The 111,126-nt window shown below is 64.5% G+C and carries 93 protein-coding genes and 2 tRNA genes; 41 read left to right on the top strand and 54 right to left on the bottom strand.

What is annotated here, in order from left to right:
• Positions 1-146: 146 nt before the first annotated feature.
• The 3 genes from CYD53_RS23425 to CYD53_RS23435 all read right to left on the bottom strand — a co-directional run bounded on the left by CYD53_RS23425 (position 147) and on the right by CYD53_RS23435 (position 5,074).
• Positions 147-962, bottom strand: coding sequence for an NAD-dependent epimerase/dehydratase family protein (locus CYD53_RS23425; RefSeq protein WP_103720508.1), 816 nt, complete (start codon positions 960-962; stop codon positions 147-149).
• A 215-nt stretch (positions 963-1,177) separates the two neighbouring features.
• Positions 1,178-2,962 carry a hydantoinase B/oxoprolinase family protein gene (locus tag CYD53_RS23430; protein WP_103720509.1) on the bottom strand — a complete coding sequence of 595 codons (1,785 nt, stop codon included), beginning with the start codon at positions 2,960-2,962 and terminating at the stop codon, positions 1,178-1,180.
• Between the two features lie 3 nt (positions 2,963-2,965).
• Positions 2,966-5,074, bottom strand: coding sequence for a hydantoinase/oxoprolinase family protein (locus tag CYD53_RS23435; RefSeq protein WP_103720582.1), 2,109 nt, complete (start codon positions 5,072-5,074; stop codon positions 2,966-2,968).
• 215 nt (positions 5,075-5,289) lie between these two features.
• Here CYD53_RS23435 and CYD53_RS23440 point away from each other — a divergent pair, with 215 nt between their 5' ends.
• From CYD53_RS23440 to ppk2, 3 genes are all read left to right on the top strand, one after another.
• Entirely contained in the window at positions 5,290-6,189 is a 900-nt protein-coding gene (locus CYD53_RS23440; protein WP_103720510.1) for a LysR family transcriptional regulator, read from the top strand.
• Positions 6,190-6,258: 69 nt separating this feature from the next.
• Complete coding sequence (locus CYD53_RS23445; RefSeq protein ID WP_103720511.1) at positions 6,259-6,450, top strand: hypothetical protein; 192 nt, start codon at positions 6,259-6,261, stop codon at positions 6,448-6,450.
• 419 nt (positions 6,451-6,869) lie between these two features.
• A complete protein-coding gene (gene ppk2, locus CYD53_RS23450) occupies positions 6,870-7,769 on the top strand; it encodes a polyphosphate kinase 2 (protein ID WP_103720512.1) in 900 nt (299 codons plus the stop codon).
• 47 nt (positions 7,770-7,816) lie between these two features.
• On the opposite strand, the gene CYD53_RS23455 is transcribed toward ppk2, so the two are convergent.
• Positions 7,817-8,380: a GNAT family N-acetyltransferase gene (locus CYD53_RS23455; protein WP_103720513.1), complete on the bottom strand. Its 564-nt coding sequence runs from the start codon at positions 8,378-8,380 to the stop codon at positions 7,817-7,819.
• Positions 8,380-10,764, bottom strand: coding sequence for an Orn/Lys/Arg family decarboxylase (locus tag CYD53_RS23460; RefSeq protein ID WP_103720583.1), 2,385 nt, complete (start codon positions 10,762-10,764; stop codon positions 8,380-8,382). The genes CYD53_RS23455 and CYD53_RS23460 overlap by 1 nt, the downstream gene beginning before the upstream one ends.
• 214 nt (positions 10,765-10,978) lie before the next feature.
• Between CYD53_RS23460 and CYD53_RS23465 the strand changes: the two genes are divergently transcribed.
• Positions 10,979-11,179, top strand: a complete 201-nt coding sequence (locus CYD53_RS23465) for a hypothetical protein (RefSeq protein WP_103720514.1) — start codon at positions 10,979-10,981, stop codon at positions 11,177-11,179.
• A gap of 95 nt (positions 11,180-11,274) precedes the next feature.
• On the opposite strand, the gene CYD53_RS23470 is transcribed toward CYD53_RS23465, so the two are convergent.
• The 9 genes from CYD53_RS23470 to CYD53_RS23515 all read right to left on the bottom strand — a co-directional run bounded on the left by CYD53_RS23470 (position 11,275) and on the right by CYD53_RS23515 (position 25,818).
• A complete protein-coding gene (locus CYD53_RS23470) occupies positions 11,275-12,684 on the bottom strand; it encodes a mannose-1-phosphate guanylyltransferase/mannose-6-phosphate isomerase (RefSeq protein WP_103720515.1) in 1,410 nt (469 codons plus the stop codon).
• 189 nt (positions 12,685-12,873) lie between these two features.
• The gene (locus CYD53_RS23475) at positions 12,874-14,277 is read right to left on the bottom strand and encodes an HlyD family type I secretion periplasmic adaptor subunit (RefSeq protein ID WP_103720584.1); all 1,404 of its coding nucleotides are present in this window, start codon (positions 14,275-14,277) and stop codon (positions 12,874-12,876) included.
• Entirely contained in the window at positions 14,274-16,013 is a 1,740-nt protein-coding gene (locus CYD53_RS23480; RefSeq protein WP_103720516.1) for a type I secretion system permease/ATPase, read from the bottom strand. The genes CYD53_RS23475 and CYD53_RS23480 overlap by 4 nt, the downstream gene beginning before the upstream one ends.
• 161 nt (positions 16,014-16,174) lie before the next feature.
• Entirely contained in the window at positions 16,175-18,460 is a 2,286-nt protein-coding gene (locus CYD53_RS23485) for a right-handed parallel beta-helix repeat-containing protein (RefSeq protein ID WP_103720517.1), read from the bottom strand.
• A gap of 443 nt (positions 18,461-18,903) precedes the next feature.
• Positions 18,904-21,093: a GumC family protein gene (locus CYD53_RS23495; RefSeq protein ID WP_103720518.1), complete on the bottom strand. Its 2,190-nt coding sequence runs from the start codon at positions 21,091-21,093 to the stop codon at positions 18,904-18,906.
• Positions 21,094-21,194: 101 nt separating this feature from the next.
• Positions 21,195-22,670: an exopolysaccharide biosynthesis polyprenyl glycosylphosphotransferase gene (locus CYD53_RS23500; RefSeq protein WP_103720519.1), complete on the bottom strand. Its 1,476-nt coding sequence runs from the start codon at positions 22,668-22,670 to the stop codon at positions 21,195-21,197.
• Between the two features lie 267 nt (positions 22,671-22,937).
• Positions 22,938-23,951, bottom strand: coding sequence for an NAD-dependent epimerase/dehydratase family protein (locus tag CYD53_RS23505; protein ID WP_103720520.1), 1,014 nt, complete (start codon positions 23,949-23,951; stop codon positions 22,938-22,940).
• Between the two features lie 92 nt (positions 23,952-24,043).
• Positions 24,044-24,835, bottom strand: a complete 792-nt coding sequence (locus CYD53_RS23510) for a WecB/TagA/CpsF family glycosyltransferase (protein WP_103720521.1) — start codon at positions 24,833-24,835, stop codon at positions 24,044-24,046.
• Positions 24,835-25,818, bottom strand: coding sequence for a UDP-glucuronic acid decarboxylase family protein (locus CYD53_RS23515; RefSeq protein WP_103720522.1), 984 nt, complete (start codon positions 25,816-25,818; stop codon positions 24,835-24,837). The genes CYD53_RS23510 and CYD53_RS23515 overlap by 1 nt, the downstream gene beginning before the upstream one ends.
• A 282-nt stretch (positions 25,819-26,100) precedes the next feature.
• Between CYD53_RS23515 and CYD53_RS23520 the strand changes: the two genes are divergently transcribed.
• From CYD53_RS23520 to CYD53_RS23550, 7 genes are all read left to right on the top strand, one after another.
• Entirely contained in the window at positions 26,101-27,450 is a 1,350-nt protein-coding gene (locus CYD53_RS23520) for a polysaccharide biosynthesis/export family protein (RefSeq protein WP_103720523.1), read from the top strand.
• 32 nt (positions 27,451-27,482) lie between these two features.
• Positions 27,483-28,907 carry a mannose-1-phosphate guanylyltransferase/mannose-6-phosphate isomerase gene (locus CYD53_RS23525; protein WP_103720524.1) on the top strand — a complete coding sequence of 475 codons (1,425 nt, stop codon included), beginning with the start codon at positions 27,483-27,485 and terminating at the stop codon, positions 28,905-28,907.
• A 122-nt stretch (positions 28,908-29,029) separates the two neighbouring features.
• Positions 29,030-29,479, top strand: coding sequence for a hypothetical protein (locus CYD53_RS23530; RefSeq protein WP_146055988.1), 450 nt, complete (start codon positions 29,030-29,032; stop codon positions 29,477-29,479).
• Positions 29,480-29,491: 12 nt separating this feature from the next.
• Positions 29,492-30,331 (top strand): methyltransferase, TIGR04325 family, encoded by an 840-nt coding sequence (locus CYD53_RS23535; protein ID WP_181011993.1) that lies wholly within the window; start codon positions 29,492-29,494, stop codon positions 30,329-30,331.
• 169 nt (positions 30,332-30,500) lie between these two features.
• On the top strand, positions 30,501-32,534 hold the full coding sequence (locus tag CYD53_RS23540) for an amino acid adenylation domain-containing protein (RefSeq protein ID WP_210202416.1): 2,034 nt from the start codon (positions 30,501-30,503) through the stop codon (positions 32,532-32,534).
• Positions 32,527-40,467 carry a hybrid non-ribosomal peptide synthetase/type I polyketide synthase gene (locus tag CYD53_RS23545; protein ID WP_103720528.1) on the top strand — a complete coding sequence of 2,647 codons (7,941 nt, stop codon included), beginning with the start codon at positions 32,527-32,529 and terminating at the stop codon, positions 40,465-40,467. Before CYD53_RS23540 ends, CYD53_RS23545 begins: the two co-directional genes overlap by 8 nt.
• Before the next feature lie 6 nt (positions 40,468-40,473).
• Positions 40,474-42,723 (top strand): condensation domain-containing protein, encoded by a 2,250-nt coding sequence (locus CYD53_RS23550; protein ID WP_103720529.1) that lies wholly within the window; start codon positions 40,474-40,476, stop codon positions 42,721-42,723.
• Between the two features lie 2 nt (positions 42,724-42,725).
• Here CYD53_RS23550 and CYD53_RS23555 read toward each other — a convergent pair whose 3' ends face one another.
• Together CYD53_RS23555 and CYD53_RS23560 are read right to left on the bottom strand one after the other, a co-directional pair.
• On the bottom strand, positions 42,726-43,448 hold the full coding sequence (locus CYD53_RS23555; protein WP_103720530.1) for a 4'-phosphopantetheinyl transferase family protein: 723 nt from the start codon (positions 43,446-43,448) through the stop codon (positions 42,726-42,728).
• Complete coding sequence (locus tag CYD53_RS23560) at positions 43,445-44,794, bottom strand: lipopolysaccharide biosynthesis protein (protein WP_181011994.1); 1,350 nt, start codon at positions 44,792-44,794, stop codon at positions 43,445-43,447. Before CYD53_RS23560 ends, CYD53_RS23555 begins: the two co-directional genes overlap by 4 nt.
• Positions 44,795-45,148: 354 nt before the next feature.
• On the opposite strand from CYD53_RS23560, the gene CYD53_RS23565 reads away from it, so the two are divergent.
• The 9 genes from CYD53_RS23565 (at position 45,149) to CYD53_RS23605 (ending at position 56,047) form a co-directional block, all read left to right on the top strand.
• Positions 45,149-48,010: a right-handed parallel beta-helix repeat-containing protein gene (locus CYD53_RS23565; RefSeq protein ID WP_103720532.1), complete on the top strand. Its 2,862-nt coding sequence runs from the start codon at positions 45,149-45,151 to the stop codon at positions 48,008-48,010.
• A 143-nt stretch (positions 48,011-48,153) separates the two neighbouring features.
• Positions 48,154-48,804: a methyltransferase domain-containing protein gene (locus tag CYD53_RS23570; RefSeq protein ID WP_210202417.1), complete on the top strand. Its 651-nt coding sequence runs from the start codon at positions 48,154-48,156 to the stop codon at positions 48,802-48,804.
• A 14-nt stretch (positions 48,805-48,818) separates the two neighbouring features.
• Complete coding sequence (locus CYD53_RS23575) at positions 48,819-49,691, top strand: glycosyltransferase family protein (RefSeq protein WP_245928394.1); 873 nt, start codon at positions 48,819-48,821, stop codon at positions 49,689-49,691.
• A gap of 974 nt (positions 49,692-50,665) precedes the next feature.
• Positions 50,666-51,223 carry a methanogen output domain 1-containing protein gene (locus tag CYD53_RS30410; RefSeq protein WP_181011995.1) on the top strand — a complete coding sequence of 186 codons (558 nt, stop codon included), beginning with the start codon at positions 50,666-50,668 and terminating at the stop codon, positions 51,221-51,223.
• Positions 51,198-52,379 (top strand): sensor histidine kinase, encoded by a 1,182-nt coding sequence (locus CYD53_RS23585; protein ID WP_181011996.1) that lies wholly within the window; start codon positions 51,198-51,200, stop codon positions 52,377-52,379. Before CYD53_RS30410 ends, CYD53_RS23585 begins: the two co-directional genes overlap by 26 nt.
• Positions 52,376-53,038 (top strand): response regulator, encoded by a 663-nt coding sequence (locus tag CYD53_RS23590; protein ID WP_103720537.1) that lies wholly within the window; start codon positions 52,376-52,378, stop codon positions 53,036-53,038. Before CYD53_RS23585 ends, CYD53_RS23590 begins: the two co-directional genes overlap by 4 nt.
• A 267-nt stretch (positions 53,039-53,305) precedes the next feature.
• A complete protein-coding gene (locus CYD53_RS23595) occupies positions 53,306-54,025 on the top strand; it encodes a LuxR C-terminal-related transcriptional regulator (protein WP_103720538.1) in 720 nt (239 codons plus the stop codon).
• 424 nt (positions 54,026-54,449) lie between these two features.
• Positions 54,450-55,205: a LuxR C-terminal-related transcriptional regulator gene (locus CYD53_RS23600; protein ID WP_103720539.1), complete on the top strand. Its 756-nt coding sequence runs from the start codon at positions 54,450-54,452 to the stop codon at positions 55,203-55,205.
• A gap of 29 nt (positions 55,206-55,234) precedes the next feature.
• Positions 55,235-56,047, top strand: a complete 813-nt coding sequence (locus tag CYD53_RS23605) for a glycosyltransferase family 2 protein (protein WP_103720540.1) — start codon at positions 55,235-55,237, stop codon at positions 56,045-56,047.
• A 467-nt stretch (positions 56,048-56,514) separates the two neighbouring features.
• Here CYD53_RS23605 and CYD53_RS23615 read toward each other — a convergent pair whose 3' ends face one another.
• Positions 56,515-56,901, bottom strand: a complete 387-nt coding sequence (locus CYD53_RS23615; protein WP_103720541.1) for a DUF302 domain-containing protein — start codon at positions 56,899-56,901, stop codon at positions 56,515-56,517.
• A gap of 264 nt (positions 56,902-57,165) precedes the next feature.
• Here CYD53_RS23615 and arsA point away from each other — a divergent pair, with 264 nt between their 5' ends.
• The 3 genes from arsA to CYD53_RS30935 are packed head-to-tail and all read left to right on the top strand — an operon-like array spanning position 57,166 to position 59,615.
• Positions 57,166-58,971 carry an arsenical pump-driving ATPase gene (arsA, locus tag CYD53_RS23620; protein WP_103720542.1) on the top strand — a complete coding sequence of 602 codons (1,806 nt, stop codon included), beginning with the start codon at positions 57,166-57,168 and terminating at the stop codon, positions 58,969-58,971.
• 56 nt (positions 58,972-59,027) lie between these two features.
• Positions 59,028-59,312 carry a hypothetical protein gene (locus tag CYD53_RS30030; RefSeq protein ID WP_146055989.1) on the top strand — a complete coding sequence of 95 codons (285 nt, stop codon included), beginning with the start codon at positions 59,028-59,030 and terminating at the stop codon, positions 59,310-59,312.
• A gap of 3 nt (positions 59,313-59,315) precedes the next feature.
• Positions 59,316-59,615 carry a hypothetical protein gene (locus CYD53_RS30935; RefSeq protein ID WP_181011997.1) on the top strand — a complete coding sequence of 100 codons (300 nt, stop codon included), beginning with the start codon at positions 59,316-59,318 and terminating at the stop codon, positions 59,613-59,615.
• A gap of 218 nt (positions 59,616-59,833) precedes the next feature.
• Here CYD53_RS30935 and CYD53_RS23625 read toward each other — a convergent pair whose 3' ends face one another.
• The 3 genes from CYD53_RS23625 to CYD53_RS23635 form a co-directional block, all read right to left on the bottom strand.
• On the bottom strand, positions 59,834-60,298 hold the full coding sequence (locus CYD53_RS23625) for a cupin domain-containing protein (protein ID WP_103720543.1): 465 nt from the start codon (positions 60,296-60,298) through the stop codon (positions 59,834-59,836).
• 407 nt (positions 60,299-60,705) lie between these two features.
• Positions 60,706-62,271: a glutamine-hydrolyzing GMP synthase gene (guaA, locus tag CYD53_RS23630; RefSeq protein WP_103720544.1), complete on the bottom strand. Its 1,566-nt coding sequence runs from the start codon at positions 62,269-62,271 to the stop codon at positions 60,706-60,708.
• A gap of 49 nt (positions 62,272-62,320) precedes the next feature.
• Complete coding sequence (locus CYD53_RS23635; protein ID WP_103720545.1) at positions 62,321-63,619, bottom strand: RsmB/NOP family class I SAM-dependent RNA methyltransferase; 1,299 nt, start codon at positions 63,617-63,619, stop codon at positions 62,321-62,323.
• Between the two features lie 110 nt (positions 63,620-63,729).
• Between CYD53_RS23635 and CYD53_RS23640 the strand changes: the two genes are divergently transcribed.
• Positions 63,730-63,939: a hypothetical protein gene (locus CYD53_RS23640; protein ID WP_103720546.1), complete on the top strand. Its 210-nt coding sequence runs from the start codon at positions 63,730-63,732 to the stop codon at positions 63,937-63,939.
• Positions 63,940-64,110: 171 nt separating this feature from the next.
• Positions 64,111-64,251: a hypothetical protein gene (locus CYD53_RS30420; RefSeq protein WP_175525400.1), complete on the top strand. Its 141-nt coding sequence runs from the start codon at positions 64,111-64,113 to the stop codon at positions 64,249-64,251.
• Between the two features lie 22 nt (positions 64,252-64,273).
• On the opposite strand, the gene CYD53_RS23645 is transcribed toward CYD53_RS30420, so the two are convergent.
• A complete protein-coding gene (locus CYD53_RS23645) occupies positions 64,274-64,753 on the bottom strand; it encodes an Lrp/AsnC family transcriptional regulator (protein ID WP_103720547.1) in 480 nt (159 codons plus the stop codon).
• A 167-nt stretch (positions 64,754-64,920) separates the two neighbouring features.
• Between CYD53_RS23645 and CYD53_RS23650 the strand changes: the two genes are divergently transcribed.
• Positions 64,921-65,175, top strand: coding sequence for a DUF6356 family protein (locus CYD53_RS23650; protein ID WP_245928395.1), 255 nt, complete (start codon positions 64,921-64,923; stop codon positions 65,173-65,175).
• A gap of 81 nt (positions 65,176-65,256) precedes the next feature.
• Positions 65,257-66,429, top strand: a complete 1,173-nt coding sequence (locus CYD53_RS23655) for a glycerophosphodiester phosphodiesterase (RefSeq protein ID WP_210202419.1) — start codon at positions 65,257-65,259, stop codon at positions 66,427-66,429.
• A gap of 209 nt (positions 66,430-66,638) precedes the next feature.
• Here CYD53_RS23655 and CYD53_RS23660 read toward each other — a convergent pair whose 3' ends face one another.
• The 8 genes from CYD53_RS23660 to CYD53_RS23695 all read right to left on the bottom strand — a co-directional run bounded on the left by CYD53_RS23660 (position 66,639) and on the right by CYD53_RS23695 (position 75,294).
• A complete protein-coding gene (locus tag CYD53_RS23660) occupies positions 66,639-66,944 on the bottom strand; it encodes a hypothetical protein (RefSeq protein ID WP_103720548.1) in 306 nt (101 codons plus the stop codon).
• 190 nt (positions 66,945-67,134) lie between these two features.
• Positions 67,135-67,926 (bottom strand): amino acid ABC transporter ATP-binding protein, encoded by a 792-nt coding sequence (locus CYD53_RS23665; RefSeq protein ID WP_175525442.1) that lies wholly within the window; start codon positions 67,924-67,926, stop codon positions 67,135-67,137.
• Positions 67,927-67,946: 20 nt separating this feature from the next.
• Positions 67,947-69,326: an amino acid ABC transporter permease gene (locus tag CYD53_RS23670; RefSeq protein ID WP_103720549.1), complete on the bottom strand. Its 1,380-nt coding sequence runs from the start codon at positions 69,324-69,326 to the stop codon at positions 67,947-67,949.
• A gap of 10 nt (positions 69,327-69,336) precedes the next feature.
• A complete protein-coding gene (locus CYD53_RS23675; protein ID WP_245928396.1) occupies positions 69,337-70,530 on the bottom strand; it encodes an amino acid ABC transporter permease in 1,194 nt (397 codons plus the stop codon).
• A gap of 203 nt (positions 70,531-70,733) precedes the next feature.
• Complete coding sequence (locus CYD53_RS23680) at positions 70,734-71,756, bottom strand: amino acid ABC transporter substrate-binding protein (RefSeq protein ID WP_103720550.1); 1,023 nt, start codon at positions 71,754-71,756, stop codon at positions 70,734-70,736.
• 149 nt (positions 71,757-71,905) lie between these two features.
• The gene (locus tag CYD53_RS23685) at positions 71,906-72,928 is read right to left on the bottom strand and encodes an amino acid ABC transporter substrate-binding protein (protein WP_103720551.1); all 1,023 of its coding nucleotides are present in this window, start codon (positions 72,926-72,928) and stop codon (positions 71,906-71,908) included.
• A 169-nt stretch (positions 72,929-73,097) separates the two neighbouring features.
• Positions 73,098-74,120 (bottom strand): amino acid ABC transporter substrate-binding protein, encoded by a 1,023-nt coding sequence (locus CYD53_RS23690; RefSeq protein WP_103720552.1) that lies wholly within the window; start codon positions 74,118-74,120, stop codon positions 73,098-73,100.
• Positions 74,121-74,268: 148 nt separating this feature from the next.
• Positions 74,269-75,294 (bottom strand): amino acid ABC transporter substrate-binding protein, encoded by a 1,026-nt coding sequence (locus CYD53_RS23695; protein WP_103720553.1) that lies wholly within the window; start codon positions 75,292-75,294, stop codon positions 74,269-74,271.
• A gap of 256 nt (positions 75,295-75,550) precedes the next feature.
• On the opposite strand from CYD53_RS23695, the gene metC reads away from it, so the two are divergent.
• Positions 75,551-76,741 (top strand): cystathionine beta-lyase, encoded by a 1,191-nt coding sequence (gene metC / locus CYD53_RS23700; protein WP_103720554.1) that lies wholly within the window; start codon positions 75,551-75,553, stop codon positions 76,739-76,741.
• A 2-nt stretch (positions 76,742-76,743) separates the two neighbouring features.
• Complete coding sequence (locus CYD53_RS23705) at positions 76,744-77,463, top strand: transporter substrate-binding domain-containing protein (RefSeq protein ID WP_245928397.1); 720 nt, start codon at positions 76,744-76,746, stop codon at positions 77,461-77,463.
• Positions 77,464-77,533: 70 nt separating this feature from the next.
• Here the strand turns inward: CYD53_RS23705 and CYD53_RS23710 are convergent, their stop codons facing one another.
• From CYD53_RS23710 to CYD53_RS23720, 3 genes are all read right to left on the bottom strand, one after another.
• Complete coding sequence (locus tag CYD53_RS23710; RefSeq protein ID WP_103720555.1) at positions 77,534-77,863, bottom strand: lipid-A-disaccharide synthase N-terminal domain-containing protein; 330 nt, start codon at positions 77,861-77,863, stop codon at positions 77,534-77,536.
• Positions 77,860-78,612: a glycosyltransferase family 2 protein gene (locus tag CYD53_RS23715; protein WP_103720556.1), complete on the bottom strand. Its 753-nt coding sequence runs from the start codon at positions 78,610-78,612 to the stop codon at positions 77,860-77,862. The genes CYD53_RS23710 and CYD53_RS23715 overlap by 4 nt, the downstream gene beginning before the upstream one ends.
• 73 nt (positions 78,613-78,685) lie before the next feature.
• Positions 78,686-80,374, bottom strand: coding sequence for an ArnT family glycosyltransferase (locus CYD53_RS23720; protein WP_103720557.1), 1,689 nt, complete (start codon positions 80,372-80,374; stop codon positions 78,686-78,688).
• A gap of 367 nt (positions 80,375-80,741) precedes the next feature.
• Between CYD53_RS23720 and CYD53_RS23725 the strand changes: the two genes are divergently transcribed.
• The gene (locus CYD53_RS23725; protein WP_103720558.1) at positions 80,742-81,029 is read left to right on the top strand and encodes a hypothetical protein; all 288 of its coding nucleotides are present in this window, start codon (positions 80,742-80,744) and stop codon (positions 81,027-81,029) included.
• Positions 81,030-81,038: 9 nt separating this feature from the next.
• Here the strand turns inward: CYD53_RS23725 and CYD53_RS23730 are convergent, their stop codons facing one another.
• The 6 genes from CYD53_RS23730 to CYD53_RS23755 form a co-directional block, all read right to left on the bottom strand.
• Entirely contained in the window at positions 81,039-81,254 is a 216-nt protein-coding gene (locus tag CYD53_RS23730) for an alkylphosphonate utilization protein (protein WP_103720559.1), read from the bottom strand.
• Positions 81,255-81,466: 212 nt separating this feature from the next.
• Complete coding sequence (locus tag CYD53_RS23735; protein WP_146055990.1) at positions 81,467-82,189, bottom strand: hypothetical protein; 723 nt, start codon at positions 82,187-82,189, stop codon at positions 81,467-81,469.
• A 307-nt stretch (positions 82,190-82,496) separates the two neighbouring features.
• A tRNA-Arg gene (locus tag CYD53_RS23740) sits at positions 82,497-82,573 on the bottom strand.
• A 71-nt stretch (positions 82,574-82,644) separates the two neighbouring features.
• Entirely contained in the window at positions 82,645-82,950 is a 306-nt protein-coding gene (locus tag CYD53_RS23745; RefSeq protein WP_103720561.1) for an ETC complex I subunit, read from the bottom strand.
• Positions 82,951-83,018: 68 nt separating this feature from the next.
• A tRNA-Pro gene (locus CYD53_RS23750) sits at positions 83,019-83,095 on the bottom strand.
• Between the two features lie 118 nt (positions 83,096-83,213).
• Positions 83,214-83,690, bottom strand: a complete 477-nt coding sequence (locus CYD53_RS23755; RefSeq protein ID WP_103720562.1) for a DUF192 domain-containing protein — start codon at positions 83,688-83,690, stop codon at positions 83,214-83,216.
• 181 nt (positions 83,691-83,871) lie between these two features.
• Between CYD53_RS23755 and CYD53_RS23760 the strand changes: the two genes are divergently transcribed.
• Complete coding sequence (locus CYD53_RS23760; RefSeq protein ID WP_103720563.1) at positions 83,872-85,797, top strand: hypothetical protein; 1,926 nt, start codon at positions 83,872-83,874, stop codon at positions 85,795-85,797.
• A gap of 184 nt (positions 85,798-85,981) precedes the next feature.
• Positions 85,982-86,599 (top strand): CatB-related O-acetyltransferase, encoded by a 618-nt coding sequence (locus CYD53_RS23765; RefSeq protein WP_103720588.1) that lies wholly within the window; start codon positions 85,982-85,984, stop codon positions 86,597-86,599.
• Here the strand turns inward: CYD53_RS23765 and CYD53_RS23770 are convergent.
• Genes CYD53_RS23770 through aspS form a run of 5 tightly spaced genes read right to left on the bottom strand, consistent with a single transcriptional unit; the run spans position 86,574 to position 91,027 of the window.
• A complete protein-coding gene (locus tag CYD53_RS23770; RefSeq protein ID WP_103720589.1) occupies positions 86,574-87,590 on the bottom strand; it encodes an acyltransferase family protein in 1,017 nt (338 codons plus the stop codon). The genes CYD53_RS23765 and CYD53_RS23770 overlap by 26 nt on opposite strands.
• Positions 87,591-87,622: 32 nt before the next feature.
• Positions 87,623-88,513: a glycosyltransferase family 2 protein gene (locus CYD53_RS23775; RefSeq protein WP_103720564.1), complete on the bottom strand. Its 891-nt coding sequence runs from the start codon at positions 88,511-88,513 to the stop codon at positions 87,623-87,625.
• A 43-nt stretch (positions 88,514-88,556) separates the two neighbouring features.
• Positions 88,557-88,859: a hypothetical protein gene (locus CYD53_RS23780; protein WP_103720565.1), complete on the bottom strand. Its 303-nt coding sequence runs from the start codon at positions 88,857-88,859 to the stop codon at positions 88,557-88,559.
• A gap of 14 nt (positions 88,860-88,873) precedes the next feature.
• The gene (locus tag CYD53_RS23785; protein ID WP_103720566.1) at positions 88,874-89,245 is read right to left on the bottom strand and encodes a hypothetical protein; all 372 of its coding nucleotides are present in this window, start codon (positions 89,243-89,245) and stop codon (positions 88,874-88,876) included.
• Between the two features lie 6 nt (positions 89,246-89,251).
• The gene (gene aspS / locus CYD53_RS23790; protein WP_103720590.1) at positions 89,252-91,027 is read right to left on the bottom strand and encodes an aspartate--tRNA ligase; all 1,776 of its coding nucleotides are present in this window, start codon (positions 91,025-91,027) and stop codon (positions 89,252-89,254) included.
• A gap of 140 nt (positions 91,028-91,167) precedes the next feature.
• Between aspS and rnd the strand changes: the two genes are divergently transcribed.
• Positions 91,168-92,307, top strand: coding sequence for a ribonuclease D (gene rnd / locus CYD53_RS23795; RefSeq protein ID WP_103720567.1), 1,140 nt, complete (start codon positions 91,168-91,170; stop codon positions 92,305-92,307).
• 168 nt (positions 92,308-92,475) lie between these two features.
• Here rnd and ppx read toward each other — a convergent pair whose 3' ends face one another.
• The 3 genes from ppx to CYD53_RS23810 form a co-directional block, all read right to left on the bottom strand.
• Positions 92,476-93,993 (bottom strand): exopolyphosphatase, encoded by a 1,518-nt coding sequence (gene ppx / locus CYD53_RS23800; RefSeq protein ID WP_103720568.1) that lies wholly within the window; start codon positions 93,991-93,993, stop codon positions 92,476-92,478.
• Position 93,994: 1 nt separating this feature from the next.
• On the bottom strand, positions 93,995-96,175 hold the full coding sequence (locus tag CYD53_RS23805; protein WP_245928401.1) for an RNA degradosome polyphosphate kinase: 2,181 nt from the start codon (positions 96,173-96,175) through the stop codon (positions 93,995-93,997).
• Positions 96,176-96,335: 160 nt separating this feature from the next.
• Positions 96,336-96,938 carry a TetR/AcrR family transcriptional regulator gene (locus tag CYD53_RS23810; protein ID WP_245928399.1) on the bottom strand — a complete coding sequence of 201 codons (603 nt, stop codon included), beginning with the start codon at positions 96,936-96,938 and terminating at the stop codon, positions 96,336-96,338.
• Positions 96,939-97,203: 265 nt separating this feature from the next.
• On the opposite strand from CYD53_RS23810, the gene CYD53_RS23815 reads away from it, so the two are divergent.
• Positions 97,204-97,854 (top strand): hypothetical protein, encoded by a 651-nt coding sequence (locus CYD53_RS23815; RefSeq protein ID WP_103720571.1) that lies wholly within the window; start codon positions 97,204-97,206, stop codon positions 97,852-97,854.
• A gap of 85 nt (positions 97,855-97,939) precedes the next feature.
• Complete coding sequence (locus tag CYD53_RS23820; protein WP_103720572.1) at positions 97,940-99,175, top strand: acyl-CoA desaturase; 1,236 nt, start codon at positions 97,940-97,942, stop codon at positions 99,173-99,175.
• Here the strand turns inward: CYD53_RS23820 and CYD53_RS23825 are convergent, their stop codons facing one another.
• From CYD53_RS23825 to CYD53_RS23835, 3 genes are all read right to left on the bottom strand, one after another.
• Positions 99,176-99,868, bottom strand: a complete 693-nt coding sequence (locus CYD53_RS23825; RefSeq protein WP_181011998.1) for a P-loop NTPase family protein — start codon at positions 99,866-99,868, stop codon at positions 99,176-99,178.
• 5 nt (positions 99,869-99,873) lie between these two features.
• Complete coding sequence (locus CYD53_RS23830) at positions 99,874-100,983, bottom strand: AI-2E family transporter (protein ID WP_103720573.1); 1,110 nt, start codon at positions 100,981-100,983, stop codon at positions 99,874-99,876.
• 258 nt (positions 100,984-101,241) lie between these two features.
• The gene (locus CYD53_RS23835) at positions 101,242-101,772 is read right to left on the bottom strand and encodes a CDP-alcohol phosphatidyltransferase family protein (protein WP_103720574.1); all 531 of its coding nucleotides are present in this window, start codon (positions 101,770-101,772) and stop codon (positions 101,242-101,244) included.
• Positions 101,773-101,910: 138 nt separating this feature from the next.
• On the opposite strand from CYD53_RS23835, the gene purM reads away from it, so the two are divergent.
• Positions 101,911-102,984 (top strand): phosphoribosylformylglycinamidine cyclo-ligase, encoded by a 1,074-nt coding sequence (purM, locus tag CYD53_RS23840; protein WP_103720592.1) that lies wholly within the window; start codon positions 101,911-101,913, stop codon positions 102,982-102,984.
• Positions 102,981-103,604, top strand: coding sequence for a phosphoribosylglycinamide formyltransferase (gene purN / locus CYD53_RS23845; RefSeq protein WP_103720575.1), 624 nt, complete (start codon positions 102,981-102,983; stop codon positions 103,602-103,604). Before purM ends, purN begins: the two co-directional genes overlap by 4 nt.
• Here purN and CYD53_RS23850 read toward each other — a convergent pair.
• Entirely contained in the window at positions 103,532-104,320 is a 789-nt protein-coding gene (locus tag CYD53_RS23850; protein ID WP_103720576.1) for a helix-turn-helix transcriptional regulator, read from the bottom strand. The genes purN and CYD53_RS23850 overlap by 73 nt on opposite strands.
• 118 nt (positions 104,321-104,438) lie before the next feature.
• Between CYD53_RS23850 and CYD53_RS23855 the strand changes: the two genes are divergently transcribed.
• On the top strand, positions 104,439-105,161 hold the full coding sequence (locus CYD53_RS23855) for a glutathione S-transferase family protein (protein ID WP_103720577.1): 723 nt from the start codon (positions 104,439-104,441) through the stop codon (positions 105,159-105,161).
• Here the strand turns inward: CYD53_RS23855 and CYD53_RS23860 are convergent.
• Together CYD53_RS23860 and CYD53_RS23865 are read right to left on the bottom strand one after the other, a co-directional pair.
• The gene (locus CYD53_RS23860; RefSeq protein ID WP_146055992.1) at positions 105,145-105,552 is read right to left on the bottom strand and encodes a hypothetical protein; all 408 of its coding nucleotides are present in this window, start codon (positions 105,550-105,552) and stop codon (positions 105,145-105,147) included. The genes CYD53_RS23855 and CYD53_RS23860 overlap by 17 nt on opposite strands.
• A 60-nt stretch (positions 105,553-105,612) precedes the next feature.
• The gene (locus CYD53_RS23865) at positions 105,613-107,700 is read right to left on the bottom strand and encodes a molybdopterin-containing oxidoreductase family protein (protein WP_103720579.1); all 2,088 of its coding nucleotides are present in this window, start codon (positions 107,698-107,700) and stop codon (positions 105,613-105,615) included.
• 175 nt (positions 107,701-107,875) lie between these two features.
• On the opposite strand from CYD53_RS23865, the gene CYD53_RS23870 reads away from it, so the two are divergent.
• Positions 107,876-108,697, top strand: a complete 822-nt coding sequence (locus CYD53_RS23870) for a MipA/OmpV family protein (RefSeq protein WP_146055993.1) — start codon at positions 107,876-107,878, stop codon at positions 108,695-108,697.
• A gap of 206 nt (positions 108,698-108,903) precedes the next feature.
• Positions 108,904-109,332 (top strand): MerR family transcriptional regulator, encoded by a 429-nt coding sequence (locus CYD53_RS23875; protein ID WP_103720593.1) that lies wholly within the window; start codon positions 108,904-108,906, stop codon positions 109,330-109,332.
• A 108-nt stretch (positions 109,333-109,440) separates the two neighbouring features.
• Here the strand turns inward: CYD53_RS23875 and ndk are convergent, their stop codons facing one another.
• Both ndk and CYD53_RS23885 read right to left on the bottom strand, forming a co-directional pair.
• On the bottom strand, positions 109,441-109,863 hold the full coding sequence (gene ndk / locus CYD53_RS23880) for a nucleoside-diphosphate kinase (protein WP_092165056.1): 423 nt from the start codon (positions 109,861-109,863) through the stop codon (positions 109,441-109,443).
• 97 nt (positions 109,864-109,960) lie between these two features.
• Positions 109,961-110,230 carry an SEL1-like repeat protein gene (locus tag CYD53_RS23885; RefSeq protein ID WP_245928400.1) on the bottom strand — a complete coding sequence of 90 codons (270 nt, stop codon included), beginning with the start codon at positions 110,228-110,230 and terminating at the stop codon, positions 109,961-109,963.
• A gap of 415 nt (positions 110,231-110,645) precedes the next feature.
• Between CYD53_RS23885 and CYD53_RS23890 the strand changes: the two genes are divergently transcribed.
• A complete protein-coding gene (locus CYD53_RS23890; protein WP_425428339.1) occupies positions 110,646-110,978 on the top strand; it encodes a DUF2147 domain-containing protein in 333 nt (110 codons plus the stop codon).
• Positions 110,979-111,126: the final 148 nt, after the last annotated feature.

Below are 111,126 nucleotides of genomic sequence, written 5' to 3' on the forward strand. Positions count from 1 at the left end.
CGCACCAACAGGCCGGACACATGACCGCAAGCGACCAGATCAACCAGACGCTTCCATCTTGCAAACAACGGGCCGTCCACACATGGATTGCTTCGTCGCTGCGCTCCTCGCAATGACGATGCGGTTAGGGCGCGCGCTTGCGAGGATCATGCCGTCGCTTCGTCGTCGGGATGGCCCATCTCGCAGAATTTGCCGCCGAGATAGCGGCCGGCCGGAGATTTCGGGTCGAGTGCCGGTGCGTCGGCCTCGACCTTGGCGCGGAACGGTTCGGAGCTGTCCTGCGGGTGATAGCCGAGATGGCCGGCGCCGCTGTTGTCGACGGCCTTGACCTTGTTGTCCGAGGTGCCGAACGAGATGGTATGGCCGACGAAGGGCGCCGTCAGCGAGGCTTCGACGAGGCGCACGCAATCGGCGAAGGACAGATAGGACCAAAGCATCCGGCGGTCGACGGGTTCGGGAAAGGACGAGAAGATGCGCAGGCACGCCGTCTCGATGCCGAACTTGTCCCAATAGAGCCGGCTCAGGCTTTCCACGAAGGTCTTGCCGACGCCGTACAGGCAGTCGGGGCGAACCGGCGCATCGACCGAAATCTGGGCCCCGACCTCGTGATAGCCGATCGCATGAACCGATGACGCGTAGACGATGCGCTTGACGCCGTGTTTCCGGGCGCCTTCATAGATATGGTAGGAGCCGCGAATACCGGCATCGAGGATGGTCTGCCACTCGCGCTCGGTCGGCGCACCGCCGAAATGGACGATGGCATCGCAGCCTTCGGTCGCCGCGATCGTCGCCTCCATATCCGCGAGGTCGAAGATCGCCTGCTCCTCATTGGGGCTAAGCGGGCCGAGCGGCTCGCGATCGGCGACGCGGATCGTCCTGGCCAGCGGTGCGAGGCCGGTGCGAAGCTGCGAGCCGAGACGGCCGGCCGCGCCGGTGATCAGGATTCGGTCGTAATGTGGCATTCGGTCCTCGCGTCGTCACAGGCTGACCGCCACACCATGCCAGCGCAGCAGCGATAGGGATCATCGGCATCCTTAGATCACGCCGCATGCGGACGGTTCCATCCAAATGCAGGAAACATGATCGATTCTAAAAGCTTAGAGAATTATTCTCATGTCATGATTTATCGTCATCCAGAGCAATTTCCGATCCATCTGGATCGTTCAATTGCTCTGGATTATTGGTCTAACGCGTTTTCTTCAGGCGAACCGGCGACCACTTCGCTCGAAAACGCTCCAACCGACGGCAACTCGCCGCGCTTCAGGCCGGCTTCAACCGCCGCGATCTCGGCGTCGCCAAGCCCGTAATCGGTTCTGGCCGCCTTGGCCGAGATATAGCCGAGCGCGAGGTCGCGCAGCACTTCACTCCGTTTGCGCTCGGCGGCCGGGCCGTGGCCGGCGCCGCCGGGCAGCGACAGCATGACCTTGCGCCCTTCCGGAACCGCTTGGCGCCCCTTGCCAGCCATGGCCGTGCCGTCGTCGAGGCGGATCTCGGTCGCGGCGCCGCCAGAGCCACCCAGGCGCCCGCGCGGCGGATGCTTCACGCGGTCGAACATCGCCGACATGTCGAAGACATGCCCTTCGACGGCCCCAACCTCCATGAATTGACCGAGCCCGCCGCGAAAGCGGCCGGCGCCGCCGGAATCGGGCCGCAGCTCCTTGCGCCAGATGATGATCGGGCCGGCATGCTCCGTCGCTTCGATCGGCATGGTCATGACGCCGGATGGAAAGGCGGTGGTGTTCATGCCGTCGAGCGTCGGACGCGCGCCCGAGCCGCCGCAGTTGAACATCAAGACCTCGGCGCGCCTTGCGCCTGCCAGGCGCGACGCCTCCGAGGCTGGCCGCAGCGAAACCTGGAAATTGCACAGCGGCCCTGCCCCCTCGGCCGGAACCGTCCTTGGCAGAAGCTTGTCGAGCGCGTCATAGACCGTATCCGGGATCAGATGGCCGATGACATGGCGCAACGCGACCGGCGCCGGGTGCAGGGCGTTGACGATCGTGTTGTCCGGCGCGGTGATGCGGAAAGGTTCCAGCGAAGCCGCATTATTGGGGATCTCGGGCGCGATCGCACATTTCAGCGCGTAGCAGGCATAGGCCTTGGAATAGACCATCGGGCAGTTGATGCCCTTGGGGTCGACGCCGGAAGAGCCGGCGAAATCGACACAGACCTCGTCCGTGCCGATCGTGACCTTGACCCTGAGCTCGATCGGCGTGGCAAAGCCGTCGCTGAGCATGGAGCCCTCGGCCTCGCCGCGGGGCAGCGCGGCGATCCGCTCCAACGTCGCCCGGCGCGAATTCTCGAGGATGAAATCCCCGACCTGCTCCAGCCCGTCGAGAGCGAATTCGTCGAGCATGCCGATCAATCGGCGATGGCCGACATCATTGCAAGTTGCGAGCGCGAAGATGTCGCCGACGACCTGGTCGGGCTCGCGGATATTGCCGCGCACCAGCCTGACGAAGGGCTGGTCGACCTTGCCCCGGTCGGCGAACTTCATGATCGGGATGTAGAGGCCTTCCTCATAGACGGAGTTGGCGTCCGCCCCGAAGCCGCGCCCGCCAATGTCGACGACATGAGCCGTGCAGGCGAAGAAGCCGACATGCCGGCCCTGGTGGAAGGACGGCGTCACCACCGTGATGTCGTGCAGATGCCCGGTTCCCATCCAGGGATCGTTGGTGATGTAGATGTCGCCCTCGAGAATATTCGCAGGCCCGATCTCGCGGATGAAATGCGCGACGGCATCGGCCATGGCGTTGACATGGCCCGGCGTGCCGGTGACGGCCTGCGCCAGCATCAGCCCCGCCCGGTTGTAGACACCCGCCGAGAGGTCGCCTGCCTCGCGCACCGAGGTCGAGAAGGCCGTGCGGATCAGGGCCTGGGCCTGCTCCTCGACGATAGAGATCAGGCGGTTCCACATCACCTGCAGCGAAACGGTGGATAGCGGTGGCTTGGATAGCTGCGTCATGGCTCAGGCCTCGACCATCTCGGCCAAGCGCGCTTTCGCAGGCTCGGACCCGTGCTTGAAGATCTCGATGCAGCCATCGCTGCGGCATGTCGCCGAGCAACCCGTCGGCACGATGATGGTGGTTTCGTCCTCGACGATGACGCAGGGCCCCACTGCCACCCGGCCGACCGCGATCTGTGAGCGCTGGAACAGGCCCGCCGTCAGCCGGGCTCCGAGGGCGGGGTCGAAGACCTGGCGTTGCGAGATCGCCGTCAGCGGCACGAGTGCTCCCAGAGCCTGCGCCCTCACCGGCACTGCTTTCGCCGTGCTCGCATTGACCGCCCAGACGGTGATCTCGATATCCAGCCCCTGGACGGTCCGGGAGAACAGCTTGGCGTATTCGGCCTCGAACAGCTCCCGATAGGCGTCGATCGTCGGTGCGGCGTGGCTGACGTCGATCGGGATTTCCCAGCCCTGGCCGACATAGCGCATATAGACCTTGGTTTCGACGCTGAGCGGCGCCTGTGCGTCGCAGGAGCGCACGAAGGTCGTGGCTTCGTTTTCGAGCTCCGACAAGAGACCGCGGACGGTATCCGCATGGAATGCCGCCAGACGCATATAGACGCTGCGCGTCGCCTCGAAGCTGAAGGGCGCTCGCAGGAAGCCGATCGCCGAGCCGACGCCGGCACCCGGCGGCACGAGCAGGCGCTCGATGCCGAGCTTTTCGCAGAGCCGCCCGGCATGCAGCGGCGCCGCACCGCCGAAGGCGATCATCGTGTAGCCGGAAAGGTCCTCGCCATTCTCGACCGCATGGACGCGGGCGGCATTGGCCATGTTCTCGTCGACGACCTCGACGATGCCGAAGGCGGCCGTCTCGTCCGTCATCCCCAGCGGGTCGGCGACATTCGCCAGCACGGCCCGGCGCGATGCGGCGATGTCCAGCACCATGCTGCCGCCGGCGAAGCTCGTGGGGTCGATCTTGCCGAGCATCACATCGGCATCCGTCACTGCGGGCCTTGTTCCGCCACGGCCATAGCAGGCGGGGCCCGGCTCGGAGCCGGCGCTCTCCGGCCCGACCCGGATCTGGCGCATCGAGTCGACCTGGGCGAGCGAGCCGCCGCCCGCGCCGATCTCGACCATGTCGATCACGGGAATAGAGATCGGCATGCCCGAGCCCTTCTTGAAGCGATAGCTCCGCGCCACCTCGAAGACCCGGCTCGTCTTCGGCGTCTGGTTCTTGATCAGGCAGATCTTGGCCGTGGTCCCGCCCATGTCGAAGGACAAGACGCGATCGAAGCCGAAGCGCGCCGCGACATCGGCTGCATAGATTGCCCCGCCCGCCGGTCCGGATTCGACGAGGCGTACCGGGAATTCCGCCGCCCCGTCCAGCGACATGATCCCGCCGCCGGAATGCATCAGGAAGATCGGGCAGTCCGCGCCCTCATCGGCCAGCTTCGCTGCGAGGCTGGCGAGATAGCGCTTCATCATCGGCTTGACATAGGCATTCGCCACCACGGTGTTGAAGCGCTCATATTCGCGCATCTGGGGCGAAACCTCGGACGAGATCGAGACGGCAAGTCCCGGGATACGCTCCAGCAGAACATCGCGGACCAGCCGCTCATGCGCCGGGTCGAGATAGGAATGGATCAGGCCGACGGCGACGCTCTCATAACCCGCTTCGGCGATCTCCTCCGCGAGGCGCACGACATCTTCGCGCAGCAGCGGGATGAGCGTCGCGCCATTGGCGCCAATGCGCTCGCGCAGCGTATAGCGCCGGTTGCGCGGCAGCAGGGGCTGGGGCAGCGTCAGGTTGAGGTCGTATTGCTCGAACCGGCTCTCGGTGCGCATCTCGATCACGTCGCGAAAGCCTTCCGTCGTGATCAGCGCCGTCTTCGCGCCGCGGCGTTCGATCAGCGCGTTTGTCGCGAGCGTCGTGCCGTGGATGATCCGGCCGATCGCGGCGGGCGTCACGCCGGCCTTCGTGCAGACGCGGTGCATGCCCTCGATGATGGCGCGCTCGGGCGCATCATAGGTCGTCAGCACCTTGGCCGAGAAGGTCTCGCCACGGATCTCCAGCACGACGTCGGTGAAGGTACCGCCGATATCGGCGCCGAGATTGCCTTGGGACGATATAACTCGGGACGACGTATTGGGGGACGATGCGACACCGCTCACGGAAAGCCACCTTTCAATGCCTGTCAGGGAGCCCGGCGACGCCGCCGACCCATTCCCAACCGGCGAAAAGATGACTGCGATCGACAATCACGTCTAATTATTTGATTATCTTGAGACGATAGAAAATATCTATCCTGCAATGCCTCGCGGAGGCGACGCAGGCCGGGTGGGCCATGCAGATCACGCTCAAACAGATCGAAACCTTTGTCCGGCTGGCCTCGCTCAGGAATTTCCGCCGTGTCGCCGAACAGATGAATACGACCCAGCCCAATATTTCGGCGCGTATTTCGGCGCTTGAACGGGTCCTGAACCAACGCCTGTTCGAACGCGACGCGGGTTCCGTCGTGCTCACCGATCAGGGCCAGGCCTTGCTTCCCTTGGCAGCCAAGGCGCTTGAGGCGACCGAGGCGCTGCTCCAGGCCGGCGACACGACAAGCCGGCAATCCGTCATGCGGCTCGGAGTCGCGGAGACCGTGGCCCAGACCTGGCTCCATCGCTTCCTGCGCGAGATGGCCGTGCGCTTCCCCGATGTCGTCGTCGAACTGAGCGTGGACCTCACCTTCAACCTCCAGCGCAATCTCATCGACGGCTCGCTCGACTTAGCCTTCCTCAACGGGCCGGTCTCGGACCTTTCGGTCGCCAATCTTCCGCTGGGAACGGTCGCCCTGCCATGGGTCGCCGCGCCTCGGTTCGCTGCAGCCCTGCCCGATCCCGCCGGAGCCGATGACCTCGCTCGCTTTCCCATTCTCACACATGCGAAGAATACGCGGCCCTATGCCGAGGTCGTCGACTATTTCAAGCGCAACAGCAGCCGGCTCAGCCGTCCGGTCTCATCCAGCAATCTGGCGGCCTGTCTGAACATGACGCTGGACGGCCTGGGCATTGCGACCTTGCCGTCGCCGCTGGTGGAGCGCTTCCTCGAATCCGGCGAACTCGTCGCCCTCAACTGCGATTGGGTTCCCACGCCGATGAACTTCACCGCGTCCTATGTCACGATGCCGGCGCGACCGGTCATCGAGTCAGCGGCCAATCTCGCGACCGAGGTCGTCGACTGGAAGCCGAACGCCACCTGACGAGGTCAATCGAGATCGCTCGTAAGATCGCTCGGCAAACAACCTGATCAAACCCGAAAGGACGAGCCAATGCCTGACGCCGCCGCCCTCGCCGAACTCGATGAACGCATCGCCATCGCCCGCGCCAACCTTGCAGAACTGATGGAGCAAGCGTCCGCCTTTTCAGGAGCTGCCGACGAAGACCGCAATGCGGACCGCATCAACGAGCAGCAGGACATACTCGACGCCCTCCTCAAGCAACGCGCGGCACTCGCACAATAGTCGTTTGGGCGACATGCGGGCCGATAGCGCTGAAGCCCGATCGATGGATAGACATCGGCCGACCGCTCGCGCCCCAGCCTCTCGCATCGAGCCGCTCTGATCGAAACCGGCATGCCGTCGCAGCCGCGCTTCGGTCATTCCAGACAGGCCGCACGGCGGGGTCGAGCGCCCTGCCACCCGAGCGTCAAGGTCATGCCGCCACCTCGCGGGGCGCGCATGGTCGTCACCTTCATCGTCTCGTCATTCGCGCCGACGACATTGCGGCCATGGGAGATTGGAGGACGTCAGTCCGCAGTGCGAGATTCAGCTTCCGGGCCTGCGTCTCGTCGCAGTCTTTGCGATCACGGCGCACCGCCGTGCTCATCCGTCTCCGAATTCGCCGGTCATCTTCAATAAAGCCGATTTAAAGGTCCGCATTCATGACGAACGATCTGGAGCGCATCAAAGCCGAAATCGCAGACAGCTTCGACGAAGAGCTCGAGATGCAGCTCGAGGAGGACCGGCTCGACGAACTCGTCTCCGAAGGCTTGGCTCCGACGGGCGCAACGCTGGACCGCAAGGTTTATTTCCGCGAGCTGTTCCGGCTGCAGCATGAGCTGGTGCGGCTTCAGGACTGGATCCAGTACAAGAAGCTCAAGGTCGTCGTTCTCTTCGAAGGACGTGACTCGGCTGGCAAGGGCGGCGTGATCAAGCGCGTCACGCAGCGGCTCAATCCGCGGATCTGTCGCGTCGTCGCCCTGCCCGCCCCCAGCGAGCGCGAACGCCATCAATGGTACTTTCAGCGCTATGTGCAGCACCTGCCCACGGCCGGCGAAATGGTGCTGTTCGATCGCAGCTGGTACAACCGTGCCGGCGTCGAGCGCGTCATGGGTTTCTGTACCCCCGACGAACTCGAAGAGTTCTTCCGCTCCGTTCCCGATTTCGAGCATATGCTCGTGCGATCCGGCATCATCCTGATCAAATACTGGTTCTCGATCACGGATGAAGAGCAGGAATTCCGCTTCCGCATGCGGATCGAGGATCCCCTGAAGCAATGGAAGCTCTCGCCCATGGATATGGAGAGCCGCGTCCATTGGGAAGACTACACCCGCGCCAAGGAGGACATGCTCGCCCGTACCCATACGGAGACCGCCCCGTGGTGGGTCGTTCAGGCCGTCGACAAGAAGCGGGCGCGCCTCAACTGCATCAGCCATCTGCTCGGCCAGATCCCATATGAGAGCGTGCCGAAATCGGACATCGTCCTGCCCGAGCGCGTGCGCAATTCAGATTACTCCCGGCACCCCGTTCCGCCCGAACTCTACGTCCCGGAGCTATACTGAGGCTGGCGACTGGCCTCCTCCGGTTTCGTAAACGCCGATCCCGGTGTTCACGAGACCGGCGGAAGCCCATTTGTCGTAACCGGCAGGGTGGCGCCGGCGCCAAGCGATCTCTGCACCATGATGCTGTCGGACCATTTGCCGTAGCGATAGGCGACGCCCGGCAGAAGGCCGACCCGGGCAAAGCCGAACTTCTCGTGAAGCGCCAGCGATGCGGTGTTCTCGGCATCGATATAGCCGATCATCTGACGAAATCCCGCAGCCGCGCAGGAATCGATCAGCGCCTGAAGCAGCAATCGCCCAATCCCCCGCCCGAGATGGTCGTGGTGGACATAGATCGAATGCTTGACCGTGTAGCGATAGGCCGGGCGCTTGCGGAACAGCACGACATAGGCATAGCCGACGACCTCGCCTTCGACCGTCGCCACCAGATGCGGCAGCCGGCGGTTGCGCAGGTTCTTGCGCCGGTCGCGCAGGTCGTCGGGCTGAGGCGTGCCGGTATCCTCGACACCGGCTTCGATGCCGCGCCTGATATGGCGCCAATAGATCGCCAGCATGGGCTCGACATCGCTGTCGCGCGACGGGCGGATGATGACAGGGGTTTCGGTGTCCATCACTCGCCGCGGCCTTTAGCCTGAGCCTGTTCGCTAACGACATAGGTATGGAGCCGCACCCGTCCGGCCGCGTCGACCTCGCGATAGACGCCCTGGATCTCGACATCGAAGCCGGGGAAGGCGTTGAAACTCGCCTCGAACATCTTGAGATAGTCGATCATGGGCTGGGCCCGCTCGGTCAGGCGCTCGCCGGGGACGATCGTCGCGATCCCGGGCGGATAGACCACGAAGGGCGTCGTGGCGATGCGCCCGGCGATGGCATCGATGGGCAGATAGTCGATATCGTTGCGCACGAGGCAGCGCGCGGCATCATGGGGCGACATGGCCATCTCCGGCAGATGCTCGAACGAGAATTGCCGCGCCTGCAAAGCACTGACATCGGCCTCGCGAAAGAAGCGGTGCATCTGGCCGCAGAGATCGCGCAGCCGGACCCCGGCATAGCGCGAAGGCCGGCGCCGGTAGAATTCCGGGATCGCGTCTTCCAACAGCGCATTATCGTCATGCAGCTTCTTGAAGGCGACGAGCCCGCTGATCAGCGTACCGGCCTTGCTGGCTTCGACGCCCGGCGTCAGCAGGAAGAGCAGCGAGTTGAGGTCGTTCTTCTCGGCGACGATCCGGTTCTCGCGCAGAAACTGGGCGACGATCGGCGCCGGAATGCCATGTTCGGCATAGCCGCCCGTGGCGCGGTCGAAGCCCGGCGTCAGCAGCGTCAGCTTGTTGGGGTCGGTCATGGCGAAACCCGGCTCCAGGCCGGAGAAGCCATGCCAGGCGGCGCCCGGAGCGAGCTGCCAATAGGAGGGGTCGCTGGCGAGCTGGTCGGTGCCGACCGTTTCCCAGGCGACGTCATGCACCGCTCCCTCGCGGGAGGCATCCGGGATCGTCACGCGGTCGGGCACGAAGGGCTCGAAGAACCAGCGCCGCTCGGGCAGGATCTCCTTATCCTCGAATTCGCGCCGGACGGCGCGGATCTTCTTGCGCAGTTCGATGCCAAGCCGGATCGTGTCATCCCAGAGCACTTCGCCGGAGCGCCCCTTCATCATCTGCGCGCCGACGTCGAGCGAGGCGAATAGCGGGTAGAAGGGCGAAGTCGAGGCATATTGCATGAAGCTCTCATTGAAGCGCCGGTGCTCGACGCGGCGCTTCTGGCCGCGGATATGCCGATCCTTCATGTGGATCTGCGAGGCCTGGGAGAAGCTCGCCAACTGCTTGTGCGTCGACTGCGTCGCGATGATGCCAGGCGCATCGGGGCCCAGATCCGCAAGCCCCATGGCGAAGCGCCCGGCATAGAGCGGGTGGAACTTCATGAAGCCGGCCCAGGCCTCGTCGAACAGGATGTAGTCGCAGAGATGGCCGATGCGCTTCAGGATCATCTGGGCGCTGTGGATCGTGCCGTCATAGGTGCATTGCTCGACCACCGCGACGCGGAAGGGGCGCGGCTTTCGCCAGGCGTCGGGGTCCTTGACCAACGGATGCGTCCGGATGCGCTCGCGCAGCGCCTCCTCGTCGAAGGCGTCCCAGCGCATCGGGCCGATCAGCCCCCAGGCATTGCGGATGGTCGGCAGATAGACCGGAATGCCGCCGCCGATCATCAGGGCGCCATGATGGGCCGCCTTGTGGTTGTTGCGGTCGAACAGGACAAGGTCGCCATCGGTCACCAGCGCCGCCAGAGCCACCTTGTTGGAGGTCGAGGTGCCGTTGAGGACGAAATAGGTCTTCTCCGCCCCGAAGATCTGGGCCGCCTCCTTCTGCGCCTTCAGGGCCGGGCCCTCATGGGTCAGGAGATCGCCGAGATCGAGCACCGAATTGTCGAGGTCGTCGCGGAAGACGGCCTCGCCGAGATGCTCCATGAAGACCCGGCCGATAGGGCTGCGGCTGTAGAACACGCCGCCATTATGCCCAGGGCACGTCCAGAGATGATTGCCCTCTTCGGCATAATCAACCAGCGCGCCGAAGAAGGGCGTCTTCAGCGTCTCGGCATATTGCTTCAGGCGGCTGATCAGGCTCTTGGCGATGAAGGGCGGCGTCTCCTCGGACAGGAAGATATAGCCGTCGATGAAGTCGAGCACCTCGACGGGCAGGTCCTCGAAGCGCTTGCGGCGGATCAGCAGGATGATCGGGAAGTCGAGCCCGCGGCGGCGCATCAGGTTGATCAGGGCCGCCGTCTTGCCTTCAAGGCCCTTCTTGCCCCAGTCGACGACCATGCAGCCGATGGCCGCGTCGGTCTGCACGGCGATCTCGGCGTCTTCGAGCTTTCGCGCTTTCACGACCTCGAAGCCGGACCGCTCGATCTCATCGACGATCTGGTTGAACCTTATGCCTTCCAGGTCCTCCGCGTCGAAGCTCGGCGTCGCGAACAAAAAGGTGAAGCGCCTGAAATAGTCCATGTCTGCTCCGCTGGCTGGATCCCCGAAGATGTCGGCGAGTTCCATGACAGTCCGGCGACTATCGCCCTGACCTTGTGACGGCGTCGATCGAGCAGATTGGGACAGCCTTGACGATCGACAACGTCGAAGGCCAGCTCCCGAAACGAGCGTCCGCCTGAGTTGTCGCGCGGCGGCAGTACGGTCTTCATCAACGGTTGCGCGCCGAGCTGGTTGCATGAAGGGCTCCGACATGCCGCCCAAGAACAAAAGCTTGAATGCGACGCTGCTTCGGCTCACTCATCATTATTCGGATGCGAAGGATCTGTTTAACGCAGTGCGGGCCGCGCTCGCGGTGATGATCGATCAGTGCGAGACCGACAGGCCAGCGGTGCGCACACTCCACCGGCTTGCCTTGCAGCGACGTGGCGAAGAGTAATTTCAGGTAGACCGCATTTAACTTGCGGGTCACCTCGCAGACGGCAAGAGCCCTTACGGGACGGAAGTCCCGGAGTTCAGCCTCGGCCCCTCACCTCAGCATCGCTTGTAGATATCCTCGATACGGATGATGTCGTCTTCGCCAAGATAGGAACCGACCTGGACTTCGATGATATCGAGCGGAATCCTGCCGGGATTGGCCATGCGATGGACGCAGCCGATCGGCAGGTAGATCGACTCGTTTTCGTGCACGATGATGGTTTCGTCATCCCGTGTGACTTCGGCCGTCCCGCGCACCACGACCCAGTGCTCGGCTCGGTGATGGTGCTTCTGGAGGGACAGGACTCCGCCGGGCTTGACCGTGATGCGCTTGACCTGGTGACGCCTGTCGAGATCGATCGACAGGTATTTGCCCCAGGGCCGGTGGATTTCACGATGGCTGCAGGCTTCCGGCTCGCCATTTGCCATGAGCAGAGCGACAACGTCTGCCACCTTGCCGGCCTTCGCCTTCGGCACCACCAGGATGGAATCGCGCGTCGCGATGACGGCGATGTCGTCGACGCCCACGACGGCCAGGAGAGCGTCCTCGGAGCGCAGCAGGTTGTTGGCGCCATCGAACACATAGCCACGCCCTTCGACGACATTGCCGTTCGCGCCCTTCTCGGAAAGCTCCCAGACCGCGGACCAGCACCCGACATCCGACCAGCCGAACGGCCCGGCGATCACGGATGCCTTCTCCGTTGCCTCCATCACGGCGGTGATCGAAGCCTTCGGCGCCTTGGCGAAAGCACGCGGCTCGAGCGTCAGGAATCCGAGGTCGTGACTGCCCGTCGCGACAGCCTCGCCGACGGAGGCCATGACATCGGCCTCGAAAGCCTCGAGTTCGGCGCGCATCGTCGCCGCATTGAAAATGAGGTTGCCCGAATTCCAGAGATAACCGTCCGCGAGATAGCGCGCGGCCTGCACGGCATCGCAGGCCTCAACGAAGGCCTCGACCTGATGCGCGCCAGCCGCCGTCTCCGAGCCGGGGCGGATATAGCCGTAAGCCGTCGCAGGATAGGCCGGCGGTATCCCGATCGTCACGATGCCGCCTTGCGCCGCAACTGTGGCGGCCTTGCTGCAGGTCTCGACGAAGAGCCTGCCGTCCTGCACGACATGATCGGCGGCGAAGACCCCGACGAGCGCAGCGTCATCGCGGGCAAGGCCGAGCTCGGCCGCGATCGCCACCGCGGCAGCCGAACCGCGACAGACAGGCTCGACCACGATCTCGGCCTTCACGCCGATCGCCTGCAGTTGATCGGCTGCGGTGAAGCGATGTTCTGCGCTCGCAACGACGATGAGCCTGTCAAAGGCGGTCGCGTCGGACAGGAGTTTTGCCATGCGCTGGAAAGCGGAGTCCCGGCCAAAGAGCGGGATGAACTGCTTCGGCATGGTGTTGCGAGAGACCGGCCACAGACCGATGCCGGCCCCTTCGCACATCACAACGGGAATGATCTTTGGATGCATGCGGATCAGCTCCTCGAAGACGCTGATCTAGCACGGCGCATTTCCGGCAATAGCTCCGATTCGGTCGTACCCTGTTTTGGCTCGCGCTACCCTGTTTGCGTCGCGCATGCCGCGGGCAGCCGGCCGCATGGAGCCCGGACAGCGCCGATTTTTCTGCCCCAAGAGCTCACTCGGCCCCGCGGCATGGGCTCATTCTTCCCTGAAAGCCGAACGCATGGAATCCCGCAGGGGCTGCATCAGATAGGCCAGGGCCGTTCGTTCACCGGTCGGGACGAAGACATCGGCAGGCATGCCCGGCTTGAGCTTGGCGCGAATCTTCGGCGGGAATCCCGCTGCTGAGATGCTGACGCGCAGCTCATAGGCCATCTGCTGCGAGACCTCGTCACGCTGCGTATCGGCTGCGACGGATTTGACCTCGCCGACCGTGAAGGGCGTCGCCCGGCCCTTGAACGAGGGCAGGCGCACCTCCGCAGCCATGCCCGGGCGAAGGTTGTTCACGTCCAGGGGCGAAATCTTGGCGGTGACGACGAGCTCGTCGTCCTGCGGCACGATTTCCATCATGGTTTCGCCCGGCTTGACCACCGCTCCCACCGTATGGACCTTCGAGCCCACGATCCGGCCTGCGCGCGGCGCGCGAACCTCCGCACGCGCCAGCACATCCTCGGCCATCCGCAGCTTTTCACGCGCATCGGCGAGCTTCACCCGGCATTCTGCGACCTTCGTCGAGGCCTCTTCGGCAGCGCGCAAGCCGATTTGGCTCGTCTGCAGCCGAATTTCGTCGTTGGCGACGGAGAGTCGCGCCAGATCAGCCTCCAGCGACCCGATACGGCCCTGAAGCTCCGTCAACGACCGGCGCAACGGGTTGATGCGCGTTGCTGCGATGTAACCCTGATCGGCCAGAGGCTGCAGCTTGGCGAGTTCGTCTTTGATGCTGGCGGCCTGGGTGACGGCGGAATCGCGCTGTGCCTCGGTCGAGTCGCGCTGCTTCTGGGACTGCGACAGCCGCTCTCCCAGAATGGAGATTTCGAGCTTCTGGGCCGAAGCCCGCTCTCTGAAGAGCCGTTCCTGGTCGAGAATGATGCGGCGCGCCTCCCCGGTCTCCGCGGCATCGGTGAGCTCCTTTGGAAAATCTATGCGATCGGACCGGTCGATCTGGGCCGCAAACCGCGCTTCCTCACCCAATGCCTGCAGCACACCCAGCCGCGCCACGCTTTTCTGCGCAGACGCATGCGTCGTATCGAGCCTGAGCAGGACCTCTCCGGATCGAACCTCCGAGCCGTCCCGCACGACGATGGCCTCGACCAGACCACCCTCGAGATGCTGAACCGCCTTGCGGTCGCTTTCCACGACAACGCTGCCATGAGCAACGACTGCGCTGTCGAGGCGGGCGGTCGCCGACCAAAGCCCGCCCACGCCCAGCACGGCGGCGACGACGATGTAGCCCTTTCGAATCGGAGCGCGCCAATCGCCGCCCCCCTCGACAGAGGCACCGGCCGGCGGGAGCCAGCGCTTCAGACTCGCAAGCGCCAGCCCGAAGCGCCGGCGCCATATCGGAAAATTGCGCCCTATCGCAAGATTGAATGCGAGTTTCATCGCCGCCCCCATCGTGCCACCGAAACCGGCTCGCCGCCCCGCGGCTGAACGCGCTGCGGCGCCTGAACGCGCGCGCCGGCACCGGGCTGCAGCAGCACCGGCAGGATTTCATCGCGCAGGCCGACCCTGACGGCCTGGCCCTTCTGCATGAGAATGATCTTGTCGACCTGCGACAGGAGCTGCGGGCGATGTGTGATCACGACGACGATCGCGCCCGCGGCGCGCAGGCCCGACAAAGCGCGACCGAGCGCAGCATCGCCATCCATATCCAGATTGGCGTTGGGTTCGTCGAGCACGACCAGCGCGGGCTGGCCATAGAGCGCCCGCGCCAGGCCGATCCGCTGCCGCTGCCCTCCGGAGAGGGTCGCTCCGTCGTCACCGATCTGCGTCGCATATCCGTCCGGAAAGCTCTGGATAAGGTCGTGAGCCGAGCCGGCGGAGGCGGCGGCGACGGCCGCCTCGTCCGTTGCTGAGGGATCGAAGCGGGTGACGTTGTCGCGCACGCTTCCGGCAAACAGCTCGACATCCTGCGGCAGGTAGCCGAGGACACGGCCGCGTTGGTCATCGGAAAAATGGCTGATGTCGGTGCCGTCGAGGCGGACGACGCCTTGAACGGGCTTCCAGACGCCAACCAGCGCCCGAGCGAGCGAGGATTTCCCGGAGCCGGTCAGCCCGATGACCGCCGCGATCTCGCCAGGCTCAACTTCGAATGAGACATTGTGCAAAAGCAATGCTTGTCCGTTGGGAGCGCGCACGCTCAACCCCTCGACGCGCAGCGACCCGGCCGGATGTGGCAGCGTCATGTCGCGGCTGTCGGACGGCGTCTTCAAGGCCGCCCCAAGGCGCAGGAAGGCGCTGCGGGCAGAGACGAAACTCTTCCACTGACCGACGGCGCCCTCGATCGGAGCCAGAGCCCGGCCCATGATCAGGGAGGCGGCAAAGATCACGCCGGCCGCGATGTCTTGATGGATGGCGAGATAGGCGCCGACGCCAAGCACCGCGCATTGGAGCGCGAGCCGCAACAGCTTGGTGAGCGCCAGCAGCGATCCGCCCCGATTGGCCGCCCGCGTATGATGTTCAAGCGCCCGATCATGCCGGGCCTGCCACTCGCCGCGGATCGCCCGGCCCATCCCCAAGGCCTTGATGACTTCGGCATTCCGAAGGGACGCGGCGAGGCGTTCGCTCGCCTTGTGACCGAGCTCCGACGCACGAACCAGGGAATTCTTGGTCATGCGCTCGTTCAGCAGAGCCACGCCCAGGATTGCGACCGCTCCAACCGTGGCGACGGCGCCGATCGCCGGGTGGAGGACGAAGCAGAGCGCAAGATAGATCGGGACCCAAGGCGCATCCATGAGAGCCGGCACGAGGCTGCCCGACAGCGTGGCGCGCAAGGTCTCCACGTCACGAATGGGCACGACCTGCTGCGAGCCCTTTGCCTCCAATGCGCCGCGAAAAGCAGCTTCGAAAGCCGGTTCGGACAGCGCCCGATCCACGCATAAACCAAGTTGAACGAACGCGCGGCTGCGGAAATGCTCGAGCGCGGCATAAGCTGCAAACAGGACAAGCACGATCAGCGAGAGCATGACCAGCGTCGTGCCATTCCGGCTTGTCAGCACCCGATCATAGATCTGCATCGTATAGATCGGGGACACGAAGACGAACAGGTTGAGCACGAAGGACAGCCCGAAAAGCGAAGCGAATGCGGGCGTCAGGCCGCGTACCGTTTGCGAGAGCATAGTCTTTGGATTCCTGGGAGTGATCGCGAAGCTCCGGCGAGCGGAACCATGCGGATGCCTGCCCGACAGGCGATGAATGAGCGCCAGCCAGGATCAACCTGGAAAGGTCGCCCCTGCTCCAGCGGTGGAGCAGGGGCGACATAGGCTCGGCCCTCGACCTGCTAGTGCCAGTGCCAGTGTGAGGACTGGTGATGGTCGATGGTGTCCTGGATGCGCACCTGGACGTCATGGAGCCAGTGGCTGCCACCGCCGTGGTCGCCCCCTGAGACGTGATGGCTACCCAAGTCAGACGGAGTCGCGGGGACCGAGGGCACAACCGGCGTGGGGACCGTCGGAGGCGTTACGACCGCGGGGATCGAAATGACGTCCGGGCTGCCGGTCGGGCTGGTGGCCGGCGGCTCGACAGTCGACGGTGCAGGCTCGGTCGTGACCGGAGGCGTTTCCGCGACCGGCGGCGTCGGGTCGACTGCGACCGGCGTCGTCGGTTCGACCGTGACAGGCGGCGCCGGATCGACCGCGACAGGCGGCGTCGGATCGACCGTGGCCGGTGGCGTTTCGCCGGTTGCCGGGGTTGTCACCGGCGTGTCGACGACCGGCTCAGAAGCCGCAATCGTGGCTCCGGACGACCCGAAGGCAGCCGACTCGATGCCATGCGACTGCGCGACCGATCCAGCGGTGAAGCTGTAGTCGCCATGTGCGGCATCGACGAAGCCACCTTGCGTCGTCTCGACGCTGCCGGTATCGCCGCCGCGCTGCTGAAAGCTCGCGAGCGAGACATCGGCCACCGTCAGCTCTGCGCCATCGGGATTGTAGTAGACGTTGTTGTGGATCAGGCCTGGATTGGTCTGATCGGTATCGATCGTGTTGCTGCCATCCTTCGAGACCTGGATGAAGTTCTCGTAAGTCTCGTTACCGGTGATCGTGTAGCCGTCCACACCGATGGTTGCGATGCCGTATTTTGCGTTGTCCAGCAGCGTGTTGTCGTGGATCGCGTTGTTCGATCCGCCATGGATGAGAATGCCGCTGAAGGCGGTTCCCTGAACGAAGTTGCCGTATATCTGCGCGTTGCTGGCGAGGTTATCGAGATAGATGCCGGAGCTCATGTCGTTGCCGGCCACGAATCCTCCGTCATGCGTATTCAGGCCGCCGGTATCGACGATGTGATTGTATCGGATCGTATCCCCCAGCGCGCCGGGATCCTCATGCGAGAACAGGTAGATGGCGCCGACATCCGGCGTCTGCTGACCGGAATGGCGAATGTCGTTGTATTCGATGACATTTCCGCCCGAGACCAGATTCGGGTCGTAATTGACTTCCGAAATTCCGAAGCGCGGCACATTGGTGATCGTGTTGTGATCGATCTGGTTGTGCGCCGACTCCTGCATGTCGATCGAGCCAAATTGAACGAAGGCCTCGTTCGAATGATCGATCACGTTATTCGAAATCTGGTTGCCGCTGGTCCCAGGAGTCAACGCGATCGCGCTAGACCAGATATGCTCGAAGTTATTGTTCGAGATCAGGTTTCCGCTGCTGTCGCCATGCAGCACCACACCAACGCCGACATTGACGAAATGGTTCGATTCCACCGTCAATCCGGTTGCGTCGTGCACCTCGATCGCCGCAGTGGCGGGGTCGCCTGCAACTGCAGCCGTATCGGTGAAGGTCAGGCCCTTGATGCTGACATCCTTGGCGCCATCGACAACGAACAAGCTGTGATCCGAGGATGCGACCGCGCCTTCGCCGGTGAAGTCCGCGGGCGCCTTGAACAGCACGGTGTGCGTCTGGCTGTCGAACGACCATTCACCGACGCTGTCTGGTGTCTTCTCCGAAACATAGAACCGACTCGCCGGGCCCAGATCGTAATTGGCCTCGGTGGTGAAGGTCATCACGTTGCCCTTGATGGACGCGATGGTCAGGTGATCGTTGGCGTAGCCGTTCTCCGAAAAGACCGTCACCGTCTCGCCGACCTGGGGCGCATGACCGGCGGGAAAATCCGACGGGTTGAATGCAAGCGATTTGCTCGGATCGGACCCGCTGGGCAGATCCTGCCCCCAGAGCCAGCCGCCCCGGATGGGATCGCTGGGATCGGCGGCGGGGAAGCGGCTCTGGACCTGCTGGACGCCGTTGACCGTAAGTTGCAGGACCTGTGCGTCGTCGACATGGGCCGACCAGATGCCATTCGCACCTTGAGTCCAGCCGGTCACCGGCGTGCCGCCGCTCACCACGGCATCTTGCCCGGCCATGCCCACGAAGGACGAGCCGGAATCGGCGGATGTCAGGTGGAGAGGAGCGTCGAGATGATAGGTACCTCCGGCGAGGTAGGCCGTATCGGCGCCGGCACTTTGCCGCATAGCCTCCTGGGCACGTTCCAAAGTCGCGAAGGCCGACGATGCATCAAGTCCGGAATTGTTGTCATTTCCCGTTGAGGAAACGTAAAAATTAGCCATAAAGGGGTTCCTTTCAAGGCGAGAACGCTATTGGCGTGGTCTCGGCCCCTAGATACCCCGGGAGGGTAAGGCTATTCTACCCAGGAAGGCGAAATTATATCGCTGAGAACTAGTACGTCAGTTCTATTTGTCCAAAATTGGCACACTATATCAACGCACTGCATCTTGCGGGATTATCCCCCGTCCTGTGGACAGGGAAGGCTCTGCAGCGCTGGAATGGCACACCGTCAGATGGTGGTCGCAGATCCGAGGGCCCGCCGCCAGGCGATCGACGTAGTCTCGGAAGGCGGCGAGAGTCGCAACGGGACGCCCGCAGCGATCGCAGGTCACGAGCCCCTCGGCAGACAGGTCGCGCGGCAGCGAAACCGCAGGCGAACCACAGCCCTGGCAGCTGAACTCCACGCCTGCCGGCAAGGGCGGCACCGGGCAAGGCGAGCGCCTCCTCACGCCGAAGCCTGATAGAAGGACTTGTAATCCCGGTAGATCTGGCCGCGATCGGAGGCGTTGTAGCGCCCCTGCTCCTCGAGATCGACGCGGTTGAGCACGATACCGCCGACATCCAGCCCCAGCCGGGCGAGATGGTCGAGCGTCGTCGCCACGGTCGTCTTGCGCGTGTCGTTCCACTTGACCACATGCAACACCGTGTCGGCGTGCTCGCGCAGCAAGGCGCTGTCGGCCGAAAGCAGGACGGGCGCGACTTCGAACAGGATGATGTCGTACCTCGCCCGCGCCTCGCGCAGCATCGCCTCGAAGGCCGGATTCGAGTAGACGTTCTGGCCGTCCCGCAGGCCGGATGCTCGCCGAACCGTCGCGACGGGCGTCGCTCCCGCGGCGCTGATGTCGCCAGCCGGAGGCAGGCATTGGTCGAGCAACGCTTCGTGCGGGAAGTTTTCGCCAAGCAGCAGGCGCCGGGGCGAGCCATCCACCACCAGAACCCGCTGCCCCATCTTCGCCAGCACGCGAGCCATGGCCGAGGCCACGAACGACTTGCCCTCGCCCGGCGCAGAAGAGGTGATCAGCACGACCTTCGGCGGGTTGGTGGGGGGGAACAACGCGGCCACCGTCGACCGTACCGCTTCAGCGAAGACGAGGCTCTCCAGCCCGCTCGGATAGTGTGCGAGATTGGGCAGCAGGCCGACGCAGTCGAGGTGGGTCTCCGCCGCGAACTCGTTCTCGCTGCGGAAACCGCGATCACGCTTCTCCAGCGCATAGGAGAGCGACGCGCCGGCGGCGAGCCCGCCCATCAGGGCAAGGCCCAGCACGAGAGCCGGGCTGGCCGAAGCCGGCAGCGAGGGAACTTCGGCGGGCGCCAGGATTTGCGCCATGACGGGCCTCAATTCGCTCACGGCGGTGGATTGCTGCTGTGCATCCGAAAGCTGCTTCAGCCGGTCGCGCGCGGCCGTCGCCTCGGCCTGCAGGGTTTTCAGCTGGCCTTCCAGCCCTCTGGACTCGATAGATTTCGTCTGCAGCGCCGCGACGCGCTGCGACAGCGCAACCTCGGCGGCACGGGCGGCCTGAACATCGGTTTCGATGTTGGCGACCGACTGCGCCAGTTGCTTTTTCAGCCGCTCCTGCACCGATGCGAGCGTCAGCTTGAGCCGGGCCACCGCAGGGTGGCGATCGCCGGCCGAACTGACCATCTCGTCCAGGGCCCTGCGTGCCTTTCCTTCCTCGTCCAGCAGCGCCTGGACGACCGGAGACCCGCCGAGATCCGTCGCCTGCGGCACATTGCCGGCAGCAAGCGAGACCTGCGCCCGGCGCAGGCGCATCTCCTCCCCGAGGCGCGTGACCGAGGCGGCATTGAGCTGGGCCAGCATGTCGCGAAGCTGCTGCTGCTGCATGTCGGCCCCGTCCTGGCCGATCTCGACGAAGCCGGTCCTGATACGGAAGTCCTCGATCTCCTTGTCGATCCTGGCGAGATTGGCGCGCGCCTCCTGCGCCTGCAGGCCGTACCACTGGCTGGAGCGCTGCGAGGCGCTCGCGGTGGCCTCCATCTTCCGCCTGAGATATTCAACGCCGAAGGCATTGACGATGCGGGCAGCGCGATCAGGGTCGGTATCCTGGTATTTGAGGGTGATCAGATAGGCCTTCGCATCGTTGCTGACCGTCAGTGACGACAGCAATTTCTGCGCGACGATGTCGCGCCGCGCCGGCGCGGTCAGGGGACCTGCGCCGCCAAGTCCTAGAAGTTCCCGGATGCGGGCGCGAACCGGCGAAGAAAAGATCACCTCGGCGGCGCCTGCCATCAGCCTTGACAGGGACGAGGCAGGTTTCTCGGGCTCGCTATCGAGCCCCATACGCGACGCGACGGCGCGCGCCGTCGTAAGCGAGCGGATGATCCGTGCCTCGCTTTCGACAAGCGTCGAGGCCTCGAGCGCGACGCTGCTCGATTTACCGCCCCCGCTCGGGCTGTCCTCACGCGTGAAATCGAACTGCAGCACCAGATCGGCCACGTAGCGCGGAGGCATGATCATCAAGGCGAAACCCGCAAGCAGCATGCTGCCGCAGGCGATCGACAGGATCAGCAAGCGCCGCTGCCACAGCATCGCGAGGACATCGAAGCTCACGGCGTCATAGTGACTCGACAAGGTCGCCGGCTGTCGCGGTCCCCGCTTTTCGCTGAAGAAATCCATGATGGCAGGCTCCCGGCTGATCCCGATTGATTCCGAGTAACAGGGTCGTGACCGACCGCTCCCCCGGGTGCGCCGCGAGCGCGAAACCCGCTTGCGGCGCGCTACTTCGCACCTCGCGCCAGCAGCACGGCCGGCAGGGTTTGAAGCAGCACGTAGAAATCCAGCCAGAACGACCAGTTGTGGATGTAGAAGCTGTCTTGCTGCTTCTGGACCGCGAGGTCGCCATCGCTGCGGTCGGTCACCTGCCACAAGCCCGTCAGGCCAGGCGGTATGCTCGTCCGCAAGGCCTGGAACGCGGCGTCGAAGCATTGGCTGTGATAGGCCGGGAACGGCCGCGGCCCGACGATACTCATCTCGCCCCGCAGCACATTCCAGAGCTGCGGCAGCTCGTCGACGCTGGATCGGCGGATGAAATGCCCGATCCCGGGCAGGATCCGCGGGTCGTTCGACAGCTTGAAGAAGCGCTCCCATTCCTGCCGCGCCGCGCTGTCGGCGCCAAGATGCGCGGCCAGCCTGGCTTCGGCGTCCGCATACATGCTGCGCAGCTTGTAGACCTTGAAGATGTGGCCGTTCCGGCCGATGCGCGGCTGCGCATAGAAGGCCGAGCCGCTGTCGACCATCTTCACGGCAAGTGCGAACAGCAGGATCACCGGCAGCGCCAGAACCGCGAGCGGTATCGCCACGAGGAGATCCGCGGCGCGCTTCAGGCGCAGATTGCGCGGCATGTGGATGGCGCTGCGCAGCTCGACCCCGAGCAGCCCACCCATCGCCCACAGCTGCGGATTCAGGACCTGAAGCGCCGAGGCGTCGTGAACGATGAAGATCTGGCGCAAGGGCAAGCGCGCAAGCCAGTCCGCCTTTTCCCTGCACAGATCGCCTGATGCGCAAAGAGCGACCTCGATCCGCGGAGAGATGACATCGGCCTGTCCAGCGGTGATGACCGGAATATCCGTGATCTCTGCGGCATCGGACAGAGCATAGCCTTCGTCATCGGCTAGTATGGCGACCGGTCTCAGCCCCAGCTCGGGCCGCGAAACCAGATTGCGTGCGAGAGCCGCACAAGCCGACATTGGACCGTAGAGGACGGTCGGGGCTGTCCAGAGCGAGCGGCGCAGCAATACGCCCCGGACGAGCGCCTCGACGTAGTGGCCGAGCAGAAGGGTCAGGGCCGCGCCGATGACGACGAAGCCCCAGAAATGGGAGGGCGGCGCCGCGACCGCCAGCCAGGCCAACACGATTGCGGCCGCGGTGGCATTGCCGAGCGTGCGCCGGCGCAGCCTGTCGACAGGTTCGGCGTGCTCCGAGCCATACAGCCCGAAGCAGGCCTGGGCTCCGCACAGGGCGGGAATCCAGACCAGCATCAGCTTCGCCATGTGGGTGTGGGTATCGGCAACCGCCACGGTCGCGCCGAGCTGCAGGATGCCGGCGACGATCGTCAGCGCGACGAGATCTCCCGCCAGCAACGCAGCCGCAACCAGCTGCCGCCGCATTGCGGGAGCCAGATCGACACCGAGCTGCTGGCCCGGCTTTGCGACGGCGATCGCGGATGGGACGACGCTGGTGACAACGTCCGGCATGGCGAACTCCCCTGTCACATGGTGACGGAACCCGGCTGCGCCGGAGCAATGTCCGATCGAATTGGATCGTTCAATCGCTCCAGAACCTTGTTGCAACGCGTTTTCTTCGCGGAAACCGGCATTCGCTTCGCTCGAAAACGCGCTCGAGCAGGATGCGAAAAAGCGGCAACCGGTTTTTCGCGTCGCTCCTGCTCTCGCTCCTGAATGAGAGACGGATTCAGATGTCGGACGGGATCACGTGGTGAGCCCGTCCGACATCATCCGGCTCTACTGGGCCGCGACCCTTGGAATCGGCTCGATCACGGCCTGGCGCTCGGCTCCGCCCGCCGTCACCTGCCCCTCGATCCAGGCATAGGTCGGAATCAGCCCCTGCCTGAGATGGATGAGCGGCTCCCATCCCAACACCTCGCGCAGGCGGCTGTTGTCGCTGTTGCGGCCGCGCACGCCCTGCGGACGGTTGGTGTTGAAGCGCTTGAGGATCGTCTTTCCCGCAATCTCGGCGATGATGTCGACGAGCCCGCTGACATCGACCAGCTCGTCGGTGCCGAGATTCAGCGGCCTGGAATAATCCGACCGCATGATGCGATAGATCCCCTCGACGCAGTCGTCGATGTACATGAAGGAGCGCGTCTGCTTGCCGTCTCCCCAGACCTCGATCGTATCGCCGGATTTCGCCCGCGCGATCTTGCGGCAAATGGCGGCGGGCGCCTTCTCCTTGCCGCCGTCATAGGTGCCGAGCGGTCCGTAGACATTGTGGAAGCGGACCAACCGGGTCTGGAAGCCGTAGTCCTCCGTGAAGTACTGGCACAGCTTCTCAGTATAGAGTTTCTCCAGCCCGTATCCGGGTTCCGGATCGGCCGGGAACGCATCCTCTTCCTTCAGCGGCACCACGGAGGGCACGTCCTGAAGATGCTGCGGGTAGACGCAGGCCGATGACGAGAACAGGAAACGCTCGACCTTGGCGTCATGCGCAGCCTTGAGCATCTGGGCGCTGATCATCGTATTGTTGTAGGTGATCGAAGCGTGCGCGCCGGAGATATAGCCGATGCCGCCCATATCCGCGGCGAGGTTGTAGACCTCGTCCATGCCGCGAACGGCCTCGCGACAGTCGTCGATCTCGCGGAGGTCCAGAATCCGGAATTCGTCCGCCGAGCTGGCCTGGTATTCCGGGTCCTTGATGTCGACGGCTCGAACCTTGTAACCGCGGTTCTTCAGATAATTGACCAGGTGGAAGCCGATAAAGCCGCCGGCGCCCGTGACCAAAACAGATTTCTGAGACATCAGATCACTCCACTGAGAATTCAGCTTCAGGGATATCGATTTTTACTTTCTTCAGCAGTCGCCAAACCGAATTATACCTCTCTTGAGACGATCTATCTTTTGTGGGTAGCTGATATCGCGATCTTCTCCCTGAGAAGCTGCAAGCTGGCTCCAACCATGAACTGCGGCACAATCTTGCCGTAGCGGCGCCAGAGGCGCCGCGGTTCCGACAACAGGCGGAACAGCCATTCGAGACCGTTTCGCTGCATCCAGAGCGGCGCCTGGCGCTTCGTGCCGGCGAGGAAGTCGAAAGCCGCCCCGACACCGATCATGACCGGCGCATCGATCTGGCCGAGATGCCGGGCCATCCAGTACTCCTGCTTCGGGGTGCTGAGCCCGACCCAGACGATGTCCGGCTTGGCGGCGTTGATCATGCGCACCATCTCCGCATCCTCCTCGGCCGGGACCGGCCGAAACGGAGGCGAGAAGGTGCCTGCCACGGCAAGCCCTGGAAAACGCCCGGTGAGGCAGTCGCGCAGGCGCTCGGCAAGACCGGGAGCGCCGCCGAAATAATACTGGCGATAGCCCTTTTCCGCCGACAATGCGGAGAGCTGCAGCATCAGATCCGGGCCGTAGACTCTCTCCGTATGCCGGTGTCCGAGTTTGCGGGCCATCCAGACCAGCGGCATCCCGTCGGGCGTCACCAGCCCCGCATGTTCATGGATCGCCATGAGCGCCGGATCCGACTGGCTTTCGATCACCCCGTGGACGCCGGTGATGCAGACGAAGTGGCGCGCCTTCCGGCCAATCCAGTCTTCGATCGCGTGCAGCGCGTCCGCCATCGTGATGGCGCTGACATTCACGCCCATGATGCGGGCATGAGGAAGAGGGGTTTGCGATGTCATCAGCCGGCCCTCGCAACCTCGACCCGCCGCACCGGGTCATGCACCCTCGACAGCACGTCGTCGAAATAGGCGATGGTGCGCTCGAGGCCCTCACGCAGCGGGACCCTGGGGCTCCAGTGCAGCAGTTCCTGCGCCCTGCTGATGTCGGGGCAGCGCTGACGCGGATCGTCCTGGGGCAGCGGCCTGAAGACGATCTGGGAGCGCGAACCCGTCATCGAAACGATCAGGTTCGCGATTTCGGCCATGGACGTCTCGACTGGGTTGCCGAGATTGACCGCGCCGTCCAGCGGCTCGGTTACGTTCATCAGGCGCATCAGCCCCTCGACCAGATCGTCGACGAAGCAGAAGGCGCGTGTCTGCCGACCGTCTCCATAGAGCGTGATCGGTTCGTTGCGCAGCGCCTGGACAATGAAATTCGAAACGACGCGGCCGTCCTCGAGGTTCATGCGGGGACCATAGGTGTTGAAGATGCGGGCGATGCGGATCGCGACGCCGTGCCGTCTGTTGTAGTCGTAGAACAGTGTCTCGGCGCAGCGTTTGCCCTCGTCGTAGCAGGCGCGCGGTCCGCTGATGCTGACGAGCCCGCGATAGTCCTCGACCTGGGGATGGACGTCGGGATCGCCATAGATCTCACTCGTCGAGGCCTGCAGGATCGGAATGCCGAGCCGCTTGGCCATGCCGAGCATGTTGATCGCGCCGAGCACGCTTGTCTTCGTGGTCTGCACGGGATCGCGCTGATAGTGCACCGGTGAGGCGGGACAAGCGAGATTGTAGATCTCGTCGACCTCGAGATAGAGTGGGAAGGTCACGTCGTGCCGCATCGCCTCGAATTGAGGCTGACCGAGAAGCGCGCTTAGATTTTCGCGGCGACCCGTATAGTAATTATCGACCGCCAGGACCTGATGACCTTGAGCGACCAGGCGCTCGCAAAGATGGCAGCCGAGAAAGCCAGCGCCGCCTGTGACGAGAATACGCTTCTGCATGTCGGAACTCCGCCGGGTCGTGCACGGGAACGAACCCGCAGCTTTGCCGTAAGCATTCCGTTCTCAAAGGACGCTTTGGGAGGGTCATCCTCTTGGTGTGACCCTCGCGCCCAGCATGATGTCCTGACGCGACTGCGACGGCCGCACAGCACGTTGGGATTAATCCTGTGGCGACGCGGCTTGGCCTGAATGGCAACGCGGAAAGCGGGCCTAGTCCTGACATCCTGACGCCCCCGGCATCCCATCCTGAGATTTGCCTGGGCAGGACGGTCGGAGCTGACCTTGCACGCCTCAACTGATCAACAGCACCCTCGTCCCACATACGGAACTCCTGCCCATCTCGGCAGGTCGGGACAAGGCAGCCTGCGGTATTCCCTCCTGGCGCTGCTCGCCTTCCTGTTGTTCACGGGGCCAAGCGTCCTCGCGGGGCCAAGCGCCTCGGCTGCAGAACGCGAAGCGGCCGAAACGCTCGCGATCGGCGACAAGGTCACGATCTCTGTCTTCGGCCAGTCGGATCTTTCCGGCGACTTCGTGCTCGATGGCGCAGGCGCGGTGAACATGCCGCTCGCCGGACGCGTCCGGATCGGCGGGCTGACCGCGCCCGAAGCGGAGGCGCGCATCCGCAGTGCGCTCATGGACGGCTATCTTCGCGATGCCGTCGTCAGCCTGCGGATCGCCGAACTGAGGCCCGTCTACGTCATGGGCGAGGTTCGCTCGCCGGGAACCTATCCTTTCCGGCACGGACTCAGCGTTCTGGGGGCCATAGCGCTGGCCGGCGGCTACCGCGTCGGCGACGAGTCGCTCAATGTGCTCAGGTCCGAGCTCCTGCTTGCCGACGAGCGCGAGCAGCTGCTCGGCGCATCGCTCCAGACGCTGATGGCGAGACGTCTCCGGCTGGAGGCCGAGCGTGACGGCGTGAAGCAGCTCGCGCCCCTCTCTTCGCGGACGTCGGGCAGCGCCCAGATCATGGCGGGCGAGCAGGAAATCCTCGACTTCCAACATCGCGCGCGCGAGGGCGAGCGCGAATTGCTGAGCCAGCAAGTCGCACGGCTCGCATCCGAAAGGACCGCTTTGACGGAGCAGGCTGAATTGGCCAAGCGTCAGGTCGATCTGACACAAGAGCAGTCGTCCGAGTACAACAAGCTCGCCGCGACCGGCAATGCGCTGCGAACCGTTCAGGTCGAGCGCGAGCGCGAATATGCCCGCACGCGCAGCGAGGCCGCCCGCATCAAGGCCGAACTCGCCAAGAACGAAACAGCGCTGGGCGAGCTGACGCTCCGGCTGAGGGAGCTCGACACGAGCTATATGCGCCGCGTCGTCCTCGAGCTCCAGGAAACACGGCAGAAGATACTGGAGGTCGAGCGCAGCATCCCGACCGCGCGCGAAATCGCCGAGAGCCGGCGCCGCAGGCTGGCTTCCAGTGAGGGGTCGAGCACCGCAACCGACTGGGACCTCCGGATCACGCGACAGACCGGCCTCGCACCGGCGACGATCCAGGCGAGTTTCGAAACCGCCCTGCAGCCGGGTGACATCATCCAGATCACTCCGAAGCGGGAGGCGATCGAAAGCAAACGATCTGAAGAGACTCAGACAGGCATTCGCTCACTCACGGGCCTTGCCAGCCGGCAATGACCCGGTCGCTGCCCCCGCCGAGAGGATCCCAGATGCCTTCGAAGATACGTCCGATCATCATGTGCGGCGGTGCCGGGACAAGGCTATGGCCGACATCCCGCAACTCTTTCCCGAAGCAGTTCGCCATGCTCTTCGGTGAGCGCTCGACGTTCCAGGACACCGTCCTGCGGCTGCGCCACAAGCTGTTCGAGCGACCGATCATCCTGACCAACCACACGCATCGCGTCCTGGCGGAGAAGCAGCTCGCGGAGATAAACGCCTCGGCCGATATCGTGCTGGAGCCCGAGCGGCGCGATTCCGGGCCTGCCATCCTTGCCGGTTGCATGGTTGCGGCAAGCCTAGACAGTGCAAGCCAACACGCGGACACCCCCGTCCTGGTGGTCGCCTCCGACCATGTCGTGACCGATCCGGCCGCCTTCCGGAGCGCCGTCGCGAACGGCCTTTCCGCCGCCCGAGCCGGGCGCCTCGTCACGTTCGGGATTACGGCGCGCCATCCCTGCACGGAATATGGCTGGATCGAGCCCGGGGTTGTCCTCGAGGGCGAAGCCCGGCGCGTCGAACGCTTCGCCGAGAAACCTGACGGACACCGTGCCGCGGAATACCTCCTCAAAGGCTGGCTCTGGAACTCGGGCAACTTCCTGTTCGGCGCCAAGACGCTGATCGAGGAATATCGCTCCTTCGAACCGGCGACGGTGAAGGCGGTCGAAGCCGCTCTCGCGAACGGACGAGACGAGGATGGCGCCTTCGCGCTGGCCCCGGCCGATTTCGTGAAGGCTGATAAACGTTCGATCGATTTCGCCGTCATGGAGCGCACGGAACGAGCCGCTGTCGTCGCCACCTCGTGCGGCTGGTCCGACGTCGGGAACTGGGACGCTCTGTGGGCCTTGAGCGACCATGATGGCAGCGGGAATGCCCGCCGCGGCAATGTCGAGCTGTTCGACGCGCATAATTGTCTGGTCTCGACGGACGGGCCGATGACCTCCGTCCTTGGCGTGGAAGATCTCATCATCGTCGCGAGCCGGGATGCCGTTCTTGTCGCCGACCGCAACCGCGCGGCGGAGGTCAAGCAGGTCGTCGAGCTCTTGCGCAGCAAGGGCTGCAGCCAGGCCGAGACGCATGCGAGCGTTCATTGTGCCTGGGGCTCCTATCAGATCGTCGATTCCGGCGAGGGTTTCCAGGTCAAGCGGCTCGTCGTCGCTCCCCAGGGACGCTTGTCGCTGCAGAAGCATCGCTTCCGATCCGAACACTGGGTGGTGGTGCGCGGCACAGCCACCGTGACCATCGATGAGACGATCGGCCATTTCGGCAGGAGCGAGCACATTTTCATTCCGCTGGGTGCTCCGCATCAGCTGGAGAACAGCGGTCTCGAGCCGCTTGAGCTCATTGGCGTCCAGAACGGAAGCTATCTCGGCGAAGACGACGTCATCCGTATCGAACCCGCCCAACATTGGGGCTGACGATGAGACGCCGAACCGAAGCGATGATCCGGCAGCGGGTCTAGAAGCCAGCGCCGACGCTGGCCGCGATCCCGCGGCGGGCAATTGAAAACGCATTTCGACACAGGGAAATGGAGGCGCCCTTGGCAACTTCGGAGAGGCCTGCCCAGCAAAACCGCGACGGCGAGCGCTCCCACACGGGCTTGCCGGCGGTCCAGCATTCGAGCTTTGCGAAACATTGGCTGGCGGTCGATGAAGGCGGCGCCGAGCTGATGACGGCGGCGTTCGGCGCGCCCGCCAGGCAAACGCAGCGACGGATTGCGCCTGTTTCCATTTCCCCTGATCGGTCGGCGGTCCAGCCTGCGCCGCAAACGCGCCCCCTCGCACCGAAACCCAGCCGTATGCGGGCAACGGTGGTGCTGTTCCTCCTCGCTTTGACGCTTCTTTTTGCGGAGCCTGCAATGCGCCTGTTCGCTCGCGCCATCACGATGCGAGCGGACGCAGCTGGATCGGCCGCGATCTTCGCTCGACGCCAAGCGGAGTCCTTCATTTTCGACATTCGCCAGGTCTCGGCGCGCAGGATCGGAGTGTGACGGATGACGGCGATGGCCGCCTGGAATCAAAGGCTGCTCCTGGCGGCGCGCTGGATTCCAGCCGGCACGGAGATGCGCCGCTGGCTCTACCAGAGCCGCTTTCGAGCCGGGAAATACCATTGCGGCTATAGCGGCGTGTATGAGAGCTTCGAGGCCGCCAGCCGCGCGCTCCCGCCAGGTCTCGCCGGTTTCGACCATGACGCGATGGCGGACATCGACCACTACACCACTACGGCAGGCGGCTTCGAGCCAATGCCCGCGACCGAATACCCGGTCCTGTTCTGGTTGCGCGAAGCCCTGGACGAAGGCGCCCGGACGCTCCTCGACCTCGGCGGCTATGTCGGCCACGCCTTCCGCCAGTACGACCGCTATCTGGCCTTCCCCGAGGATTTTCGCTGGACCGTTTTCGATGTCCCCCGGATCACGCAGGCAGGCCGGGCGCTTGCCGGCAAGGAAGCCGCCCAGCGCCTGCGCTTCACCGACGCCGTCGACGAAGGCTGCGGGATGGATATCCTGCTCGCGGCGGGCTCGCTGCAATACCTGTCCGAGCACTATCTTCAAGACAGGCTGAAGGTTTGGGCGGATCGCCCGCGGCACGTCATCGTGCAACGGACCCCGCTGCACGCGCGACGCTCCTTCGTGACGATCCAATCCGTGATCACGCGAGCACGGCAAGTGGCGTTTTGTCCCTATAGCGTGGCGCAACGCGCCGGGTTCATCGACGGTATGCTCGCGCTCGGCTACCAGCTCATGGATTCATGGGAGAAACCGCGCAGCCTGGACGTACCGTTTCATCCGGAATGCCATGTCGAGACCTATTCAGGACTCTATTTCCGGCTGAAGGCCTCTTGAAACGGCAGAGCCCGCCCCACTTCCGAGCATTCATTCTTCTGCAGAAACATGCCCGATGGGAAACATCGGATGCAGCCCGGTTGCGCGGAGCGCACTGGCTTATGGGAAGATGGTGTTACTCCAACTGCTCCCATTTTGTCGCGCGGTGTTGGCGCATAGCCTTCCCGTCATGACCCAGATCCTCAAAAAAACCGCCTCCTGCCGCACGCAGGATCGCAACCGGGCGCAAGCCCTGGCCGTAGCCGCCGACAAGGCGGCCGTTCCGGCCGAAGCGCCGCCGTCCGACGGGGCCGCGAGCGCTGCAGCCCCAGTCGAGGCCGAGACCCTCGTCAGCCTGTTCTGCGCCCGAGCAGCCGCACAGCCGCACCATGTCGCGCTGTCCTTCGGCTCGGCCAGCCTGTCCTATGCAGAGCTCGACAAGCGTGCCGATCGGCTGGCTGATCGGCTGGCCGCCATGGGTGCCAAGCCTGGCGCCATCGTCGGGCTCTGCCTTCCACGCTCGCTCGAATTGATCGTGGCGCTGCTCGCCATACTGAAGAGCGGCGCCGCCTATCTGCCGCTCGATCCCGCCTATCCCGGCGAGCGCCTCGCTTTCATGGTCGAGGACGCCGATGCCTCCATCATCGTCGCGACGTCCGATTGTGCCGGCTGGCTGCCGCGCGGTCGGCAGCGGCTCGATCCGCATGATCACGCAGACGCCGATATGGCAAGGCATCCGCTGCCCAGACAACTGCCGGCGGCCGGCGATCTCGCCTATGTGATCTATACCTCCGGCTCGACCGGGCGCCCGAAAGGCGTCGCCGTCGAGCACGCCGCCGTCACGCGGCTGTTCACTGCGACGCAAGCCTGGTTCGCCTTCCGGCCAGGCGATGTCTGGACCCTGTTCCATTCCGTATCGTTCGATTTCTCCGTCTGGGAGATCTGGGGAGCCCTCCTCTATGGCGGGCGCCTCGTGATCGTGCCGGAAGGCACGACGCGCGACCCCGCTGCCTTCCTGCGGCTCCTCGCCGACGAAGGCGTCACGGTTCTCAACCAGACGCCCTCCGCTTTTGCAGCCCTCGACCAAGCCGACCGCGACCGTTCGGGGCGCGATCGGCTCGCGCTGAGGCTCGTGATCTTCGGCGGCGAGGCCTTGGACCCCAGGCGCCTGGCCGGCTGGTACGAACGGCGCGGCGAGCATGCGCGGCTCGTCAACATGTACGGGATCACCGAGACCACGGTTCACGTCACCTATCGTCCCTTGTCACCGGCCGAAACCACGCGGCGCTCGAGCCTGATCGGCCGGGCGATTCCAGACCTCGACATTCTGCTGCTCGACGGCGACACCATGCTGCCGGTTCCGACGGGCGAGATCGGGGAGATCTTCGTCGCCGGAGCGGGGCTGGCCCGCGGCTATCTGAACCGGCCCGACCTCACCTCCGCGCGCTTCGTGCCGCACCCTCACCGGCCAGGCGCCCGGCTCTACCGCTCGGGTGACCTAGCCCGCCAGATCAGCGAGAGCGAATACGAGTATCTCGGTCGGGCCGACCAGCAGATCAAGATCCGCGGCTTCCGTGTCGAACTCGGGGAGATTGAGACGGCGCTCCTGTCGTATCCCACGATCAGGCAGGCTGCGGTGCTGCTGCGTGCCGATGGCGGCGGGCATGATCGCCTCATCGGCTACCTCGTGACGGAGGGCTGCGAACGTCCCTCGCCTGCCGCGCTGAAGGCCCATCTCGCCTCGATCCTGCCCGATCACATGGTGCCGGCGGCGTTCGTCTTCGTGCCGCATCTCCCGCTGACGGTGAACGGCAAGCTCGATCGGGCGGCGTTGCCCGAGCCGGACCGGTCGCGGCCGGATACAGCCGCACCCTATTGCGCGCCGCGCAGCGCGCTGGAGCGGCGTCTCGCAGCGATCGTCGCCGATGTCCTCCGGATCGACCTTGTCGGCATCGACGATAATTTCTTCGATCTTGGTGGCAATTCGCTGCTGATCGCCGAACTCCACCGGCGCCTTGCCCATGAACTCCCTCAAGACATGGCGGGCGTCGGCCTGATCGATCTCTACCGCCGCCCGAACCTGCGCGCCCTGGCCGGCCATCTGACGCCCGCGAGCCACGGCACGCTCGGCTCCCTTGCCGCGGCACGCGAACGCGGGATGCGTTCACGCGGGCTGACGACCTCCACGCTCGGCGCCGCGCCGGCTGGCGGTTCCCATGAGTGACCCCCTGCCCAGCGGCGCCATCGCGATCATCGGCATGGCCGGTCGCTTTCCCGGCGCGGCCACGATCGGATCGTTCTGGCAGAACCTCCTGGACGGGGTGGAATCGATCACCCGGATCGACCCCGCCGCATTGGAGGACAGTTTCGATGCGGCGACGCGCGCGCTCCCGAATTATGTCCCGGCCCGCCCCCTCCTCGAGGGCGTCGAGCTGTTCGACGCTCCTTTCTTCGGCATGCTGCCGCGCGAGGCCTCCATCACCGACCCGCAGCAGCGCCTGCTGCTGGAATGCGCCTGGGAGGCGCTCGAGGATGCAGGCTACGATCCCGCCAGGCCCGGCCAATGCATCGGCGTCTTCGCAGGCGCGACATCCACCACCTACCTGCTGCACAACCTGTTCCAGGACCGCGCCGCCATTGCCGACTACACGTCGAACTTCCAGATCGGCAACCTTGGGATGCTGGTCGGCTCCGCCTCGGATTTCACCGCGACGCGCATCGGCTACAAGCTCGGTCTCACCGGCCCTTGCGTCGCGGTCCAATCCGCCTGTTCGACCTCGCTATTGGCCGTCGCCCAGGCCGTCCAGAGCCTGCTCAACCACGGCTGCGACATGGCCCTGGCGGGTGGCGTCTCGATCACCTTCCCGCAACGGCGGGGCTATCTCGCCCAGGAGGGCGGCATGGTCTCGACGGACGGCCATTGCCGCGCTTTCGACAGTGGTGCCAACGGCACGGTCTTCGGCAGCGGCGCCGGCCTCGTTGCGCTGAAAAGGCTGGAGGATGCCGTCGCCGATCGCGATCACATCTACGCCGTCATCCGCGGCGTCGGCCTCAACAATGACGGCGCCGGCAAGGTCGGCTTCACCGCGCCCAGCGTCGACGGCCAGGCGGCTGCGATCATCATGGCCCACGCCGCTGCCGATATCGAGGCGCGCTCCATCGGCTATGTCGAGTGTCACGGAACCGGCACACCGATGGGGGATCCGATCGAGGTCGCCGGGCTGACCGCAGCCTTCCGCCTGACGACCGAGGATCGCGGCTTCTGCGCGCTGGGCTCCGTCAAATCCAATATCGGCCATCTCGATGCGGCAGCCGGTGTCACAGGCCTGATCAAGGCCACGCTCGCAGTGGCCAACGGAACGCTGCCGGCGAGCCTGCACGTCACGCAGCCGAACCCCGCTCTCGACCTGCCGAACAGCCCGTTCTTCATCGCCGATCGCCTGCAGGGCTGGCCCGCTGGGGAGGGACCGCGCCGTGCGGGTGTCAGCGCCTTCGGCGTCGGCGGGACCAATGTCCACCTCGTGCTGGAGCAGGCGCCCGCGACCGAAGTGGAGGCACCGGCCCGCAACAGCCAGATCCTGACGGTCTCGGCCCGAAGCGCAGTCGCCCTCGGCCAGGCGCGGGACCGGCTCGCGGAGCATCTCGACGCGCACCCCGAACAGAATCTCGCCGATATCGCCTTCACCTTGCAGACGGGACGGCGCCATTTCGCCCATCGCATCGCCGCGGCCGGCAGCAGTCATCGCGAGGCCGCCCAAGCGCTGCGCAAGCAGAATACTGCGCGCGTGGCTGCCGTAACCGGCGCGAGCGACCTCATCTTCATGTTTCCCGGACAGGGGTCGCAATACCCCCAGATGGCGCGCGAGCTCTACGCCGGAGAGCCGGTCTATCGCCGGACGGTCGATCTCTGCTGTGAGATCCTGAAGCCCCGGCTCGATCTCGACCTGCTCAGCCTGCTCTATCCGAGCAATGGCGGCGTCGATCCCGAGCGCCTCTCGGCAACCGTGCTCGCCCAGCCCGCGATCTTCACGGTCGAATATGCTCTCGCACAGCTCCTGACGAGCTGGGGCCTGCGTCCGGCCGCGATGATCGGCCACAGCGTCGGCGAGTTCGCCGCGGCCTGCCTCGCCGGCGTCTTCTCGCTCGAGGATGCCCTGTCGCTCGTCGCGACGCGCGGCCGCATGATGCAGGACCTGCCGGGCGGGGCGATGCTGGCCGTGCGCCTGCCCGATGCCGAGATTGCGGCGCTGGCGCGCCACGGCGTCTCGGTGGCGGCGGTCAACGCTCCCGGCATGAGCGTGCTCGCCGGCCCGTTCGAGGCGATCGAGGCGCTGGAAGCGGAGCTTGCTCGGCGCGCGGTGACGCATCGCCGGCTGCAGACCTCGCATGCCTTCCACTCCGGCATGATCGACCCGTTGATCGAGCCGTTCACCGAAGCGGTCGCGGCCATCCGCCTCAATCCGCCCGAGCTGCCCTATGTCTCGGCGGTGAGCGGCGATTGGATCACCGCCGAACAGGCGACCGATCCGTCCTATTGGGCCAGGCATGCCCGCGAGCCTGTCCGCTTCGCCGACGGTATCGCCACCCTGGTGCGCGAGCTGTCTCCCGTGCTGCTCGAGGTCGGCCCCGGCGCGGCGCTGGCGAGCTTCGCACTGCAAGGGGCCGGCGCGGGCCGGGCCGCCATCTCTTGCCTGCCGGCGATGCAGGACGATGCCGGAGAGATGCTCGCGACGGCCCTCGGGCGCCTCTGGTGTGCCGGCATCGCGCCGGACTGGGCTGCCTATCACGGCGAAGGCAGCCGCAGGCGCGTCTCCCTGCCGACCTATCCTTTCGAGCGCAGCCGGCACTGGGTCGAGGCTCCCGCAGCCTCCACCGCCAGCGCGCCGGCCATACCCGTCATTGCCCCCGACACTCCTCATCAAGGTCAACCCGATCAGGAACCGGCCATGAACCGCCATGCTGATGTCGACCTCATCCCGGACCGCTCAGGCCTCGCTGCTCGCGTCGCCGCCGTCTTCGAGAACCTGTCGGGCCGGCCCTTCAGCGAAGCCGAGACCGGCGCGAGCTTCCTTGAGCTCGGCTTCGACTCCCTGCTGCTGACGCAGGCTGCCCAAAGCCTGCAGACGACGTTCGGCGTGCAGATCCGCTTTCGGCAGCTTCTCGACGATCTTCCAAGCGTCGACGAGGTGGCGCGCCATATCGCCGAGGTTCGCCCGCAGGAAATGACGAAGTCTGAAATCGTCCCGCCGGTCGCCGCGAAGACCGCGCCATCACCTGCCTCATCCCTTGCCCCGCCTCCTGCCCCGCCCACAGCCGCCATCGGCGTCGACCGGCCGGGCAGCTCGGCTTTCGACGCGCTGATGCGCGAGCAGCTCGACGTGATGTCGCGCTTGATGGAGCATCAATTGCAGCTCTTGAGCGGCCAGGCGGCGTCGCCGGCCACCGCGAAGACCGCGCCGCCCCTCCAGGCTCCGCCGGCGATTGCGCCCGCTCCCGCGGCGCCGAATGTGGCGGCTGCGGCCGGCCCAGCCACACGGTTCCGGCCGCTGATCCGGACAGGCAATGAGGCGCTCACGGAGGCACAGCGCGCGCATATCGCCCGGCTGACGGCGCTCTATGTCGGCAGGACCCCGAATTCGAAGCGGCTCGCGGACCAGCATCGCCCGATGCTGGCCGACCCTCGCACCGTCTCGGGCTTCGCCGCGGACTGGAAGGAGATGGTCTATCCGATCGTCGCCGCACGGGCGAAGGGCGCCCGGATCTGGGATGTCGACGGCAACGCCTATATCGACCTCGTCAACGGCTACGGCCAGACGGCCTTCGGCCACGCGCCGGATTTCGTCGTCGAGGCGGTTCAGGCCCAGCTTGCCGAAGGCTTTGCCATCGGGCCGCAATCGCCGCTCGCACACGAGGCCTCCAGGCTGTTTTGCGAGCTTACCGGCCATGCCCGCGTCGCCTTCTGCAATACCGGCTCCGAAGCCGTGATGGCTGCGATGCGCGTTGCCCGCACCGTGACCGGCCGCGATCGCATCGTCGCTTTCGCCGGCGCCTATCATGGCCAGTTCGACGAGGTTCTGGTCCGGGGCGTCGGCGCGGGCGAGCAGCGCCGCTCCGTGCCCGCCGCACCAGGTATCCCGGCAGAGGCCGTCGGCCGCATGACCGTGCTGGACTACGGCACGGATGAAAGCCTCGCCTGGCTCCGCGAGCACGCTCATGAGCTTGCCGCCGTTCTCGTCGAACCCGTGCAGAGCCGGCGGCCCGGATACCTGCCTGCCGCCTTCCTCAAGGAGTTGCGCGAGATCACCGAACAGGCTGGCACGGCTCTCGTCTTCGACGAGGTCGTGACCGGATTCAGGGTCCATCCGGCCGGTGTGCAGGCGCTGCTCGGGATCCGCCCTGATCTCGCCACCTATGGAAAGGTCGTGGGCGGCGGCCTGCCCGTGGGCCTGCTGGCGGGAACACCCCGCTTCATGGATGCCCTTGATGGCGGCGCCTGGCGCTTCGGCGACGACAGCGCGCCCGAGATAGGCGTGACCTTCTTCGCGGGAACCTTCGTCAGGCATCCGCTCGTCCTGGCGGCGACCGTCGCCGTACTGAAGCATGTCAGGGACAAGGGGCCAGCGCTCACGGAGGCGCTGACCAGCCGCATGCGCGATCTGGCCGAAGAGCTGAAGCGCGCCTTCGCGGAAGTCGGTTGGGACGTCCCGATCGAAAGCTATGGCAGCGTGCTCTATTTCGAGCCGGGCCGCGACCACAGGCTGGGCAGCCTGCTGCATTATCATCTGCGAGCCCGCGGCATTTTTATCCAGGAACACTATCCCTGCTTCCTGACGACGCAGCATGGCGATGTCGAAATCGCCGCGATCGTCCAGGCTTTCCGCGAAAGCCTCCAGCTCATGCGGCAGGACGGAGTGTTGCCTGGCAGCGCTGTCGAAGGCCGCGCGGCGGAGATTTCCGCCGCGCCTTCCGAGACCAGACTTCCTCTGACGGAGGCACAGACGGAAATCTGGCTTTCGGCTCAGACGAGTGCGGAGGCCAGTGCCGCCTTCAACGAGTCCGTCAGCCTGACGCTTCAAGGCGAGATCGACGCGCCTCGTCTCGCGGAGGCGGTCAGGCAGGTCGCCGCCCGGCACACGATCCTGCATGCCAGGTTTTCTGCGGATGGCGAGACGATGCAGATCGCGCCATCGGGCAACTTTCCGGTCGCCATGAGCGATCTGCGCGGCGAGCCCGACCCGCAAGAGACCCTGCGTGCTACGATCGAAGCCTATGCCAGCCGACCCTATGATCTCGTGCAGGGCCCGGTAGCGGAAGCCGAGATCATCCGGCTCGCCGATGACCGGCATGTGCTGATCCTGTCGGCACACCACATCGTCTGCGATGGCTGGTCGACGAATGTCCTGCTCGACGAGATCGCCACGGCCTATCGCTCCGGCCCCGACAGCCTCAAGGCCCCGATGCCGTTCGCAGAATATGCCAAGCTGATGCGCCAGGACCCGCGCGTCAATGAGGCGGGAACATACTGGGCCGGGATGTTCTCCGACATCCCCGCCCCGCTCGAATTGCCGACGGACCGGCCGCGGCAAGTGCCGCGCAGCTTCCTCGGCGGCACGCGCACGAGCTTCATCGAGGCCGAGCTTTATCGCAATGTGAAGGCAGCTGGGGCGCAGCGCCGGCGAACCCTGTTCGCCACGCTCTTCGCCGCCTTCCAGGTCCTGCTGCTGCGGCTCTCGGGCGGGCGTGACCTTGTCGTGGGCGTTCCCGCCGCTGGGCAGTCGCTGCTGGACGGCCCCTCGCCTGTCGGCCATTGCGTCAACTTCCTGCCGATCCGAAGCGCCATCGATCCGGCAGAGCCGTTCTCGGCCCATCTCGACAAGGTCGGGCGCATCATTCTCGACGCCTACGACCATCAAAGCTTCACGCTCGGCGCGCTTCTGAAGCGGCTGCGCATCCCGCCCGTCTCGGGCCGGCTCCCATTGGTCGAGGTGCAGTTCAATCTCGAGCGCCTGGCGGGCAATCTCGACTTCGGGCCCGGCGTCAGCGCCAGCGCGGAGCCGAACCCCAAATCGTTCTCCACCTTCGACATCTACTTCAACATCGGAGAATCCGACGACGGGCTGCGGATCGACTGCTGCTACGGCGCCGATCTCTTCGATGCCGCCACCATCGACCGTTGGCTGGGGCATTACCGCACGCTGCTGGCGGCGATCGCGGCCAATCCCGACACGACCATCGCCGCGCTGCCGCTGATCGAAGGCGGAGAACGCCAGCGTCTGGTCTCGGATCTGAACGACACGCAGGTCGCCTTCGAGGTCGAGGCGGGCACCGTGGCGGCCTTCGAGCAGCACGCCCAGCAGCAGCCCGACGCCATAGCCGTGTCGTTCGGCGATGAGCAGCTGTCCTACGCCGGGCTCAACGCCTGGGCGGACCGAATCGCGGCCGAACTCATGGCCCGGATCGAGACGCCCGAGAGCCGCGTCGGGCTCCTGATCGCGCGGTCCCCGGCGCTCATTGCCGCGATGCTGGGCGCGCTGAAGGCTGGCTTCCCCTATGTGCCGCTCGACCCGATGATGCCCAGCGCACGGATCCAGATGATCCTGAGGGACTCGGAGGCCGTCGCGCTGCTGACCGCCGGGCCGCTGGATCCGGCCGTCCTCGAGCTCGACGAAGGCGTCATCCCGATCGATGTCGAGCAGACCGATCGCACGCTCGCCGGCATCAGGACGGCGCCGGTTTCAGGCGCTCACCTTGCCTATGTGATCTACACCTCCGGCTCCACCGGAGCGCCGAAGGGCGTCGAGGTCACGCATGGCGGCTTGTCGAACCTGCTGTTTGCGATGGCGCACGAGCCGGGCTTTGCCAGCACCGACACCATCCTCGCCGTCACCACGGTGACGTTCGATATCGCGGCGCTGGAATTGCTGCTGCCGCTGATCCGGGGCGGCCGGGTCGCCATCGCGACCGCCGAGGAGGCGAAAGACGGAATGGAGCTTCTGGCGCGACTGGAACAGAGCGGCGCCACCGTTCTGCAGGCGACACCGATGACGTGGCGGCTCCTGCTGGAGGCCGGATTCCGCTCGCGCCCGGGCTTCCGCATGCTTTGCGGCGGTGAGGCCTTGCCGCTTGAGCTCGCCCGCAAGCTTCTCGAAGGCGGCGGTGAGCTGTGGAACATGTACGGACCGACCGAGACCACCATCTGGTCTTCGGTCGCTCGCATCCACCCCGATGACGACGTCATCACCATCGGCCTGCCGATCGCCAACACGCAGTTCTACATCGTCGATGACAATGACCAGCCCGTCGGAGTCGGCATTCCCGGCGAACTGCTGATCGCGGGCGCAGGCCTGGCGCGCGGCTATGCCAGCAACCCAAGGCTCACGGCGAAGAGCTTCATCGCCAACCCGGTCGATCCCAGCACCTGCGCCAGGGCCTACCGCACCGGCGACCGCGCCAAATACCTCGCCAATGGCCGCATCCAGCATCTGGGACGCCTCGACCATCAGGTGAAGCTGCGCGGTTTCCGGATCGAACCCGGGGAAGTCGAGGCTGTCCTCGCGCGCAAGACCGGCCTCGTCTCGGCTGTGATCCTGCGCGAGGATGTCCCCAACGAGCCGCGGCTGGTCTGCTACTACGTCACCGGCGCGGAAAGCCCACCATCCACCGAGTTGCGGGCTATGCTGGCGCAGGAGCTGCCGGATTACATGGTGCCGACGGCCTGGGTCGGCCTGCCGGCGCTGCCACTCAACTCCAGCGGAAAGCTCGATCGCGCCGCGCTTCCCGCGCCCGACGCCGAGGTCGTGGCGCCGCGGGCCGACAAGGCCATGCCCCGCACCCACGTCGAGGACATCCTGGTCCGCATCTGGTGCGACGTGCTGCGACGCGAGGATATCGGCGTCGACGACGATCTGTTCGACCTCGGCGCCGATTCCCTCAGCATTTTCCAGATCACCGGGCGGGCGCGACGCGAGGGGCTGAAGCTCGCGGCCCGCGACTTCTTCCGGAACCGGACGATCGCCAGCGTCGCTGCATCGCTTCCCGACGAAGGCTTCACCGAACCGGCCCCCGCGCCGACATTCTGGAAGCGGCCATGGCGGCAATCGCGCGACGCCGCGGAGCCAGGCGAACCAGGCGCCGTCGCACAGCGCGAGAGGGGGTGAACAACCATGGCAAACCAGTTCTCGCGTGATCCCGAAACCAATACTCGCGAACCGGACCGCATCGTGATGACGGCAAGGTGCTCGTCGGCACAGGAGCGCTACTGGCAACTCGACAGCAGAGATCCGGGCACGCCCGCGCTCAACATCGTCGTCAAATGGCGGATACGCGGCCATCTGGACGCAAGCCTGGCGCAGGATGCATTCCAGGCGATCCTGGACCGGCACGAAAGCCTCCGGACGGCCATCCAGATCGTCGATGGACACCCGGTCCAGGCGATCGCGGAACATGTGCCCTTCAAGCTGGTCGAGATCGACCTGTCCGGCCTGCCGGAAGCCGATCGCACCACGGAAGCCGACCGCATCGCACAGGTCGAGGCGCGCACGGGGTTCGACCTGAACGAGGCTCCGCTCCTGCGCGCGACGCTGCTGCGCAAGAGCCGCGCCGACGCCGTGATCCTGGTCATGGCCCACCACATCGTCAGCGACGGTTGGTCGATGGGCATCATCGCCAAGGATTTCGTGTCCATCTATCAGGCGCTCGGCCGCGGCCGCAAACCCGCCCTCCCCGAGCTCACGCTGCAATATTCGGACTTCGCCGAGGGAAGCCATGAGCAGATTTCCGGCGGCGCTCTCGCGGACGAGGAAGCCTATTGGACGCGCAAGCTCGCTGGCGCGCCCGTCGTCGAGATTCCGCCCGATCACCCGCGCCCTCAGACACGCAGCACGAACGGCGCCTCGCTCTCCAGGCTGTTGCCCCGGCCCTTGACCGCGAAGCTCGCCGAGCTGGCGCGCAACGAAGGGGCGACGTTCTTCGCCGCCGCCTATGCCGTGCTGCTGGCGCTGCTGCACCAGCGCACCGGCGCTTCCGATATCGTCCTGAGCACGCAGATGGCAGCCCGCGACGAGGTCGAGCTGGAAGCGATCGTCGGCCCGTTCGTCAACACGCTCGTGCTGCGTACGCAGCTCACGGAGGAACAATGCTTTCTCGACCTTTGCCGCGCCGCTCGCGACACCTTCGAGGAAGCCGTCGACCATCATCAGTGGCCGTTCGACAAGGTCGCCCCGATGCTGCCGACCCATGGGGACGCCAGCAGGGCGCCGGTCTCGGTCAATTTCATCGTGCAGCGCGCCTTCATCGGCGTGCTCGCCAATGACAGCTTTCAGCTGTCGGGAATTCCCTCACCGCTGCCGGGAGCGCTCTACGACCTCAATTTCATCCTGGTCGAGCGTGAGGAAGGCTGGCGCCTGACCTGCGAATATCATCGCGATCTCTATGACGAGGCAACGGCGAGCGAGCTGGTGGCGCGCTATGAGAGCCTTGCCGAAGCCTTGCTCGCCAGCCCGACCGAGCGATTGCCACGTCCGGCCCCGACCTCCCTGCCGATCGCATCCCCGCTTTGGCTTCCCGCAGATCCCGCTCCGCGGCCTGTGATCGATGCCACGGCGCTGCGCCGGACCTGGCTGCAGCAGACCGGCTCGCAACCGCCCCTTTTCGCACTGAATCACACCGCCCAGAATCAGCGCCTGTATCGGCCGCTGGCGCAGGAACTCGGCCCCGATCAGCCCTTTGCCGCCCTGCAACTGCTCGACCCGCTCGTGGACGGCGCGGCGCCGGCCTCGATCGAGCAGCTGGCGGCGGCCTATTGCGATGCGATCATCGCGACCAGAGCCGCGGGTCGATACCGGATCGCCGGTTTCTGCCGGTCCGGTGTGATCGCCTGCGAAGTGGCCAGGCAGCTCGCGGCGAGCGGGCGCGAAGTCGATCTGCTCGTGCTGATCGACTGTTGGGCGCCGGGCTATTTCCTGCAGCAGCCCTACCATGCACGCCTGCTCTTCAAGGCGCGGCGCGCCGGGCGCTTCGCCCGGCGGTTCTGGCGCGCGGGGGCACGCAGCTTCGTGACCCGCATGTCGTTCTGGCTGCAATCGACCGCCGCCATCCGGCGGGCCAAGCGGCTCCTCTTCTGGAGAGCCGCCGACGAAGCTACCGACGAAGCCGATTTCTGGCGCACAACGGACGAGCTCGAGACATTGGTCCAGCGCTATACCCCGCCCAGCTATCACGGCCGCGTTCTGCTCTTCCGCAGCGAAGCGATCCCCGATGGCTGGCCACCCGACCCGGCCCTCGGCTGGACCGGCCGCCTCCCCGCCGACACGCCTTGCTTTGCCCTTCAGGGAGAAGGCCATGAAGGCGCGTTCTCACAAGCCGGTTCGCGGACCATGGCCGAACGCATCATCGAAGCGACGCGCCCCGGCTGATCTCAACGCAGGGTTCCGCTCGCCGGCGCCGGACGCGCCATCCAGATCGCGGACCAGCCGCGATGCCGCGCCGCCAGCGCGCCGCAATAGCCTGGCGCCGGCTGCAGGTCGGCCAGTTGCCAGCGATCAGCCTCAGTCGGATCGGAATGGACCGCCAGAAGCTGCGCCACGAACGGGTCGAGCGAGACTTCGAAGCTTGACGGCGCCGCGTTCAGGCCAATGCCGATCGCCTTCAGACACGCCTCCTTGCGCGTCCAGCAGCGGATGAAGCCTTCGTTGCGGAGCGCGGGCGCGAGCGCCGCGAGCGCCATGATCTCGCCGGGCGCCAGACACCCAGCCGCGACCTCCGCCGAGACCGGTCGAATGCGCTCGATATCCACTCCTACCGCCATCCCGGCCGAGACCGCGACGATGGCGAGTTCGCCGGAATGGCTGAGATTGAAGGCTATGGGCTGCCTCCTGTGCCCGTTCGCAAGGATCGGCTTGCCGAACATCGTCTCGACGAAGCGCAGCTGCGACGCCGAGGCAAGCGTATAGAGAGCCAGAACATGCCGCAGCCAGCTATGCGCCGCAGCGAATGCGAGCCGGGCCTTCGCATCATGGAAGCGGTCGGCACGGGCGCGTTCGTCATCGGACAGGATCCAGTGCCGTTCCTGCGTCTCGGTCCTGCCGAGATCGATATGGCAGCACCAGAGATGCACCTGCGATGACGGGATCGGCATCATGGCAGCGGCACCGCGACCGCCCCGCCGCCGGCAGCGCCAGTGCGCTCATGGGGCTCGCCAGACATCATGCCCGGCACCCGTACGATCAGGATCGTCAGGACGATCACGACGGTCAGCTCCGACAGGAGCGTGACCGCGATCAGACCCGCAACGCCGAAGACGGCCGCAGCCGGATAGACCGCAAGCAGGTTCAAACAGCCCCCAGCGAACGTTGCGAAGAAGATCGGTCGCGTGCGCTCAAGCGCCCGGAACGCACAGCCCAGAGCCTGGGTCATGAGCGCCATCGGGAAGGCGAAGGAATACCAGACGATCACCCAGTCGAATTCGAGTATCTCGCCGCCGTAGAGCCGGTGCAGCAGCCATGGGCCAAACAGGCCGAGGCCTATCACGGCAGAGGCGCCGGTCAGTGTGGCAAACAGCACTGCGCGACCGAGCATACGCCTGAGGCCAGGCAACCCGCCCTCCGCGAAGGCCTGTCCGGCCAGCGGTGGAACAACGTTATCCAGCGCCTCGCGTACGACGTTCAACGCGGCGAGCACGCTCTGGGCCGCCCTCAGCGCGCCAAGTATCTTGGGGCCGAAGAGTCCGGCCGTCACCAGCAGGCCGCTATAGCTGAGCACCCATTGCACCGATCCGGTGAGAACGAGCCAGCGCGCCGATCGCCATTGCCGACCCGTGACCTCGGCGAAGATCTCCGGCTTCCAGCGAAACGGCCCCGACATGCACAGGCCACAGATCGCAGAGATCGTGGCGGCGCCGGCGACGGCCCATAGCGAGGCCGCGACGCTGATCATGCCAGCGTGCCAGAGAGCTGCGAGCGCCCCGAGCTTCAGGGCCTGATTGATCGTATCGATCAGCAGGATGCCTGCCGGCCGACGGCGCGCAAACAGATAACGCCGCAGGAAATCCTGCGTCAGATAGGCGGCTGCCGCGATCGAACCCGGCAATGCGACATCGGCGAGCGGCGGCACCGCACCTGCGGCGAAGGTCAAGGCGGCGAAGATCGCAACGGCAGCGACAGCGACGTAGCCGGCCTGATGCAGGAAGACCACGGTGTAGTAGGCCTGCGCCTCCGCCCCCTCCTCTTTCGCCCCGATGCTCATCATGGGACTGACGATCAGGCCGAGCTGAAGGCTCATGGCGAAATACAGCGCGAGCCAGACCATCGTGTAGAGCCCGAAGGCTTCGAGGCCCAATGCCCGGGCGAGCAGAATGGTCGTCAGGAAATTGCAGGCGCTGGAGAGCGCCTGATCGCCAAAGGACAGCGCCGGGCCGAGTATCGGGCCAAAGCGCGCCTTGACGCCGCGCGGCGCCTGGCCACCCGGCATGTCCTGATCGAGCGCCATGGTCACCCGATCCGCAACTGGCCAGGGGGATGAATTTCCTGCCGACCTTGCCCGCATGCTGCGTTTCGTCCCGCCTCCGCCAGAGCCTCGCGCGAAACTGTGGGGACCGGTCTTTCGCATAAGCCACGCTCTCAACTCTCAGGATCGACCACGGACGACGGCCCGGCCGCATCTCGCCCCAGCAAGCTTACCGTCGTTCCCGCGGCAGCAGCGCTGCGCAAAGGGACTGCTCAGAAGGGGGTGAAGCGCCGCCCCCGCCTGGGTGGCTACCTCCAAATCCCATCCTGCTTCGGAGCGGCCACGCGATACCCTCGCCATCCACCGGCTGGGCGCGGCGCGGAGCGAAGACGGATCATGAAAGCCAGGCCATCAGCCCCGGCGGACGGCGCTGCCGACCGACGGGCTAGCGATCGTTATCTGCCCGTGCTGGCGCTCGGCTTCGCCGGGTATGTCCTGTTCGGGAAGAGCTTCGCCTATCTCGGCCTGCCTCCCCTTTTCATCGGCGAGATCCTGTTCGCGCTCGGCCTGCTGGCCTTCCTTGCCTCGGGCTGCATGACGGTGCTTGTGGCGACAGTGCCGGCCATCAGCGCTGCCCTGCTCATGGCCTGGGTGCTGCTGCGCACGCTGCAGGGCCTGGGAGCCTATGGCATCGATGCGCCGCGAGACGGTGCGGTCGCGCTTTATGCCGGCTTTGCCTTCATCGTTGCTGCGCTGCTGGTGGAGCGCCCGGCCAGGCTCGCGCTGATCGTCGGCTATTTCAGGGTGCACGCCCGCATTCTCATTCCGATCGCCATCGTCTTCTATCTCGTTGCACGGTTTTTCGGCAGCTCGATCCCGAAGCTGCCCGGCCAGGACATAGAGGTCATCTCGGTCCGTTCGGGCGAGCTCGCGGTCCATCTCTGCGGCGCGCTCGTGCTCGTTCTTGTCGGCCTCTGCAGCGTCGGGCGCGTCTGGCTCGTTACCGCTCTCGGCGCGGCCCTGCTGATCGCCAGTCAGAGTCGCGGCGGCATGCTGGCCCTGCTGGCGCCCTTGGTCCTGGCCATGCTGCTGAGCGGTCAGCTGCGCCGTCTGATCATCATCGGCGGCGCCATCGCACTGATCATGGGCCTGGCCTATGCGGCCGATATCGAGATCGACCTGCCGCGAGGTGAGCGGCCGATCAGCGCCCGCGCCCTGGTCGACAATGTCGTGAGCATCGCCGCGCCCAGCGACGCCAACAATCTCGACGGTACAAAGCAATGGCGATTGAACTGGTGGGAAGCCATCCGGAACTACACGTTCCATGGACCCTATTTCTGGTCCGGCAAGGGTTTCGGCGTGAACCTGGCGGAAGCCGACGGGTTCGTGGTCGGCCTCGAACGCGGCGGCCCGCTGCTGCGCAGCCCACACAGCGTCCATATGACTTATCTCGCCCGAAGCGGAGTGCCCGGCCTGACGCTCTGGCTCCTCACCTGCGCCAGCTGGATGGTGGCAATGCTACGCGCGGCGCGCCTGGCCTGGCTGCGAGGCGAAACCGACTGGTCCCGCTATTTCATCTTCCTGTCCTGCTATCTCGCCTCGATCATCATCGATGCTTCCTTCGACGTCGCGTTGGAAGGACCGATGCTGGGCATTCCATTCTGGATCCTGTTCGGGATCGGCCTGGGTTCGCTGATGGTCTACCGCGGCCTGCATGTCATCGCGCCCGCCCGGCTCCGGCGCATGGCGGGCACCGGCGCGCACATCGCCGGCGCGGTTGCGCTGCTGGCGGCGACATGCCTGGGCAGCCCCCGATCCGAAGCTACGGAGCGCGCCCTATGCCCGAGCGGATCGATCCGGGTTCCTGCCGGCACACTCATTCAGGCTCTCGTCGCCAAGGCGGCGCCGGGAACGACATTCTGCCTCGCGCCCGGCCTGTATCGAACCCAGCTCATCGTTCCGAAGGACGGACAGGTCTTCATCGGCCAACCCGGGGCGATCCTGAACGGAGCCGAGCTGGTTACGGATATGCGCCCATCAGGGCCCTTCTGGGTCACCGCAACGCCACACCCAAGTCATCGAGCCTTCGGCACCTGCCTCGCTTCGCGCCCCCGCTGCAACCAGCCGGTGCGCTTCTTCCTCGACGATCAGCCGCTCGAGCCGGTCGCCGCACTTGCAGAGCTGCGAACGGGAACGGTCTTCGACGACCCGGCAACGGGGCGCTCCTACCTCGCCGACGATCCGCGCGGCCGCACCCTGGAGCGGACGCTGCAGCCCTATGCCTTTCGCAATGACGGCGCACGCGGCGTCACCGTCAAAGGCCTGATCGTGGAGAAATATGCCACGCCGGCCCAGCAGGGTGCGATTTTCGGCGATGAGCATCCCCGCGCCACGGCCTGGCTCATCGAAGACAACGAGGTTCGCTTCAACAGCGGGGCGGGAATCGCGACCGGCGACCGGAGCATCGTGCGCGGCAACAAGGTTCATCACAACGGCCAGCTCGGGATCTCGCCCAACGGCGCCGATGTCGTGATCGAAGACAACGAGATCTACGAGAACAACATCTATGGTTTCGACGCGGGCTGGGAGGCTGGCGGCGTCAAGGCTGGTGATGTCGAGCGCCTGACGCTGCGCGGCAATCATGTGCATGACAATTACGGCTCAGGCCTCTGGTGCGATGTCGATTGCCGCGGCGCGCTGATCGAGGGCAATCTCGTCGAGCGGAATTCCGACGCCGGAATCTTCTACGAGATCAGCTTCGACGCCATCATCCGCAACAATATCGTGCGCCTCAACGGGACCGGGCGCGGCGGCCAGCAAGGCAGCTTCTGGGTCTGGGGCGCCGGTATCCAGATCGCGGCCTGCGAGCGGGTGCGCGTCTACGGCAACACGGTCACCGTAAGCGAAGGCAGCACCGGGATCGTGCTCGTCGATCAGGGCCGCGAGCGGCTCGACCAGCCGCCCGCCAGCGCCGGCCGTGCAAAGGCGCTCTACAGGACCGTCGGCAACGCCGTGCACGACAATAAGGTGATCTATGTGGGGCCAACCGGCCTGTCGGGCGGCGCCAGCGATGTCGCGACAGCGAATCCGAATTTCGGGATCATCGAAACGGGCGACAATCACTTCGACCGCAACACCTATGTGCTGCAGCAGGCGACCGAGGCCCCGCTTTTCATTTGGGGGCATGAGCCGCTTTCATATGACGCGTTCCGCACTCTCGGCCAGGAGTCCGATGGACGGATCATCCGGCCGAATTAGCCGCTCCCTGCCGACCTCACCAAAACGGCGTAGTCCGCAAGCTCAATGGGCCTAGTCCTCGAAGACGGGCGCCGCATGATGGATTGCCGCTAGAATCAAACCCCGGATCGGCACGGCCAGCGCGAGGCGAAAGCTCTATGAACATGATCCCGCAATCGTTCCGTCGCGCGCATTTCCGCGAGGAAAGGTTCAAGACCCATATCCGCCCGATCATCGAGAGCGTGATCAGGAAGCAAGGGTCGTGCCGGATTCTCGACATGGGAGGCGACGCCGACTACTGGCGGTTCGACATGCCGGCTTCGGGCGTCGAGATCTGGCTCCTGAACATCGAAGCCAGGGAGCCGTCGCCCGATCCGCGTTTCCATGTCGTCCAGGGCGATGCCCGCAACGTCGCGCAGTTCGAGGATCTGAGCTTCGACTTCGTCCATTCCAATTCGCTGATCGAGCATGTCGGCCGCTGGGGCGACATGAAGCGCGTCGCCGCCGAGATCAGGCGGCTGGCTCCGTGCTACTACGTGCAGACGCCGAATTTCTGGTTCCCGCTGGATCCTCACAGCAACGCCCCGATGTTGCATTGGTTGCCGCAGCCGGTCCAGCGGCGGATGGTGTCGCGCAAGGCGCGTGGCTTCTACGCGAAGGCGACCTCGCTCGACCACGCCATGCAGATCGTAGAAGGCACGTCGATGCTCGACCGGGCACAGATCACGGAGCTCTTTCCGGATGCGCGGGTTCTGACCGAGAACGTCCTGTTCCTTACGAAATCGCTGATCGCGCTCAAAGCCCCGGACAACTGAGCGGGAAGGCCATGATGAGACCCGATGTCGTCTTCCTGTCTCTGGCCAGGAATTGCGCCGCGACCATCCCCTCCTTCCTGGGCCTGCTCGCCGCGCTGCGCGCCGAAGGGCTGACCGTCGTCGCATTCGTCGGCGAGAATGGCTCGCGCGACGGAACCCGGGAGCTGCTTCAACGCGAAGACGCCAATGGGCGGATCGTTCTGGTGCCGACCCCCTTCATGGCGGAGGAGCCGGATCGGCTGAAGCGGATGGCACTCGGTCGCGAGCGGCTCAAGAACGAGTTCGAGGCAGCCGGGCTCGAGCCCCGCTTCGTCTGCGTCCTCGACATTGACAATGTCATCGCCAGCCCCCCCTCGATCGCCGTCCTGCTCGCAGCCGCGGCCAAACTCGAGCGGCCAGGCATCTTCGGCGTTTCAGCCACGTCGCGGCCCCACTATTACGACCTTCTGGCCTTCCAGGATGATCTCCGGTCCTTCGAGACGCTGCTCGAAGAGCTGGCGGGAAGCCGGAGCAACATCTTCGCCTATTACCGGTTTTTTTGCTCGCGGATCTATCCGCACCAGCAGGCGCTCACCGATGATCGCGAGATCGAATGCGCCTCGACCTTCAACGGCCTGTGTCTCTACCGCACCGACGCCTATCGTCTCGGAAGCTATCTCCAGCCTGGCCCCAGTATCTGCGAGCATCTGGTCTTCAACCGCCGCCTCGCGGAGAGGACTGGTGCGAGGATGCTCATCGATCCCGGCCTGATCCTGAACACCCCCATCGACCACTCCCAGCAGAGCTTCCTGCCATTCGCCTGGCGACGGCTTCGTAAGCTTGTCGCCTTATCGCTGCTGCAGACACATCTTTCGCTCAAGACGCTAGGCTCCTCGAGTGCCGGGTGACTGCGAGCAATCGTCCTGCGTCGTCGCGACGGCGCGCAGATCTGGCCGGGATGAGTCCGTGAGCAAGCCATGGATCGCGATGCAAGCGCTCTCGGTCATCACGTTGAAACGCCTGGCTTGCTGCGCGTCGGCACCGCGCGAACCCCAGTTCCTTGCCATGTCCGCTGAACAACGACCTTCGATTACCAAAATTAAGGCCTAAGATTAACCATAATACTCAACACGTAATCGATATTTCTCACGAAACAAATCGATATTCTGTCAAACCGATCGGTTCATCAAAACAATAATTCGATATAATTGAAAGTTATCATACATCAACATATATATCTAGTCATATATTCTCTTATTATACTATTTATTTTCATATTCGAAATAATTTAAAGCGAAAATCAAAAATAAAATACTACATATAAGCGAATCTTATATAGCCACCGCCCCGACTGCCCTGCCAAAAATTGAACCAACAGACTTTGTTCGATTTGGCACTATAGACCAAAATAAATGTATTAATGAACATTATATCGCCTCTGTATTAAAACCTGAGTGAGCTGAACTCAGATTTAAATTATCGAAATCTTTGTCATTCGGCGCCATTTGACATACATCAATGACGCCATGCCGCCGATCTCCTAACGCATCACATGCATGTGATAACACTGATTGATATCTTGCTGACTTGAATGCTATAAGCGTGATCGTCATATAGATTTTAGCTTCAACCATTAGTTGAGCGGAGTGAGAATCGGTTGTATTTCGCGACTCATTCTCACCCCGTGCCAAGGAACACAACAACTTCACCGACTCGATATGGACCGATCTTGGTCAAGATGTAGACACCAATCTACGGGAGAAAAGTCGCCGAAGAGAATAAAATCTCGCAATTCGTGCCTACCTTGTAATCGACCCTGCGCGAACTCCGTTACTCGAACGTCCCTATCCGACCAGTCATCTGCTCAGGAGGGCCAGTCATCGTGCCGCCGATCATTGCCAATGCAACATCGCCCAGCATTGCTTCGCTGGCCATCGATTTCGACCGGCTTCGCCTTTTCGATGCTCTGGTCGCCGACATGGCGGATTTGCTCGAAACCACAGCTGGGGCCGAAGATGCGTGCGCCTATGTCAGCAGCATCGCTGCGCGGCTGGGATCGAACATCGAGAAACAGTATAAAACGGCACTTGGAGTACAGAACTTCAATCGAGAACAGCTTGTTGCGGCGCTGATCGACCTTAACAAACGCGCCGGCGGCGAATTCTTTGTGATCGAAGAAGACGAAGACCATATCGTCCTGGGCAATAGCAAATGCCCCCTCGGACATGCAGTCATCAATCACCCATCCCTCTGCATGCTGACGTCGAACATCTTCGGCGTGATGGCCGCCAACGCGGTCGGCTATGCAGCCGTCGATCTCGAACAGACGATCGCCAGAGGTGCCGCCGCATGCCGCGTCGTGCTTCATCTCAAGCGAACAGAACTGCATCCAGATACGAGGGAATATTTCCGCGATGATGCATCTGCAGCTTCGAACTGAATTAGACTTAGAAACCTTTCTCGAGCCGTCCTTCGTTGCCTGCTCCGACGGAAGCATCCATGCGTGGAATCGTGCAGCGTGCCAGGTTCTCTCTCCCCAAGCTTCGATATCGTCGCTCTTCGACATCTGCTCAAGCCGAGCCGAAGTCCTGCGAGCCTATCTCATTCGTTGCTCAGGCTCCCGTCAGCCATTGATCGAAAAGGTCAGCTTCGAAGGACAAGGCGGCGCTGTCGACTATCGCTGCTTCGGCAGCGCCCTGATTCCGCGACGCCGAAGCCGCCCGGCCCACCTCCTGCTGCGCCTCTTCCCCATGCGAGATGCAAGGTTCGCAGCGCGCGCAGAGTGCATGAAGAGATCAAGGGCCGAGCGCCACTATCGGCTTGCCATGGAGCAATCCAACGAATTGCGCAGCGATCGCCTACGATTGGTCGAGCAATATTGCTTCGTCGCCGAGGCGCTGCGCATTGCGGAAGCGCAGAAGCACGCACTCCAGGACGAGATCAAACATATCCGCGCTGATGAGCGTGAGCGCATTGCCCAGGATCTTCATGACCACGCTGGCCAGGAGATGGCCCTCGTTCTCGTGGAACTGAGACGCATGCGGGACGCCGCCCGCGGCCCGGCGCGAAGCCGCCTCGACGAGCTCGCCGTGCATGTCTCCGAGGTCGGACGTAAAATCCATCATGCCGTCGTCGGCGGCCGGCCGCGGATTGTCGAGGAACTCGGCCTCAGCCGTGCCATCGAGATCACTGCCGTCTGGTTCACGACGGATGGCAGGCTCGACCTCTCCTTCAAGAAGAAGGGAACGGAGCCCGCCTCGCTTTCCGTCGCCCTCGAAAGCAACCTGTACCGGGTCGCCCAGGAGGCGCTGACGAACGCGCTCAAGCACGCGCTCGGCGCACAGAAGATCGATATCGTCTTGGATTTCAACTGCAGCTCGGTCTCGCTCACGATCGCCGATGATGGCATCGGCTTGTCGACGGAAACGCAGCCGCAGGGGGAATTCGGCAGTTCGGGCATCGGGCTTCGCGGGATGCAGCAACGCATGAACAGCATTGGCGGAACGCTGCAGATCGGCCCGCGTTTCGGCAAGGGCACAATCGTGACGGCAGTCGCGCCATTGAAGCCCGAACCGCAGCAGGGTGCCCCGCCATGACGGCGCGTATCATACTGGTCGACGATCATCCCATCATCCTGACCGGTCTACGGACGCTCGTACTTGGCCTGCCGGATCTCGAATTCGTGGGGCAAGCCACCTCCGCCTCTCAGGCACTCACACTCGTCCGCGACCAAAACCCCGACATCGTCATCCTCGATATGGGTCTGCCGGGCATGAGCGGCCTCGTGTTGGCCGAGCGCATTCTTGAAAGCGCTCCCGCGACCCTGATCGTGATGCTGACGCATTACGAAGAGCCGAGCTATGTCCAGAAGGCGCTGAGGACAGGCATTCGCGGCTACGTCCTCAAGACTTCGCCAAGCGACAAGGTCACCCAGGCCATCAGAACGGTGCTGAGCGGCGGTGTCTACATCGATTCCGAGCTGGAAGAGTTCCGCTCTGAATGGATTCGCAAGCTTTCCCAAACTTCCGGCCCAGCCCCTGCCCCCGTACCCAACGGCACATTGACCTCGCGCGAGCTGCAGGTCCTGCGCCTCGCAGCCGTTGGTCATTCCAATAAGGAGATCGCCCGGCGCGTCGGCATCGGGATCAAATCGGTCGAAACCTATCGCTACAGGGCCTGCAAGAAGCTGATGCTGCATTCGCGCCTCGACATCATCAGATATGGCGCCAGCCATGGCTGGATTCTCGATGTCTGATGGCACGGATTAAGCCGTCAGGGCTTGGAGTCGGCGCATTCAGACCTGTGCGGAGTACTCAGTCTGGCATCGTCGAAAATGAAGACCACGCATAATGCAGCGCCGTCTCCAGAAGGGCATGGCGACTTGCAAGGCCGTTCCCGCTACCACAAGGCATAGGGAACTGGGAGGCTTGGCCGCGACGGCCGCCTGCAACCGAGCGGAAGCTGCGTCAAGACCTGCCGCGCCTCCTAACTGCAAAGGGCGACCGGAGCGGCGGCAAGAACCATGGTCAGGATTCTCGTTGCCGATGAACACGCACTCTACCGCACGGGTTTGCGCGTCGTCCTGCTGGCTGCGCTGCCGGACGCCGAATTTCTGGAGGCTACCGATCTCGACAGCCTGATGCGCAACCTGATGGAAGAACCGCACATCCATCTCGCGCTCGTCGGCATGAGCTTGATCGGTTCGGCGGGTCCCAACATCATCTGGGACTTCAAGCGCGCCTCTGCGCTGACCCGCTATGTCGTCATCTCGACCGACGCTAGCTTCGACCAGGTTCTCCACTATATCGCCGAAGGCTTCCATGGTTTCATTTCAACCCTGCAGCGGGACGACGAGATCGTGGAATCGGTCCGGGATGTCCTTGCCGGGCGCCTCTCGATCCCCCGCGACCTGACTCCGTTCAGCTCGGCCTCGGAAAACTCGCGTCCTCGCGGGGGTCTACAACGACGCTCCGGCTTGCAGCAGAGCACGCTCGGGCTGACGCCGCGACAGAAAGATGTCCTGACGCTCCTGGCGGAGGGGCTTTCGAACCGCGAAATCGCCCAGGCGCTCCACATCGCAGAACCAACCACGAAGATCCATGTCTCAGGAGTGATGCGTGTTCTCAACGTTCGGAATCGGACGGAGGCCGCTGTCCTCGCCAGAGATATGATCCGAACCTCTGAAATCGATCCAGAAGCTCGACGCAAGCCGCGCCAAGGCAGGACCAAGCCTCGGCAATAGAGACGGATCGATACTAATAGTCGGCTTCCACTTTTCGCATTCTGCTCGAGATCCGCATGATGTCAGCTGGGATCACCAAGTGCTTCCAGCTGAAATCTGAATCCGTCTCTCGTCCCAGAATTTGATCTGCATCAATGCAAAAAAATCGGCTGCCCTTTTTCCGTACCTGCTCTTGCCATGCTCCCCTCTTGTAAGGGTTGTCCTTACGAGGATCGTACTTTCCTGACAAGACGAGCGCATCCAAATGAACTAATTATTAACGATGACATTCTGGTTCAGATGCCATTTTGCGCCAATCTAACGCTCCGATTGATTAGCGGATGCGAATCCTGTCCTGGAATGCCTCGAACAGATTAGTGGAAACGCCGTAGTCGTATTAGATTCTTGTCGTATCAGTTTTTGTGTCGTGTAATGGGGGAATGCGATGTCTGAGCTCATCGAGACCGCTGTACTGAGTGATAACGCACTCCTCCGGGAAGGTATTACACAACTACTGAACGGCGCGCGCTTCCGGGTCAGTCAGAGAAGCGCGAGCCTCGATCTTCACAGGCACGAGCATGGTCAGAAATCGCCTGACCTCTTCATCGTGGTGATCGACGACATGTCCTGCTCCATCGTCGGCGACATCAAGAGGCAGTTCAAGAGCGCCAAGATCGTGGCCCTTGCCCTTCGCGGCAGCCGCGAATTGATGCACCGCGCCGTGCAACTGGGAGCGGTTGGCTATCTCGTCGAGTCCGTCTCTGCGCATGACCTCATCATGTCTCTCGAGGTCGTCATCGCAAATGGAGCCGTCTTTCCGCCCGAACTTCTGTCACAGCTCTCGGAAGTCGCTGTCGCGCCGCAGCGCCTTCTCCAGGGCGCGCAACGCCGGGCCGACGGCTCTCCGTTCTCGGGCCTTTCCGGCCGGGAGGTCAGCATTCTCGAAGGGCTCATGCTGGGTGAATCCAACAAGGTGATCGCGCGCAAACTCGAGATCGCCGAAGCGACCGTGAAGGTTCACGTCAAGGCTATCCTGCGCAAGCTGCGTGTCAGGAACCGCACCCAGGCAGCCATGTGGGCCATGCAGAACGCGGCAAACCAGATTCCGGTCGTGGCGGAGGACGATGCGGCAGATGAGGAGAAGACCTTGCCGATGATCGCCGCAAGACCGGAAGCGGCCGCTTCGCCCCGGCTCTCGTAACCGATCGGTCGTGACGATAGGGCAATTCCATGATCGTGACAGTCGTGACCCCGACGCTGAACGCCGTCGAGTATCTCAAGGAATGCATCGAGTCGGCTCGCGCGAATGCGGCTGACGACATCAATATCGAGCATGTCATCGTCGACGGCGGCAGCAGCGACGGAACCGTCGAACTCGCGCGCAGCTTTGGGCTGCGCGTGCTCCAGGGCAAGGACAGCGGCATCTTCGACGCGATCAACAAGGGGTCCTTCGACTCTTCCGGTGAGCTCTTGGGCTTTCTTGGCGCCGATGACGTGATGCTCGAAGGCGCCGCCGCCGCGGTGGTGAAGGCTTACCGTGAAAGTCGCAGGCGCTGGGTCGTCGGAGCCATCAGATGGACCGATGCGAAGGGGCACGACCTCGGTGGGCTCGCAGCCCCTCCGAACTGGGTGACGCCAGCAATGCTCGCCAGCCTGGGCTGGAACCCCATCATGCACATGGCGACCTATTTCTCGCGGAGTTTCTTCGAGGAACTTGGCGGGTTCGACATCACCTACAAGGACGCCGGCGACTACGAGATGTTCTGCCGCGCCCTGGCAAAGGAGCCCTATGGCCGGATCGACCGGCCGATCGCCTGCTTCCGGCGAACCGGACAGAACAACAGCGCGATCAATGGCAGCCGGACCGCGGCCGAATGCGCAAGAATACTGGCACAGCATGGGCCTTCCTCGAACGCGCAGCGTCTATTCTGGCGCTTTCTGCTGAAGGCCTATTTCAACCTCGGCAATCCCGACTGGTTGTTGTCGAAGCTGGCGGATTCCACGCGAACCACGCTGAAGCTCCAGCCCAAAGCCCATTTCTGACGCTTCGAAAGGCGCGGACGATCGCACTCGCCGATCAGAGCGCAGCGCCGTTCAGCCGCGAATATGACGGCGCGACACGAGGATAGCGCCGGGCTAGGCTCGTCGGGAGCTACAGCGGGCACGCAAGACTTCCCAGCATCGCGACGCTTCCACCGCTTCCCGGCAGGAGCATCACGCCAGCCGTACGGGCCCGCCATCGAGCGCCAACGCTTCGCTGTATGTGTCGAGTTCGGCTGAGACGTCGAGAAAGTGTTTCCCGGCGCGGATCGAGGCGGACATCAGAGGTTCGGCCGTGTTCATGAACCGCCCAGCGGCGAGCAATCGCAAGCCATTTCCACGACCAGCACGAGGCACCCATCTCCGCGGCCATTGGCGGCCTAAAGCGGCGCGAGTCCGATGAAAGTGAGGAGCACAAGGGTTGCCTGGACGACACGCGAAAAAGCCAATGTTCTTCATTTCAAGAAGGCTCAGAGGCTATCGATCACCTTACGCAACTTTCCCTGCACTTTCGCGGCGGCCTCCTTCAGTCGAGGATTATCAATCGCCGCCATTGACGCCACCGGATCGATCGCCGCGACTTCCACGCTGCCGGGTTGAATTTCCTGCACGACAACATTGCAAGGCAGCATCGTTCCAACCTTGTCCTCAAGCTGCAATGCCTCGTGGGCAAGCGCGGGATTGCAGGCACCCAGGATTCGGTAGTTTCGGAAATCGACGTTGACCTTCTTCTTGAGCGTATCCTTGACATCAATCTCGGTGATGATGCCGAAACCCTCTTGCTTCAATGCTTCGGTCGTACGGTGAACCGCATCGTCGAAGCCTGTCGTCAGCGTCTTCGCAAAATAATAGCTCATAGTTCGTCTCCAATGCTGCAAGACGTGCGGGCTGCTACCAAAGAGGGAGCGCACGAGCGCGACGATGCTGACGAGTGCAGGGACTGCAAGAGCGAGGATGCCGTGGAAGGGTATCCACCTTGACTTCACATTTGTGCATTCCGCCACGACCGGCTGGACGGCACATTGACCTGAATCAAGCGGGATCGAAGGCTGGAGCCGCTATGATTTGATGTCGGCAGGGAACGGACAAGTTTCCTGCCCTCACCACGGATCAGAGCCACGATGAACGAGAAAGCCGCGGTCCATCTCCCAGGTTTTCTGGACAGTCCAACCCGCTACCTGTTCTTCACCGGCAAGGGCGGCGTGGGCAAGACGTCGGTGGCTTGCGCCACCGCCTTGGCGTTGGCCGACGTCGGCAGGTCGGTACTCCTGGTCAGTACCGATCCCGCCTCCAATCTCGACGAGATCCTGGGCGTGCCCTTGGGGAATTCGCCGATCGCGGTCCCCGGCGCGAAGGGACTGGAGGTGCTCAACATCGACCCCGTCGCCGCCGCTGAATCGTATCGTCAGCGGGTCCTGGCGCAGATGGAGCCGGACACGATCGATCAGGATCGAGACGCGGTTCGAGAGCAGCTATCGGGCGCCTGTACGACCGAAATCGCGGCTTTTGACGAATTCGTCGGCCGTCTGGCCGACAACAGTGGTGCCTATGATCATGTGATCTTCGACACCGCGCCGACCGGGCATACGCTTCGGCTCCTCAGCCTGCCGAAGGCCTGGAGCGGCTTTCTAGAGGTCAATGAGCAAGGCGCTTCATGCCTGGGGCCGCATTCCGGCTTGAAAAGCCGGGAGGAGCGCTTCAAGGCCGCGATGACGGCACTGTGCAATCCTGCCGCCACGACCGTCATTCTCGTGACGCGCCCGGAAACCAGCGCGATCGCGGAGGCCGCCCGAACCGCGACCGAGCTTCGCGCGCTCAGCCTCGCGAACCAGCGTCTGGTGATCAATGGCGTGTTTCACGCCGCTATCCCCTCCGATCCCGTCGCGGCTTCGTTGGAGGAACAGGGCGAGCAGGCACTCGCGCAAATGCCACCTTCTCTTCGGGAGCTGCCGCGCGACGATATTCCATTGCGGCCTTTCGAAATGATGGGGCTGGAAGCCTTGCGCACGCTGCTTCGTCCCACTCGGGCGACGGCGAACACGCTATCCACCACCGTAGCCTTCGCCGACGACCTTCCTGCCCTCGATGGGCTGATCGACCTTCTTGCCGCGGACGGAAAGGGCCTGATCATGGTCATGGGCAAAGGTGGCGTCGGCAAAACGACCATCGCTGCCGCCATTGCTCTGGGTCTGGTCCAGCGCGGCCACACAGTGCATCTCAGCACGACAGATCCCGCGGCCCATTTGGCAACGACGCTTATGGGCGAGGCCCCGGGCTTGCGCGTCGACAGAATCGATCCGAAGGCAGAAACCGAGCGCTATATCGCCAAGATCATGGATCAGCGCGGCAGCAAACTCGATGAGCAGGGGCAGGCCCTGCTGCGCGAAGACTTGGCTTCGCCCTGCACGGAGGAAGTCGCGGTCTTCCATGCCTTCTCTCATATCGTCGCGGAGGCGCGCAGCGCGTTTGTCGTGCTCGACACCGCGCCGACAGGACATAGCCTGCTCCTCATGGATGCCACAGGCGCCTATCACCGGCAGATGACGCGACAATCGGCTTCGAACAAGTCCACAGGCCGGATCATCACGCCGTTGATGCGTCTGCAGGATCCGAACTACACGCGCATCCTGCTGGTCACGCTGGCCGAAACCACGCCGGTCTCCCAGGCCAGTGCTCTGCAGGAGGACCTTCGACGCGCGAATATCGAGCCCTACGCCTGGATCATCAACAAGAGCCTGCTGGCCGCCGGCACACGCGACAGCCTGCTTCAACAGCGATTGGTGGGGGAACGCAGGCAGATCGAGCGCGTACGAGAGGCGATGGCAAAGAGGCTGTTCTTCGTGCCATGGCAGGCTTCCCCGCCGATCGGCGTGCCGGCGCTTCAGGCGCTGGCCCATGACCGCGCCCGGACGGTATCGACCGTGTAAGCTCATGACCGCCGCGGTCCGCATGTGCCGCAGGCTCCACCCCATGACACGGATCAATGCAACTTCGCTTCATTTGGTATCACCGAAACGAAGGCGCTCACCTCTGGTTTGGCAAGAAGGAACAGCCAGATGTCGAAGCTCGAAGCGATCCTCTGCGCGCCAGTCCGCTCTGCCCGCGCCAGCTATGGCGCCCCATGAATGGCGAAACGCCATCGACAGCCCCTCCGATGGGCCTGAGCGAAAGGGAGGCGCAGGCCCGCGTGAAGCGCGAAGGATTCAAAGAATTGACGCGCGATGACGGGCGTACTGCCATTTGCATCGTCCTTGAAGTGCTGCGGTAACCAATGCTGGCGCTGCTGCTCAGCGGCGGAGTCATCGACCTCGCGCTCGGCGATCTTCGGAGAGCGCTAATTCTAACGGTCTTCGCCCTGGCATCGACTGTGATCACGGTCGCGCCAGAAACCCGCACCAAACGTGCGCTGGAAGCGCTGCGCGATCCCACGAGTCCGCGCGCGCTCGTAATCCGTACGGCACGCGCAAGCGCATTTGCGGGGATCGTTGCTGACGGGCGTGTCGGTCCCGCTGTGCAAGCCGGCGCGCACGGCTTCCGTTCCCGACGCTCCGGCGCGACGCGGCGGCGATGATCTTCCGCAGGTTTTCCGGCGCCTTGATGGTTCGCTGCACGCGCGTCGCCGAAATGACCGCGACGGGGCGCGCAGCGAGATCGTGGAAACGTTTACTCCGCCTTTCACGCGTTCAACGATATCAGGCACTAAGGTTGTCAATGACGGCTTGGGGTCAAAAACCGACCGGACGGCCTTGAAATGCGACAGCTATACCCCTGAAGCAACTCTTTGCGACGTCACCCGTGCTTGTCGGGTGCATGCTTTGGCTGCACTGACCAGGTCGCCGGCTCGTCGTCTTTATCTGCTTCGGCCGCCGCGGCCGTCGCCTGCACCTTGCCGGGCTTGTGGTGAGCCGGCGCATAGATCGTATAAATCTGCATGGGAGACGCGCCTATATTGGTGATATTGTGCCAAGTCCCCGCCGGAACCAGCACACACCAACCGTCCGAGACTTCCTTTTCAAAGGTCAGTTTGTCCTTCGCGGCTCCCATCTGCACCCGGCCACGGCCAGCGTCGAGGCGCAAAAACTGATCCGTCTCTGGATGTTCCTCAAGGCCAATATCGCCGCCGACGGGGATCGACATCAGCGTCACTTGCAGATAGCGCCCGCTCCAAGCGACGGAGCGATAATCTGTGTTTTCCTTCGTCGCGCGTTCAATGTCGAACGATTGCGGCTTCGGACCAATGTCATTGATCGCCATTTTAGCCTCCATTCTGACTGCACCACGATAATGCGCGCACTGAGTGCGTCGATAGCAGGGCTTCGCGGCGAACCCATTGCGACAGATCAAGGGAGCCAAAAGGCGAATGTCAGATGCGGGCTGATCACATCCATTTTGGCATTGTCGTCAGCATTGTGAACTGGCTTAATTGGCTGTCACGTCCTGCGATCGAGATTAGGCGCTAGGCAGACAAGTTATTGTGCGCGCTATTCTAGGATAGAACGCCCCGCTCTCCAACGCGACTTTACATCACCCCGAAACTGAACGCAGAGCGAGCTCGGGAGACAGACAGCGCCAGCTCTGCGGAGTAAGACAGGGACTGCAACGGCATGGCGCGATGGCGAAAATCGCCGCCGGAGCTACGGTGTTGCTGTCCTTTGCCCCCTTCACTCCCACTCGATCGTGCCGGGCGGCTTGCTGGTCACGTCGTAGACGACGCGGTTGATGCCCTTGACCTCGTTGATGATGCGGGTCGCGGTGCGGCCGAGGAAGGCCATGTCGTAGGGGTAGAAATCGGCCGTCATGCCGTCGACCGAGGTCACGGCGCGCAGCGCCAGCACGTGGTCATAGGTGCGGTAGTCGCCCATCACGCCGACGGTGCGCACCGGCAGCAGCACGGCGAAAGCCTGCCAGATCACGTCGTAGAGCCCGGCCTTGCGGATCTCGTCGAGATAGATCGCATCGGCCTTGCGCAGGATGTCGAGCTTCTCCTTGGTGATCTCGCCGGGGCAGCGGATGGCGAGGCCCGGCCCCGGGAAGGGATGGCGGCCGACGAAGGCTTCTGGCAGGCCAAGTTCACGGCCGAGCACGCGGACCTCGTCCTTGAAGAGCTCGCGCAACGGCTCGACGAGCTTCATCTTCATGCGCTCGGGCAGGCCGCCGACATTGTGGTGCGACTTGATCGTCACGGACGGACCGCCTGAGAACGAGACGCTTTCGATCACGTCGGGATAAAGCGTGCCCTGGGCCAGGAAGTCGGCGCCGCCGAGCTTCTTCGCTTCCTCGTCGAAGACCTCGATGAAGAGCCGGCCGATGGTCTTGCGCTTGGCCTCCGGATCAGCGCCGCATTTGGCGAGCTCGGAGAGGAAAAGCGCTTCGGCTTCAACATGAACGAGGGGGATGTTGTAGCTGTCGCGGAACAGGCGCACGACCTCTTCGGCCTCGTTCATCCGCATCAGGCCGTGGTCGACGAAAACGCAGGTGAGCTGATCGCCGATCGCCTCATGGATCAGCACGGCCGCAACCGCCGAGTCGACGCCGCCGGAGAGGCCGCAGATGACGCGGCCCTTGCCGACCTGTGCCTTGATCTTGGCGATGGTCTCGGCGCGATAGGCCGCCATGCTCCAGTCCGGGACGCAGCCGCAGATGGTCACGACGAAGTTGCGCAGCAGCTTGCCGCCATCGGGCGTATGCACCACCTCCGGGTGGAACATGGTCGAGTAGAAGCGCCGCTCCTCGTCGCTCGCCACCGCATAGGGCGCGTTCTCCGAGGTCGCCTTGACCGAGAAGCCGGCGGGCAGCTGCGTGACGCGGTCGCCATGGCTCATCCAGACGGGGTAGCGACCGCCCTCCTCCCAGATGCCCTCGAACAGCGCCGAAGGCGTGACGATCTCGACATCGGCGCGGCCGAACTCGGCGGCGTGGCCGCTCTCGACCTTGCCGCCGAGCTGATGCGCCATGGTCTGCTGGCCATAGCAGATGCCGAGCACCGGCAGGCCAGTCGAGAATACCTCCTGCGGCGCGCGGGGCGAGCCCTCATCCGGCACGGAGGCCGGGCCGCCCGAGAAGATCACGCCCTTGGGCTTGAGCCGCTGGAAGGCCTCGGATGCCGACTGGAATGGCGCGATCTCGCAATAGACGCCGATCTCGCGCACGCGTCGCGCGATCAGCTGCGTCACCTGGCTGCCGAAGTCGATGATGAGAATGGAGTCGTGGATTTTTTCGCTCGTCATCGCGTTCGGTTAATGGATCGCGCGCGAGCGTGCAACGGCCTGTTGGCTTTCAGGCAATGCGTTGCGTGCAAGCCAGGTAGAATCCGTCCGTCCCGGTGCGGCGTGGCGAGAGCTGCAGACCGAATTCCGTGGCGAAACGGCCGAGCAAACCAAAATCGCCCTCGCTCGAGGCCAGCACTTCGGCAAGCGGCACCGCCGCAAAACCGGCATGCCGCGCGAGGAAAGCCGCGATGGCCTCGTCATTCTCGTCCGGCAGCATCGAGCAGGTGACATAGGCGATGCGTCCGCCCGGTTTCACCAGCCGCGCCGCGCGGGCCAGAACCTCGGCCTGGTCCTTGATGCGCTCGGCCAAAGCGCCCGGCCGCACGCGCCATTTCGCATCAGGATTGCGCCGCCAGGTGCCGGAGCCCGTACAGGGCGCATCGACCAAGGCGAGATCGACCTCGCCCGCGAGGTCGATCAGGGGCTCATGACCGCGGCTGCGCGGAATGCGGATCTCGACATTGGTGGCGCCCGAGCGCGCCAGCCGCTCATGCAGCGGCGCAAGCCTGCGGCTGTCCAGATCGGTCGCGAACAGACGCCCCTGATTGCCCATCAGCGCGGCGAGCGCCAGCGTCTTGCCGCCGGCCCCGGCGCAGAGATCGATCACGGTCTGGCCCGGCCGCACGCCGGCCAGCAAGGTGACGAGCTGCGAGCCCTCGTCCTGGATCTCGAAGCCGCCCGCGAAGAAGGACGGCTCTGCCTGCAATGACGGCCCGCGTCCGTCATGGCCGGGCTGGAAGCGCAGCGCATCGGGCGACCAGGCGCCGGGCTCGGGCGAGGCATGGGCCAGATCCACCATCAGCGCCTCGCGGCTCGATTTCAGGCGATTGGCGCGGATGTCGATCGGCGCGCGACCGGCCAGCGCCTGGCCCTCGCTCACCGCCTCGGTGCCGAAGCCCGCGGCGAAAGCCGGCCACAGCCATTCCGGGACGTCGGCGTGGATCCAGTCGGGCGCGCCATCGAGCGAGAAGGCGGCGAGCCTTGCCTGTTCCTCGGCGTCGAGCGGCATGGGCGCGTGATTCTCGCCAGAGCAGAGCAGCGCGATCTCCTCGGCGCTGAGGCCGCGCAGGCCGGCGAGCATGCCGAGCACCAGCGCGCGCGGTGTTTCCGCCGCCATGGCGAAGGCCGAGGACGCCCTGCGGCGCAGCGCGTCATAGACGAGCGAGGCGATCGCGGCACGGTCCTTGGAGCCGGCGAAACGCCGTGAAAGACCCCAATCCTTCAGCGCGTCGGAGGCTGGGCGGCGGCGCTGGATGAGGTCGTCCAGCACCTCGATGGCGGCGCTGATGCGGGCGGCGGGCGTCATATTTCGGGTCCGTGTCGTGCCGTCATGCGCGACACAAATTCGACGCCGTGATGGCACAATTAATCGGCGGGGGCGAGACCGGCGACGCCGGTATCTCATGAGGTACGTTCATGATCCGCATCATCCCTATCACAATCCTGACCGCTTTGGCCTTGTCACTGGCAGGGTGCATCGAGAGCGATGGCTTCCAAGCCAGCATGGGCTCGAATCCGGTATTCATGAGCACGTCGAAAGCGCAAGGCCAGCCTCTGGCGACACCGCTGAAGCCTTCGGCCAGCTCACCGGATTCGACCATCCGGATGGAGAACCGGACCTTCTAGCCAAGCCGGCCGGCACGTCCCAGGGGGCGCCCTGCCGCCGGTGCGGCATCGACGGCTGGCCCCCTTCCCGCACGTGTTTGTGACTGGTCCAAGCGTAAGACAGCTTGCTTGACGAGGCGTCAGCATCGGCGGAAAGAAGAAGCGATCCGCTCACACCGAATGGAACTGCCGATGATCCGCCTCAGCCGCCTCACCCTTGCTGCGCTCATGACGCTGGCGCTCGCCGCCTGCGCCACCACGCCGCCGCCGGATTTGACGCCGCCGGCCAAGAAGCGCCTCGACGCCAAGACGACACTCGAGAACCGCTACTGACGACTGCCGACCGAAGTGCCGCTCAGGCGTAGCCGAGCGGCACTTCGGTCGTGTCCTTGATTTCCTCCATGACGAAGCTCGCCGCGACATCGACCATGTCGATGCGGGCGATGAGACGTTGATAGAGCCTGTCATAGGCCGCGACGTCCGGCACGCGAGCCCGCAGAATGTAGTCGACCTCGCCCGAGGTGCGATAGGCGCCGACGATCTCCGGCAAGGCCCTGACCGTATCCCGGAACGCCTCCGCCCATTTGGCGCTGTGTTGGCTCGTCCGGATCCGGATCAGCACAGTCAGCCCGGCATTGACCTTCGACGCCTCGACCAGCGCGACGCGGGCGCGGATGACGCCAGCTTCCTCCAGTAGCTTGATCCTGCGCCAGCAGGCATTGCGCGAAAGATTCACCAGCGCGGCAAGATCCTCGATGCTGCGGGTCGAATCGCGCTGCAACTCACGCAGGATGGCGAGATCGAACGGGTCGAGGCTCTGGCCTTGGGACGCCATACTGAATTCTGCCCTCCAATGGGGATATGATCCCGATATCCTGGATTTTTTTCTGATAATTGGGAAGCGATCTTCCTGCCGTATGGGCACTCTTTCGGCAGATGGAGCTGGATGCGAAACGATGGAAACCGGTTTTCGCACTCATCCGGCTCTGGGGGGAGAACGCGATGCCACAACCCAGCCTGGTCAGACTCTTCACGCAGCATCCCGAGACGGTCGGCGAGAGCTATGGCGAGCATTTCGGCGTCGCCATGCGCTATTCCGGGCGCATGTTCGCGGCCTCGTTTTGTGCCTTCGTCCATGCCTTCCTGCCCTTCTGCTTCGAGAAGACCGCCAGCACCATGGCGCGCCGGATGGTCGCCGACATGGATCGCCGCAGCGCCCATCCTGCAGGTCCAGTGCAGGCGGCTCCGGCGGAATAGACTCGGCACGGCGACTTCACCGGCCTGTCACATCGTCCGATCATGGTCGCGCCAACGATAGCGCGACCAGGGACTGGACCGATGATGAAAGCGACCTTGCTCAGTGCCACAATGCTGGCCGGCCTCGCCTGCGGCGCGCTGGGTGCGCCTGACGCCATGGCCCAGACAGCCGCTCCGACCTTGTCGGGCCAGAAGCCGCTGATCGTCGGCCATCGCGGCGCCAGCGGCTACCGGCCCGAGCATACGCTCGAATCCTACAAGCTCGCGATCGAACAGGGCGCGGACTTCATCGAGCCCGATCTCGTGGCGACGAAGGACGGCGTGCTGGTCGCGCGGCACGAGCCGATCATGAGCGGCACGACCGACGTCTCGACCAGGCCGGAATTCGCGGATCGCAAGACCACGCGCAAGATCGACGGCGTCGACACCACCGACTGGTTCGCCAGTGATTTCACACTCGCCGAGATCAAGACCCTGCGGGCCAAGCAGGCCTTTGCCGATCGCGACCAGTCGCATAACGGCAAATACGAGATTCCGACACTGCAGGAGATCATCGACCTCGCCAAGGCCGAGAGCACGCGGCTCGGGCGCGTCATCGGCATCTATCCCGAGACCAAGCATTCGATCTTCCACGCCGCGATCGGCCTGCCGCTCGAGGACCGCCTGCTCGACGCGCTCAAGGCCGCCGGCTGGACCGAAAAATCCTCGCCCGTGATCATCCAGAGCTTCGAGACCGCGAATTTGAAGTATCTCCGCGGCAAGACGCAGCTGCGCCTGATCCAGCTCGTCGATGCCGACGATGTCGACAAGGACGGCGGCATCGTTCTGGCTGCCCCCTTCGACAAGCCCTATGATTTCGTCGTCACCGGCGACAAGCGCAGCTTCAAGGATCTCGTCACGGCTGAAGGGCTGAAGGAGATCAGGACCTATGCCGACGGCGTCGCCCCCTGGAAGCCCTACATCCTGCCAGCCAAGCAGGTCCTGGGCGATGACGGCAAGCCACAGGATCTGAACAAGGATGGCGTGATCGACGAGCGCGACCGCGTGCTGCTGCCGGCGACCGATGTCGTCAGGAATGCCCACGCTGCCGGGCTCTTCGTCCATAGCTGGACCTTCCGCAGTGAGCCCAAGCGCCTGGCCTCGAATTACAAGGGCGATCCGGCCGCCGAATACAAGGCGTTCTTCGCGCTTGGCATCGACGGGCTGTTCTCGGATTTCCCGGACGCGGCCGTGAAAGCGCGTGACGGCAAATAAGCTGCCAAACCGCGCACAAAAAAGGCCGCCCCGCGCTAGAGCTGGATGCGAAAAAGTGGGAACCGGTTTTTCGCACCGATCCTGCTCTAACTCTTTGATGAGAGACGGATTCAGATTTCAGACCGGGTCACCTTGTGACCCGGTCTGAAATCATCCGGCTCTAGCGGGACGGCCTTTCGATTCGGGTTTCGCCGACGCTGAGCGGTCGATCAGCTGCAGACGCGCTGCCTCGTCTTGATCACGCCACGCCGCGTCTCTTCGCGCGTGATGACCGTGCGGCAGCGCGGGCGGTCGCGGAATTCGACGCGACGACGATCGTCGCGTCGATAATAGCCACGGTCCGAGCGACGCTCGAAACCGTCGCGGTCATCACGGCGAACTTCGCGCTCGATGATGCGCTCGCTCGGGCCGCGTGTCTCGACGCCGACGCCGCCGGGCCCGATGTTGATCGACTGGGCATAGGCACCGCCTGTCATCACGAGAGTGCCGATGAGAGCGGGAATAAAGCGGTTCATGGTGTTTCCTCCGGTTGGTTGATCAACCCACCGGGCAGTGCTTTGTTCCGACTAGTCGCAGTTTACCACCCGCCCTGCCCCCAGGGCGGTAATAAAATCGCCCGTCGACAATTATTCAGTCGCAACAAAAAATGGCGCACCGGAAGAATCGGTGCGCCATCGGAAAGATCTTAATCTGCCGAAATCGAGCTCAGTGCAGGATCTGGCTCAGGAAGAGCTTCGTGCGCTCATGCTGCGGGTTCTTGAAGAAGGCGTTGGGTTCGTTCATTTCGACGATCTGCCCGGCATCCATGAAAATGACCCGGTCGGCGACCTGGCGGGCAAAGCCCATCTCGTGGGTGACGCAGAGCATGGTCATGCCCTCATCGGCGAGCGAAACCATGGTGTCGAGCACCTCCTTGACCATCTCGGGATCGAGCGCCGAGGTCGGCTCGTCGAACAGCATGATCTTGGGGCTCATGCAGAGCGAGCGCGCGATGGCGACGCGCTGCTGCTGGCCGCCCGAGAGCTGGCCGGGATATTTCGCGGCCTGCTCGGGAATCTTGACGCGCTTGAGATAGTGCATGCCGATCTCCTCCGCGTCCTTCTTGGGCATCTTGCGGACCCAGATCGGCGCCAGCGTCAGGTTCTCGAGGATCGTCAGATGCGGGAACAGGTTGAAGTGCTGGAACACCATGCCGACATCGCGGCGGATCTCGTCGATCTTCTTCAGATCGTTGGTGAGTTCGGTGCCGTCGACGATGATCGAGCCCTTCTGGTGCTCTTCCAGGCGGTTGATGCAGCGGATCATCGTCGACTTGCCGGAGCCCGACGGTCCGCAGATCACCAGCTTCTCGCCGCGCTCGACCTTCAGGTTGATGTCGCGCAGCACGTGGAACTCGCCGTACCACTTGTTGACGCCGATCATCTCAACCGCGGTCGGAGTGTTCAGCGAGGTCTGCTTCAGCGCGGCGGGGCGGCTCGCGGTATTCGTTTCTGCCATGGTCATGTTGGTTGGTCCCTTCAGCGCTTCTGACCGGCGGCCATCCGCTTCTCGACCGAGATCGAGTAGCGCGACATCCCCCAGCAACACAGGAAATAGAACATTGCGGCGAAGGCATAGCCAGTCGCTCGCGTGGTCGGCGTCGCCCAGGTCGGATCGACCAGGGTGGCTTCGATGGTGCGCAGGAAGTCGAAGATGCCGACGATGGTGACCAGCGTCGTATCCTTGAACAGCCCGATGAACGTATTGACGATGCCCGGAATGACGATGCGCAGCGCCTGGGGCAGGATGATCAGCCGCATCATCTGCCAGTAACCCAGACCGAGCGACATCGCTCCTTCGTACTGGCCCTTCGGCATCGCCTGCAGGCCGCCGCGAATTACCTCCGCCATATAGGCGGCGGCGAAGAGTGCGACGCCGACCAGCGGCCGCAGCAGCCGATCCGGCGAATATTCCTGCGGCACGAACAGCGGCAGCATGGTGTTGGCCATGAACAGCACCGTGATCAGCGGCACGCCGCGGACGAACTCGATGAAGATCACCGAGAGGAGCTGGATGATCGGCAGCTTCGAGCGCCGTCCCAGCGCCAGGATGACACCAAGCGGCAGCGAGAAGACGATGCCGACCGCCGCGATCAGGAAGGTCACCGTCATGCCGCCCCAGAGGCCGGTGTCGACACGCGGCAGGCCGATCTTGTCGGCCAGGATCGCGATCAGGCCGAAGACGACCAGCGACAGCAGGATCAGGCGCTTGGGCCGGTAGAAGCGCTTCCAGGGCGGCTGCGCCTCCTCGACAGCCAGGAAGGCAGGGCCGATCCAGAACCGCGCCAGGGCCGGCACGAAGGACAGCACCAGATAGATCACCATCAGCACCAGCGTCAGGCCGATGAGCCAGCGCAGGAAGCCTTCGGCATTGGGGCCGCCGAGCAGCAGCACATAGGCACCAATCGGCAGTATGACGAAGAAGAAGAAGAGGCCGACCTTCTTCAGCGGCGCCCTTTCCCAGAGCAGCCAGAGCACGCCGAGTGCAAACATCGCGAAAACGATGTTGACGCGCCAGCGCTGCGGCACCGGATAGGAGCCGTAGATGAAGTACTGGAAACGGTCGGCGATATAGGCCCAGCACGCGCCGACCGGACGGCCGATCTTGTCGGCCAGGCATGCATCGCGATTGGTGCCGCTCCAGACGGCGTCGATGAAGTAGAACCGTATCATCTCCGGCACCGTGGTCACGACGATGTAGACGCATAGCAGCGTCAGGATCGAATTGACCGGGCCGGAGAACAGGTTGGTGCGGATCCAGGCGATCGGCCCCGCCACCGAGAGCGGCGGGGTTTCCTGCGCCAGCGCCTCTTTGCGGACGAAGGCGAATGGTGCGTTTTCGGTGGTTGCATCGGTCATCGTAGCGCCCTCACCGTTCCACCAGCGCCATGCGCTTATTGTAGATATTCATGAAAAACGAGGTGACGAGCGAGATCGTGAGATAGACCGCCATGGTGATCGCGACCACCTCGACCGCCTGCCCGGTCTGGTTCAGCACCGTGCCGGTAAAGACCTGGACGAGATCGGGATAGCCGATCGCGACCGCCAGCGAGGAGTTCTTGGTCAGGTTGAGGTAGTTCGAAGTCAGGGGCGGGATGATCACCCGCATGGCCTGCGGGATGACGACGAGCTTCAAGGTCGGCCCGGCGCGCAGCCCCAGCGCATTGGCGGCCTCGGTCTGTCCTTTCGAGACGGCGAGAATGCCGGCACGCACGACCTCGGCGATGAAGCCCGCGGTATAGGTCGTCAGACCCAGCAGCAGCGCGACGAATTCCGGGAAGATCTGGATGCCGCCGCGCAGGTTGAAGCCGGCGATCTCCGGATAGACGAACGAGATCGGGCGGCCGGTGACGAGGTAGACGAAGAACGGCAGCACCACGATCAAGCCGAGCGCGATCCAGCCGACAGGATACTGCTTGCCGGTCGCCTCCTGCTGCTTGCGGGCCCAGACGCGGAAGATGATCGAGGCAACGATGCCGATCAGGAACGTCCAGATAATGACTGAGCCGCCGGGACCGAGCTGAGGGTCCGGAAGATAGAGGCCGCGATTGTTGAGCAACGCACCCGCCGGCAATTCGATCGACTGGCGCGGATTGGGCAGCGGCTTCAGCACCGCGTTGTACCAGAAGAACAATTGCAGCAGCAGCGGCAGGTTGCGGATGACCTCGACATAGATCATCGCGAGCTTCGACAGCACCCAATTGCTGGAGAGCCGGGCCACGCCGACGAAGAAGCCGAGGAAGGTCGACAGCACGATGCCGATCGAAGCGACCAGCAGCGTGTTCAGAAGGCCGACATAGAAAGCCTCGCCATAGGTCGAGCCCGAGGCGCTGAATGGGATCAGCTTCTGGTTGACGTCGAAACCCGCGGCATTGTGCCAGAATCCGAAGCCGGACGCGATCTTCTGCGCGCGCAGATTGGTGATGGCGTTCGACGCGGCCGAATAGAGCAGGAAGCCGACAACGGCGAGCAGGGCCAGCTGGTAGACATAGCCCCTTATCTTGGGATCGTAGAGCAGCGAGGCCTTGCCCGGCTGAACCGTCTCGGTCGGAATGGTCGACACGTGTTACGCCCTTTTTTGTTTTGATTGCGGCAGGTGAACCGGCGGCGGCCTCGACCGCCACCGGATGTTTCCTTCTGATCTCAGACCTTCGCGCTAGACCAATTTCCGATCCGAATGGATCGCTCAATTGCTCTAGGCCATTGTTTTAACGCGTTTTTTCACGAGAATCGGTATTCAGTCGCTCAAAAACGCGCTAGAGCGCCTCAACGGATCGGCGGTGCGTATTGCAAACCCCCTTTGGTCCACAGCGCGTTCTGACCGCGCGCGATCTTCAGTGGCGAGCCCGCGCCGACATTCTTCTCGAAAACCTCGCCATAGTTCCCGACAAGTTTGACGATGCGATAAGCCCAATCATTGCTCAAGCCCATCGGCTCGCCGAACTTGCCCTCGGTGCCGACGAAGCGCCTGATCTCGGGGTTCTCCGATTTCAGCATCTCATCGACATTGGCCTTGGTGATGCCAAGCTCCTCGGCGTTCAACATGGCGTTATGCGTCCATTTGACGACATCGAGCCAATTGTCGTCGCCATGGCGGACAACCGGACCCAGCGGCTCCTTCGAGATGATCTCGGGCAGCACGATATGGTCCGTCGGAACCTGAAGCTTCAGGCGCTCGGCATAAAGACCTGATGAGTCCGTGGTGAAGGCGTCGCAGCGGCCGGATTCATAGGCCTTGATCGTCTCATCGCCGCTGCTGAAGGCCACGACCTCGTACTTCATCTTGTTGGCGCGGAAGAAGTCGGCGAGGTTCAGTTCGGTGGTCGTGCCTTGCGCGACGCAGACAGAAGCGCCGGCGAGCTTGAGTGCCGAATCGATACCGAGCTTCTTGCGGACCATGAAGCCCTGGCCGTCGAAATAATTGATGCCCGCGAAGTTGAGACCGAGCGAGGTATCGCGCGACAAGGTCCAGGTCGTGGTGCGCGAGAGCAGATCGACCTCGCCGGCCTGGAGCGCGGTGAAGCGGTCCTTCGACGAGAGCGGCACGAACTTGACCTTCTGCGGGTCGTTGAAGATCGCCGCCGCCAAGGCGCGGCAAAGATCGACGTCGATGCCTGTATAATTGCCCTGCGCATCGGGCATCGCGAAACCGGCGAGGCCCGGGCTCGTGCCGCATGTGACGACGCCCCTCGCCTTGATCTGCGGAAGCAACCCTGTCTGGGCCTGGGCAACCCCCGCGCCGAGAGCGAGCGATGCGAGCACGAGTGCTGACGTGACGGCTTTTTTCATTGCGTTCCCCTGTTTTAGGTGCGGGCTTGCGCCCGCACCTAAAACGCTTAGCAAGTCCCGGACCATGCGCTTTCGATGCGTAACGGACGGCGCGGGACCGGGATCGATACGGCGCCGGCACGGGGCCGACGCCGATCGCTCGCGATGCTTCAGCGGATCGGCGGAGCGTATTGCAGCCCCCCCTTGGTCCAGAGGGCGTTCTGGCCGCGCGCGATCTTCAGGAGCGAGCCCTGGCCGACATTCTTCTCGAAGACCTCGCCGTAATTGCCGACAAGCTTGATGATCCGGTAGGCCCAGTCATTGGTCAGGCCCATCGGTTCGCCGAACTTGCCCTCGGTGCCGACGAAGCGCTTGATCTCGGGATTATCCGATTTCAGCATCTCGTCGACATTGGCCTTGGTGATGCCGAGTTCCTCGGCGTTCAGCATGGCGAAGTGAGTCCATTTGACGATGTCGAGCCAATTGTCGTCACCATGGCGAACGACAGGGCCGAGCGGCTCCTTCGAGATGATCTCGGGCAGCACGATATGGTCGGCGGGCGTCGTCAGGTTCAGCCGTTCGGCATAAAGACCCGAGGCGTCCGTGGTGAAGGCGTCGCAGCGGCCTGCCTCATAGGCCTTGACGGTCTCGGTGTTGCTCGCGAAGGCAACGACCTCGTACTTCATCTTGTTGGACCGGAAATAGTCCGCGAGGTTGAGTTCCGTGGTCGTGCCCTGCTGCGTGCAGATAGAGCCACCGGCAAGCTTCAACGCGGAGTCGACGCCGAGTTTCTTACGGACCAGGAAGCCTTGGCCGTCATAATAGTTCACGCCCGCGAAATTGAGCCCGAGCGAGGTGTCGCGCGACAGCGTCCAGGTCGTGGTGCGCGAGAGTAGATCGACCTCGCCCGATTGCAGCGAGGTGAACCGATCCTTGGCCGAGAGCGGGATGAACTTGACCTTCAGTGGATCGTTGAAGATCGCCGCCGCGACCGCGCGGCAGAGATCGACGTCCAAGCCTGTCCAGTTGCCCTGGGCATCGGGAATGCCGAAGCCGGCAAGGCCCGTCCCGGAACCGCAATGGAGAATACCGCGGTTCTTGACCTGGGCAAGCGTGCCGGTCTGCGCTTGCGCTCCGCCGATGCAAGCTGCAGTTGCCGCCGCGACGAGCGCGGCTGCGAAAAACTTATTCATGGTTGTTTCCCCTGTTGGCGGAACGGGTTCTTCCCGTTCTCGAAATGCTAGCAAGTCCCGGACCAAATGATCCTCGCCCGGTATCCTCCCCTCCTTCCCCCACAAAATAAAGCCGTCGCGACCAAACCGCGAACGGAGCGCCGGCAGAACCGACGCTCCGCACATACGATCAACGGACCGGAGGAGCGTATTGCAATCCTCCATTAGTCCACAGCGCATTCTTTCCACGGGCAATCTTGAGCATGGAGCCGGCGCCGACATTGCGCTCGAACGCCTCGCCGTAATTGCCGACCAGCTTGATGGCCCGGTAGGCCCAGTCATTGCTCAAGCCGATCGCTTCGCCGAACTTGCCCTCGACACCGAGCAGGCGCCGGATCTCAGGGTTGGTCGATTTGAGCATCTCGTCGACATTCGCCTTGGTGACGCCGAACTCTTCCGCGTTCAACATGGCGAAATGCGTCCATTTCACCAGGTTGAACCATTGCATGTCGCTGCTGCGAACGACCGGACCGAGCGGCTCCTTGGAAATGATCTCGGGAAGGACGACGGCGTCCTCCGGCGCGGTCAGCTTCAGGCGCAGCGCATAGAGCGCCGAGGCATCGTCCGTCAGCGCATCGCAGCGCCCGGATTCGAAAGCCTTGATCGCTTCGTCACCCTTGTCGAAGGCGACGACCTCGTACTTGATCTTGTTGGCGCGGAAGAAGTCCGCGACGTTCAACTCGGTCGTCGTGCCCTGCTGCAGGCAAATCGACGCGCCATCGAGCTTCAGGGCGGATTGGACGCCGAGCTTCTTCTGAACCAGGAAAGCCTGGCCGTCATAATAGTTCACGGTCGAGAAGCTCAAGCCGAGCGCCGTATCGCGCGCCATCGTCCAGGTGCTCGTCCGCGACAGCAGATCGACCTCGCCCGACTGCAACGCGGTGAAGCGGTCCTTCGACGACAGCGGAACAAACTTGACCTTGCCGGCATCGTTGAAAATCTCGGCAGCGACGGCGCGGCATAGATCGACATCGAGGCCGACCCAGTTTCCTTGCGCATCAGGGATGCCGAAGCCGGCCAAGCCCGGGCTGACGCCGCAAATGAGTTCGCCGCGGTTCTTGACCGTTGCGAGCGAGGAGGTCTGGGCCTGGGCGTGTTCCACGCCAGGAAGGAATGCGGCAAGCGCGAGCGCCGCGACGAGCAATCGTTTCATGGTAGTCCCCTATCCGGAGCGGTTCATCCGCTCTCGCGTATTCTGAGCAGCCAGAGCCGCATATTCTGCGGTTTATGAGGACCTATTCGGCATTGGCGTGAGCAGCCCGGGCGCCGAACACGGTCGGCGCCCGGATTTGGTTTTGATGTCAGCGAACCGGCGGGGCGTATTGCAGGCCGCCCTTGGTCCAGAGTCCATTCTGGCCGCGCGCGATCTTCAGCAGCGAGCCCTGGCCGACGTTCTTCTCGAAGGATTCGCCGTAATTGCCGACCAGCTTGATGATGCGGTAGGCCCAATCGGCGGTGAGGCCAATGCCTTCGCCGAACTTGCCCTCGACACCGAGCAGACGCTTGATCTCGGGATTGGGCGACTTCAGCATCTCATCGACATTGGCCTTGGTCACGCCGAGTTCCTCGGCGTTCAGCATGGCGTAGTGCACCCACTTCACCAGGTTGAACCACTGCGCGTCGGTGTTGCGCACGGACGGGCCAAGCGGCTCCTTGGAGATGATCTCGGGCAGGACCATGTGATCGTCCGGCGCCGTCAGCTTCAGGCGCTCGGCATAGAGGCCCGAGGCATCGGTGGTGAAGGCGTCGCAGCGGCCGGCGTCATAGGCCTTGACCGTCTCGTCGGAGGAGGCGAAGGCGACGACTTCGTATTTCAGGTTGTTGGCGCGGAAGAAGTCGGCCAGATTCAGCTCGGTCGTGGTGCCCTGCTGAGTGCAGACCGAGGCGCCCGAAAGCTGCAGCGCCGAGGTGACGCCGAGCTTCTTGCGGACCATGAAGCCTTGGCCGTCATAGTAGTTCACGCCGGTGAAGAGCAGGCCGAGCGAGGTGTCGCGCGACATCGTCCAGGTCGAGTTGCGGACGAGCAGATCGACCTCGCCCGACTGCAGCGCGGTGAAGCGATCCTTCGCCGAAAGCGGGATGAACTTCACCTTGGCCGGGTCATTGAAGATCGCCGCGGCGACTGCGCGGCAGTAATCGACATCGAGGCCGACCCAGTTGCCCTGGGCATCCGGCACGCCGAAGCCGGCAAGACCGGTGTTGGAACCGCAGTTGAGGATGTTGCGCGATTTGACCTGGGCCAAAGTCGCAGGCGCCTGCGCTGAAACCGCTGTCGCGGTGACCGCGAGCCCAAGCCCTGCGATCGCGGCTGCCAAGAATTTCTTCATTGCTCTCTCTCCCATTGAGGTCTCCTGTCCGGCCGGGCCGGCAGGCCGTCATCGGCTTCGCCGCTTGCAGGCATTTTGCCCGCTCTGATTGCACAGGAATTAAGCGGCGTCCCCAAGGTCGATTGCCAGAGACGCTCATGAGCGTCAAGCAACGGCCCATATCCGGCACGCCTCTTTCCCGGCTTCGCATCACATGCAAGTTTCCAAGGGTGGTCAAGCCTGACCCGAACCAGAAAACGGCCTCGCGATTCCATCCATGAAAAAGCTGTCCCCGCCTGATTTCGCGCGCCTGCGCGAGAAGACCCGCCTCGTCCTTGCAGGCCGCGATCCGGCCGATAGCTATGGTTTCGTCAATCCCGCGATCGTGCGCGGTTCGACGGTGATCTACCCCAATATGGAGGATTTCCTCGCCCGGAAGTCGCGCTACACCTACGGAACCCAGGGCAACCCGACGATCGACGCGCTGGTGGCGGCGCTGAACACCATGGAAGGCGGCGCGGGCGTCGTCGTCTGCCCCTCGGGCCTGCTCGCCTGCACCTTGCCGATGCTGGCGGTGCTCTCGGCCGGTGATCACCTTCTGGTGACCGACAGCGTCTACCGGCCGACGCGCAACTTCTGCGACAGGATGCTGCCGCGCCTGGGCATCGAAGTCAGCTACTACGATCCTGCTATCGGCGGCGATATCGCAAAGCTGTTCAAGCCGAACACCAAGGCAGTCTGGACCGAGGCTCCGGGCTCACAGACCTTCGAGATGCAGGATATTCCCGCCATCGTGGACGCCGCGCATGCCCGCGACGTGCTGGTGCTGATGGACAACACCTGGGCGACGCCGCTGTTCTTCGACAGCCACAAATTCGGCGTCGACATCTCGGTACAGGCCGGCACGAAATATTACGCCGGACACTCCGACGTGCTGATCGGCACCGTCTCGGCGCGCACGCCCGAGCTCTACAAGCTGGTCCGGGACTGCTGGGAGACGCTCGGCGTCATCATCGCGCCCGAGGACGCCTTCCTGACGTTGCGCGGCATCCGCACCATGCATATTCGCTTGAAGGAGCAGATGCCGGCCGGCCTCGAGATGGCGCAGTGGCTGAGCGAGCGCCCGGAAGTGGCGCGGGTGCTGCACCCGGCGCTGCCGAGCGACCCAGGCCACGCGCTCTGGAAGCGCGACTTCACCGGCGCCTCCTCGCTCTTTGCGATCGAGCTCAAGCCTGTGGCGATGAAGGCCGTCGGCGCCATGCTGGACGGCCTGACCCTGTTCGGCATGGGCGCGTCCTGGGGCGGCTATGAGAGCCTCGTCCTGCCGTTCGACTGCAAGCCCTACCGCACGGCGACGACGCCGGGTTTCAAGGGTCCGACGATCCGCCTGCATATCGGGCTGGAAGACCTCGAGGATCTGAAGGCCGATCTCGACGCCGGGTTCGCCCGGCTGCGCGCGGCGAGCTGAGCGTGGCGAGCAGCCCATCGGACCCGATCGTCTTCGCCTATCTCGACGAGCCGCCCTTCTGCTTTCCCAGGGAAGGCGGGACGGCGGCAGGCAGTGATGTCGAACTGGTGACCGCCGTGCTGAACGCGCTCGGCATCGCTTCGTTCGAGACGCGGCTGACGAGCTTTGCCGAGCTCTTGCCCGGGCTCGTCGACGGGCGCTGGACGATCACCACCCCGCTCTTCATCTCGCAGGAGCGGCTGGAACGCGTTGATTTCAGCCTTCCGGTCTGGGCTCTGGCCGACGGCCTGATGACCAGGCAGGCGGATAGCGCTCATCTGACAGGTTATGATGCCCTGGCGCGCGACGGGCGCTCACGGCTCGTCGTCGTTTCCGATCAGGTCCAGGAACAGACCGGATTGAAAGCGGGTATCCCCGATGATCGCATCCTGCGCGTCGCCACGCAGGAGGATGCCGTGGATCTGGTGCGATCGGGACGCGCCGACGCCTATGCAAGCGTCGCCATGGCGCATCGCGGCTATCTCGCGCTCCACCCCGACCCCAAGCTTGCCGTCGTCACGGCAGGAGCCGCGATGCCGGCTCGCGGCGCTTTTGCCTTCGCCAAGTCGGCGGCCGGTTTCAGGCGGCGTTTCGACGAGGCCTTGGGCAGCCAGCTCGGCAGCGCCTGGCACCGCAGCATGATGGCGCGCTACGGGTTTTCACCCGACGACCTGACGCTATGAATCCCTCTCAAACCAAGGAATTAGAGCAGGATCAATGCGAAAATCGGCAACCCCTTCTTTGCGCAATGGCCTATGAGGCCGAGCGCCTTTTGCGGTTGCTGAAGATCAGCATGAGATTGCGCACATAGATCACCACCGCCAGCGCCTGGCCCATGATGATGATCGGTTCACGCTTGACGATGCCGTAGACCAGCGTCATCGCGCCGCCGGCCATCGAGAAATACCAGAACGAGAGCGGCATCACGGAGTTGCCCTCGCGCTCGCTGACGAGCCATTGCACCAGGAAGCGCGCCGTGAAGAGCAATTGCGCGATGATGCCGAAGGCGAGCCAGAAGTCGAATTTCAGCACGAAGACATCGTAAAGATAGTCGGATACGGCGTGGCCGATCGAGATGATCATGATTGCGTGTCCGGCACGATCTGAGGAATGCGCTTGCGCCGGCGGATCAACCACCAGACGCCGGCAAGGTCGAGGATGCCGACCCAAAGCCGGTCGAAGAAGCCGTAATTCGAGACGCCGGTAAGGCGGGGCCGGTCACGGACCTCGACATGCACGATGCCATAGCCCTCGCGTACCATCAGGGCCGGCATGAAGCGGTGCAGCGCGTCGAAATAGGGCAAGGCGAGATAGGCCTCGCGGCGGAAGCATTTCAGGCCGCAGCCTGTATCACGTGTGCCGTCCTTGAGGATGCGCCCGCGCACGCCGTTGGCGATGCGCGATTGCAGCTTCTTGAAACCGGTGTCCTTGCGCCCGACGCGCTGCCCCTGCACGAGCCCGGCCTGGAGACCCGCCTGCTGCAGCGCATCCAGCATGCGCGGCAGGAAAGCCGGGTCGTTCTGGCCATCGCCGTCGAGCGTCGCCACGATGGCCGAGCGGGCATGGCGCACGCCGCTGCGCACGGCCGCGCTCTGGCCGCAGGACTGGGCATGGGTGACGACGCGCAGCCAGGGGCGGCTCGCCATCAGCCCTGCCAGCGCCTGCGCGGTGCCATCGCTCGAGCCGTCATTGACGAAGATCACCTCGAAATCACCGATCGCGGCGCAGGCGGTCTCGATGTCGGCCAGCAAGGGGCCGACATTGCCGACCTCGTTGCGGACGGGGACGACGACGCTGAGAATCGGCGGTGGAACTGCGGGGCTGTCGGTCAACGGAACATCATCCGGGAAAACGGCGCGCAACCTGCGTCAAGCGGGGCTGCAGGGCAAGGAACATTCATCTGGCTCACGGGCGCGCGAACACCGCGATCTCGAGCCGGCGACCGCCATTGAGGTTGAAGCCGTTCAGCGTGGTCAGCAGCCGCGGCGTCAGGCCGGCCTGGGAGATCGCCGTCTGGAACTCGGCCGCGAAGCGCTTCTCGACGAAGGCGATGCGGCAACCAGGCTGACCCAGGAAGGACGCCGCCGCGGCACCATCCGCCGCCATGGCGAGATCGGTCCCGGTCAGGAAGACCAGGCTGGGCTCGCGATAACCCGCCGTGATGACCTTGGGATCGGCGCAACCGGCCGTGGCGACGGTCTCGGCCAGGCGCGGGGACAGCTTCAACGAACGCAGGCTTTCGACCGCAAAACCGTAGACGCCTGCGCCGAGCAGCAGGCTCGCCAGCACGCAGCGCCAGAGTGCGCCTTCGAGATCACCACGACGGAAGGCCGCGACCACGCGCCAGGCGACGAGCAGCATCAAGGCAAACAGCGGCAGTGCCCGATAGGGCAAGGTCTGGTCAAGCGTCCAGTTGCCGTAGAGGATCACCCCGACCAGCACGAGTGGAACCAGGAAGACCAGCGCCGCGGTCGCCACGGCGCCACGCCGGAAGCGGTCGATGCCGCCATTGACGAGTGCCAGCAGCAGCAGCGCGGTAATGGCCGGATAGAGCGGCAGGACATAATGCGGCAGCTTGGTCGGCACCGCCTCGAAGACGATCCAGGACGGGACGATCCAGGCCAGCAGGAACAGGATCTGCGGTTCGCGCCGGCGCACCCAGGCGAAGGGGATCGCCATCGCCGCGAAAGCCGCCGCCGGCCAATAGGTGCCGAAGAAGATCAGCAGATAGAGCCCGGGCGGCCCCCAATGCTTTTCCTGGCCCTCGGAGACCTTGCCGAGCATGTCCTGGCCGACGCTCTCCGCGAAGAAGGAGCCGCCCGTCTTCACCGCGATGGCGATGAACCAGGGCAGCACCACGATGAGGCAGAGCAGCAGCCCCGGGCCGAAGCGCAGCGGCTTCAGCCAGCGGACGCCGCGTTCGCTCACGCAGAGCACGACCATGGCCAGCCCCCAGACCATGGGAACGATCGGCCCCTTGATCAGCAAAGCGATCGCGGTGGCGCTCCAGAAGACGAGCCAGTTCCAGCAGCTCGGCACGAAGGCGAGCGAGCGTGTCCAGTCGAGCCAGGTCCGCGCGAGCGCCCCCATGGTCGCGACCGCGCAGGCGGCCAGCACCGCATCGGTCTTGGCGATGCGCGCCTCGACGCCGAGCAGGACGCATGCCGCCATCAAGGCGCCGCCGAGCAGCGCCAAGGGCGGGCTGACGAAGGCGAGCAGCGCCCAATAGGTCAGGAGCACCGCGGCCACGGCGCCGACCAGCGAGGGCAGGCGGTAAAGCCAGATCTGGGTCCGCGCCTGGGGCACGCCGAGCGCCTCTCCGGCCGAGACCGCCGCACTCTGCAGCCAGTAGATGCCGACGGGCTTCTTGTGGCGCGCCTCGGCCTGGAAGCGGATATCGACGAAATCGCCGCTCTCCAGCATCTGCTTGCTCGCCTGCGCAAAGCGCGGCTCGTCGCGGTCGAGCGGCTGGAGCGTGCTGAAGCCCGGCAGGAAGGCGGCGAGCGCCAGCAGCAACAGCAGGGCGCAGGCGCGCAGATGGCTCGCCGAAGCAAAGCTCGTGATGCGATCGATCGCGGGGCTCAGCGAAACCATGGTGATCCTTGCGACCGAGGTCGCGCTCGTGACGTGCCGGTGGGCGGTTAGGCTGGCAGCCCCTCTTCGCGAGCGAGAGCCCGTAGCGGAGCCGTGCCCGGATGACGAGCCTTTCGGGCGTGATCAAGGCGGAGCCATGCCCCGAAAGCCATGACCGGCGCGGTTTACGCCGCCTGTCGCGGCGCTGCAAGCCAAACGCCATGACAGACCCATCCGGCTCGCATCGAAGAGCGAGAGCAGGATGCAAAAACCGGTTCCCGCTTTTCGGGCCGATGCTGTGGCGCTTTGATGATGCATCGGCTTGTCCCGAAAACCGGTTCCCACTTTTCGGGCCGGTGCTCTAGCCTGGACTCAACTGGAGACGGCGATGGGCAGGCTTCTTCTCGGGGCGATACGCAGCGGCCTCTGGGGTTTGCTGCTGGGGCCGCTGATTGCCCTCCTGCTCGTATTCGCGGCGATGATCTTCGACCCGAAATGCGGCGTGGGCGATTCCGGCGGCTGCGCCATGGGGTTGGTGACGGCACCTCTCGCCATCGCCCTGCCGAGTTTCGGGTTGTTTTTCGCAATCGGGCTGGCGCGCGGCCTGTGGCGGCAGCGGCCGCGCGATCTACGGGCGTCGATCGAGCGCCTGCGCAATTGGGGCCGAGACGATTGAGAGCTGAACTCAGGCGCGCTTGAGGAACTCGGTCTTCAACACGAGGCCCTTCACCTTCTCGGCATTGCACTCGATCTCGCCCGGATCGTCGGTCAGGCGGATGTTCTTGACCAGCGTGCCGCGTTTCAGCGTGACCGATGTGCCCTTGACCTTCAGATCCTTGATCAAGGTCACGGAATCGCCGTCCTTCAGCACCGTGCCGTTGCTGTCCCTGACGTCGCTCATGGCAATTCCCGAAAGCTGAAGCCTTGGCGCGCTAAAGGTGCAGCGCACGCGCGCAAGGCGGGTGAAATGGCAAGACCGGCTGGATTCGAACCAACGACCAGCGGCCGGGAAGGCTTAGCGCCTTGGCTGATCCGACAAGACCCCTCCAACGCAGGCGTCCTATAGCGACCTGCCTTTCCCGGGACAAGTTCGAAGGGCTTGCGCGGCGCCGCTCAGGACATCAGAAAGGCACGCAGCCGCACGCCTGCCATCACCGGCACCGGCTTGATCCCTCCGACGACGCGCTGGAAGCCACGCCCGGCGAGGTTGTTGCCCTGGCCGATCGGCAGCTCGAACATCAGCACGGAGAAATAGCCGCCGAGACCGGTCACGAGCGCATAAATCTGGAACCCCATGGCGCGCGTGCCCAAGGCGGCCGCGATCTCGCCCGGGGTCCAGACGGCCGCGGGGTTGAAAGCGGTCAGGTCTCCCGCCGCGCCCGCCTCCGCTGCAAAGGTCCGCTTCACCTTCGTGCTGGCCGCGGGATTGTTGTCGATGGTGCCGACATGTGCGACCTTCGCGCCGCCATCAGTCCAGGTCGCAATCAGGCAGCCGCTCATCGGCCCGGTCAGGACATCGCCACCGGCAAGCGGCATGGTGGTGGTACGGCCGGCGACATATGAAAGCCAGCGATAGGGGATCGGCTGCCCCATCCTCAGGCCCAGCGAATTGGCGTGGAAGTTCGCCAGGATCTGGTCGTCCATCCCGTCATAATTTATCGGGTTCGGCGACAAGGGCGGCGTCGGTATCACGGCGCCGTTATTGTCGCTGGTTTGTGAGCGCGGCGGCATCCATTTCAGCCGAACGCCACGACGTAGGTAGCTTTCCAGCATCAACTGGCCCCCCCAGAGCCGCCCAAGGATACCCGCGCAGCCGAAAGCATAACGCAAGGTCATCTCAAGCTATGAGCCTGCTGACGGGGCAACAAGCTTTTTCGTCGTGCACTCGCGCAGCAGCGAGGCGCACGGCAGCGGCGCATCCGACCCCGGGGTTCAGGTCGCGAAGCTGGCCAACGGAATTGGGACCTCGCACGCCCTTCATGACACATGCGCCCTGCTCGACACGGCCATCGAATTCGGCAAGACCCGCCTGGTTGATGGTGCCTGGGTCGCGCTGGGAGCGATTCGAGAAAGCGAGTTGGAAGGCGGCAACCTCCTTCCAACTGTCCGAGGCCGCCGCATTGGCGAAAACCCAGGTGAAATATGGCGAGCCCGGCTGGATTCGAACCAGCGACCAGCAGCTTAGAAGGCTGCTGCTCTATCCATCTGAGCTACGGGCCCGTGGGCTTAGGCGCAAGCGCCCTCGCCTGTCTGGAAAGCTCGCGCGCCGCACAGGAGGCGGCACGTGTTGATCAGTGCGTCCACTGTCCGACGCGGCTGAACTTGAAATTATCGGCATAGGCCATCGAGCGGCGCTTGGCCTCATGAGGCTGCTCGACCCGGTAGGCGATGCCGTTGCGCGTCGCGTAGGCGACGGCTTCCGCCTCGGTATCGAACCAGAGCTTGAGCTGGCTCTTCATGTCGCCCGACGAGGTCCAGCCCATCAGCGGTTCGATCTCGCGCGGACGCTCCGGCTCATATTCCAGCAGCCAGCGATCGGTCTTGGCGGTGCCGGACTGCATCGCAGTGCGGGCGGGGCGGTAAATGCGTGCGGTCATGGTCTCGCTCGGCCGTCACCAGAATTGCCCAGGCCCGCCTGTGGCGAACCGTTTCGAAACGAGGAGGCTGGTCGGGGCACCAGGATTCGAACCTGGGACCCTCTGCTCCCAAAGCAGATGCGCTACCGGGCTGCGCTATACCCCGACTGAGCCATTCCTCGCGTCGCGGTTGGCTATCACGGCGCGGGCTTGCGCCGCAAGCGAAAGCCAAGATTCAAACGATGAGAAGAATCAGCCGACCGCCGAATCAGCGGCCGAACCGCTCAACGCTTGAACAAGACATGCTCGACCTTGTCGCCGGGCTTGATGCCGAGCTTCTCGGCGACGCCGCCATTGATCTCCAGTACCGAGAGCACCGGCTCGCCCGAGGGAATCGTGCGGGTCGACAGCGGCTCCGTGCGCTCCGCGATGCGCGAGATCGTGCCGTTGGCGCGGATGAAGAGCATATCGAGCGGGATATAGGTGTTCTGCATCCACATCGCGACCGGTTCGGTGCGGGCGAAATCGAACAGCATGCCGCGATCCTCGGGCATGTAGTTGCGGTACATCAGCCCCTTGGCCCGCTGGTCGGGCGTGCGCATGACCTCGACCTGGAAAACATGGCGCGTGCCGCCGCTGACGATGACAAGCTGCTCGAGCCCGGCTGCCGGAGCCCCGGCTTGCGCCAGAGCGGCAGACGGCCCTGTCGCCAGGGCGATCCAGGCAAGGCAAGCGGTAATGAAAGACAAGGCGGCCCGCATGGCTTAGTGCTCCCCGGCTGCGGCAAACGACGCCCTCTCTCGACCCGGGAGATGGCGAATTTCCGACAGATACCGGCGATAGCTCGGAATTGGTCAAGTATTTCGTCGCGCACAGCCTGTCGCCCCGCTTCCCTTCGTCGCGGCGTTGCGGCAGGGTCGCGCACCCAAACGGGAGAGTTTCATGATCGCTTTGCCCCTCCAACGGCTCACGAGCTACCGCAGCGCGGCTCTTGCCACTATCCTGATCGCGCTCGCGCAGCAGCCGGCCTGGGCTGCCGATTTCCAGATCGACGGGCTGAAGTTCGATTTCGGCGCCGTGGTGATCACCGCGCCCAAGATCGACGTGAAAGGTTCGGCGCTGGAGCGCGAGGCTTTCGTCTCCCTGTTCAACGCCAGCACCGGCGAAAGCGCCGTCTCCCGCATGAGCAAGCTCAACGCCGCCGAGATCAGCGCGCCGGAGCTGACCATCGAGCAGGCGATCGGCGATCAAAAGCAGGTCACGCGCTATCGCGATATCCGCTTTTCCGATGTGAAGGATGGCAAGATCGGTCGCGGCACCGCAGCGAGCGGCACGGTTACGGCGACGCTTCCCGCCAGCGCAAAGCCCGCAACGCCGCCCTCCCCCGGCGGCGCGCTCGGCGACGCCGCCAAGGCCATCGCCGGTGGCGCAAGCGCCGGCCCGACCTCCATCAACGGCCAGTTGCTCCGCACCAGCTTCGAGGCGCTGGACCTGAAGCACATGGCGCGCGTGCTGACCGAGAAGGCGCAACCTGGCGTCACTGAAGCGATGCTGCCGGTATTCGGCCGCTTCGAGCAGGAGGGCTACACGCTCGATATGGGCGCGGCCGGCAAGATCTCGCTCGGCAAGACGACGGGGCGCGGTTTTGCCGCCAGGGTCGGCGACGAGCCGCTCGGCGAGGTGGTCACGCGGCTCATGGCCATGTCGGAGGCTCAGGCAAAAGCCGCCAGGGAACCCGGAGCCAAGCCGCCTTCGCTGAAGAGCGAGGAAGACCGGCGCATGGGCCTGTCCCTGCTCTCGCTCTACGACAATTTCTCCTATGGCAGCGGCGAGGCGCGCGACATGGCGATGACCATCGTCACGCCGGCGACGCCCAGCGCCAAATCCGAGACCGTCGACATGAAGATCGCGCGGATCGCCTTCGGCGAGGACGCGCCGGCGAAGTCGGGCTTCGCGGTCGAGGGTCTGCAATTCGCTGCGGGCGGCGCCAAGGGCCAGATCGATTCGCTGAGCCATTCCGGCTTCGCGATGGGCTCTGTCCTTAGCGAATTGAAGGCACTGCTCGCCAAGCCCGATGCCGAGATCGACACAATTGATTTCCGCAAGTTCATCCCAACCATCGGGACGCTGCGCCTGGACGGGCTTTCGGTCGACGTGCCGCAACCAGGCAAGCCCGGACAGCCCGCGCTGGCGCCGCTGAAGGTAGCCTTGAAAACCTTCGAGCTGAAGGCCGGCGAACAGCTCAACGGCGTTCCCACCAGCCTGGGCCTGACAATCGACAACCTGCTGGCCCCTGTCACGGAAGCCAGCGGCAATCCGGCCGCGCGCGACCTGATCGCCATGGGCTACCGCATGCTCGACCTCTCCGCCAAGATCGACCTCGCCTGGGAGGCGGCGCGCAATGAGCTCGCCATCCGCGCGATCTCGTTCGGCGGAACTGGAATGGGCAAGCTCGAGGCCAAGGGCACGCTCGGCAACGTCACCAAGGATCTGTTCTCGAGCGATCTCGCCTTGGCTCAGGTTGCGGCGCTCGGCGCGACCGCGCGCCTGGTCGAGGCGAAGCTGCAGAATCAGGGCCTGTTCGAAAAGCTGCTCGACAATGAGGCGCGCAAGGCCAAGCGCAAGCCTGAGGATCTGCGCCGCGAATACGCCATGATGGCGAGTCTGGGACTTGCCGCCATCCTGGGCCCGTCCGACGCCGCCAAGACGCTGACGGCGGCGGTTTCACGCTTCGTCGCCAAGCCGGGGACGCTTACCGTCCAGGCCAACGCGAAGTCCGGCAGCGGGCTCGGCCTCGCCGATGTGATCACGCTCTCGGATCCGACCGAGATCTTCGACAAGATCGATCTCACAGCCAATGCCGAGTGAACAAGGGCGTTTTCGAGCGAAACGGACACCGGTTCGCGTGAAGGAAACGCTTTCAAACAAGGGCCTGGAGCAATTGAACGATCCAATTGGATCGGAAACTGCTCCAGGCGGCATACTGCCGCCGGAAGACGAGGACTGGCGCCCAGGCCCGCTCGCAGCCTGGTGGTCGGGCCTGGCCCCGGCGCTGCGCGGCGTCCTGCGCCGCCACCTCAACCCCGACAACCAGACGCGGCTGCATCTGGCGCGGCTGATCGGGCGGCGACCCGGCCAGATCGCGGTCGGAGCCTATACCTATGGCCGGCCGAAGGTGCGCTTTCCCGAGAGCGGCGTTCGCCTGCGCATCGGCCGCTACGGCTCGATCGCCGATGGTGTCGAAATCCTGCTCGGCGGCAATCACCGGCTCGATTGGGCGACGACCTACCCCTTCCCGGCCCTGCCCCGGCTCTGGCCGGAAGCAGCCGGGATCAGCGGCAGCGACACCTCGCGCGGCGACGTCATCATCGGGCACGATGTCTGGCTCGGCTCGCAATGCATGGTGATGTCGGGCGTCACGATCGGCCATGGCGCGGTGGTGGCGGCGCGCGCCGTGGTGACGCGCGACGTGCCCGCCTATGCCATCGTCGCCGGCAATCCGGCGCGGGTGGTCAGGATGCGCTTCGAGGATGCGCAGATCACGGCGCTCCTGGCGACACGCTGGTGGGACCTGCCGCGGGACCAGGTCGCCGACCTGCTGCCGCTCCTGATGTCAGGGCAAATCGAAGAGCTCGTGGCTAAGATCAACCGCAGAGCAGGCGGCGCTTGAGCCCGAGCGCCGGGTTCTCGACGAAGTGCCAGCTCGCTGCAGCCAGGAGCAGGGTCAGCAACAAGGATGGCGCGAGCAGGGTCAGCGCACCGGTCGCGGGAAACAGCGCATAGAAGACCTGCTGTATGGGCCAGCCATAAAGATAGACGCCATAGGAAAAATCGGCCGCGGGGGTGCTGCGCCAGGCTGTCAGGGCCGGTGCCAGAGCCAGCACGATCACGCCCCAGGCCGTAACCGAGAAGAGCGCGGCCTTATAGAGCGGCGTCCGCGCCAGCAGCGCGACAAGGATCGCAAGCCCGCAAAGCCCCCAGACGGATAGCGGCACGCGCTCGCGCCAGAGATAGATCAGACCCCCGGCCACAAAGATCAGCGGCAACCGCAACCCGGTCTCCACCCCCTTGGCGCCGTTGGGCGCGATGATCTCGCGCAGGACGACGGCGGCCAGCAGCAAGCCCCAGAGGCAAAGCACCCAGCTGCGCCGACACAACAATCCCGCCAGGCCCGCGACAAGCACGCCGAGATAGCAGAGGCACTCATATTTCAGCGTCCAGACCGTCCCCATCGGAAAGGACAGCGGATTCTGGTCGAAGACGCCTGGTAGCGCTGCCGCGCTCTTGAAGGTGGTCAGCGTGCCCCAGATGAAACGCCAGAGCTGTCCATCCGCGAAATAGGACGCCCGATCGAGGCTGGTCATCATGGTTCCGATGACGAGTGAAACGAACAGGGTGGCCCCGACCAGGCCAGGCACGATCCTGAGCAGGCGGGCCAGCCCGAAGTCGCGCCAGCCGCGCCGCTCAAAGCTCATCGTCACCAGGAAGCCGGAAATGGCGAAGAAGCCGTTCACCGCATGCTCGCCGAGCGTGAAGCCGGTGGCGTGCATGAGCGGCTCGTCATCGACATGCCCCGTCGCCACGCTGAAAGCGTGCGAGACGACCACGGCAAGCGCCAGGACGAGGCGCAGAATTCCGAAATTATTCGAGCCGCAGACCATCCCGTCACCGACGCAACAGAAGCGCGCGGACGTCACGGCCTCGGCTCCAGCCCTTGCCGTGCTAGCGCGCTCGCTCTCCGCAACCAGGCCAGCGCGCCAGCGACGGAGCCGGCATGGGCGAACATCTTGTCTCGATTCAAGATCAACCCGTAACCAATTGTTTTGAAGGCATTTTCAACGACCTTGAATAACCCGGGAGCCGGCAGGCCGAATTTTCTGGCGACATAGCGTTCCGACCAGGCGAGGTGCCAGCGGGCCGTAAAGCGGCGCTGCGGCGAGGGTGCGCTGGAGCGGCCCCGTCCGTGCCGGGCTTCCGCCGCATCGACATGGATGAGGCTGTGGCCAGCGTCGCGCATGCGGCGGCAAAGGTCGTCATCCTCATAGAACAGGAAAATCGCCGGATCGAAGCCGCCCAGCGCCAGGAAGGTGTCGCGGTGAATCAGGAGGCAAGCGCCCGAGAGGAAAGGCAGGCAGGCATCCCCTTCCGGGATAACGGCCTCGCCGGGATGATTGAGGTAGGGCGGCGACAGTAACGAGCGAGGCTGCAGGAAGATGCGGCCGGAGGGTTCGACGATGCGCGGCGCAAGCATGCCGGCGTCGGGATAGCGTTTCGCGGCCGCCAGCAGCGCCGCCACCGCACCGCGCTGCAGTTCGAGATCGGGATTGACGATCAGCACGTAAGGCGTCTCGGCGGCGTTGACGCCGCGATTATTGGCGCGGCCATAGCCTTCGTTCAAGGTGTTGGCGAGCACCCGGGCGCCTTGCGCCTGTGCGATGGCGCAGGTCTCGTCCTGGCTGGCGTTGTCGACCACGATCGCCGGCACGCCTTCGCTCGCCAAAGCCGCCAGGCAGGCAGGCAGAACCTGGGCGCTGTCATAGGCGACCACGATGGCTGTGACGGCGTCTGCGAAAGCCTGCGACATGATGGCTGTTTGGCCGCAAGGCGTGGCCGCAAGCAAGCGAAAATCAGCGCCGGGTCAGGAGCGCAAGCTCGCGCTGCACAGCAAGACGCTCCGCCGCCTCGCAACGGCGCGGCGCCTTGTAGGATTTCACCGCAAGGCTTGCCGAGGTCGAGACGAAACGCTGACGGTCTTCGCGCGCGACCCGCGCCAGCACGCCCTGGCGGTCCACCCTGAGCCCGCAATCATAGCCGCGCGACACCTGGGCCGCCGCGTATTCGGGCGTCCCGGGCAAGGCCGTGATGGTGCTGCTGCAGGCGGCGAGAGCAAGCAGGGACAACCCCGCAAGGCATGACTTGGCGAAGGACATCGGGCAGCCGTCGATCAGAGCGCGTCGAAGCGCCCGGCCCGGACCCGCGCCATCCGCTCCTTGAGCGCGGCGCGTTCCTCGGGCGTGCAGGCTTGCGGACGGATGTCCTGGTTGATCGTCTCCGCCTCGGAAACCGTGACATAGGCCGAGCGTGCGCTGGCGATCTGGTCGGGCGTCGCGCCGCGCTCACGCTCGGAGTCGATGAAGCGCTCCAGCGTGCTGGCGCGCGGGTTTCCGGCCCGGCAGGCGATCGAGCGCGAGACGAGGCTGGCCAATTCCGCGCCCCTCCCCGCGCCGGGATTGGCCGAACCCTGGACGCAAGCCCCCAGCGGCAGCGCAAGCATACAGGCGAGCGCCAGCGGGCGCGCGACGACAGACGCAGGCATCGAGGGTCAGCCGTTCTTCTCGGTGAGGTTCACGCGCAGATGCGCCTCGCGCAACTGCTTGGGCGAGGCCTCGGACGGCGCACCCATCAGCAGATCGACGGCCTGCTGGTTCATCGGGAACAGTGCGACCTCGCGCAGATTCGTCGCGCCGGCCAGGAGCATGATGATGCGGTCGATGCCCGCCGCCATGCCGCCATGGGGCGGCGCGCCATATTGGAAGGCGCGATACATGCCGCCAAAACGCTCGATCACCGTCTCCTCGCCATAACCTGCGATCTCGAAGGCCTTCACCATCGCCTCGGGGCGATGGTTGCGGATGCCGCCGGAGGCCAGCTCATAGCCGTTGCAGGCGATGTCGTACTGGAAGGCCTTGATCGCCAACGGATCGTCGTTCTTCAGCGATTCGAGTCCGCCCTGAGGCATCGAGAACGGGTTGTGCGAGAAATCGACCTTCTTGTCGTCCTCGTTGTACTCGTACATCGGGAAATCGACGATCCAGGCGAAGGCAAACGCGTTCTCGTCGATCAAGCCGAGCTCGGAGCCGACCTTGTTGCGGGCGTTGCCGGCGAATTTGTAGAACTTGTCGGGGTTGCCGGCGGCGAAGAAGGCCGCGTCGCCATCCTTCAAGCCGAGCGCGATGCGGATCGCCTCGACCCGCTCGGGGCCGATATTGTTGGCGATCGGACCCGCGCCCGCGCCTTCGCGCCACATGATGTAGCCGAGGCCCGGCTGCCCTTCGCCTTGCGCCCAGGAGTTCATCCGGTCGCAGAAGGCCCTGGAGCCGCCCGCAGGAGCGGGAATCGCCCAGACCTGGTTCTTCTCATCCTCGAGGATGCGCGCGAAGACCTTGAAGGCCGAGCCGCGGAAATGCGCGGAGACGTCCTGCATCACCAGTGGGTTGCGCAGGTCCGGCTTGTCGGAGCCATATTTGCTGATCGCTTCCGCATAAGGGATGCGCGGCCAGTTCTTCGTCACCGACTTGCCGCCGCCGAACTCCTCGAAGACGCCGGCGATCACCGGCTCCATCGTGGCGAAGACGTCTTCCTGCTCGACGAAGCTCATCTCGACGTCGAGCTGGTAGAACTCGCCCGGCAGACGGTCGGCGCGCGGATCCTCGTCGCGGAAGCAGGGCGCGATCTGGAAATAGCGATCGAAGCCCGCCATCATCAGGAGCTGCTTGTACTGCTGCGGCGCCTGCGGCAGCGCGTAGAATTTGCCGGGATGCAATCGGCTCGGCACCAGGAAGTCGCGCGCGCCCTCGGGCGAGGATGCCGTCAGGATCGGCGTCTGGAACTCGGAGAAGCCGGAGGTCTTCATCCGGTTGCGCAGCGAGTCGATCACCTTCGTCCGCAACATGATGTTGTTGTGGAGCTTTTCCCGGCGCAGATCGAGGAAGCGGTACTTCAGCCGGGTATCCTCGGGATATTCGAGATCGCCGAAGACCGGCAACGGCAATTCGCCGGAAGCGCCGAGAACCTCGATGCCTGTCGCGAAGACCTCGACGGCGCCGGTCGCGAGATTGGCGTTCTCGGTGCCCGCAAAGCGCGCCTTGACCTTGCCGTCGATGCGGACGACCCATTCCGAGCGCACCGCAGCGGCATCGGCGAAGGCCGGAGAATCCGGATCGATGACCACCTGGGTCATGCCGTAATGGTCACGCAGATCGATGAACAGCACGCCGCCATGGTCGCGGATGCGGTGGCACCAGCCGGAGAGGCGGACCTGAGCCCCGATGTCGCTCTCGCGAAGGGCGCCGCAGGTGTGGGAACGGTAACGATGCAAGGTCACGGTACTGGTCTCTTCGGAGGTCAAGGCCGTCCGCCACAGGCGCGCGCACGGTTTCGGGGTAAGCACACGCCGCGGCGCGGATTGTCAAGAACGCCCGCGACATGGCGATACTCTGTCTGCTATGAGCCGACCTCATGAGCCTCATCACAACCACCCAGGATCTGGCCGACGCCTGCGCGCGCCTGGCCACGCATCCCTTCGTCACGGTCGACACCGAGTTCCTGCGGGAGACGACCTATTATCCCAAGCTCTGCCTGATCCAGCTCGCCTCGCCGGACGAGGCCGTGCTGGTCGATCCGCTTGCGGCCGACCTCGATCTCGCGCCCTTCCTGGCGCTGATGGCCGATGAGGCCGTGGTCAAGGTCTTCCATGCGGCGCGGCAGGATCTCGAGATCGTCTGGATCATCGGCAAGCTGATCCCCACGCCACTCTTCGACACGCAGGTCGCCGCCATGGTCTGCGGCTATGGCGACTCGGTCGGCTACGAGCAGCTTGCCAATGACCTTGCCAAGGCGCGGATCGACAAATCCTCGCGCTTCACCGACTGGTCGCGCCGCCCGCTCAGCGAGGCCCAATTGGTCTATGCGGAATCCGACGTCACCCATCTGCGCGACATCTATCTCGCCCTCGACGCCGACATCAAAGCCAGCGGCCGCGAGATTTGGGTCGCCGAGGAGATGGCGGTCCTGAACTCGCCCGGCACTTACGAGGTCAAGCCGGAGAATGCCTGGCAGCGTCTGAAGGGCCGGATCCGCAAGCCCAAGGAGCTGGCGCTGCTGATGGAACTCGCCGCCTGGCGCGAGCGCGAGGCGCAGAGCCGCGACGTGCCGCGCCAGCGCGTGCTCAAGGACGATGCGCTGATGGACATCGTGCAGCGCGGGCCCGTCTCGGTCGAGGCGCTGGCGGAGCTGCGCTCGGTGCCCAACGGCTTCGAGCGCTCGCGCGCCGGCGGCGAGGTACTGGCGGCGGTCGCGCGCGGGCTCGCTCTCGATCCCAAGACCTTGCCCCGGCTGGACCGGGAGCGCGGCCGCGCCACGAACGGTGCGGTGCTCGATCTGCTCAAGGTGCTGCTCAAGGCAGTCGCGGATGCCGAGCGCGTGGCGCCGAAGATCATCGCCTCCTCCGATGATCTGGAAGCCATCTCCTTCGACGATGAGGCCGACGTGCCGGCGCTGAAGGGCTGGCGGCGCGAGGTCTTCGGCGAGAAGGCCATCGCCCTCAAGAACGGCAATCTGGGCCTCAGGATCGTGCGCGGCCGGGTTTCCGTCGCTTAGAGCGCTTTCCATCCGGCCCGAACCGTCATTGCGAGGAGCGCAAGCGACGAAGCAATCCAGGAGGGCGTAGAGCGAGACCTCCTGGATTGCTTCGCTTCGCTCGCAATGACGGATCGGACAGCACGGAAAGCGTGCAAGATCCCTGTGATCTGAATCTGGAAGGCCGCGTCAGCCGAGGCTGATCTCGTAGTCGCGGCCGAGCAGCTTGGCGAGTTGCTTCAATCGGCCCGTCACGCGCTCGCTCGACAAGGCATGGAGCTCGCCGGAGAGGCGCAGGACGAGCCGGCTGTCGACGCAGGCCAGCGTCGCGCGCGGCAGGATGCCAGGCATCCCGGCCGAGAGCAGATAGGCGACGCGGAAGGCGCTGGCGAGAAGCTGCGAACGCTCCAGCAGCCGTGGCGTCAGCAATTGCCTCAAGCCGGCGGCAGCGGGAGAATCGCTCTTTGCGCCGGCATAGCGATGGAAAACCGTCAGGGCCAGGAAAGCCCGGCCCGGGTGGTCGACGCCGCTGAAAGCAGCATGCGCGATCACGTTGAGGCTCTGCTCGCCGCGATAGTCGGGATGGGCGCGCCAGCCGATATCGGAGAGCAGGCAGGCCGCGTCCTGCAGGCGACCGCCGGCGGGATCGTCCGACAAGCCCGCGCTGGCAACGAGGCGCCGCACCCACTCGATCAGATCCGCGGCATGGCGCGGTTCGCGGGCGCGCAGCTGGTTGTAGTCCTGGGCGCCGCGCAGCAGCGGGTCGACCCGGCGCTCATCCTCCGGGAGCATGTCATATAGCAGGCCCTCGCGCACACCGCTCGCCGAGATCACCACCGCGCGCGGGCGGCCGCGCTTGATCAGCAGATCGAGCACCAGCGCACCATAGGCCAGGAGCGGCCGGCGCGCGGAGGAGACGGCGTCGATCGCTTCCAGGACCGAAGCGTCGGCGCGCTCGACCAGCCGGGCGAAATCCGCGACGTCACGGGCCGGCACGGTATATCCATGCATGACGCTGAGCGGATAGCCCGACTGGCGCTGATGCAGGGTCGCGAGCGCCCGCCAGGTACCGCCGACGGCGAAAAAGTCCTTGCCGCGCATCGCCGCCAATTGTGGGTGATGGTCGAGCTGTTCGCGAACGATCTTCTCGGCCAGCTTGATCTGGCCCTTCGCCTTGTCCATCAGCGCGAGACCGCCAATCGGCAGGCTGATGCCCGGTCCGACGCGGTCGCCATCGACCCCGACAAGCTCCAGCGAGCCGCCTCCGAGATCGCCGGCAACGCCATGCGGCTCGGCGAAGCCGGAAATCACGCCAAGCCCGGAAAGATAAGCCTCGCGACCGCCGGAGATCAGTTCGATCCGCTGGCCGATCGCCTGCTCAGCCTTGGCGAGGAAGGCCGGCCCATTGGCGGCCTCACGCGCGGCGGCGGTGGCGATGACGCGGATCTCACCGACCTGCATCGCCTCGCAAAGGATGCGGAAGCGCAGCAGCGCCTCGAGCGCACGCGCCATCGCGTCCTCGGCCAACCGGCCGGTGGTGGCGACCTGCCGGCCGAGGCCCGCCATTTCCTTCTCGTTGAAGACCTGGGCCGGCGAGCGCGCCAGCATCTCATAGACGACGAGGCGAACCGAGTTCGAACCGATGTCGATGATGGCGATCGTCTCGCCAAGGCTCAACCGCCCCGCAACGAGGCCCATGCCGGTCATCTCAGCTTTTCTTGGCCGCCCGCTTGGGGAGGCTTCGGGGGCTGGAATTGGAGAGCGATTTTCCACGTCCGGACAAGCTCGGATTCGTCATGAAATATTTATGGGCGTTGAACGACTCGTCGCCCGGCGCCGGGACAATGCGTTGCGAACCGCCATCGGGCAAGATCGTCCAGCTCTGTTCATTGTCGAGGAAATTGGCCTGCATGATCTGCTCGAGCAGTTGCTGGTGGACCGTGGCGTTCAGAATCGGGGTCAGCGCCTCGACGCGACGGTCGAGGTTGCGCGGCATCAGATCGGCCGAGGAGATGTAGAGCTTGGCCTTGGCCGAAGGCAGGCCGTGGCCTGCCCCGAAGGCGTAGATCCGGGTGTGCTCCAGGAAGCGGCCGACGATCGACTTGACGCGGATGTTCTCGGACAGGCCACGAACGCCTGGCCTCAGGCAGCAGATGCCGCGCACGACGAAATCGATCTCGACGCCTGCCTGGCTCGCATCGTAGAGCGCGTCGATGATCTCGGGATCGACCAGCGAATTGCACTTGCCCCAGATCGCGCCCTTGCGGCCGGCCTTCACATGGGCGACCTCCTCGGCAATGTCGGAGAGCAGGCGCTGCTTCAGCCCCACCGGCGAGACCGACATCTTCTCCAGCTCGGCCGGCTCGGCATAGCCGGTGATGAAGTTGAAGATGCGCGCGACATCCTGCGACATCACCGGGTCGGCGGTGAAGAAGGAAACGTCGGTGTAGATGCGCGCCGTGATCGGGTGGTAGTTGCCGGTCGCGATATGGCAATAGGTCACGAGCTGGCCGGCTTCGCGGCGCACCACCATCGACAGCTTGGCGTGGGTCTTGAGCTCGATGAAGCCGTAAACGACCTGGACGCCGGCGCGCTCCAGATCCTTGGCCCAGCGGATATTGGCCTCCTCGTCGAAGCGCGCCTTGAGCTCGACCAGGGCGGTCACCGACTTGCCGGCCTCCGCCGCTTCGGCCAGAGCATGCACGATCGGGGAGTTCGACGAGGTGCGATAGAGCGTCTGCTTGATCGCGACCACGCTGGGATCGCGCGCCGCCTGCTGCAGGAACTGCACGACGACGTCGAAGCTCTCATAGGGATGGTGGACGATCAGGTCCTTCTGGCGGATCGCCGCGAAGCAGTCGCCGGCATGTTCACGAATGCGCTCGGGGAAGCGAGCATTGTAGGGCTTGAACTTGAGGTCGGGGCGATCGACTCCGACAAGCTGCGAGAGCTCGTTGAGGCCGATCATCCCGGCGACATCGACGATCTCGTCGTGGTCGACCTTGAGTTCGCGCACGATCAGCTTGCGCAGATGTGCCGGCATGCCGGTCGAGACCTCGAGACGGATGACGACGCCGCGCCGACGCAGCTTGAGCATCGTCTCGAAGACGCGCACCAGATCCTCGGCCTCCTCCTCGATGTCGAGATCGGTGTCACGGATGACGCGGAACGAGCCGGTGCCCTTGACGTCATAGCCCGGGAAGAGCTTGCCGATGAAGAGTGAGACCGCGTCCTCCAGCGTGATGAAGCGGTGCAGCCCCTCGCGGCCGAGATCCGGCAATTCGATGAAGCGGTCCATCTTGATCGGCACGCGGATCAGCGCGTCGAGCTGGCGTCCGTCGCTGATCCTCTCCAACGCCAGCGCCAGCGTGAAGCCGAGATTGGGGATGAAGGGGAACGGGTGCGCCGGGTCGATCGCCAGCGGCGTCAGCACCGGAAAGATGTAGTGGAGGAAATAATCCTCCAGCCAGATCCGCTCCTGCTTGCCGACCTCGCTTGGACCGAGCAGGTGAATCTTGTTCTCATGCAGATCGTGCTTCAGCTCGACCCAGCGCGCCTGCTGGTCGTCCGTCAGCGCCGAGACCGCCTTGCCCAGTTCTGCGAGCTGCTCGGCCGGCGTCAGGCCATCCTGGCTCTTCGTGACCACACCGGCCTTGAGCTGCTCGCGCAGGCCGGAGACGCGGACCATGAAGAACTCATCGAGATTGGCGGCCGAAATCGAGAGGAAGCGCAACTGCTCCAACAGGGGGTGATTGCGGTTCGAGGCCTCTTCCATGACGCGGCGGTTGAACTGCAGCCAGGACAGCTCGCGGTTCATGAAACGGGCGGGCGATTGCCGCAGCGGGGTATCGGCGCCGTAGGCGTCGATGGTGGGAATGTCGAGATCCATGATTTCTGCCGTTTGCGCGTTCATCTGCTTCGCTTTTGCCCCTGCCGCCGCTCGTGCCACGTCAGTTCCGCCGCTTCGATCCCGTCCGCTCTTGAAGCCACCCTAGCGTGACGCTTCGATGACATTCAGTCCCGGCCTTCATGTTCGCCGCCCTGCCGGATCACGGTTCTGGACGGGGCCGCTCCTTGACCAGCCCGTCCACGAACAAATCGAGCACTTTGGCCATGGTTCCTTCAATGTCCGCATCGGCGACCTGCCAACTCGGGAAATGGCCATCGACCAGCATGCGCGCGAGACCATACACCAACGCACGCGCCGCGATCTGGATCAGGTGCCGGTCGTTGGAACGCAGAAGCCCGCGTTGCGCCGCCTCCAGCAACAAGGCTTCGATCTGAGCCTGGATTTCGGCGTTCTCCTGGCCCAGCGACGGCGATCCGTCGAAATCGATCGAGCGTCGTGACGAGATGATTTCGAAATGGGTCGGATTGCGTCTGGCCCAATCGAGATAAGCCCGTCCGATGGCGCGTATGCGCAGCATCGGATCATCATCCGCCTCCTGCGCCAGCGCCAGCACGATTTCGGCCCTGAAGCGCCGCATCGCCTCCTCGGCCACCGCCGTCATCAGCGTCATCTTGTCCGGGAAGTGGCGGAACGGAGCAGCCGGCGAGACTCCGGCCAACCGCGCCGCCGCCCGGACGCTCACTGCCGAAAGCCCCCCCTCCTCAGCCAGCTTGAGCGCCTGCTCGACGAGCTCCTCGCGCAAATTGCCGTGATGATAGGCCGAACTGCCCTCACCCGCCTCGCGGTCTCCTGTCCGAGTCGGTTTCACGATGCTCATGGATCAAAGCTAGTGCACGTTCCAGCTCAGGAGGAAACCCGCCGGCAAAGGAGGAAAGCCGTTCCGAAAGCGAGAGAAGCGCCTTCGCATCACAATCATGTAATCATTGATTACATTCATTGCCTGAAGCGCCCGCCGATGCAATCGTCGTTCGATAACGGCGCACGCCTCTCACAGAAACGGCATCGACATGACAATCGCGCGGAAGGAGCCGAAGCCATCCTTTCCGGCCGGGCTGCTGGAGGGCTGGCCACTCCTTGGGCTGCTCTCATCCGGACTCGTTCTGGGCGTGCTTGCCGCGCTTGCAACCTCGTCTGGCGGAAGCGACGGCATCCGGCTGGTCATCCGCATCACGGCGCGGACATCCCTGGTGTTGTTCTGCCTGGCTTTCACGGCCTCGGCGCTGTTCCGTGCCTGCCCCAATATCTGGACGCGCTGGCAAAGACGGAACCGGCGCTATCTCGGGCTTTCCTTTGCCCTGTCCCATGGTCTGCACGGGCTTGCGATCATCGCCTTGGCCAACACGGCCCCGGCCCTGTTCAAGCAGCTCAGCAACACGGGAACACTGATCTCGGGCGGGCTTGCCTATCTTTTCATCCTCGCCATGGCCGCAACATCGTTCGACAGAACCGCCGCCATGATCGGCCCGAACGCCTGGCGCTGGCTCCATCTCTGCGGCGCTTATTACATCTGGCTCAGTTTCATGGTAACCTTCGGCAAGCGCGCGGTCATGGACCCGTTCTACTGGCCTTTCATCACAGTGCTGATCGCGATCCTGGGTCTCCGGCTTTGCTTGCCCGGGAAGCCTTTGGCCGCCGCGACGGCGACGGCTGGATCATAATACCGCACTTGCGCGAGCCTGGCCGGTCCTGTTCTTGTCGCGCAACGCCACCCTTGCAGCCTGCCTTTCAAATCAGAGAAACGACTTGTCCCAGATCGAGACCCCTCACGACGATGGCGACATCGTCTATCCCGCCGCCATCCCCTTCGTGCTGGTGCATCTCGCCTGCCTGGGCGCAATCTGGAGCGGCGTGACCTGGACCTCTGTCTGGCTGGCGATCGGCCTGTACTGGCTGCGGATGTTTGCGGTGACGGGCGGCTATCACCGCTATTTCTCGCATCGAACCTACAAGACCAGCCGCTTCGGGCAGTTCCTGCTGGCGCTGCTGGCGCAGTCGACGGCGCAGAAGAGCGTGCTCTGGTGGGCCTCCAAGCACAGGCATCATCACCGCTATGCCGACACCGAGCATGACGTGCATTCGCCGGTGCTGACATCCTTCGCCTATTCGCATCTCGGCTGGATCTTCGCCCGCGGCCATGCCCGCTTCGATTCGTCGACGATAACGGACCTGACGAAGTTCCCGGAACTGCGCCTGCTCCATCGTTTCGAAATCGCTCCCGCGGTCCTGCTCGCCTTGATCTGCTTTGCGATCGATGGCTGGGCGGGGCTGTTCGTCGGCTTCTTCTGGTCGACGGTCTGCGTCTTCCACGCCACCTTCTGCATCAACTCCCTGGCGCATGTGCATGGCGACAAGGACTATGTCACCGGCGACGAGAGCCGCAACAATTGGTGGCTGGCGGTCATCACCATGGGCGAAGGCTGGCATAACAACCATCACGCCTATCAGTACTGCGTGCGCCAGGGCTTTCGCTGGTGGCAGTGGGACCCGACCTATTACATCATCCTCGGCCTCTCGAAGCTCGGGCTGGTCTGGGAACTGAGGGAGCCGCCGCAAGCGGTCATCGAGCGCTCGCAGGCGCTGCCGCCGCGCGTGATCGAGCGCTCGGCCGAACGACTGGCTGCCTCAGTGCCGTTGGAGCGCGCCATCGCAGCCTTCTGGGAGGCCTATGCCGCGACGCCGAGCCTTTCGGATCTGCATCTGCCGACCATGACGCTGGCCGATCTGCGCACAGCGCTGGCCGATCTGCAGCATCGCGCCGGAGATCGCCTGGTCGAAATGCAGCAGCAGGCGCATGAGGCGCTGGCGCAACTGCATCTGCCGGTCCTGCCGACGCGCGAGGAGCTGGCGGAGAAGGCGGCCGCCATGTTCGTCAAGACGCCCTCACTCGATGCCATCGCGGCACGCGCCCATGATCTGCTGACCGAGGCGATGTATGCCCGGCTGGTCTCGCAGCCATCGGCGGCCCAGCCGCACGGCTGATCACTCGGCTGGAAACAGCGCAGCCAGCGCCTCCGCCGCGAGTGCGCGGGTGACGCGCCGGCCGCGTTCGAGCGAAAGCCGGTCGAGCGTATCGACCAGCGCGCGCGCCGCCGCGAAGGAGCGCTCCATCCTGAGCGCCAGCATCTCGATGATGCCGGCATCGATGATGAGTTGCCGGTCGATGAAGAGCTTGACCAGCACCGCCCGCAGCAGCGCGTCGTCGGGCGGCGCGATCGTAGCCTGCGGCGCCAGCCTCAGGCGCGACAGCAGATCGGGCACGCGCAGGCCCCAGAGATCGGGGGCACTGCGCGCTGTCAGCAGCAGGAAGCCGCCCTTCGCCTTCATTGCATTCATCAGATGGAACAGCGCCGGCTCGTCGCGGACACCCTGGTCGCAATCCTCGACCACGAGCGCGCCGCCGGAGATCAGATGCGGGACGCTGTCCTGCGTGACCTCGGCGACCGAAACCGTCCAGGCATGGGCGATCTTCGCCCAGATCGCGGCGAGATGGGTCTTGCCGGCATCCTGCGGCCCGACGAGCCGCAGCCAGGATTCAGGCCAGTTCGGCCAGGCCTCGACCAGACCGTAGGCGGCCTCGTTGGAAGGGCCGATCAGGAAATCCTCGATCCCGTGGCGGCTGTCGACCGGCAAGTCGAGCGCAAGCTGGCGGGGGCGGCTTGGCAGATCGGACATGGAGATCAGATATCCGCCCCGGCGCGCGCGCGGACTTTCGCGGCCTTGGTCGCATCCCCGCCATGATAGATGTTGCTGGCGAGGTACTGCCTGAGCGCGAAGCGACAGAGCACGCCCATGACGGCCGCCAGCGGCACCGCCAGCAGCAGGCCGACGAAGCCGAACAGCGAGCCGAAGGCGAGCAGCGCGAACATCAGCCAGACCGGATGCACGCCGATCGAGTCCCCGACGAATTTCGGCTGGAAGATGTTGCCTTCGAGGAACTGGCCCGCGGCAAAAACGGCGAGCGTCGCCAGCGGCCAGGTCCAGTCCGGCCAGAACTGGACGATGGCGACGCCGACTGCGAGCACGAGCCCGGTCAGCGAGCCGACATAGGGAACAAAGGAGAGGAAGCCGCTGATGATGCCGATCAACGCGCCGAAATTGACGCCGAGCAGGCTCAGACCCACCGCATAGAAGATGCCGAGCAGCAGGCAGACCAGCGCCTGGCCGCGCAGGAAGCCGGCGATGGCGACGTCCATCTCGTGCAGCAGCCCGCGAATGGTATCGCGATGGTCGAGCGGCAGCCAGCCGTCGACGGTCGCGATCATGCGGTCCCAATCGACAAGCAGGTAGAAGGCGATCACCGGCGTCAGCACCAGGAGCGAGAACACCCCGATGATGGCGGTGCCGCCGGTCCAGAGCGACTGAAGCACGCTGCCGACCCATTTGGTGCCCTCGCCGACGAGATTGCCGAGCGAACTCTGGGCCTCGGTGGCGAGCTTGGCACCGCCAAACCGCTCCAGCCAGGGAGCTCCGCGCTCCAGCACGAGCGCCTGGAGCTTTGCCGCGTCAGCGGGCAGACGCTGGACCAGCCCGGCCAGCTGCTGGCCGAGCAGGGGCGCGAGCAGCACCAGCGCCAGCACGAAGACCAGCAGGAAGACGAAGAGGATGACGATCGTCGCCGCGAGCCGGCCCATGCCCATGCTTTCCAGCCGGTCGGCCAAGGGGTCGAGCAGATAGGCGAGCGCCAGCGCTGCGACGAAGGGCAGCAGCACGTCGCGCAGCAGCACGAGCAGCAGCACGAACACGAGAAGCGAGGCCAGCCAGAAGCCGATTTGACGTTGCAGGGTCATCGATCCAGGCCCCTCATGCAGGATGCGAAGAAGTGGGAACCGCTCTTTCGCATGAATCCTGCTTTCACCAATCCTACTCTCACTTGTCGATCAGAAGCGGACTCAAGGCTTTGCGGGTCGGCGATCATGCGCTGCACAAATGGGCGATACGGATGAAAGTTCCAAGAGCCTGATCGATGCGAAAGAGCGGTCCCCACTTTTTCGCATCCTGCTCCAGGGGCCCGGGATCGTCGCTGCCCTTCGGCGCGGCCAGCAGTCTCACGCCGCCATGTGCCGCAGCCAGAAGGTGAGATAGGCTGTCATCGAGCCGAGCGTCAACAGAGCCACCAGAAGCTGGCCGAGCTGCATGGCTTGCCCGGGATCGACACCGAAGGCGCGCGAGCCCAGCACCAGCGCGGCGAAGGCGATCTGCGCAGCGGTATTGAGCTTGCTGACGATGAAGGGCGCGATTTCGACCGGCCGCTCCATCACCCAGGACAGGATCACGGCCGAGACGATCATGACGTCGCGGGAGACCACCAGGATGACGAGCCAGGAGGGTATGGCCCCGACCACGGCCAAGGTGATGTAGATCGAGACGATCAGCGCCTTGTCGGCCACTGGGTCGAGATAGGCGCCGAGCTCGCTGGCCATGCCGAAGCGCTTGGCGATGAAGCCGTCGACGGCGTCCGACACGCCCGCCGCCACGAAGATGATGAAGGCGAGCTGCCAACGCGCGTCGATGATCATGACGATCACGAGCGGCACCAGGATGAGGCGGCCGATGGTGATCAGGTTGGGAAGCGTCATGCGATGCGGTTCGCGCAGGCGGGGCCGTGACGCTAGAACCCGAATCGGTGGATCGGCAAGGGCGAAAGCGCTGTCCCGGCTTGCAAGCAGCGCCGCGCTTGCCTATCGCTCGCCTCGAACAGGATGAGGCCGCAGATCATGACAAAGCCCGGCGCGAACGGACTGACCTATGCGCAGGCAGGCGTCGACATCGACGCCGGCAACGCCATGGTCGACGCCATCAAGCCTCTCGTGCGCTCGACACGCCGTCCCGGCGCCGACGCCGAGATCGGCGGCTTCGGCGGCTTGTTCGATCTCAAGGCCGCCGGTTTCAACGATCCGATCCTGGTCGCCGCCAATGACGGCGTCGGCACCAAGGTCAAGATCGCGATCGAAAGCGGGCTGCATGCGACGATCGGCATCGACCTCGTCGCGATGTGCGTCAACGACCTTGTCGTGCAGGGCGCCGAGCCGCTGCTCTTCCTCGACTATTACGCCACCGGCAAGCTCGACCCCAAGGTCGGCGTCGAGATCGTGCGCGGCATCGCCGATGGCTGCCGACAGGCGGGCTGCGCGCTGATCGGCGGCGAGACCGCCGAGATGCCCGGCATGTATGCCGACAAGGATTACGATCTCGCGGGCTTCGCTGTCGGCGCCGCCGAGCGCGGCGCGCTGCTGCCGCGTGCCGACCTCGCGGCCGGCGACATCGTCTTCGGCCTGCCCTCCTCCGGGGTGCACTCCAACGGCTATTCGCTGGTCCGCCGCATCGTTGCGCTGGCCGGATTGAGCTGGGACGCGCCCGCCCCCTTCGCCCCTGGCCAGAGCCTGGCCGAGGCGCTGCTGACCCCGACGCGGATCTATGTGAAGACCCTGCTCGCGGCGTTGAAGGCGACGGACGGCATCAAGGTACTCGCCCATATCACCGGCGGCGGTTTTCCCGACAATATCCCTCGCGTCCTGCCCGAAGGGCTCGGCGTCTCGCTCGATCTGTCGGCCATCTCCGTCCCACCCGTCTTCGCCTGGCTCGCGGCGACCGGCGGCGTCGTCGAGCGCGAGATGCTGCGCACCTTCAATTGCGGTATCGGCATGATCGTCGCCGCTGACGCCGCCAAGGCCGATGAGGTCGAGGCCGCCCTGAAAGCCGCCGGCGAACCCGCCATCCGGCTGGGCGAAGTCGTCTCGCTCGCCGCCGGCGACGAGCCCGTCAGCTATCGCGGCAAGCTCGCCCTGTGAGCACGCCGATTCGCCGCAAGCGCACCGCGGTCCTGATTTCCGGGCGCGGCTCCAACATGCTGTCGCTGGCCGAGGCCGCACAGGCCGATGATTTCCCCGCCGAGATCGCGCTCGTGCTGTCGAACATCCCCGGCGCCGGCGGGCTCGAACGCGCCAGCGCCCTGGGCATCGCGACCGCGACCGTCGATCACCGTGCCTTCAACAGGGATCGCGAGGCCTTCGAGCGCGCCATGGACGAGGTCCTGCGCATCAACCAGATCGAGCTGATCGCGCTTGCCGGTTTCATGCGGATCATGACGCCGTGGTTCGTCCGGCGCTGGGAAGGCCGGCTGATCAACATCCACCCCTCGCTGCTGCCCCTGTTCAAGGGCACGCATACGCACCGGCAGGCGCTCGAGGCCGGCGTCACTGAGCATGGCTGCAGCGTGCATTTCGTCGTGCCCGAGCTCGATGCCGGACCGGTCATCGCCCAGGCCAAGGTGCCCGTGCTGCCCGGCGACGACGAGGACAGCCTGAGCCAGCGCGTGCTGGCGCAGGAGCACACGCTTTATCCGCGCGCGCTTGCCGAGGTCGCCTCCGGCCGTGTCGCGCTGGTCGATGGCGCGATCGCGCGGCTCTGAGCCGCCTCCCGCTGCTCGCAAGCGGCTCTGTCGCGCTCATCCTCCTGCTGCTGCCAGCGTCGCAACAGATCGGCCCGCCGCGCCGGGTAGCGTTCCTCGCGCGAGGCAAGATCGGTGATGCGGTCGGTGCGGAAATGGCGGAACGCCTCGCGCAATTCACACCAGGCGATGACGATGCGCACCCGCTCGTAGAAGGTCATGCCGATCGGCCAGATCATGCGTTGCGATTCCCGCCCGGCCTCGTCGCGATAGCGGATCGAGAGCTTGCGGCCTTGCCGGATCGCGGCGCGGACGCCGGCCACATCGACCTGGTCGACCGGCTTCTCCGAGCCATAGGCGGGCGCGAACAAGGCGCCATCGAGCAGGATCGGCTTGAGATGCGTCGGCAGCACGGCCGCGACCTTGCTGACCACATCCTCCGCCGCGCGCGCCAGAACAGGGTCCGCCCGCTCGCTGAGCCAGCGCATGCCGACGAGAACGGCCTCGATCTCGTCGGGCGACAGCATCAGAGGCGGCAGGTCGAAGCCGGCGTCGAGGATATAGCCGATGCCGGCCTCGCCCCGGACGGGCACGCCCTGTCGCATCAATGCGGCGATGTCGCGATAGACGGTGCGAACCGAGACATCGAGTTCGGCGGCGAGCGTATCGGCCGTCACGGGCCGGCGCCGGCGGCGCAGGCTCTGGATCAGATCGAGCAATCGTTCGGCGCGCTGCATGTTCTTGGTTTCCACCCGAGCTTCGTCAGGTTCAGAATGGCCCAGCCTGCTGACGAATCCTGTCAGGAGCGTGGCAGTAGCCTCCAGGCCGACGAGAATGCCAAGAGGAAACGGCGACATGATCACCCTGCACAGCTTCGGGCCAGGCTTTGGCCTGCCCGATCCGAGCCCGTTCTGCATCAAGGCCGAAATCCTGCTGCGGATGTCGGGGCTGCCGTTCGAGCGCGTGACCGGGAACATGCGCAACGCACCGAAGGGCAAGCTCCCTATGATCGTAGAGGACGGCGTCACCATTCCGGATTCGAGCTTCATCCGCTTCCATCTGGAGAGCGCGCACGGCATCGATTTCGATGCGGGCCTGACGCCGGAGCAGCGCGGTATCGCCTGGGCCGTGGAGAAGATGCTGGAAGAGCAGCTCTACTGGATCGTCGTGCACGAACGCTGGATCGACCGGGGGAATTTCGACCGCGGCCCGCGTCACTTCTTCAAGGCGGTGCCGGCGCCGCTGCGCCCGCTGATCATCGCCATGGTGAAGCGCAAGGTTCAGCGCAATCTCGACGGCCAGGGCATCGGGCGGCACAGCGCCCAGGAGCGTCTGGTCCTGACCAAACGCGCCTATGCGGCAATCGCCGGTATTCTGGGCGAGCGCCAGTTCCTGCTCGGCGACACGCCTTGCGGCGCCGACGCGGCGCTGGGCGCCTTCACGATGTCGGCGCTCAGCCCTGTCTTCGACTCCGCCATCCGCGGCGTCGTCGAAAGCCACCCCAATCTCGTCGCTTATGAAGCGCGGATCAGGGCGCGTTTCTTTCCGGAAGCCGCAGCCGTCAAAGCGGCCGCTTGAGCTGGCACTTGTCGATGAACTGCAGACCCTTCTCGCGCGCCGTGTCGTTGAAATAGCCGGTGTCGCGAAAAGCCTGGATCTCGTCCTTGGACATGGCGTTGACCGTGCCCTTGGCGTAGCAGCTGCACGGCGTATGCACCGCCTCGCGGGTCGTCTGCAGCAACTGCGACTGGGTGTGCAGGCATGCGTCGAAGGCGCGCAGCTGGATCATGTAGGGGGTGAGGTTCTTCGCCGTCGGGTCCGGCGGCGGGAGCGGCGCGGAGCTGCTCGCGGCCAGCACGACCGAGCCCATCAGCACAGAGAACCCACCGGCCAAAACGACCGCACCCATCCGCCGCATCATCATGATTTCACAAGCCCTAAGAAAACGGGCCCTGATCGCATGATTCATGCCTCGCCCGCGCGTCGGCGATGGTTCACAGCGCCTCGCAAAGGTCAAGAGCGCGGAAGGTCACGCCCGCTTGATCCACACCTTCACGTCATGAAAAGCAGCGCCGCCGAAGGGCGCGACGGCGTCCGCCCCCGTAATCGTGTTGATGCCGCGCCCATGCTTGTGCGCGGCATTGGGCCAGATCGACTCGGCAATGACGACGCCGCGCACCAGCCCCTCGAACAGCACGGCATGGAGATACACGCTGCCGCGGCCATTGCCGACCATGACCTCGTCATCGGCCGCAATGCCAAGCCTTGCCGCATCGTCGGGATGCAGCATCAATGTCGGCCGCCCCTCCTTCTTCTGCGAGCCCGGGGTCTCGGTGAAGGTCGAGTTCAGGAAGCTGCGCGCCGGGCTCGTCGCCAGGCGGAAGGGATGCTCGGCATCGGCGTTCTCGATGACGGCCCAGTAGTCGGGCAGCGCCGGCATCTCTTGGTAAGGGCCGACGGTGCCCGCATTGGCGTTGGGCACCTTCGGCCAATCGGGCTTGAAGCGAAACTTCCTGTCGCGGTAGCCGAAGCCGTCGAGATAATGCGCCGTGCGATAATCCGGCTGCACGTCGTGGAAATCATTGGCGATCAACTCGTCGAGCGTGCCGCGGCCGCTCTCGCGCAACGTCCAGTCGACGATCTCGCGCGGCGACATCTGGAAGCCGCGATGCTGCGCACCGAGCCGCTCGGCGAGCGCACTGACGACCTCATGGTTCGAGCGGCATTCGCCCGGCGGATCGATCAGCTTGCCGCCCCACATGATGTGCTGGTGGCCGCCCCCCTGATAGATGTCGTCATGCTCCATGAACTGCGTCGCCGGCAACACGATATCGGCCATTCCCGCCGTCTCGGTCATGAACTGCTCGTGGACGACCGTGAACAGGTCGTCGCGGGCAAACCCCTGCTTGACCAGCTCCTGCTCGGGCGCAACCGAAACCGGATTGGTGTTCTGGATGAAGAGCGCCTTGACCTGCCCACCCTGGCGCAGCGCCTGTGCATCGCCGGTGAGCACCCGGCCGATCTGCGACTGATCGAGCTGGCGGATTTTCGGATCGATGACGTCGAGCCCTTCGATCAGGCTCTTGCGCCATTTGTAGATGCCACTGTTGCTGTGGAAGGCGCCGCCGCCCTCATATTGCCAGGCTCCTGTAACGGTCGGCACAGACAGCGCCGCATGCATCGAGACCGCACCGTTACGCTGGCGCGCGAAACCATAGCCGAGCCGGAAAAAGCTCCTCTTGCGCGTGCCGACCAGGGCCGCGAACTCTTCGATCTGCGCGACCTCCAGCCCGGTGATCGCGGCCGCCCATTCCGGCGTGCGGCTGGCGAGATGCGCCTCCAGTTCGTCTGGAGCATCGGTGTGCTGCGCCAGATAGTCACGGTCGGCATGGCCATCGCGGAAGAGAACATGCATCACCGCGCAGGCCAGCGCCGCATCCGTGCCTGGCCGCAGCACCAGGGCGAGATCGGCCTGGGCGAGCGTGGCATTGTGATAGATGTCGATGGCGACGATCTTGGCGCCGCGCGTCTTCCGCGCCTTGACGGCGTAGTGCATCACATTGACCTGGGTATGCACCGCGTTGGTGCCCCAGATCACCACGCAATCGGACTTGGCCATCTCGCGCGGATCGGGGCCCGCGAGGCGGCCCGTGCCGGCGATGAAGCCGGTCCAGGCCATGGTGGTGCAGATCGTCGAATACTGGCCGGAATAGCCCTTGGCATGGCGCAGGCGGTTGATGCCGTCGCGCATGACGAGACCCATCGTGCCCGCATAGTAATAGGGCCAGACGGCCTGCGCGCCGTGCTCGTGCTCGATCGCCAGGAAACGGCGCGCGATCTCGTCGAGCGCCTCGTCCCAGGATATCCGCTCGAACTGGCCCGAGCCTTTCGGGCCGGTCCTGCGCAACGGATGGAGCAGGCGGTCGGGATGGTGGATGCGTTCGGAATAGCGCGCGACCTTGGCGCAGATCACCCCGTCCGTATAGCTCTGGCGCTTGCTGCCGCGCACCCGCCCGATGCTGCGCCCATCGATGACCTCGACCTCCAGAGAGCAGGCGGAAGGGCAGTCATGCGGGCAGACGGATGGCAGATGGGCGATGCGGGGAAGCTCGGTCATAGCTGCCTATTAGACCAAGTTCAGTGCCGGAGAAATGGCGAGCCCGCGCAGTCATAACTTTCTCGGTGCCCTCACCGCAGCCGGCGCGCCAATGTCAACCCGCGGTTAACACTAACGAGTCAAGTTGAACGAGGTTGTGTTCCGAAAGGCGCCGCTTGCGCCGGAGTTCTCATCGATGCGTTGCGTTGTGTTCCTGGCGGGCCTCTTGGCCTGTCTCGCTCTTTCGTCCGGCCAGCGCGCTTCTGCGCAGTCGAGCGACTACACCACCCTCACCTCGCCCGAATCCGCGCAGCACTGGAATCTGACGCTGGGAGCCGGCCTGCGCTACCAGCCCGATTATTCAGGCTCCAACAACTATGTCTTCCGGCCGCGCCCGATCATTTCGCTCGGCAAGGGCGTGAAAAGCACCTGGTGGGTCGCCGAGGATGATGCGCTCTCGATCGGCTTCTTCTCCGGCAAGGGCTGGCGTATCGGTTTCTCCGGCAATCTGCTCTGGGAGCGCAAGGCCAGCACCAACCCCGCTCTGGTCGCGGTTCCCGACACGAAGTTCGGCTTCGAGGCTGGCGGCTTCGCCGAGTTCTACCCGGCCTCCTGGCTGCGCGCCCGCGTCGACCTGCGGCGCGGCTTCGTCGCCCATGACGCGCTGGTCGCCGAACTCAAGCTCGACGCCATCGCCCGGGTCGGCCAGTGGTCGTTCGGCGCCGGTCCGCGCATGAGCATCGTCGGCGCCGACTATCTGCGGACCTATTTCGGCTCCTATCCGGGCGTCGCCGGCACCGGCGGCTTGCTGCAGCGCTTCAATGCCGGGGTCCATTCCTACGGCGCGATCGCGCAGGCGACCTATAACTGGTCCGAGCGGCTCTCGACCACGACCTATATCGAGTACAAGCGCCTGGTCGGCGACGCAGCCAAGGCGCCGATCGTGAAAACCTATGGCTCGCGCGACTCGATCACGCTCGGCATCTCGGCGAGCTATGCCTTCGATCTCGGCTTCTGAGCGCGATCTGCGAGCCCCGTGAGCCAGGATCAGGCCACGGGGTTTCATCGGCGAGGCCTACGCGCTATATCCTCTAGGCACTAGAGGATCGCTCCGAAAAGCGGGAACCGCCTTTCGGGGCAAGCCGCTGCAGAGGCAAAACTCCACAGCACCAGACCGAGCACGATATTCGGTCTGGTGCTGTGGAGGATCAGGAGGTCATCGTGATGGAGCAGATGCCGATCGGGGCGCTGTCGGAGGCGACCGGCGTCAAGGTTCCGACGATCCGCTTCTACGAGGAGATCGGGCTCCTGCCCGCCCCCATTCGCACGCAGAGCAACCGCCGCAGCTATGGCGACACTCATCTGCAGCGGCTGCGCTTCATCCGGCATGCGCGCGATCTCGGCTTCGCCGTCGACGATATCCGCGAATTGCTGGCGATGGCGGCCGAGCCGCAGGCCTCATGCGACCGCGCCGACAGCATCGCGCAGCGCCATCTCGCCGATGTCGAGCGGCGCATCGCCCAGCTCCAGTCGCTGCGCGGCGAGCTCCAGCGCATGGTCGGCGAATGCCAGCACGGCCGCGTGGCCGAATGCCGCGTGATCGAATCGCTCGCCGATCACGGCCACTGCCTGCACGATCACCGCGTGGCCTGAACAAAAAGGCGGGCTCGGGAGCCCGCCTGCGCATTACGTACCCCGCCGTCATCCTGAGACTGCGCCGCTATGCGGCATGCCCAAGACGACGGCGTGGAGTTTGAGAGATCAGCCGACGATCTCGTTGCCGGCGAAGAACTGCGCGATCTCGATCGCGGCCGTCTCAGGCGCGTCGGAGCCGTGCACGGTGTTTTCGCCGACGGACTGGGCGAAGAGCTTGCGGATCGTGCCCTCGGCGGCATTGGCCGGGTTGGTGGCGCCCATCACGTCGCGATAGGTCGCGATCGCGTTCTCGCCTTCGAGAACCTGCACCACGACCGGAGCGGAGATCATGAACTCGACCAGCTCGCCGAAGAAGGGACGAGCGGCGTGGACCGCGTAGAAGGTCTCGGCCTGGGCCTTGGTCATCTGGATGCGCTTCTGCGCGACGATGCGCAGGCCGGCCTTCTCGATGACCGCGTTGACCGCGCCGGTGAGATTGCGCCGCGTCGCATCGGGCTTGAGAATGGAGAAGGTACGCTGGACAGCCATCGTTGGTTCCTTAGGGATAATCTGGGAGTGCGCGGCTTATAGCGGCCGCCTTCCCGCCCCACAAGGCTGGCCGAGGCTCGGCGGATCGCCGCGGCGATCAGTGGCGGGTCAGGAAGCTGCGGGCCTCGCGCAGCGCCTCGGCGATCTCGTCGCGCGTCATTTCGAGCGCCAGTTCCTGGCGATGGGCGGCCGCCCGTCCACAACCGCGCGCCAGGGCAACGTTGAACCATTTCTGCGCCGCGACGAGGTCGACCGGCTGATTGCGGCCTGCGGCATACATCAGCCCAAGCTCGTAATAAGCCTCGGCGGAGGCTTCCGTCGGGATCATCAGCGAAGCGGGGATTACGCTCATTTCCATGCGTGCCATGACAGCCACCCTCTTGTCCTGTTGCGCCGAGCACCCGTCAAAGGCCGCGGCTTGTGAGGACGAGATTTGGCCCCGGCCCTTAAAGAGGCCGCTAAAAATCGCAATGAATCGAAGCTCAACGAGATGTAATCGCCGGGTTAAATCAACGATCGATTCATACTGGCAGCGTGAAAAATCCCGCGATTTCAGAGGCGTCCCGTTAGGTCAGCATTCGCCGCGTTGACGCGCTGTTCACCTTGGCGCGCGGTGGCCCGCTTCATCCTCGCGTTAAAGCAGGCTTGGAGACGGATCGCGCCTCCGATATGGTTCATATCTGAACCATGCAGCATAGCTGGTCTGACAAGGGAGGATCGACATGAACAAGCATGCAATCGCAGGCCGTTGCGGGCTTCTGGGCCTCGGGCTCCTGATCGGCATGGCCACAGCGCCTGCCATGGCCCAGGATGTCACCGGCACATGGCTGCGCGACACCGGCGCCTCGCGCGTCCGCTTCGCCAAATGCGGCGAGGCGGTTTGCGGCACCATCGCCTGGCTCAAGGATCCCAACGGCCCCGCCAAGATCGGCCAGCGCATCTTCTACGACATGAAGCCGGCCGGCGCCGGCAAGTGGAGCGGCAGCGCCTTCAACCCCGAGGACGGCAAGACCTATTCGGGCACGATGACTCTGGCGGGCGACGCGCTGACGACATCGGGCTGCGTGCTCGGCGGGCTGATCTGCCGCTCGGTGAAGTGGGCGCGGGCGAACTGACGCCGAGGGGACGTCATGCCCCGGCGCTTCCGTTACTGCGAGGAGCGCAGCGACGAAGCAATCCATGTGTGGACGGCCCGTTGTTTGCAAGATGGAAGCGTCTGGTTGATCTGGTCGCTTGCGGTCATGTGTCCGGCCTGTTGGTGCG

The sequence above is a fragment of the Allobosea psychrotolerans genome, assembly GCF_002917105.1.
Classification (GTDB): domain Bacteria; phylum Pseudomonadota; class Alphaproteobacteria; order Rhizobiales; family Beijerinckiaceae; genus Allobosea; species Allobosea psychrotolerans.

What these genes read in the sequence shown, in the direction of transcription:
- CYD53_RS23505 (WP_103720520.1), bottom strand. Translation starts at nt 23,951, where the DNA reads ATGTCTCAGAAATCTGTTTTGGTCACGGGCGCCGGCGGCTTTATCGGC.
- CYD53_RS23590 (WP_103720537.1), top strand. Translation starts at nt 52,376, where the DNA reads ATGACGGCGCGTATCATACTGGTCGACGATCATCCCATCATCCTGACC.
- CYD53_RS23745 (WP_103720561.1), bottom strand. Translation starts at nt 82,950, where the DNA reads ATGACCGCACGCATTTACCGCCCCGCCCGCACTGCGATGCAGTCCGGC.
- CYD53_RS23495 (WP_103720518.1), bottom strand. Translation starts at nt 21,093, where the DNA reads ATGGATTTCTTCAGCGAAAAGCGGGGACCGCGACAGCCGGCGACCTTG.
- CYD53_RS23645 (WP_103720547.1), bottom strand. Translation starts at nt 64,753, where the DNA reads ATGGCGTCCCAAGGCCAGAGCCTCGACCCGTTCGATCTCGCCATCCTG.
- CYD53_RS23565 (WP_103720532.1), top strand. Translation starts at nt 45,149, where the DNA reads ATGAAAGCCAGGCCATCAGCCCCGGCGGACGGCGCTGCCGACCGACGG.
- ndk (WP_092165056.1), bottom strand. Translation starts at nt 109,863, where the DNA reads ATGGCTGTCCAGCGTACCTTCTCCATTCTCAAGCCCGATGCGACGCGG.
- CYD53_RS23735 (WP_146055990.1), bottom strand. Translation starts at nt 82,189, where the DNA reads ATGACCTTGCGTTATGCTTTCGGCTGCGCGGGTATCCTTGGGCGGCTC.
- CYD53_RS23865 (WP_103720579.1), bottom strand. Translation starts at nt 107,700, where the DNA reads ATGACCGAGCTTCCCCGCATCGCCCATCTGCCATCCGTCTGCCCGCAT.
- CYD53_RS23775 (WP_103720564.1), bottom strand. Translation starts at nt 88,513, where the DNA reads ATGTCGCAGGCTTTCGCAGACGCCGTCACAGCCATCGTGGTCGCCTAT.
- CYD53_RS23680 (WP_103720550.1), bottom strand. Translation starts at nt 71,756, where the DNA reads ATGAAAAAAGCCGTCACGTCAGCACTCGTGCTCGCATCGCTCGCTCTC.
- ppk2 (WP_103720512.1), top strand. Translation starts at nt 6,870, where the DNA reads ATGACGAACGATCTGGAGCGCATCAAAGCCGAAATCGCAGACAGCTTC.
- CYD53_RS23440 (WP_103720510.1), top strand. Translation starts at nt 5,290, where the DNA reads ATGCAGATCACGCTCAAACAGATCGAAACCTTTGTCCGGCTGGCCTCG.
- CYD53_RS23555 (WP_103720530.1), bottom strand. Translation starts at nt 43,448, where the DNA reads ATGATGCCGATCCCGTCATCGCAGGTGCATCTCTGGTGCTGCCATATC.
- CYD53_RS23550 (WP_103720529.1), top strand. Translation starts at nt 40,474, where the DNA reads ATGGCAAACCAGTTCTCGCGTGATCCCGAAACCAATACTCGCGAACCG.
- CYD53_RS23890 (WP_425428339.1), top strand. Translation starts at nt 110,646, where the DNA reads ATGGCCACAGCGCCTGCCATGGCCCAGGATGTCACCGGCACATGGCTG.
- CYD53_RS23570 (WP_210202417.1), top strand. Translation starts at nt 48,154, where the DNA reads ATGATCCCGCAATCGTTCCGTCGCGCGCATTTCCGCGAGGAAAGGTTC.
- CYD53_RS23515 (WP_103720522.1), bottom strand. Translation starts at nt 25,818, where the DNA reads ATGCAGAAGCGTATTCTCGTCACAGGCGGCGCTGGCTTTCTCGGCTGC.
- metC (WP_103720554.1), top strand. Translation starts at nt 75,551, where the DNA reads ATGAAAAAGCTGTCCCCGCCTGATTTCGCGCGCCTGCGCGAGAAGACC.
- CYD53_RS23540 (WP_210202416.1), top strand. Translation starts at nt 30,501, where the DNA reads ATGACCCAGATCCTCAAAAAAACCGCCTCCTGCCGCACGCAGGATCGC.
- guaA (WP_103720544.1), bottom strand. Translation starts at nt 62,271, where the DNA reads ATGACGAGCGAAAAAATCCACGACTCCATTCTCATCATCGACTTCGGC.
- CYD53_RS23535 (WP_181011993.1), top strand. Translation starts at nt 29,492, where the DNA reads ATGGCCGCCTGGAATCAAAGGCTGCTCCTGGCGGCGCGCTGGATTCCA.
- CYD53_RS23510 (WP_103720521.1), bottom strand. Translation starts at nt 24,835, where the DNA reads ATGACATCGCAAACCCCTCTTCCTCATGCCCGCATCATGGGCGTGAAT.
- CYD53_RS23825 (WP_181011998.1), bottom strand. Translation starts at nt 99,868, where the DNA reads ATGTCCGATCTGCCAAGCCGCCCCCGCCAGCTTGCGCTCGACTTGCCG.
- CYD53_RS23595 (WP_103720538.1), top strand. Translation starts at nt 53,306, where the DNA reads ATGGTCAGGATTCTCGTTGCCGATGAACACGCACTCTACCGCACGGGT.
- CYD53_RS23870 (WP_146055993.1), top strand. Translation starts at nt 107,876, where the DNA reads ATGCGTTGCGTTGTGTTCCTGGCGGGCCTCTTGGCCTGTCTCGCTCTT.
- CYD53_RS23875 (WP_103720593.1), top strand. Translation starts at nt 108,904, where the DNA reads ATGGAGCAGATGCCGATCGGGGCGCTGTCGGAGGCGACCGGCGTCAAG.
- CYD53_RS23470 (WP_103720515.1), bottom strand. Translation starts at nt 12,684, where the DNA reads ATGCATCCAAAGATCATTCCCGTTGTGATGTGCGAAGGGGCCGGCATC.
- CYD53_RS23720 (WP_103720557.1), bottom strand. Translation starts at nt 80,374, where the DNA reads ATGGTTTCGCTGAGCCCCGCGATCGATCGCATCACGAGCTTTGCTTCG.
- CYD53_RS23860 (WP_146055992.1), bottom strand. Translation starts at nt 105,552, where the DNA reads ATGAATCATGCGATCAGGGCCCGTTTTCTTAGGGCTTGTGAAATCATG.
- CYD53_RS23850 (WP_103720576.1), bottom strand. Translation starts at nt 104,320, where the DNA reads ATGCAGCGCGCCGAACGATTGCTCGATCTGATCCAGAGCCTGCGCCGC.
- CYD53_RS23780 (WP_103720565.1), bottom strand. Translation starts at nt 88,859, where the DNA reads ATGTCCTTCGCCAAGTCATGCCTTGCGGGGTTGTCCCTGCTTGCTCTC.
- CYD53_RS23605 (WP_103720540.1), top strand. Translation starts at nt 55,235, where the DNA reads ATGATCGTGACAGTCGTGACCCCGACGCTGAACGCCGTCGAGTATCTC.
- CYD53_RS23500 (WP_103720519.1), bottom strand. Translation starts at nt 22,670, where the DNA reads ATGCCGGACGTTGTCACCAGCGTCGTCCCATCCGCGATCGCCGTCGCA.
- CYD53_RS23455 (WP_103720513.1), bottom strand. Translation starts at nt 8,380, where the DNA reads ATGGACACCGAAACCCCTGTCATCATCCGCCCGTCGCGCGACAGCGAT.
- CYD53_RS23560 (WP_181011994.1), bottom strand. Translation starts at nt 44,794, where the DNA reads ATGGCGCTCGATCAGGACATGCCGGGTGGCCAGGCGCCGCGCGGCGTC.
- purM (WP_103720592.1), top strand. Translation starts at nt 101,911, where the DNA reads ATGACAAAGCCCGGCGCGAACGGACTGACCTATGCGCAGGCAGGCGTC.
- CYD53_RS23600 (WP_103720539.1), top strand. Translation starts at nt 54,450, where the DNA reads ATGTCTGAGCTCATCGAGACCGCTGTACTGAGTGATAACGCACTCCTC.
- CYD53_RS23545 (WP_103720528.1), top strand. Translation starts at nt 32,527, where the DNA reads ATGAGTGACCCCCTGCCCAGCGGCGCCATCGCGATCATCGGCATGGCC.
- CYD53_RS23755 (WP_103720562.1), bottom strand. Translation starts at nt 83,690, where the DNA reads ATGCGGGCCGCCTTGTCTTTCATTACCGCTTGCCTTGCCTGGATCGCC.
- CYD53_RS23770 (WP_103720589.1), bottom strand. Translation starts at nt 87,590, where the DNA reads ATGGTCTGCGGCTCGAATAATTTCGGAATTCTGCGCCTCGTCCTGGCG.
- CYD53_RS23640 (WP_103720546.1), top strand. Translation starts at nt 63,730, where the DNA reads ATGATCCGCATCATCCCTATCACAATCCTGACCGCTTTGGCCTTGTCA.
- CYD53_RS23710 (WP_103720555.1), bottom strand. Translation starts at nt 77,863, where the DNA reads ATGATCATCTCGATCGGCCACGCCGTATCCGACTATCTTTACGATGTC.
- CYD53_RS23730 (WP_103720559.1), bottom strand. Translation starts at nt 81,254, where the DNA reads ATGAGCGACGTCAGGGACAGCAACGGCACGGTGCTGAAGGACGGCGAT.
- CYD53_RS23650 (WP_245928395.1), top strand. Translation starts at nt 64,921, where the DNA reads ATGCCACAACCCAGCCTGGTCAGACTCTTCACGCAGCATCCCGAGACG.
- CYD53_RS23835 (WP_103720574.1), bottom strand. Translation starts at nt 101,772, where the DNA reads ATGACGCTTCCCAACCTGATCACCATCGGCCGCCTCATCCTGGTGCCG.
- CYD53_RS23465 (WP_103720514.1), top strand. Translation starts at nt 10,979, where the DNA reads ATGAAGGGCTCCGACATGCCGCCCAAGAACAAAAGCTTGAATGCGACG.
- CYD53_RS23635 (WP_103720545.1), bottom strand. Translation starts at nt 63,619, where the DNA reads ATGACGCCCGCCGCCCGCATCAGCGCCGCCATCGAGGTGCTGGACGAC.
- CYD53_RS23760 (WP_103720563.1), top strand. Translation starts at nt 83,872, where the DNA reads ATGATCGCTTTGCCCCTCCAACGGCTCACGAGCTACCGCAGCGCGGCT.
- ppx (WP_103720568.1), bottom strand. Translation starts at nt 93,993, where the DNA reads ATGACCGGCATGGGCCTCGTTGCGGGGCGGTTGAGCCTTGGCGAGACG.
- CYD53_RS30030 (WP_146055989.1), top strand. Translation starts at nt 59,028, where the DNA reads ATGCAACTTCGCTTCATTTGGTATCACCGAAACGAAGGCGCTCACCTC.
- CYD53_RS30935 (WP_181011997.1), top strand. Translation starts at nt 59,316, where the DNA reads ATGCTGGCGCTGCTGCTCAGCGGCGGAGTCATCGACCTCGCGCTCGGC.
- CYD53_RS23885 (WP_245928400.1), bottom strand. Translation starts at nt 110,230, where the DNA reads ATGGCACGCATGGAAATGAGCGTAATCCCCGCTTCGCTGATGATCCCG.
- CYD53_RS23685 (WP_103720551.1), bottom strand. Translation starts at nt 72,928, where the DNA reads ATGAATAAGTTTTTCGCAGCCGCGCTCGTCGCGGCGGCAACTGCAGCT.
- CYD53_RS23695 (WP_103720553.1), bottom strand. Translation starts at nt 75,294, where the DNA reads ATGAAGAAATTCTTGGCAGCCGCGATCGCAGGGCTTGGGCTCGCGGTC.
- CYD53_RS23725 (WP_103720558.1), top strand. Translation starts at nt 80,742, where the DNA reads ATGGGCAGGCTTCTTCTCGGGGCGATACGCAGCGGCCTCTGGGGTTTG.
- CYD53_RS23660 (WP_103720548.1), bottom strand. Translation starts at nt 66,944, where the DNA reads ATGAACCGCTTTATTCCCGCTCTCATCGGCACTCTCGTGATGACAGGC.
- CYD53_RS23690 (WP_103720552.1), bottom strand. Translation starts at nt 74,120, where the DNA reads ATGAAACGATTGCTCGTCGCGGCGCTCGCGCTTGCCGCATTCCTTCCT.
- CYD53_RS23525 (WP_103720524.1), top strand. Translation starts at nt 27,483, where the DNA reads ATGCCTTCGAAGATACGTCCGATCATCATGTGCGGCGGTGCCGGGACA.
- CYD53_RS23815 (WP_103720571.1), top strand. Translation starts at nt 97,204, where the DNA reads ATGACAATCGCGCGGAAGGAGCCGAAGCCATCCTTTCCGGCCGGGCTG.
- CYD53_RS23475 (WP_103720584.1), bottom strand. Translation starts at nt 14,277, where the DNA reads ATGAAACTCGCATTCAATCTTGCGATAGGGCGCAATTTTCCGATATGG.
- CYD53_RS30420 (WP_175525400.1), top strand. Translation starts at nt 64,111, where the DNA reads ATGATCCGCCTCAGCCGCCTCACCCTTGCTGCGCTCATGACGCTGGCG.
- CYD53_RS23575 (WP_245928394.1), top strand. Translation starts at nt 48,819, where the DNA reads ATGAGACCCGATGTCGTCTTCCTGTCTCTGGCCAGGAATTGCGCCGCG.
- CYD53_RS23445 (WP_103720511.1), top strand. Translation starts at nt 6,259, where the DNA reads ATGCCTGACGCCGCCGCCCTCGCCGAACTCGATGAACGCATCGCCATC.
- CYD53_RS23830 (WP_103720573.1), bottom strand. Translation starts at nt 100,983, where the DNA reads ATGACCCTGCAACGTCAAATCGGCTTCTGGCTGGCCTCGCTTCTCGTG.
- CYD53_RS23480 (WP_103720516.1), bottom strand. Translation starts at nt 16,013, where the DNA reads ATGCTCTCGCAAACGGTACGCGGCCTGACGCCCGCATTCGCTTCGCTT.
- CYD53_RS23425 (WP_103720508.1), bottom strand. Translation starts at nt 962, where the DNA reads ATGCCACATTACGACCGAATCCTGATCACCGGCGCGGCCGGCCGTCTC.
- CYD53_RS23785 (WP_103720566.1), bottom strand. Translation starts at nt 89,245, where the DNA reads ATGCCTGCGTCTGTCGTCGCGCGCCCGCTGGCGCTCGCCTGTATGCTT.
- CYD53_RS23615 (WP_103720541.1), bottom strand. Translation starts at nt 56,901, where the DNA reads ATGAGCTATTATTTTGCGAAGACGCTGACGACAGGCTTCGACGATGCG.
- arsA (WP_103720542.1), top strand. Translation starts at nt 57,166, where the DNA reads ATGAACGAGAAAGCCGCGGTCCATCTCCCAGGTTTTCTGGACAGTCCA.
- CYD53_RS23485 (WP_103720517.1), bottom strand. Translation starts at nt 18,460, where the DNA reads ATGGCTAATTTTTACGTTTCCTCAACGGGAAATGACAACAATTCCGGA.
- CYD53_RS23665 (WP_175525442.1), bottom strand. Translation starts at nt 67,926, where the DNA reads ATGGCAGAAACGAATACCGCGAGCCGCCCCGCCGCGCTGAAGCAGACC.
- CYD53_RS23625 (WP_103720543.1), bottom strand. Translation starts at nt 60,298, where the DNA reads ATGGCGATCAATGACATTGGTCCGAAGCCGCAATCGTTCGACATTGAA.
- CYD53_RS23805 (WP_245928401.1), bottom strand. Translation starts at nt 96,175, where the DNA reads ATGGATCTCGACATTCCCACCATCGACGCCTACGGCGCCGATACCCCG.
- CYD53_RS23585 (WP_181011996.1), top strand. Translation starts at nt 51,198, where the DNA reads ATGATGCATCTGCAGCTTCGAACTGAATTAGACTTAGAAACCTTTCTC.
- rnd (WP_103720567.1), top strand. Translation starts at nt 91,168, where the DNA reads ATGAGCCTCATCACAACCACCCAGGATCTGGCCGACGCCTGCGCGCGC.
- CYD53_RS23855 (WP_103720577.1), top strand. Translation starts at nt 104,439, where the DNA reads ATGATCACCCTGCACAGCTTCGGGCCAGGCTTTGGCCTGCCCGATCCG.
- CYD53_RS23655 (WP_210202419.1), top strand. Translation starts at nt 65,257, where the DNA reads ATGATGAAAGCGACCTTGCTCAGTGCCACAATGCTGGCCGGCCTCGCC.
- CYD53_RS23430 (WP_103720509.1), bottom strand. Translation starts at nt 2,962, where the DNA reads ATGACGCAGCTATCCAAGCCACCGCTATCCACCGTTTCGCTGCAGGTG.
- CYD53_RS23670 (WP_103720549.1), bottom strand. Translation starts at nt 69,326, where the DNA reads ATGACCGATGCAACCACCGAAAACGCACCATTCGCCTTCGTCCGCAAA.
- CYD53_RS23460 (WP_103720583.1), bottom strand. Translation starts at nt 10,764, where the DNA reads ATGGACTATTTCAGGCGCTTCACCTTTTTGTTCGCGACGCCGAGCTTC.